Annotated in this window: 87 protein-coding genes, 1 tRNA gene and 1 riboswitch (1 of these 89 running past the window's edge); of the genes, 60 read left to right on the forward strand and 28 right to left on the reverse strand. The window is 72.6% G+C overall.

Features of this window, described 5'->3' with window-relative positions:
* On the forward strand, window positions 1-446 hold the 3' portion of the coding sequence (locus ACZ6KO_RS25280; protein ID WP_469306270.1) for a nucleoside triphosphate pyrophosphohydrolase. Its footprint begins 601 nt before the window's first position; only the last 446 of its 1047 coding nucleotides appear in the window; its start codon lies off the left edge, out of view; the stop codon is at window positions 444-446.
* An 87-nt stretch (window positions 447-533) separates the two neighbouring features.
* Here ACZ6KO_RS25280 and ACZ6KO_RS25285 read toward each other — a convergent pair whose 3' ends face one another.
* Window positions 534-1745: a globin domain-containing protein gene (locus ACZ6KO_RS25285; protein ID WP_469306359.1), complete on the reverse strand. Its 1212-nt coding sequence runs from the start codon at window positions 1743-1745 to the stop codon at window positions 534-536.
* 122 nt (window positions 1746-1867) lie between these two features.
* On the opposite strand from ACZ6KO_RS25285, the gene ACZ6KO_RS25290 reads away from it, so the two are divergent.
* From ACZ6KO_RS25290 to ACZ6KO_RS25330, 9 genes are all read left to right on the forward strand, one after another.
* Complete coding sequence (locus ACZ6KO_RS25290) at window positions 1868-3148, forward strand: cytochrome P450 family protein (protein ID WP_469306271.1); 1281 nt, start codon at window positions 1868-1870, stop codon at window positions 3146-3148.
* A gap of 133 nt (window positions 3149-3281) precedes the next feature.
* Complete coding sequence (locus tag ACZ6KO_RS25295) at window positions 3282-4352, forward strand: LysM peptidoglycan-binding domain-containing protein (protein WP_469306272.1); 1071 nt, start codon at window positions 3282-3284, stop codon at window positions 4350-4352.
* A 275-nt stretch (window positions 4353-4627) separates the two neighbouring features.
* Window positions 4628-4800, forward strand: a riboswitch (cyclic di-AMP (ydaO/yuaA leader).
* A gap of 3 nt (window positions 4801-4803) precedes the next feature.
* Window positions 4804-5529, forward strand: coding sequence for a transglycosylase family protein (locus tag ACZ6KO_RS25300; protein ID WP_469306273.1), 726 nt, complete (start codon window positions 4804-4806; stop codon window positions 5527-5529).
* A gap of 285 nt (window positions 5530-5814) precedes the next feature.
* On the forward strand, window positions 5815-7101 hold the full coding sequence (gene eno, locus ACZ6KO_RS25305) for a phosphopyruvate hydratase (RefSeq protein ID WP_179175606.1): 1287 nt from the start codon (window positions 5815-5817) through the stop codon (window positions 7099-7101).
* Between the two features lie 129 nt (window positions 7102-7230).
* Complete coding sequence (locus ACZ6KO_RS25310) at window positions 7231-7719, forward strand: FtsB family cell division protein (protein ID WP_401451948.1); 489 nt, start codon at window positions 7231-7233, stop codon at window positions 7717-7719.
* Between the two features lie 84 nt (window positions 7720-7803).
* Window positions 7804-8355 carry a DUF501 domain-containing protein gene (locus tag ACZ6KO_RS25315; RefSeq protein WP_469306274.1) on the forward strand — a complete coding sequence of 184 codons (552 nt, stop codon included), beginning with the start codon at window positions 7804-7806 and terminating at the stop codon, window positions 8353-8355.
* Entirely contained in the window at window positions 8352-9293 is a 942-nt protein-coding gene (locus ACZ6KO_RS25320) for a Ppx/GppA phosphatase family protein (RefSeq protein ID WP_469306275.1), read from the forward strand. The genes ACZ6KO_RS25315 and ACZ6KO_RS25320 overlap by 4 nt, the downstream gene beginning before the upstream one ends.
* A 391-nt stretch (window positions 9294-9684) precedes the next feature.
* Window positions 9685-11070 (forward strand): NAD(P)/FAD-dependent oxidoreductase, encoded by a 1386-nt coding sequence (locus tag ACZ6KO_RS25325; protein WP_469306276.1) that lies wholly within the window; start codon window positions 9685-9687, stop codon window positions 11068-11070.
* Window positions 11071-11196: 126 nt separating this feature from the next.
* Window positions 11197-12555, forward strand: a complete 1359-nt coding sequence (locus ACZ6KO_RS25330) for a class I SAM-dependent methyltransferase (RefSeq protein WP_469306277.1) — start codon at window positions 11197-11199, stop codon at window positions 12553-12555.
* Window positions 12556-12727: 172 nt separating this feature from the next.
* Here the strand turns inward: ACZ6KO_RS25330 and ACZ6KO_RS25335 are convergent, their stop codons facing one another.
* Window positions 12728-15280, reverse strand: a complete 2553-nt coding sequence (locus ACZ6KO_RS25335) for an ABC transporter permease (protein WP_469306278.1) — start codon at window positions 15278-15280, stop codon at window positions 12728-12730.
* 58 nt (window positions 15281-15338) lie between these two features.
* Window positions 15339-16103: an ABC transporter ATP-binding protein gene (locus tag ACZ6KO_RS25340; RefSeq protein WP_469306360.1), complete on the reverse strand. Its 765-nt coding sequence runs from the start codon at window positions 16101-16103 to the stop codon at window positions 15339-15341.
* Between the two features lie 453 nt (window positions 16104-16556).
* On the opposite strand from ACZ6KO_RS25340, the gene ACZ6KO_RS25345 reads away from it, so the two are divergent.
* Together ACZ6KO_RS25345 and ACZ6KO_RS25350 are read left to right on the forward strand one after the other, a co-directional pair.
* Window positions 16557-16638: transfer RNA gene (locus ACZ6KO_RS25345), tRNA-Leu, on the forward strand.
* A 158-nt stretch (window positions 16639-16796) separates the two neighbouring features.
* Window positions 16797-17669, forward strand: coding sequence for a Bax inhibitor-1/YccA family protein (locus tag ACZ6KO_RS25350; RefSeq protein WP_469306279.1), 873 nt, complete (start codon window positions 16797-16799; stop codon window positions 17667-17669).
* A gap of 142 nt (window positions 17670-17811) precedes the next feature.
* Here the strand turns inward: ACZ6KO_RS25350 and ACZ6KO_RS25355 are convergent, their stop codons facing one another.
* Complete coding sequence (locus ACZ6KO_RS25355) at window positions 17812-18042, reverse strand: DUF4287 domain-containing protein (protein WP_401451932.1); 231 nt, start codon at window positions 18040-18042, stop codon at window positions 17812-17814.
* Between the two features lie 105 nt (window positions 18043-18147).
* On the opposite strand from ACZ6KO_RS25355, the gene ACZ6KO_RS25360 reads away from it, so the two are divergent.
* Window positions 18148-18489 carry a hypothetical protein gene (locus ACZ6KO_RS25360; RefSeq protein ID WP_469306280.1) on the forward strand — a complete coding sequence of 114 codons (342 nt, stop codon included), beginning with the start codon at window positions 18148-18150 and terminating at the stop codon, window positions 18487-18489.
* A gap of 52 nt (window positions 18490-18541) precedes the next feature.
* On the opposite strand, the gene ACZ6KO_RS25365 is transcribed toward ACZ6KO_RS25360, so the two are convergent.
* The 3 genes from ACZ6KO_RS25365 to ACZ6KO_RS25375 form a co-directional block, all read right to left on the reverse strand.
* Window positions 18542-19399: a hypothetical protein gene (locus ACZ6KO_RS25365; RefSeq protein WP_469306361.1), complete on the reverse strand. Its 858-nt coding sequence runs from the start codon at window positions 19397-19399 to the stop codon at window positions 18542-18544.
* Between the two features lie 379 nt (window positions 19400-19778).
* A complete protein-coding gene (locus ACZ6KO_RS25370) occupies window positions 19779-20999 on the reverse strand; it encodes an acetyl-CoA C-acetyltransferase (RefSeq protein WP_469306281.1) in 1221 nt (406 codons plus the stop codon).
* A gap of 226 nt (window positions 21000-21225) precedes the next feature.
* Window positions 21226-22362: an SGNH/GDSL hydrolase family protein gene (locus ACZ6KO_RS25375; RefSeq protein WP_469306282.1), complete on the reverse strand. Its 1137-nt coding sequence runs from the start codon at window positions 22360-22362 to the stop codon at window positions 21226-21228.
* A gap of 125 nt (window positions 22363-22487) precedes the next feature.
* Between ACZ6KO_RS25375 and ACZ6KO_RS25380 the strand changes: the two genes are divergently transcribed.
* Window positions 22488-23873, forward strand: coding sequence for a cystathionine beta-synthase (locus ACZ6KO_RS25380; protein ID WP_469306362.1), 1386 nt, complete (start codon window positions 22488-22490; stop codon window positions 23871-23873).
* 543 nt (window positions 23874-24416) lie between these two features.
* Here the strand turns inward: ACZ6KO_RS25380 and ACZ6KO_RS25385 are convergent.
* Window positions 24417-24785: a hypothetical protein gene (locus ACZ6KO_RS25385; protein ID WP_469306283.1), complete on the reverse strand. Its 369-nt coding sequence runs from the start codon at window positions 24783-24785 to the stop codon at window positions 24417-24419.
* A 197-nt stretch (window positions 24786-24982) separates the two neighbouring features.
* Here ACZ6KO_RS25385 and ACZ6KO_RS25390 point away from each other — a divergent pair, with 197 nt between their 5' ends.
* Window positions 24983-25825 (forward strand): MurR/RpiR family transcriptional regulator, encoded by an 843-nt coding sequence (locus tag ACZ6KO_RS25390; protein WP_469306284.1) that lies wholly within the window; start codon window positions 24983-24985, stop codon window positions 25823-25825.
* A 54-nt stretch (window positions 25826-25879) separates the two neighbouring features.
* On the opposite strand, the gene ACZ6KO_RS25395 is transcribed toward ACZ6KO_RS25390, so the two are convergent.
* Complete coding sequence (locus tag ACZ6KO_RS25395; protein WP_469306285.1) at window positions 25880-27058, reverse strand: FAD-dependent oxidoreductase; 1179 nt, start codon at window positions 27056-27058, stop codon at window positions 25880-25882.
* 106 nt (window positions 27059-27164) lie between these two features.
* Between ACZ6KO_RS25395 and ACZ6KO_RS25400 the strand changes: the two genes are divergently transcribed.
* A complete protein-coding gene (locus ACZ6KO_RS25400) occupies window positions 27165-27794 on the forward strand; it encodes a TetR/AcrR family transcriptional regulator (RefSeq protein ID WP_469306286.1) in 630 nt (209 codons plus the stop codon).
* A 6-nt stretch (window positions 27795-27800) separates the two neighbouring features.
* Here ACZ6KO_RS25400 and ACZ6KO_RS25405 read toward each other — a convergent pair whose 3' ends face one another.
* Window positions 27801-29207 carry a type III PLP-dependent enzyme domain-containing protein gene (locus tag ACZ6KO_RS25405; protein ID WP_469306287.1) on the reverse strand — a complete coding sequence of 469 codons (1407 nt, stop codon included), beginning with the start codon at window positions 29205-29207 and terminating at the stop codon, window positions 27801-27803.
* Window positions 29208-29312: 105 nt separating this feature from the next.
* Between ACZ6KO_RS25405 and hutU the strand changes: the two genes are divergently transcribed.
* The 8 genes from hutU (at window position 29313) to ACZ6KO_RS25445 (ending at window position 39336) form a co-directional block, all read left to right on the forward strand.
* Window positions 29313-30977 (forward strand): urocanate hydratase, encoded by a 1665-nt coding sequence (gene hutU / locus ACZ6KO_RS25410; protein ID WP_469306288.1) that lies wholly within the window; start codon window positions 29313-29315, stop codon window positions 30975-30977.
* Between the two features lie 38 nt (window positions 30978-31015).
* Window positions 31016-32206, forward strand: a complete 1191-nt coding sequence (locus ACZ6KO_RS25415; RefSeq protein WP_469306363.1) for an allantoate amidohydrolase — start codon at window positions 31016-31018, stop codon at window positions 32204-32206.
* Window positions 32203-33546 (forward strand): formimidoylglutamate deiminase, encoded by a 1344-nt coding sequence (locus ACZ6KO_RS25420; protein WP_469306364.1) that lies wholly within the window; start codon window positions 32203-32205, stop codon window positions 33544-33546. The genes ACZ6KO_RS25415 and ACZ6KO_RS25420 overlap by 4 nt, the downstream gene beginning before the upstream one ends.
* Window positions 33547-33952: 406 nt before the next feature.
* Window positions 33953-35128 (forward strand): imidazolonepropionase, encoded by a 1176-nt coding sequence (gene hutI, locus ACZ6KO_RS25425; protein ID WP_469306289.1) that lies wholly within the window; start codon window positions 33953-33955, stop codon window positions 35126-35128.
* A 113-nt stretch (window positions 35129-35241) separates the two neighbouring features.
* Window positions 35242-35937 carry an LPXTG cell wall anchor domain-containing protein gene (locus tag ACZ6KO_RS25430; RefSeq protein WP_469306290.1) on the forward strand — a complete coding sequence of 232 codons (696 nt, stop codon included), beginning with the start codon at window positions 35242-35244 and terminating at the stop codon, window positions 35935-35937.
* A 17-nt stretch (window positions 35938-35954) separates the two neighbouring features.
* A complete protein-coding gene (locus ACZ6KO_RS25435; protein ID WP_469306291.1) occupies window positions 35955-36947 on the forward strand; it encodes a COG1470 family protein in 993 nt (330 codons plus the stop codon).
* Window positions 36944-38041 carry a hypothetical protein gene (locus ACZ6KO_RS25440; protein WP_469306292.1) on the forward strand — a complete coding sequence of 366 codons (1098 nt, stop codon included), beginning with the start codon at window positions 36944-36946 and terminating at the stop codon, window positions 38039-38041. Before ACZ6KO_RS25435 ends, ACZ6KO_RS25440 begins: the two co-directional genes overlap by 4 nt.
* Window positions 38042-38055: 14 nt before the next feature.
* The gene (locus tag ACZ6KO_RS25445) at window positions 38056-39336 is read left to right on the forward strand and encodes a hypothetical protein (protein ID WP_469306365.1); all 1281 of its coding nucleotides are present in this window, start codon (window positions 38056-38058) and stop codon (window positions 39334-39336) included.
* A gap of 61 nt (window positions 39337-39397) precedes the next feature.
* On the opposite strand, the gene ACZ6KO_RS25450 is transcribed toward ACZ6KO_RS25445, so the two are convergent.
* A complete protein-coding gene (locus tag ACZ6KO_RS25450; protein WP_469306293.1) occupies window positions 39398-40918 on the reverse strand; it encodes a peptide MFS transporter in 1521 nt (506 codons plus the stop codon).
* A 407-nt stretch (window positions 40919-41325) separates the two neighbouring features.
* Here ACZ6KO_RS25450 and ACZ6KO_RS25455 point away from each other — a divergent pair, with 407 nt between their 5' ends.
* A complete protein-coding gene (locus ACZ6KO_RS25455) occupies window positions 41326-42003 on the forward strand; it encodes a response regulator transcription factor (protein ID WP_389473172.1) in 678 nt (225 codons plus the stop codon).
* A 16-nt stretch (window positions 42004-42019) separates the two neighbouring features.
* Window positions 42020-43288 (forward strand): ATP-binding protein, encoded by a 1269-nt coding sequence (locus ACZ6KO_RS25460; protein WP_469306294.1) that lies wholly within the window; start codon window positions 42020-42022, stop codon window positions 43286-43288.
* A 12-nt stretch (window positions 43289-43300) separates the two neighbouring features.
* Here ACZ6KO_RS25460 and ACZ6KO_RS25465 read toward each other — a convergent pair whose 3' ends face one another.
* A complete protein-coding gene (locus ACZ6KO_RS25465; protein WP_469306295.1) occupies window positions 43301-43834 on the reverse strand; it encodes a GtrA family protein in 534 nt (177 codons plus the stop codon).
* Window positions 43835-44069: 235 nt separating this feature from the next.
* Here ACZ6KO_RS25465 and ACZ6KO_RS25470 point away from each other — a divergent pair, with 235 nt between their 5' ends.
* The 4 genes from ACZ6KO_RS25470 to ACZ6KO_RS25485 all read left to right on the forward strand — a co-directional run bounded on the left by ACZ6KO_RS25470 (window position 44070) and on the right by ACZ6KO_RS25485 (window position 48225).
* Window positions 44070-45209 carry a 5-(carboxyamino)imidazole ribonucleotide synthase gene (locus ACZ6KO_RS25470; protein WP_469306296.1) on the forward strand — a complete coding sequence of 380 codons (1140 nt, stop codon included), beginning with the start codon at window positions 44070-44072 and terminating at the stop codon, window positions 45207-45209.
* Window positions 45206-45754 carry a 5-(carboxyamino)imidazole ribonucleotide mutase gene (gene purE, locus ACZ6KO_RS25475; RefSeq protein WP_469306297.1) on the forward strand — a complete coding sequence of 183 codons (549 nt, stop codon included), beginning with the start codon at window positions 45206-45208 and terminating at the stop codon, window positions 45752-45754. The genes ACZ6KO_RS25470 and purE overlap by 4 nt, the downstream gene beginning before the upstream one ends.
* The gene (locus tag ACZ6KO_RS25480; RefSeq protein WP_469306298.1) at window positions 45751-46959 is read left to right on the forward strand and encodes a dipeptidase; all 1209 of its coding nucleotides are present in this window, start codon (window positions 45751-45753) and stop codon (window positions 46957-46959) included. Before purE ends, ACZ6KO_RS25480 begins: the two co-directional genes overlap by 4 nt.
* A gap of 240 nt (window positions 46960-47199) precedes the next feature.
* Window positions 47200-48225: a membrane dipeptidase gene (locus ACZ6KO_RS25485; protein WP_469306299.1), complete on the forward strand. Its 1026-nt coding sequence runs from the start codon at window positions 47200-47202 to the stop codon at window positions 48223-48225.
* 374 nt (window positions 48226-48599) lie between these two features.
* Here ACZ6KO_RS25485 and ACZ6KO_RS25490 read toward each other — a convergent pair whose 3' ends face one another.
* The gene (locus ACZ6KO_RS25490) at window positions 48600-49127 is read right to left on the reverse strand and encodes an ATP-binding protein (RefSeq protein WP_469306300.1); all 528 of its coding nucleotides are present in this window, start codon (window positions 49125-49127) and stop codon (window positions 48600-48602) included.
* 189 nt (window positions 49128-49316) lie between these two features.
* Here ACZ6KO_RS25490 and ACZ6KO_RS25495 point away from each other — a divergent pair, with 189 nt between their 5' ends.
* Genes ACZ6KO_RS25495 through ACZ6KO_RS25505 form a run of 3 tightly spaced genes read left to right on the forward strand, consistent with a single transcriptional unit; the run spans window position 49317 to window position 50568 of the window.
* Window positions 49317-50168 carry a helix-turn-helix domain-containing protein gene (locus tag ACZ6KO_RS25495; RefSeq protein ID WP_469306301.1) on the forward strand — a complete coding sequence of 284 codons (852 nt, stop codon included), beginning with the start codon at window positions 49317-49319 and terminating at the stop codon, window positions 50166-50168.
* A gap of 9 nt (window positions 50169-50177) precedes the next feature.
* On the forward strand, window positions 50178-50366 hold the full coding sequence (locus ACZ6KO_RS25500; protein WP_469306302.1) for a hypothetical protein: 189 nt from the start codon (window positions 50178-50180) through the stop codon (window positions 50364-50366).
* Window positions 50367-50376: 10 nt separating this feature from the next.
* A complete protein-coding gene (locus tag ACZ6KO_RS25505) occupies window positions 50377-50568 on the forward strand; it encodes a hypothetical protein (RefSeq protein ID WP_469306303.1) in 192 nt (63 codons plus the stop codon).
* 407 nt (window positions 50569-50975) lie between these two features.
* Here the strand turns inward: ACZ6KO_RS25505 and ACZ6KO_RS25510 are convergent, their stop codons facing one another.
* On the reverse strand, window positions 50976-51284 hold the full coding sequence (locus ACZ6KO_RS25510; protein WP_469306304.1) for a putative quinol monooxygenase: 309 nt from the start codon (window positions 51282-51284) through the stop codon (window positions 50976-50978).
* A 105-nt stretch (window positions 51285-51389) separates the two neighbouring features.
* Here ACZ6KO_RS25510 and ACZ6KO_RS25515 point away from each other — a divergent pair, with 105 nt between their 5' ends.
* The 7 genes from ACZ6KO_RS25515 to ACZ6KO_RS25545 all read left to right on the forward strand — a co-directional run bounded on the left by ACZ6KO_RS25515 (window position 51390) and on the right by ACZ6KO_RS25545 (window position 55827).
* On the forward strand, window positions 51390-51707 hold the full coding sequence (locus ACZ6KO_RS25515) for an ArsR/SmtB family transcription factor (RefSeq protein ID WP_469306305.1): 318 nt from the start codon (window positions 51390-51392) through the stop codon (window positions 51705-51707).
* Between the two features lie 525 nt (window positions 51708-52232).
* Complete coding sequence (locus ACZ6KO_RS25520) at window positions 52233-53012, forward strand: SMI1/KNR4 family protein (protein ID WP_469306306.1); 780 nt, start codon at window positions 52233-52235, stop codon at window positions 53010-53012.
* 184 nt (window positions 53013-53196) lie between these two features.
* A complete protein-coding gene (locus ACZ6KO_RS25525; RefSeq protein ID WP_469306307.1) occupies window positions 53197-53835 on the forward strand; it encodes a hypothetical protein in 639 nt (212 codons plus the stop codon).
* A 22-nt stretch (window positions 53836-53857) separates the two neighbouring features.
* Window positions 53858-54409, forward strand: a complete 552-nt coding sequence (locus ACZ6KO_RS25530) for a DinB family protein (RefSeq protein ID WP_469306308.1) — start codon at window positions 53858-53860, stop codon at window positions 54407-54409.
* Between the two features lie 113 nt (window positions 54410-54522).
* Window positions 54523-55029, forward strand: coding sequence for a nuclear transport factor 2 family protein (locus ACZ6KO_RS25535; protein WP_469306309.1), 507 nt, complete (start codon window positions 54523-54525; stop codon window positions 55027-55029).
* Between the two features lie 90 nt (window positions 55030-55119).
* Window positions 55120-55281: a hypothetical protein gene (locus tag ACZ6KO_RS25540; protein WP_469306310.1), complete on the forward strand. Its 162-nt coding sequence runs from the start codon at window positions 55120-55122 to the stop codon at window positions 55279-55281.
* Between the two features lie 120 nt (window positions 55282-55401).
* Window positions 55402-55827, forward strand: coding sequence for a hypothetical protein (locus ACZ6KO_RS25545; RefSeq protein ID WP_469306311.1), 426 nt, complete (start codon window positions 55402-55404; stop codon window positions 55825-55827).
* 53 nt (window positions 55828-55880) lie between these two features.
* Here ACZ6KO_RS25545 and ACZ6KO_RS25550 read toward each other — a convergent pair whose 3' ends face one another.
* On the reverse strand, window positions 55881-57221 hold the full coding sequence (locus ACZ6KO_RS25550) for a UDP-glucose dehydrogenase family protein (RefSeq protein WP_469306312.1): 1341 nt from the start codon (window positions 57219-57221) through the stop codon (window positions 55881-55883).
* A gap of 259 nt (window positions 57222-57480) precedes the next feature.
* On the opposite strand from ACZ6KO_RS25550, the gene ACZ6KO_RS25555 reads away from it, so the two are divergent.
* Window positions 57481-58587, forward strand: a complete 1107-nt coding sequence (locus ACZ6KO_RS25555; RefSeq protein ID WP_469306366.1) for an acyl-CoA dehydrogenase family protein — start codon at window positions 57481-57483, stop codon at window positions 58585-58587.
* 100 nt (window positions 58588-58687) lie between these two features.
* Here the strand turns inward: ACZ6KO_RS25555 and ACZ6KO_RS25560 are convergent, their stop codons facing one another.
* Complete coding sequence (locus ACZ6KO_RS25560) at window positions 58688-59293, reverse strand: septum formation family protein (protein WP_469306313.1); 606 nt, start codon at window positions 59291-59293, stop codon at window positions 58688-58690.
* A 296-nt stretch (window positions 59294-59589) separates the two neighbouring features.
* On the opposite strand from ACZ6KO_RS25560, the gene ACZ6KO_RS25565 reads away from it, so the two are divergent.
* Complete coding sequence (locus tag ACZ6KO_RS25565; RefSeq protein ID WP_469306314.1) at window positions 59590-60240, forward strand: hypothetical protein; 651 nt, start codon at window positions 59590-59592, stop codon at window positions 60238-60240.
* A gap of 88 nt (window positions 60241-60328) precedes the next feature.
* Window positions 60329-61411 (forward strand): mannose-1-phosphate guanylyltransferase, encoded by a 1083-nt coding sequence (gene manB, locus ACZ6KO_RS25570; RefSeq protein WP_469306315.1) that lies wholly within the window; start codon window positions 60329-60331, stop codon window positions 61409-61411.
* Window positions 61412-61467: 56 nt separating this feature from the next.
* On the opposite strand, the gene ACZ6KO_RS25575 is transcribed toward manB, so the two are convergent.
* Window positions 61468-62799, reverse strand: coding sequence for an LCP family protein (locus ACZ6KO_RS25575; protein WP_469306316.1), 1332 nt, complete (start codon window positions 62797-62799; stop codon window positions 61468-61470).
* 106 nt (window positions 62800-62905) lie between these two features.
* Here ACZ6KO_RS25575 and ACZ6KO_RS25580 point away from each other — a divergent pair, with 106 nt between their 5' ends.
* The gene (locus ACZ6KO_RS25580; RefSeq protein WP_469306317.1) at window positions 62906-63445 is read left to right on the forward strand and encodes an acyl-CoA thioesterase; all 540 of its coding nucleotides are present in this window, start codon (window positions 62906-62908) and stop codon (window positions 63443-63445) included.
* Window positions 63446-63459: 14 nt separating this feature from the next.
* Here the strand turns inward: ACZ6KO_RS25580 and ACZ6KO_RS25585 are convergent, their stop codons facing one another.
* Complete coding sequence (locus ACZ6KO_RS25585) at window positions 63460-65004, reverse strand: LCP family protein (RefSeq protein ID WP_469306318.1); 1545 nt, start codon at window positions 65002-65004, stop codon at window positions 63460-63462.
* Between the two features lie 146 nt (window positions 65005-65150).
* On the opposite strand from ACZ6KO_RS25585, the gene ACZ6KO_RS25590 reads away from it, so the two are divergent.
* On the forward strand, window positions 65151-66182 hold the full coding sequence (locus ACZ6KO_RS25590) for a glycosyltransferase family 2 protein (RefSeq protein ID WP_469306319.1): 1032 nt from the start codon (window positions 65151-65153) through the stop codon (window positions 66180-66182).
* A 73-nt stretch (window positions 66183-66255) separates the two neighbouring features.
* Here the strand turns inward: ACZ6KO_RS25590 and ACZ6KO_RS25595 are convergent, their stop codons facing one another.
* The 3 genes from ACZ6KO_RS25595 to ACZ6KO_RS25605 all read right to left on the reverse strand — a co-directional run bounded on the left by ACZ6KO_RS25595 (window position 66256) and on the right by ACZ6KO_RS25605 (window position 71380).
* On the reverse strand, window positions 66256-67941 hold the full coding sequence (locus ACZ6KO_RS25595; protein WP_469306320.1) for an LCP family protein: 1686 nt from the start codon (window positions 67939-67941) through the stop codon (window positions 66256-66258).
* Window positions 67942-68018: 77 nt separating this feature from the next.
* On the reverse strand, window positions 68019-69770 hold the full coding sequence (locus ACZ6KO_RS25600) for an LCP family protein (RefSeq protein WP_469306321.1): 1752 nt from the start codon (window positions 69768-69770) through the stop codon (window positions 68019-68021).
* 242 nt (window positions 69771-70012) lie between these two features.
* On the reverse strand, window positions 70013-71380 hold the full coding sequence (locus ACZ6KO_RS25605) for an LCP family protein (protein WP_469306322.1): 1368 nt from the start codon (window positions 71378-71380) through the stop codon (window positions 70013-70015).
* Window positions 71381-71533: 153 nt separating this feature from the next.
* Here ACZ6KO_RS25605 and ACZ6KO_RS25610 point away from each other — a divergent pair, with 153 nt between their 5' ends.
* Entirely contained in the window at window positions 71534-71923 is a 390-nt protein-coding gene (locus ACZ6KO_RS25610; RefSeq protein ID WP_469306323.1) for a VOC family protein, read from the forward strand.
* Between the two features lie 54 nt (window positions 71924-71977).
* On the opposite strand, the gene ACZ6KO_RS25615 is transcribed toward ACZ6KO_RS25610, so the two are convergent.
* A complete protein-coding gene (locus ACZ6KO_RS25615) occupies window positions 71978-72709 on the reverse strand; it encodes a TIGR03089 family protein (RefSeq protein WP_469306324.1) in 732 nt (243 codons plus the stop codon).
* Between the two features lie 139 nt (window positions 72710-72848).
* Here ACZ6KO_RS25615 and ACZ6KO_RS25620 point away from each other — a divergent pair, with 139 nt between their 5' ends.
* A complete protein-coding gene (locus ACZ6KO_RS25620) occupies window positions 72849-74258 on the forward strand; it encodes a peptidoglycan recognition protein family protein (protein WP_469306325.1) in 1410 nt (469 codons plus the stop codon).
* A 472-nt stretch (window positions 74259-74730) separates the two neighbouring features.
* Complete coding sequence (locus tag ACZ6KO_RS25625; protein ID WP_469306326.1) at window positions 74731-75732, forward strand: DNA-3-methyladenine glycosylase family protein; 1002 nt, start codon at window positions 74731-74733, stop codon at window positions 75730-75732.
* Window positions 75733-75741: 9 nt separating this feature from the next.
* Here ACZ6KO_RS25625 and ACZ6KO_RS25630 read toward each other — a convergent pair whose 3' ends face one another.
* The 3 genes from ACZ6KO_RS25630 to ACZ6KO_RS25640 are packed head-to-tail and all read right to left on the reverse strand — an operon-like array spanning window position 75742 to window position 78507.
* Window positions 75742-77040: a coenzyme F420-0:L-glutamate ligase gene (locus ACZ6KO_RS25630; protein ID WP_469306327.1), complete on the reverse strand. Its 1299-nt coding sequence runs from the start codon at window positions 77038-77040 to the stop codon at window positions 75742-75744.
* Complete coding sequence (gene cofD, locus ACZ6KO_RS25635) at window positions 77037-77990, reverse strand: 2-phospho-L-lactate transferase (RefSeq protein WP_469306328.1); 954 nt, start codon at window positions 77988-77990, stop codon at window positions 77037-77039. Before cofD ends, ACZ6KO_RS25630 begins: the two co-directional genes overlap by 4 nt.
* 13 nt (window positions 77991-78003) lie before the next feature.
* Entirely contained in the window at window positions 78004-78507 is a 504-nt protein-coding gene (locus tag ACZ6KO_RS25640; protein WP_469306329.1) for a cysteine dioxygenase, read from the reverse strand.
* A gap of 634 nt (window positions 78508-79141) precedes the next feature.
* On the opposite strand from ACZ6KO_RS25640, the gene ACZ6KO_RS25645 reads away from it, so the two are divergent.
* From ACZ6KO_RS25645 to ACZ6KO_RS25655, 3 genes are all read left to right on the forward strand, one after another.
* Complete coding sequence (locus ACZ6KO_RS25645) at window positions 79142-79405, forward strand: WhiB family transcriptional regulator (protein WP_003983763.1); 264 nt, start codon at window positions 79142-79144, stop codon at window positions 79403-79405.
* 209 nt (window positions 79406-79614) lie between these two features.
* Window positions 79615-83280, forward strand: coding sequence for a glycosyltransferase (locus ACZ6KO_RS25650; RefSeq protein ID WP_469306330.1), 3666 nt, complete (start codon window positions 79615-79617; stop codon window positions 83278-83280).
* Window positions 83277-84782 (forward strand): DUF5719 family protein, encoded by a 1506-nt coding sequence (locus ACZ6KO_RS25655; protein ID WP_469306331.1) that lies wholly within the window; start codon window positions 83277-83279, stop codon window positions 84780-84782. The genes ACZ6KO_RS25650 and ACZ6KO_RS25655 overlap by 4 nt, the downstream gene beginning before the upstream one ends.
* A gap of 6 nt (window positions 84783-84788) precedes the next feature.
* Here ACZ6KO_RS25655 and ACZ6KO_RS25660 read toward each other — a convergent pair whose 3' ends face one another.
* A complete protein-coding gene (locus tag ACZ6KO_RS25660) occupies window positions 84789-85253 on the reverse strand; it encodes a metallopeptidase family protein (protein WP_469306367.1) in 465 nt (154 codons plus the stop codon).
* Window positions 85254-85514: 261 nt separating this feature from the next.
* Between ACZ6KO_RS25660 and ACZ6KO_RS25665 the strand changes: the two genes are divergently transcribed.
* The 6 genes from ACZ6KO_RS25665 to ACZ6KO_RS25690 all read left to right on the forward strand — a co-directional run bounded on the left by ACZ6KO_RS25665 (window position 85515) and on the right by ACZ6KO_RS25690 (window position 91538).
* Window positions 85515-85940, forward strand: a complete 426-nt coding sequence (locus tag ACZ6KO_RS25665) for a DUF3499 domain-containing protein (protein WP_469306368.1) — start codon at window positions 85515-85517, stop codon at window positions 85938-85940.
* 105 nt (window positions 85941-86045) lie between these two features.
* The gene (locus tag ACZ6KO_RS25670; RefSeq protein WP_469306332.1) at window positions 86046-87416 is read left to right on the forward strand and encodes a phosphomannomutase/phosphoglucomutase; all 1371 of its coding nucleotides are present in this window, start codon (window positions 86046-86048) and stop codon (window positions 87414-87416) included.
* A gap of 424 nt (window positions 87417-87840) precedes the next feature.
* On the forward strand, window positions 87841-88026 hold the full coding sequence (locus tag ACZ6KO_RS25675) for a Trm112 family protein (protein ID WP_401451782.1): 186 nt from the start codon (window positions 87841-87843) through the stop codon (window positions 88024-88026).
* 149 nt (window positions 88027-88175) lie between these two features.
* Window positions 88176-89309 carry an SIS domain-containing protein gene (locus ACZ6KO_RS25680; protein ID WP_469306333.1) on the forward strand — a complete coding sequence of 378 codons (1134 nt, stop codon included), beginning with the start codon at window positions 88176-88178 and terminating at the stop codon, window positions 89307-89309.
* A 68-nt stretch (window positions 89310-89377) separates the two neighbouring features.
* Entirely contained in the window at window positions 89378-90535 is a 1158-nt protein-coding gene (manA, locus tag ACZ6KO_RS25685) for a mannose-6-phosphate isomerase, class I (protein WP_469306334.1), read from the forward strand.
* A gap of 79 nt (window positions 90536-90614) precedes the next feature.
* Window positions 90615-91538: a cation diffusion facilitator family transporter gene (locus tag ACZ6KO_RS25690; RefSeq protein ID WP_469306335.1), complete on the forward strand. Its 924-nt coding sequence runs from the start codon at window positions 90615-90617 to the stop codon at window positions 91536-91538.
* Here ACZ6KO_RS25690 and lepB read toward each other — a convergent pair.
* Window positions 91514-92239 (reverse strand): signal peptidase I, encoded by a 726-nt coding sequence (lepB, locus tag ACZ6KO_RS25695; RefSeq protein ID WP_469306336.1) that lies wholly within the window; start codon window positions 92237-92239, stop codon window positions 91514-91516. The two genes, ACZ6KO_RS25690 and lepB, sit on opposite strands and share 25 nt — an antisense overlap.
* 340 nt (window positions 92240-92579) lie before the next feature.
* On the opposite strand from lepB, the gene ahcY reads away from it, so the two are divergent.
* Together ahcY and ACZ6KO_RS25705 are read left to right on the forward strand one after the other, a co-directional pair.
* The gene (gene ahcY / locus ACZ6KO_RS25700) at window positions 92580-94016 is read left to right on the forward strand and encodes an adenosylhomocysteinase (protein ID WP_469306337.1); all 1437 of its coding nucleotides are present in this window, start codon (window positions 92580-92582) and stop codon (window positions 94014-94016) included.
* A 148-nt stretch (window positions 94017-94164) separates the two neighbouring features.
* Window positions 94165-94788 (forward strand): hypothetical protein, encoded by a 624-nt coding sequence (locus ACZ6KO_RS25705; RefSeq protein ID WP_469306338.1) that lies wholly within the window; start codon window positions 94165-94167, stop codon window positions 94786-94788.
* Window positions 94789-94793: 5 nt separating this feature from the next.
* Here ACZ6KO_RS25705 and ACZ6KO_RS25710 read toward each other — a convergent pair whose 3' ends face one another.
* A complete protein-coding gene (locus ACZ6KO_RS25710; protein ID WP_469306339.1) occupies window positions 94794-95810 on the reverse strand; it encodes an RDD family protein in 1017 nt (338 codons plus the stop codon).
* 104 nt (window positions 95811-95914) lie between these two features.
* Between ACZ6KO_RS25710 and ACZ6KO_RS25715 the strand changes: the two genes are divergently transcribed.
* Window positions 95915-96922 carry a stage II sporulation protein M gene (locus ACZ6KO_RS25715; protein ID WP_469306340.1) on the forward strand — a complete coding sequence of 336 codons (1008 nt, stop codon included), beginning with the start codon at window positions 95915-95917 and terminating at the stop codon, window positions 96920-96922.
* The last annotated feature ends 402 nt before the right edge of the window (window positions 96923-97324 follow it).

Consider the following 97324-nt stretch of genomic DNA (forward strand, 5'->3'; position numbering starts at 1 on the left):
CGCGGATCGCCGAGGAGGCGGACCCCGGCGAGGACGGCGAGGGCGCGGAGCCGTTCTCGATCGACGACGTGGCCGGGGCCCTGGTCGCCAAGCTCGTCCACCGCCACCCCCACGTGTTCGGCGACGAGAAGGCCGAGACCCCCGACGACGTGCGCGCGCACTGGCTGCGGACCAAGGCGGTGGAGAAGCGGCGGGAGTCGGTGACCGACGGGATCCCGCTGGGCCAGCCGGGCCTGGCGCTCGCGGCCAAGCTGGCGGGCCGGGTCCGCGCCGGCGGGGTGCCGGTGGAGCTCCCGCGGGGCGAGGGCGTCGGGTACGAGCTGCTCGCGCTCGCGGCCCGCGCCGAGGAGGCGGGCATCGACCCCGAGACCGCGCTGCGCGCGGCGGCCCGGACCTACCGGGACGCGATCCGCGCCGCCGAGGGCGTCGGCGGCCCGGCCGCGTAGCGGCGCCACCGCGGGCGGGCGCCCGTACGCACCGGGTGTCGTCGAGCCCTCCCCTATATACGAGCCGTACGTATATAGGGGAGAGCCTCACCCGTGGTGCGGGGCGCGGCCCGCGGGGTTGTGCCAGTGCGGGGCGGGCGGCTGGAGGAACCACTCGCCGAAGCCCAGCGGCCGGCCGCGCCCGCCGTGCGCCGGGGCCGTGGCGGGGACCGCGTCGTGGAAGACCCGTTCGGGGCGGGCGCCCAGCTCCTGGAGCACGAGGGCCGTGTCCTCGATGAACGGCGCCGGGCCGCTGAGGTAGACGTCCTGCTCGGGCCACATGCCGCGGTGGCTCAGGGCGGTCGCGAGCCGCTCGGTGGCCTCGTCGCGGTGCCGGCCGGGGGCGGGGGTGATGTACGTGACGCTCAGCCAGCCGTGCCGGTCCGCGTACGCGTCGATGAGCGGGCGGTCGTACAGGTGGGCCGCGTCGCGGGCGACGGCGAAGAGCCGGGCGCCGGCGTCGGGCGGGCGCCGCGCCAGTTCCTCCAGCATCGCCCGCACCGGGGCCCAGCCGGTGCCGGCCGCGATGAAGGTGAGCGGGCGGCCCTCCCGGCGCAGCGTCAGCCGCCCGCCGGGAGCGCCGAGCCGCAGCATCTCGCCGGGCCGTACGGCCCGCACCAGGGCGGTGCTCAGCCGGCCGTCCTCGATCCGGCTGACGTGCAGGTCCAGGGTGTGGTCGGCGCGGGGCGCGTTGCCGAGGGAGTACGTGCGCCAGATCCGCGGCGCGTGCTCGCTGCTGACGCTGACGTACTGGCCGGGCAGGTGGGGCAGCGGGGCGTGCGGGCGCAGCGTCAGCACGGCGATGTCCTCGCCGTACTTCAGGTGGCGTACCACCTCGGCGTCCCACCAGGGCGGCTCCTGGCTGCTCGCGGCGCCGGCCGTCATGGCGTCGGCGATCACCTGGTAGGCCTCGGTCCACGCCTTGCCGGCCTCCGGGGTCCAGGCCTCGCCCGCGGCCTCGGCGAGCGCGGCGAGCAGGCTGGCGCCGACGGCGGCGTAGTGCTCGGGGCGGACCAGGAACTTGCGGTGGTCGCGGCCGAGGTCGTGGAGATAGGGGAGCAGGCTCTCGTCGTCGAGGCGGGCGACGATGTGGGTGAGCGCGGCGAAGAGCCGGTCCCGCTGGCGCTCCATGTCGAGGAAGGCGGGCGGGAAGAGGTCGCGCAGCTCGGGGTGGTGCCAGAAGAGGTGGGAGTAGAAGTACTTGACCGCGTGCTCGGCCCTTCTCTCCACCACCGCGAAGCTGCTCTTCAAGATCCTCACATCCACAAAACCGACAGTAGGAACGGCTCCGAACGCCAGGTCAAGCGCCGGGGGATCTACGGACAGCCGCGGCGAACCGCCCATATGGGATGACCGGTGGCCGGCCGGGATACCGTCGGACGGTGCACGATGACCCCGCCGCCGAGCCCACCGCCGCGCCCGCTCCCGCCGTTCCCGCCGCTCCCACCCTCTTCGACTGGGAGTTCGCCACCGATCCGTACCCGGCCTACGCCTGGCTGCGCGAGCACGCCCCGGTGCACCGCACCAAGCTGCCCAGCGGGGTCGAGGCCTGGCTGGTGACCCGGTACGCCGATGCCCGCCAGGCGCTGGCCGACCAGCGGCTGAGCAAGAATCCGGCGCACCACGCGGAGCCGGCGCACGCCAAGGGCAAGACGGGCATTCCGGGCGAGCGCAAGGCCGAGCTGATGACCCATCTGCTCAACATCGACCCGCCGGACCACACCCGGCTGCGGCGGCTGGTCTCGAAGGCGTTCACCCCGCGCCGGGTCGCCGAATTCACCCCGCGGGTGCAGGAACTGACGGACCATCTCATCGACGGTTTCGCGAGCCGGGGTGAAGCGGATCTCATCCACGAGTTCGCCTTCCCGCTCCCCATCTACGCCATCTGCGAGATGCTCGGCGTACCGCGCGAGGACCAGGACGACTTCCGCGACTGGGCCGGGATGATGATCCGGCACGGCGGCGGTCCGCGCGGCGGCGTCGCCCGGTCCGTGAAGCAGATGCGGACCTACCTGGTCGACCTCATCCATCGCAAAAGGGATGATCCGGGCGATGACCTGATTTCCGGTCTGATCCGGGCGAGCGACCACGGTGAGCACCTGACGGAGAACGAGGCCGCCGCCATGGCCTTCATCCTCCTCTTCGCCGGCTTCGAGACGACCGTCAACCTCATCGGCAACGGCGTCCACTCCCTCTTCATGAACCCCGGCGAGCGCGCCCGCCTCGAGGCCTCCCTCGCCGCCGGGGAGAGCGAGCTGCTCGCCACCGGGGTCGAGGAGCTGCTGCGCTACGACGGCCCGGTGGAGCTGGCCACCTGGCGGTTCGCCACCCGCCCGCTGACCCTCGGCGGCCAGGACATCGCGGCCGGCGACCCGGTCCTGGTCGTGCTCGCGGCCGCCGACCGGGACCCGGAACGCTTCGCCGCGCCCGACACCCTGGACCTCGCGCGCACCGACAACCAGCACCTCGGATACGGCCACGGCATCCACTACTGCCTGGGCGCGCCGCTGGCCCGGCTGGAGGGGCAGACGGCGCTGGCGACTTTGCTGACGCGTCTGCCGGATCTCGAGCTCGCCGTGGACCCTTCGGAGCTGCGCTGGCGCGGCGGGCTCATCATGCGTGGCCTGCGCACCCTTCCGGTCCGCTTCACTCCCCGCAATTAACTGACCTGGCGTCACCAATGTGACCTTCGCGTTATCTGCGCTGCATCGACTTGTGACAAGCGTTCGAGGAGCGCTAGGTTCCACGTCACCCCTCACCGGGTGTGTTTTGCCGTCACGCGAAAGGTCCACCCTCATGCGTTCCGGGAACGGCCGTCATCGGCGCCCCCGTCAGGCTCCCGCCATCGTCGTCACCGCCGGGGTCACGGGCTCCGCGCTCGCCCTGCCGCTGCTGGCGGCCACCAGCGCGACCGCTGCGGAGACCACCACGTGGGACAAGGTCGCCGAGTGCGAGAGCGGCGGCACGTGGAGCGCCAACTTCGGCAGCGAAGCGTACGGCGGCCTGCAGTTCACGCTGGAGCAGTGGAAGAACGCGGGCGGGCTGGCCTACGCCGAGCGCCCCGACCTCGCCAGCCGCTCCCAGCAGATAGCCATCGCCGAGCGGGTGCTGGCCTCCCAGGGCCCCCAGGCGTGGCCGGTGTGCGCGCAGAAGGCGGGCCTGGTCCAGCACGGCCCGGCCGCCGATGTGGACCCCGGCGAGCCCGGCGCCGCCCGCTCGGTCGACCCGACCCCGCTGCGCCCCTCCGAGGGATCCGGCGACGTCCCGCGGATCCCCGGCCACTCGGCCGGCCCCTCGGTCCCGGCGACCACCCCGCCGGTCAACGAGCCGCTGCTGCCCACGGCGCCCGGAATGCCCGGACTGCCCGTCATGCCCGCCCCGGACGTGACCTCGTCGCCCTCGGAGCTGCCTCCGGTGACGCCGCCCGCCACCCCGGGCACCCCCGGGACTCCGGGAACCCCTGGGACTCCGGGCACCCCCGGGACTCCCGGCACCCCCGGCGTCTCCACCGACCCGGCCGCCCCGACGGTCCCGGCCGTCCCCACCGCCCCGGCCACCCCGGGCACCCCGGTCGACCCCACCGCCCCGGCGAGCGGCACGACCGCGCCGGGCAACGCGCCGACGCCGGACTCCGCCGGGGGCACCGGACGCCACCGCGGCGCCCCGGCCGCCGAGAGTCCGGCCGCCCCCGGACCCGCGCCGGAACCGACGTACACGGTGAAGCCGGGTGACAACCTGGCGGACATCGCGGACGCCAACGGCCTCAAGGGCGGCTGGAACGCCCTTTACAAGGCCAACGAGCAGGTCATCGGCAAGGACGCGGACCTGATCAAGCCCGGACAGAATCTGGATGTAACCCCGAAATAGGGGCACTTCGGGCGGGTGGAAACGCCCCAATGTCCGTTTCGTGTAAGTGAGACATGCGTCTCTTCCGGTCAACTGGCGTGTCTCGTTTGTGGAATGCCGCAAACCCGCCCCTCACCTGCGCAAACATCCTTTTCAGGAGTGCAAGTAGGGGCGGTTTCCGGCGAATACGCTCGTTGAACATCGGGCGGAGACCTGTCTACCTTCTGAATCGCTCGCCACCGCGGGCCCCTTCGACCGCATCGCCGAATCCTGCCGGCGGACGGAGGGAACAGTCGTCGCGTCAAGCGCCGAAGGCAGGAGCGGGGGACCCAAGGTAGGTGCCGGGACCGGCCATTGAGAGATGGTCACGGGAACGGCTAGGGGTTAAGCCGCGCGCTAGGTCGCGCGGCCGGGCAACTCACTCGCCCGAACCCGACAGCTCACCTCGCAGGCGTCGGTGAGGAGAAGTTCCATGCTGCTTTCCGGCAAGGGCAAGCACCGCCGCGCCTCCAAGGCGACCCGCATCGTCACGCTCGCCGGTGTCACCGGTGCCGCGATCGCCGCCCCGCTGATGGCCGCGGGCACCGCGAACGCCGCCACCGCCTCGCAGTGGGACGCCGTCGCCGCGTGCGAGTCCGGCGGCAACTGGTCCATCAACACCGGCAACGGCTACTACGGCGGCCTGCAGTTCTCCGCCTCCACCTGGGCCGGCTTCGGCGGCAAGGCGTACGCCCCGCAGGCCAACCAGGCCACCAAGGCGCAGCAGATAGCCATCGCCGAGAAGGTCCTCAAGGGCCAGGGCAAGGGCGCCTGGCCGCACTGCGGCAAGGGCCTGACCAGCGCGGCCTACAACGGCGGCGGCACCCAGACGCCGACCACCAAGCCGAAGACCGAGACCAAGAAGACCGAGACCAAGAAGACGGAGACGAAGGCCGCGGCGCCGAAGAAGGAGACCCCGCGCTCCGAGGCCCCGGTCACCCGCTCCGAGCGCGCGGCCACCCCGGCGCCGGCCTCCAAGCCCGCCCCGGCCCCGCTGACCGGCAACGGCTCCTACGAGGTCAAGGCCGGCGACACCCTCAGCACCATCGCCGAGGCCCACGGCGTCAAGGGCGGCTGGCAGCAGCTGTTCGAGCTGAACAAGGACATCGTCAAGGACGCGGACCTGATCTTCCCCGGCCAGAAGCTGAAGATCGGCTGAACCACGGTGCAACACTCGCGGTCCTGACCGCGAAACGTTCGCCACACGCGTATCTCCCCGCCGCCCGGCGCGTCTCCCCTCACGCGCCGGGCGGCGGCGTGTTTCCGGACGGAACGCCTGTTGATCATGGGTCTTATGTGGCGGAACACGGGTATTCGGACCCTTTTTCGTCCCAGGGGGCGGGCGGTCGGCGGGCCGACTGCCCGGATCCGGTTAGGCTCTAGTGCGGCAGGGCCGTCCCACGGCCCCCGCCCCCGCACACCCAGCGTCACATCCCAGAAGGAGATGCTCGTGCCGTCCATCGACGTCGTCGTAGCCCGGGAAATCCTGGACTCCCGAGGCAACCCCACGGTCGAGGTCGAGGTGGGCCTCGACGACGGCAGCACCGGCCGTGCTGCCGTTCCGTCCGGCGCCTCCACCGGTGCCTTCGAGGCCATTGAGCTCCGCGACGGCGACCCGAACCGCTACATGGGCAAGGGCGTCGAGAAGGCCGTCCTCGCGGTCATCGAGCAGATCGGCCCCGAGCTCGTCGGCTACGACGCCACCGAGCAGCGCCTGATCGACCAGGCCATGTTCGACCTGGACGCCACCGACAACAAGGGCTCCCTCGGCGCCAACGCCATCCTCGGCGTCTCCCTCGCCGTCGCGCACGCCGCGTCCGAGGCCTCGGACCTCCCGCTCTTCCGCTACCTCGGCGGCCCGAACGCGCACCTGCTGCCCGTTCCGATGATGAACATCCTCAACGGTGGGTCGCACGCCGACTCCAACGTGGACATCCAGGAGTTCATGATCGCGCCGATCGGCGCCGAGTCCTTCTCCGAAGCCCTGCGTTGGGGCGCCGAGGTCTACCACACCCTCAAGAAGGTCCTGCACACCAAGGGCCTGTCCACCGGCCTGGGCGACGAGGGCGGCTTCGCCCCGAACCTGGAGTCCAACCGCGCTGCGCTCGACCTCATCGTCGAGGCCATCAAGCAGGCCGGCTACACCCCGGGCAAGGACATCGCGCTCGCGCTCGACGTCGCCGCGTCCGAGTTCTACAAGGACGGCAAGTACGAGTTCGAGGGCCAGTCCCGCTCGGCCGCCGAGATGACCGAGTACTACGCGGAGCTCGTTGCCGCGTACCCGCTGGTCTCCATCGAGGACCCGCTGTTCGAGGACGACTGGGCCGGCTGGAAGACCATCACCGACAAGCTGGGCTCCAAGGTCCAGATCGTCGGCGACGACCTCTTCGTCACCAACCCCGAGCGTCTGGCCCGCGGCATCGAGGAGGGCTCCGCCAACGCCCTGCTCGTGAAGGTGAACCAGATCGGTTCGCTGACCGAGACCCTCGACGCCGTCGAGATGGCCCAGCGCAACGGCTTCAAGTGCATGATGTCGCACCGCTCCGGTGAGACCGAGGACGTCACCATCGCCGACCTCGCCGTCGCCGTGAACTGCGGCCAGATCAAGACCGGCGCCCCGGCCCGCTCGGACCGCGTCGCCAAGTACAACCAGCTGCTGCGCATCGAGGAGATCCTCGACGACGCCGCCGTGTACGCGGGCCGCAGCGCGTTCCCCCGCTTCAAGGGCTGACACCCAGTCGGGTCCGGCGCCCCGCGCCCGCGCCTGATGGGCTGACACCTTCAGCGCCTCCGTACGTCCCCGCACCCGGTCCCGTACCGTGTGCGGGGACGTACGCGCTTATCAGGGGAGGCGACAGCCATGGCCGGGAACCGGGATCGGTTCTCCACCGCGACCAGGCTCAAGCAGCTCGGCGAGCGGACCGCGGCCCACGTCTACCGCTCGCAGTCGCGCCGTCAGGTCCGCCGCAGCCGCCTCACCGGCCGCGCCGCCCTGCTGGTGCTCGTCCTCTGTACGCTGGTCGTCGCCCTCGCGTATCCGATGCGCCAGTACGTCTCCCAGCGCTCGGAGATCGCGGAGCAGCAGCGGACCGCCGACGAGGCGCGCCAGCGCCTCGAGGAGCTGCGCGACGAGAAGGCCCGCTGGCAGGACCCGGCCTACGTGGAGCAGCAGGCGCGCAAGCACCTGCACTACGTCCGGCCCGGGGAGATCGGCTACACCGTGATCGACCCGGACGCCGAGGCCGAGGAGAAGCGCCGTACCGGAAAGGACGCGGCGGACCGCCCCTGGTACTCCAACGTCTGGGACGGCGTCGACAAGGCCGACCGCCCCGACCGCGGCGGCCGCTGAGGCACCGGCGGTCCGCCCGCCCCGCCCCGCCCCGTTCCACCCCACCCGAACACCGAACCGCGAACGAAGAGACTTCCTCCAGGCATGCAGACGCCCCCGCCCCAGACCGAACGGACCGAGCCGACCGACGCCGACATCGAGGCGTTCGAGCAGCAGCTCGGCCGCCCGCCGCGCGGGCTGCGCGCCATCGCGCACCGCTGTCCGTGCGGCCAGCCGGACGTCGTCGAGACCGCGCCGCGGCTGCCCGACGGCACCCCCTTCCCGACCCTCTACTACCTGACCTGCCCGCGCGCCGCCTCCGCGATCGGCACGCTGGAGGCCAACGGGGTCATGAAGGAGATGCAGGCCCGCCTCGCCGAGGACCCCGAGCTGGCCGCCGCGTACCAGAAGGCGCACGAGGACTACATCCGGCGCCGTGACGCGATCGAGGTGCTCCAGGGCTTCCCGAGCGCGGGCGGCATGCCCGACCGCGTCAAGTGCCTGCACGTGCTCGTCGGCCACTCGCTGGCCGCGGGCCCGGGGGTCAACCCCTTCGGCGACGAGGCGCTCGCGATGCTGCCCGAGTGGTGGGCCAAGGGCCCGTGCGTCACCCCGTGCGGGGAGCAGAAGGACGAGCTGCCGGGGGAGTCCGCGTGACCCGGGTCGCCGCCGTCGACTGCGGTACGAACTCCATCCGCCTGCTGGTCGCCGACTGCGACCCCGCGACGGGCGAGCAGACCGACCTGGACCGCCGGATGACCGTGGTCCGGCTCGGGCAGGGCGTGGACCGGACGGGCCGGCTGGCCCCGGAGGCCCTGGAGCGCACGTTCGCGGCCTGCCGCGAGTACGCCGCCGTGATCAAGGAGCTGGGCGCCGAGAAGGTCCGCTTCGTGGCCACCTCGGCCTCGCGCGACGCCGAGAACCGCGACGTCTTCGTCCAGGGCGTCCTGGACATCCTGGGCGTGGAGCCCGAGGTGATCTCCGGCGAGGACGAGGCCGAGTTCTCCTTCACCGGCGCCACCAAGTCCCTGGCCGGCCGCGCCGACCTGGACCGCCCCTTCCTGGTGGTGGACATCGGCGGCGGCTCGACGGAGTTCGTGGTCGGTGACGCCCACGTACGGGCGGCCCGATCGGTCGACGTGGGCTGCGTCCGGATGACCGAGCGCCACCTGGTCGTGGACGGTGTGATCACCGACCCGCCGACCGAGGCGCAGGTCGCCGCCATACGGGCCGACATCGAGGCCGCCCTGGACCGGGCCGCCGAGACGGTCCCGCTGGAGCAGGCGCGCACCCTGGTGGGCCTGGCCGGCTCGGTGACGACGGTCGCCGGGATCGCGCTCGGACTGGACGCGTACGACTCCGAGGCGATCCACCACGCGCGGATCCCCTACGAGGCGGTCCGCGAGATCAGCGACCGGATGCTCATCGAGACCCACGCCCAGCGCGCCGAGCTCGGGGTCATGCACCCCGGCCGGGTCGACGTGATCGGCGCCGGAGCCCTCGTACTGCTGGCGATCATGGAGCGCACCGGGGCCTCGGAAGTGGTGGTCTCGGAGCACGACATCCTGGACGGAATCGCCTGGTCCGCCGTCTGACGGGGGCACGGCGGGGGCCTGTCGGGGGTCGCCGGGGCGGGTCTCCGGACGAACTTCGTGAAGTTCTTCACAAGGAAAAGAGGCCTGTTGGGCCAAGGAATGGGTGGTTCGAGCCCCTTCCGAGGCCCGCAGGCCTCTTTCATGCCCGCGTTGGTGCGAATAGTGGACACCACCGGATCCGTGTCGGAGGTATCCACGAAGGCGGTGGTCCAGTCCTCCTGAAGGCCTGGAGGCCTGTTCAGGACGGGTGAACAACGTCCGCTGGTACCCCATGGTTCCCGTTGCGCGCCATGACCTGGGTCACGTGGGCCGCGCAGTGTAACAGAGGCCTCCCCACTGCTTGTGAAGACCCTCACGAGCGACGCCCCATCGGGTGCTGGATACTCGTTCCATGAGCACCACGGAGCGTCCCAGGATCCTCGTAGTAGGAGGTGGGTACGTAGGCCTGTACGCAGCCAAGCGCATCATGAAGAAGATGCGCTACGGCGAGGCGACCGTCACGGTCGTCGACCCGCGTTCGTACATGACCTACCAGCCCTTCCTCCCCGAAGTGGCCGCAGGCAGTATCTCGCCTCGGCACGTCGTCGTCCCGCTGCGACGCGTGCTGCCCAAGGCTGAGGTTCTCACCGGCCGGGTCACCAGCATCGACCAGGACCGCAAGGTCGCCGTCGTCACGCCGCTGGTCGGCGAGGCGTACGAGCTGCCCTTCGACTACCTGGTGATCGCGCTCGGCGCCATCTCCCGCACCTTCCCGATCCCCGGCCTCGCCGAGCAGGGCATCGGTATGAAGGGTGTCGAAGAGGGCATCGGCCTGCGCAACCACGTACTCGAGCAGCTCGACAAGGCCGAGTCCACGACGGACGAGAACGTCCGCCGCAAGGCCCTCACCTTCGTCTTCGTCGGCGGCGGCTTCGCCGGCGCCGAGACGATCGGCGAGGTCGAGGACATGGCCCGCGACGCCGCGAAGTACTACACCACGATCAAGCGCGAGGACATGCGCTTCGTCCTGGTGGACGCCGCCGACAAGATCCTCCCCGAGGTCGGGCCCAAGCTCGGCACCTGGGGCAAGGAGCACCTCGAGTCCCGCGGCATCGAGATCTACCTCAACACCTCCATGGACTCCTGCGTGGACGGCCACGTGGTGCTGAAGAACGGCCTCGAGGTCGACTCCAACACCATCGTGTGGACCGCGGGCGTCAAGCCCAACCCGGCGCTGGCCCGCTACGGCCTGCCGCTGGGCCCGCGCGGCCACGTCGACTGCGAGCCCACCCTCCAGGTCAAGGGCACCGACTACATCTGGGCCGCGGGCGACAACGCCCAGGTCCCGGACGTCGCGCTGCGCAAGGCCGGTGTCGAGAACGCCTGGTGCCCGCCGAACGCCCAGCACGCGCTGCGCCAGGCCAAGGTCCTCGGCGACAACGTCATCTCGGGCATGCGGGGCTTCCCGCAGGGCGAGTACGAGCACCACAACAAGGGTGCGGTGGCGGGCCTCGGCCTCCACAAGGGCGTCGCGATGATCGTCATGGGCAAGATGAAGATCAAGCTCAAGGGCCGGCTCGCCTGGTACATGCACCGTGGCTACCACGGCATGGCCATGCCGACCTGGAACCGCAAGATCCGCGTGTTCGCCGACTGGACCCTCGGCATGTTCCTCAAGCGCGAGGTGGTTTCCCTCGGCGCGCTGGAGACGCCGCGCGAGGAGTTCTACGAGGCCGCCAAGCCGGCGCCGGCCCCGGCCGCCGCCGCTGCCCCGGCCGAGAAGGCCAAGGCGTCCTGACGCCCGCCTGACCAGCACGTCCCCGAAGGGGCCGCCCGCCATCCGTGGTGCGGGCGGCCCCTTCGGCGTACCCGGGGCGCGAGTTGGGTAGACGCATGCGTCGGAGCCAATCTGGAGGTGTGCGCCATGACCGACGCCGCGCCGCGGCTGGCCGCTCTTGCCGAGACCCTGCTGGGGTCCGCGCTGCCCGTCCGCGTCCGCGCCTGGGACGGCAGCGAGGCGGGCCCGCCCGGCGGCCCGGTCCTGGTCTTCCACCACCGCCGCGCGCTGCGCCGGATCCTGTGGAAGCCCGGCGAGCTGGGCCTGGCCCGGGCCTGGGTCGCGGGCGAACTGAGCGTCGAGGGCGACCTGTACGAGCTGCTGGACCGGGTCGCGGGCGTGCTGTGGGAGCGCGGGCACCCCGCCCCGGCGGGGCCCGGCGGCCCCGGGAACCCCGGCGGCCCCGGTGCGCAGCCCACCCCCGGCGGCGCCACCCCCGTGGGCCTGCTGCGCGACCCCGGCGCGCGGGCCGCCGTACGCGACCTGGTGGCCCTGGCCCGGCCGCTGCCCGCGCCCGCTCCGCCGCCGGAGGAGGCGGTACGGCGCTCGGGGACCCTCCACAGCCGGGGCCGCGACAAACAGGCCGTCAGCCACCACTACGACGTCGGCAACGCCTTCTACGAGCTCGTCCTCGGCCCCTCGATGGTCTACTCGTGCGCCTACTGGCAGCCCGGCGGCACCCTGGAGGAGGCCCAGCACGCCAAACTCGACCTGGTCTGCCGCAAGCTGGACCTCGGCGCCGGCGTGCGGCTGCTGGACGTCGGATGCGGCTGGGGCTCCATGGCGCTGCACGCGGCCCGCGAGTACGGCGCCCGGGTCACCGGCATCACCCTCTCCGGGGAGCAGGCCGCGTACGCCCGCAAGCGGGTCGCGGAGGAGGGCCTGGCGGACCGGATCGAGATCCGCGTCCAGGACTACCGGGACGTCAAGGACGGGCCGTACGACGCCGTTTCCTCCATCGGCATGGCCGAACACGTCGGCTCCGCCGGCTACCGCGCCTACGCCCGCGCCCTCCACGCCCTGCTGCGGCCGGGCGGACGGCTGCTGAACCACCAGATCGCGCGCCGCCCCGAGTCCGACGAATCGGCGTACCACGTCGATGAGTTCATCGACCGCTACGTCTTCCCCGACGGGGAGCTGTCCCCGCTCGGCAGCACCGTCGGCGAGCTGGAGCGGGCCGGCTTCGAGGTCCGCGACGTCGAGGCCCTGCGCGAGCACTACGCGCTGACCCTGCGGGCCTGGGTGGCCCGCCTGGAGGCCGACTGGGAGCGGGCGGTGCGCCTGACCTCCCCGGGGCGGGCGCGGGTCTGGCAGCTGTACATGGCCGCCTCGGCCCTCGGCTTCGAGCGCAACCGGCTGGGCGTCAACCAGGTCCTGGCGGTGCGTGCCACCGCCCCCGGGGCGTCGGGCCTGCCCCTGCGCACCCGGCACTGGCCGGCGACCTGACGGACCGCCCGCCTGCGTGACTGCCCGCCCGCCTGCCCGACCGGCCGGCTGCCCGACGTACCTGCGGCGAGGCCCGCCGTACGCCGCGGCCCGGACGCGCGAAGGCCCCGCGACCTCGGAGGTCGCGGGGCCTTCGTCGTCCCCGGCGCCGGGCCGGGGCCCGGCTCCGCCGCTACTCGGTCTTGATCGCGGTCAGCATGTTCAGCTTCGCCGCGCTGCGCGCCGGCCACATGGCGGCCAGGACGCCGACCACGCCCGCCAGCAGCAGGAAGACGCCGATCCGGTCGAACGGGATCACCAGCTCGTAGTTCGGGATGGTGGACTTGAAGGTGCGGCCCAGCGCCCAGGCGAGGAAGGTGCCGAGTCCGATGCCGAGCACCGCGCCGAAGAGCGAGATGACCACGGCCTCCAGGCGGATCATGTTCTTGACCCGGCCCCGGTCGAGGCCGACCGCCCGCAGCATGCCGATCTCCTGGGTCCGCTCGAAGACCGACATCGCCAGGGTGTTGACGACACCGAGCACCGCGATGATCAGCGCCATGCCGAGCAGGCCGTACATCAGGTTCAGCATCAGGTTGATGATGCCGCCCATCTCGTTGCGGATGTCCTGCTTGTCGTCGATCTTGATGGCCGGGTTGTCGCCGAGCGCGTCGATGACCTTCTGCTCGTTGGCCTTGGACTCGCCGCCGTCCATCTTCACGAAGACCTGGCGGATCTCGGGCTTCGCGCCCTCCTCCTCCGCGCCGATCAGCTTGGCGTCCATGACGTACGGGGAGAGGAGCTCGTTCTCCTCGAAGACCGCACCGATCTTCAGGGTCTGCTTCTTGCCGTCGCCGAACATGGCGTCGATGGTGCTGCCGACCGACAGGCCCGCCTTCTTGGCCGTCTTGTCGGCGACCGCGACCTGGCCCTGGGCGAGGGAGCCGGTCGAGCCGCTGACCACCTTGAGGTTGATCAGCCGGTCGATGGTGGCCGGGTTGACGCCGGACGCGGAGTGGTAGGTCTTGCCGCCGTCGATGAAGTAGCCGGACTGCTGCGGGGAGACCGCCGTGACGCCCGGCGCCTTCTCCAGCGCGGTCAGGACCGAGGGGTCCAGGGAGCCGCCGCTGGCCATCGACAGCATGTAGTCGGCCTTGATGTTGTCCGTGGTCGACTTGTCGACGGCCTGGCCGATGGTGACGCCGAGCACGGTCAGGCCGGTCACCAGCGTCAGACCGATCGTCAGCATGCCCGCGGTGACACCGGTACGGCGCGGGTTGCGGACCGCGTTGCGGGCGGCCAGATTGCCCGCGACCCCGAACACCCGCTCCAGCAGCGGCCGGATCAGGGCGATCAGCGGACGCGAGAGCATCGGGATGAGGACGGCGATGCCCACGAGCGTGAAGAACGCGCCGCCGCCGATGATCCAGCGGCCGGTCTCGCCGCCCTTGGAGGAGCCCCACAGGATCATCGCGGCGCCCAGGGCGGTGATGGTGCCGCCGACGCTGTTGAGGACCACCAGGCCCTTGGTGCTCTGCGGCAGGTGCGCGCTGCCCATGGCCGCGACCGGCGGGATCTTCGCGGTGCGCCGGGCCGGCAGCCAGGCGGCCAGCACGGTGATCACGACACCGACGGAGAGCGCGGTGATGACGGCGGTCGAGGAGACGACCAGCGGACCGGCCGGGATCTTGACGCCGAAGGCGTCCATCCCGGAGCGCAGCCCCACGGCGAGGAGCACACCGAGGCCGAGGCCGATCGCCGAGGCGAGCAGGCCGACCAGCAGGGCCTCGCTGAGCACCGACTTGCGGACCTGGCCGCGGGTGGCGCCGACGGCGCGCAGCAGGGCCAGCTCCTTGGTGCGCTGGGCGACCAGCATGGTGAAGGTGTTGTAGATCAGGAAGACGCTGACGAAGAGCGCGACGAAGCCGAAGCCCAGCAGGCCGGTCTTCATGCCGCTCATGCCCTGCTCGATGTCCTTGGCGTTGCGCTCGGCGAGCGCGGTGCCCGTCTCGGCGCGGGCGTTCTCGCCGACCAGCGGCTTGATCGCGGAGAGCAGCTTGCCGGCGTCGGCGCCGGACTTCGCGGCCACCGACAGCTCGCTGTAGTAGCCGGGCACGAGGTAGAGCTCCTGCGCGACCTTGGCGTCGAACAGCACCAGGGACCCGCCCGCGTTGACCGCGCCGTCCTCGGTGGTGAAGACACCGCTGAGGGTGTACTCCTTCACCGGGCCGTTGGTGGCCACCCGGACCTTGTCACCGACCTTGTACGCGCCGGTCTCGGCAGAGGCCTTGTCGAGGGCGACCTGGTCGGCCTTGGCGGGGCCCGCGCCCTGCGTGAAGGTGTAGCGCGGGTCCTTGCCGTCCTTGACGGGGGCGTAGTTGGCGCCCTGGTTGATCCACCCGGTGCCGATCAGCTTGCCGCTGCGGTCCGCGACGCCCGCGAAGCCGGAGACGCGGCCGGAGACGGAGTCGACGCCGTCGAGCTTGGCGATCTTGTCGAGGGTCGGCTGGCCGATGCCCGGCTCGCCCTCCTTCTCACCGTCCTCGTTGCGGCCGGTGCCGAACGAGGTGACGGAGACCGCCACCCCGTCGTAGCTCTTGCGGGACTGGTCGGACATCGCCTTGCCGACGGTGTCGGTGAAGACGAAGGTGCCGGAGACGAAGGCGACGCCGAGGACGACGGCGAGCAGCGTCATCAGCAGTCTGGCCTTGTGCGCGAGGACGTTGCGCAGGGCGGTACGGAACATGGGTGTCAGTCCTGGGGGCTGGAAGTCTGTGCGGTGGCGTCGGGGGTCGGAGGACCGGTCAGCTGGTGCGGCCCTTGGCGTCGAACGCCTTCATGCGGTCCAGGACGCCGTCGGCGGTGGGGCGCAGCATCTCGTCGACGATCCGGCCGTCGGCCAGGAAGATGACGCGGTCGGCGTAGGAGGCGGCGACGGGGTCGTGGGTGACCATGACGACGGTCTGGCCGAGCTCGCGCACGGAGTTGCGCAGGAAGCCCAGGACCTCGGCGCCCGAGCGCGAGTCCAGGTTTCCGGTGGGCTCGTCACCGAAGATGATCTCGGGGCGGGAGGCCAGGGCGCGGGCGACCGCCACGCGCTGCTGCTGGCCGCCGGAGAGCTGGGTGGGACGGTGGCTGAGGCGGTCGGAGAGGCCGACCATGTGGATCACGGTCTCCAGCCACTGCTTGTCGGGCTTGCGGCCGGCGATGTCCATGGGCAGCGTGATGTTCTCCAGCGCCGTCAGCGTCGGCAGCAGGTTGAACGCCTGGAAGATGAAGCCGATCTTGTCCCGGCGCAGCTGCGTGAGCTGCTTGTCCTTCAGGGAGCCGAGCTCGGTCTCGCCGATGCGGACGGAGCCGGAGGAGAAGGAGTCCAGGCCCGCGACGCAGTGCATCAGCGTCGACTTGCCGGAGCCGGACGGGCCCATGATCGCGGTGAACTGGCCCTGGCCGAAGTCGACCGAGACGTTGTCGAGCGCGACCACCTGGGTCTCGCCCTGGCCGTACACCTTGGAGAGGCCGGTGGCGCGGGCGGCCACGGCCTGGGTGGTGTGCGGGGCGTAGTTCATGGTGGTCACAGGGGACTCCTGTCGATGCTGCGGGACATATCGCGGGGGGACGTGTCCATCGTCGCCGCGGTCACCCCCGTCGCGGATCAGCCGCCGTGACCGTTCGTCGGCCCACTGGAGTCTGACCCGCCGCCCGCGCGCCTCCTCCTCTGGTATGACGGCCGTCGGGAAGAGGTCGGGGTCGGGCCGCCGTGGGGGCCGGTGACGGGCCGGGGACGACGTGGGGTGGCCCGGGGTGGCGCGGCGGGGTGGCGCGGGCATCGAAATCCCGTCAATCACAGGCGGGCGGTGATCGTCCCGGACCGGGGGCCGACAACGCGTTCTGTGCCCTGACACACCCTCAAGCGCCAATAAAATCAGACAACATCGGAATGCGGCCCGTTCGGTGACAGGGTGCTTCCGGTTAGGCTCGCCATTGCGTTCAAGGCTTTTCCCGCGGGAGCCGCACGCCTTGCCCGGGTGGTGGAATGCAGACACGGCGAGCTTAAACCTCGCTGGCCCTCGGGCCGTGCCGGTTCGAGTCCGGCTCCGGGCACTCCCGCCGCGCGCCCGGACGCCCCGCGCCGCCCCCTCATATCCTCCTGCGCGCCGTGCTGTCTTCTTCTAAGATCCTCCTCCAGCAGTAGGGTGATTTTTTTGCGAGCGCATTACTCTGGGTGCTAAGGCCGCGCCCGGTGGCCATGGAGGAGTGAGATGAGGAGCAGTAACCCGGTCTTCTCGCGACGGGGGTTCAGCCGCGACAACGGCGGCCACGCGGGCTTTGGCGCGCAGCCGCAGATGCAGGCCGGGGCCGCGACCAACCCGTACGCGACGAACCCGTACGCGACGAACCCTTACGCGACCGACCCGCAGACCGGCATGCCGCAGGCGCCGGCCACGGCGAACGCGATGACCATCGACGACGTCGTGACCCGTACGGCCATGACGCTCGGCACGGTCGTCCTGACGGCGGTCCTGTCCTGGGTCGCGCTGCCGGTCGACGCGTCCAACATCGGCAAGTCGTACGGCATCGCCATCGGCGCCGCCCTCGTCGCCATGGTCCTGGCCCTGGTCCAGACCTTCAAGAGCAAGCCGGCCCCGGCGCTGATCATCGGCTACGCGGCGTTCGAGGGTGTCTTCCTCGGCGTCATCAGCTCCGCGACCAGCACCTACATCGGCGCCGGCGTGGTCGTCCAGGCCGTCCTCGGCACGATGTGCGTCTTCGCCGCGGTCCTCTTCGCCTACAAGATGGGCTGGATCCGCGTCAACCGGCGCTTCTACGGCTTCGTGATGGCCGCCGCCATGGGCTTCATGCTGCTCATGGTCGCCAACCTGCTGTTCTCCGTCTTCGCGGGCGGCGACGGCCTCGGCTTCCGCAGCGGTGGCCTCGGCATCCTGTTCGGCGTCATCGGCGTCATCCTCGGTGCCTGCTTCCTCGCCCTGGACTTCAAGCAGGTCGAGGACGGCGTGACCTACGGCGCCCCGCGCGAGGAGGCGTGGCTGGCGGCCTTCGGCCTCACCATGACCCTGGTGTGGATCTACCTGGAGCTGCTGCGCCTGTTCCAGATCCTCTCGGGCGACGACTGATCGTCCCGGAGGGCCGCGGCCGGCCATGGACGGCCACGGACGAAGGACAAGCACGGGGAAGGCCCCGCGAGCGTCACGCTCGCGGGGCCTTCCCGCGTCAGGGGTCAGGAGGTCGGGGGTCAGGAGGTCGTGGATCAGCGGGTCAGCCGAACTTTCTGGCGGCCCGGCGCAGGTCGTACTCGTGGATGATCGCTTTGGCCTGGCCGTACGAGAGCTCGTACGCGCCGCGCAGCCAGTGGAGCTTTTCCTCGAACCGGACGAGGGAGGGGCCTTCGTCGACGGTACGGAGCCAGTCGGACATCTCACGACCGGTGGTCTGAGGGATGCGGTCGATCATGTTGCGGTGGGTCTGCTCGGAGAACTCTACGGACATGGGCGCCTCCGGGGGGTATCGCCGTCGTGCTGTTCTCTTCATGCCACCGTGCCCGACCGTTTGCCCGTTGGCAATGGCGCGTGTACGGCGCGTAAGGTCGGCCGGGTGCTCGATACTTCGCCCCTGACCGCCGTCGTGGAACGTTTCGCCGACCGGCTGCGCGCCGCCCCGCAGAGCCGCCTGCAGCGCGGTGCGGCCGCGGAGGGCCTGGCGCTGGCCCGGGAGCTGTCGGCGCGCGCACAGCGGCTGGAGGGGGCCGCCGAGGTCCGCGAGATGCCCGACGCCGGACTGTTCGTCGTCGGGGACCAGGTGGCCGTCGCCGGGCTGGACCTGGCCCAGGCCCTGCGCGAGGCGCCGGACACCCCGGACGCGCGAACGGCCCCGTCCGCGATGCTGGACGAGGCCGTGGCGCTGGTGGAGCGGGCGGAAGCCAGGGCGCTGGGCTGAGCCGGAAGCGCCGACGCGGAGGCGCGTCGGCGGCGCGGCGGCGCGTCAGCGCTCAGAGCGAGGCGATGACGCGGTCCGCGAGGATGTAGACGTTGCTGTCGGGGTCGTCGGAGTCGCCGCAGGAGAACGTCAGCGCGTAGGCGCCCGAGATGCCCGAGCCGCCCAGGAGGACCGGCGCGGTGCCCGACCGCAGGGCCTCCGCCAGACGCTCCGCGGTCTCCCGGTGGCCCGGGGTCATGCACAGCGTGGTGCCGTCCGTGAAGACGTACACGTCCAGGGTGCCCAGCGGGCCCGGGCGGACGTCCGCGAGGGCCGTACGGGCCAGCGCGAGCTCCTCCAGGCGACTGACGGTGCGCTCGTGGTCGGCGCCGGGGTTCGGCTGGACCGGAACGAAGTCGGGGTGCGAGGGGTGGCGCCGGCGGGCGGCGGCCAGCTCGGGGGAGTCCTCCGGGTACTCGTCCACCTCGTCCCCGAGCACCGGCTCCAGGTCCAGCGGGTCCAGACCCATCGGGTCCAGGCCCACCAGGTCCGCCTGCCGGGGCAGGAAGAGCGGGTTGTCCTCGCCGAGCCCGGGCATACCGCCCAGGAGCGAGGTCGGGGCGTCCCCGGCGAAGCGGGGGGTGGCGTCGGCGGCGTCACGGGCCTCCTGGGCGGCCCAGAAGGCGCGCGCCTCGGCCAGCTCGCGCTCGCGCTCCTCGGCGAGGGCCTCGGCCACGGCGGCTCGTATCTCGGCGGCCGGGGTTTCGGTGGCGTGACGGGCGTGGGGGACGGTCGTACCGCGAGGGTGGACCGACGCGACGAGCTCGCCGCGCAGGGCCGTGACCTGCTTGCGCAGGCTGTGCACCGCATGCAGCGCAGCAGCGCCCACGGCCGTGGCAGCGGCCGTGGTCAGCAGCAGGGCAAGAGACATGGCGCTCACTGACTAACTCCAGATGTGTTCCGATCCCCCGACTTCCTACAACAGCTTGACCCGACCTGGGAATGGCGTGCAGTGCATTACGTCACGAAATGGACAGGTCTTTAGCCCCGGCGATCATATGTGCACCCCATCTGACCTGCGCATATGCCGATCCCCCAGGACAAAGGTCACATCCTGGGGGAGATTCGGTCACAGGTCGGCCGCGACGGGATTGGAATCGCTGTCAGTAGCGACGCGCGACCCGAGCGCGGTCGGCCGGCCGAGCCGGTCAGCTCAGCCGCTCGCGTCCTTGGTCGCGCTGAGCTTCGCCTGCGCTGCGGGCAGGTGCCGCCCCTCGTTCCTCGGGGCGACCCCTACCCTCCGCTACGGCTCAGCTCAGCCGCTCGATGACCATGGCCATGCCCTGGCCGCCGCCCACGCACATTGTCTCCAGGCCGAACTGCTTGTCGTGGAACTGCAGGCTGTTGATCAGGGTGCCGGTGATACGGGCACCGGTCATCCCGAACGGGTGGCCCACGGCGATGGCGCCGCCGTTGACGTTCAGCTTCTCCAGCGGGATCTCCAGGTCGCGGTAGGACGGGATGACCTGGGCCGCGAAGGCCTCGTTGATCTCGAACAGGTCGATGTCGCCGACGGTCAGCCCGGCCCGCTTCAGGGCCTGCTTCGACGCCTCGACCGGGCCCAGGCCCATGATCTCGGGGGAGAGGGCGGTGACACCGGTGGAGACGATCCGGGCCAGCGGGGTCAGGCCCAGCTCCCGCGCCTTGGTGTCGCTCATGATGACGAGCGCCGCGGCGCCGTCGTTGAGCGGGCAGCAGTTGCCGGCCGTGACCAGGCCGTCGGGGCGGAAGACGGGCTTGAGGCCCTCCACGCCCTCCAGGGTGACCCCGGCGCGCGGGCCGTCGTCCGTGGCGACGACCGTGCCGTCCGGGGTGGTGACGGGGGTGATCTCGCGGGCCCAGAAGCCGTTCTTGATGGCTTCCTCGGCGAGGTTCTGCGAGCGCACGCCGAACTCGTCCATGTCCCGGCGGGTCACGCCCTTGAGGCGGGCCAGGTTCTCGGCGGTCTGCCCCATCGAGATGTACGCGTCGGGGATCAGGCCGTCCTCGCGCGGGTCGTGCCAGTCGCTGCCCTCGCTGGCGGCGACGCCGGCCGTACGGGACTCGGCGTCGGAGAAGAGCGGGTTGTGGGTGTCCGGCAGGCCGTCGGAGGAGCCCTTGGCGAACCGGGACACCGTCTCGACGCCGGCGGAGATGAAGACGTCGCCCTCGCCCGCCTTGATGGCGTGCAGCGCCATGCGGGAGGTCTGGAGGGAGGACGAGCAGTAACGGGTGATCGTGGTGCCGGGCAGGTAGTCCATGCCCATCTGCACGGCGACGATCCGGGCGAGGTTGTGGCCCTGCTCGCCGCCCGGGAGGCCGCAGCCGAGCATCAGGTCGTCGATCTGGCGCGGGTCCAGCTCGGGGATCTTCGCGAGGGCGGCCTGGATGATCGTGGCGGTCAGGTCGTCGGGGCGGACGTCCTTGAGGGAGCCCTTGCCGGCGCGCCCGATCGGAGAGCGGGCGGTGGAAACGATGACGGCTTCGGGCATCGGGACTCCAAGGGTGCGTCGTTGCGGGACCGCATGCGAAGTTACCGCCCCGTACGGTCGAGGTCACCGCCTGGCGCGTGTGATGCGGACCGCACCCGTGCCCCGGCCGGGCACAACGCGACCGGCCGCGTCACGGCCCTGCCCATGACAGCAACGCCCGGCCGCCCGGTATGCCCGCCGTGGCGACCGGGAGGGCCGCGGGCCGCGTACCGCGCGGGTCCCCGCGTCAGGCCGGGTGGACCGGGTCGGGCGCGGCGGGGCCCGTCGGGCCCCGGGACGGGCCGCCGGCGGGCCCGGCCGCCCCCGTGACCCCGGCAGCCCCCGTGACCCCGGCCGCCCCCGTGGCCCCGGCGGCCGCCGGAGCCGCCCGTGCCGCCGTGTGCTCCAGGTCCTCGCCCGGGACCCGCCGCCGGCGGCGGTGCTTGAGCAGGGCCCACGGGGCGCGGGCCGCCGTGACCTCGGTACCCGCCTGGCCGGCCGCCGCCGACGCCGCCTTCGCGACCGGGAGCATGTCCTCGTCGCGCGAGACGTCGAGCCGGTCGGTCTCGGGCCACAGCCCCAGCGCCGCGCACACCGTCGGCAGGACGGCCATCGCGGCGGTCGCGTACCCCTCCGCCGACGGATGGTACGAATCGGGCCCGAACATCTCGCGGGGGTTCGCCGCGAACTCCGGGCCCAGCATGTCGCCCATCGAGATCGTCCGGCCGCCCTGGGCCACCACCCCGATGGTCTGCGCCGCGGCCAGCTGCCGCGAGACGCGCCGGGCCAGCCAGCGCAGCGGCTGGTAGACCGGCTCGATGGTGCCCAGGTCCGGGCAGGTGCCCACGACCACCTCCACCCCCGCCAGCCGCAGCCGCCGCACGGCGGCCGTCAGCAGCCGGACCGACTGGGTCGGCGGCATCCGCCGCGTGACGTCGTTCGCCCCGATCATGATCACGCAGACGTCCGGGGCGGGCAGATCCGTGTCCAGCAGCAGTGAGACCTGGCGGTCCAGGTCGTCGGACATGGCCCCCGACAGCGCCACGTTGCGCAGCTCCACCGGCCGCTCGGCCACCGCCGCCAGCCCCGAGGCCACCAGCGCGGCCGGGGTCTGTCTCGCCCGGCGCACCCCCAGTCCGGCCGCCGTCGAATCACCCAGCATCGCCAGCCGCAGCGGTCCCGGGCTCAGCTCCGGCCCGCCGAACTCGCTGCCGTACAGCCCGTCCGCCCGCGGCGGATCACCCAGACCGGTGCCGACCGTACGCTTCGCGAGCTGCACCTCCGCCAGGACCAGACCGACCGTGGCCGCACCCAGCAGACCGAGCCCGCCCCCGCCGTACGCCGCGCCCGCCGCGATGCGGCGGGCCGTCCTCGCCCTCGACACCTTTCCGGCCACCTCCTCGTTCTGCTGGCTTACCTGCCCCGTAGCACTCCTCGGCCAATCTCCTTTCGACATACCCTGGCGGTGCCTCCCGGAGAACCCGTGGAGTCCTGTCCTTGGAGAACATGGTGCAATTCCACGACTCGATGATCAGCCTCGTCGGCAACACCCCGCTGGTGAAGCTCAACCGTGTGACCGAAGGGATCCAGGCGACCGTCCTGGCCAAGGTCGAGTACTTCAATCCGGGCGGATCCGTGAAGGACCGCATCGCCGTCCGCATGATCGAGGCCGCCGAGGAGAGCGGAGCGCTCAAGCCCGGTGGCACCATCGTGGAGCCGACCAGCGGAAACACCGGCGTAGGACTCGCCATCGTGGCCCAGCAGAAGGGCTACAAGTGCATCTTCGTCTGCCCGGACAAGGTGTCGATGGACAAGATCAACGTGCTGCGCGCGTACGGCGCCGACGTCGTGGTCTGCCCGACCGCCGTCGACCCCGAGCACCCGGACTCGTACTACAACGTCTCCGACCGCCTCGTCCGTGAGACCCCCGGCGCCTGGAAGCCCGACCAGTACAGCAACCCGAACAACCCCCGTTCGCACTACGAGACCACCGGTCCGGAGCTGTGGGAGCAGACGGACGGGAAGATCACCCACTTCGTCGCGGGCGTCGGCACCGGCGGCACCATCTCGGGCACCGGCAATTACCTCAAGGAAGCCTCCGGCGGCAAGGTCAAGGTCATCGGCGCCGACCCCGAGGGCTCGGTCTACTCCGGTGGCTCCGGCCGCCCGTACCTCGTCGAGGGCGTCGGCGAGGACTTCTGGCCGACCGCGTACGACCAGAACGTCGCCGACGAGATCATCGCGGTGTCCGACAAGGACTCCTTCCAGATGACCCGCCGCCTCGCCAAGGAGGAGGGCCTCCTCGTCGGCGGCTCCTGCGGCATGGCCGTCGTCGCCGCGCTCCGCGCCGCCGAGAACCTCGGCCCCGACGACGTCGTCGTCGTCCTGCTGCCGGACAGCGGCCGCGGCTACATGAGCAAGATCTTCTCGGACGAGTGGATGGCCGGCCACGGCTTCCTGGAGGAGGCCGGCAGCGCCGCCCGCATCGGCGACGTCCTCAACGACAAGCAGGGCACCCTGCCGTCCCTGGTGCACATGCACCCCGAGGAGACCGTCGGCCAGGCCATCGAGGTCCTGCGCGAGTACGGCGTCTCCCAGATGCCCATCGTCAAGCCGGGCGCCGGGCACCCGGACGTCATGGCCGCCGAGGTCATCGGTTCCGTGGTGGAGCGCGAGCTGCTCGACGCGCTGTTCGCCCAGCGGGCCTCGCTCTCCGACCCGCTGGAGAAGCACATGAGCTCCCCGCTGCCGCAGGTCGGCTCCGGCGAGCCCGTGTCCGAACTGATGGACGTCCTCGGCAAGGCCGACGCGGCCATCGTGCTCGTCGAGGGCAAGCCCACCGGCGTCGTCAGCCGCCAGGACCTGCTCGCGTTCCTCGCGCGCACCGCCAAGTAGGCGGCCGGGCCCGGCCGTTGGCGCGGCTTCGCGCAAACGGTACGGGCCCGACACGTGACGGCAGCACCCGCTTAACACGCCTGCGGCACAGTAGTGGCTGTCGGCAGGGCCCCTGGGAAGCCCGGCCGGCAGCCACGAACGGCGTTGCGCGGCAACCGGAGCGGCTCCCGGCCCCGCGCGTACGCCACGGACGCGGGGCCGGCCCTGACCCGGCCCGTGTCCACGCGGGAACCGCCGTCGTCCCGCCCCCCGGCCCAACCGGGGGTGCGGCGGTTCCCGCGCTCTCTTTTTTTGGGCTCGGTTCGCCTCCGGGGGCGCTTTTCGCCGGGCTCACGAGGGCGTACGTGCTCGAACCGGCTCGTTCCTCGCCGGTCCTCCGGGCGCTCGTCCCTGTTCCCCCGGCGCGCCCCCTTCGGCTCACTCGCCCGCGCAGGCTTCGCTCTGCGTAACCCCTTGGCCGGGGACCCCCATCCAGCCTCGCCGGCGTTTGAGGCGCGGGGGTGCGGGGGGGCGGAGCCCCGGGGGTGGCGGGCGGTCGGTGGGTCAGTCGGTGGAGCCCACCGGCCGTCGGCCCCGCAGCGTCCCGCGGGTGTGGGCGAAGGTGACGCCCAGGACCCCCAGCCACGTGACCAGGAGCCCCGGCAGGCCCGCGTGGGTCGCGCCGATCGCCGACAGGGGGATCGCCAGGACCAGCGTGACGATGGCGAAGCCGAAGCGTTCGCCGAAGCTGCTCCCCGCGCCGGCCGCCGGACGGTCACCGCGGGCCGCCGACAGCCTTTCCTCCGCCAGCCGCCGCCGCACCTGCGTGTCGACCTTCTCCACGAAGGAGTCCACGAGCGCCGACTCGTACTCCGGCCCCAGCTCCCGGCGGGCCCTGAGCGTGGCGTCGAGGTCACTCTTCAGCTCTTCCATACGGCCACCGTAGGAACGTCCCGCCCCGGCCGCACTGGGGATAGCCCCCCAATCCCGCCCGCCCAGCCGCCGCAGGCGTCCCGCCGGCGTCTCGCAGGGCGGCCGCCGCTTGCCGTCCTGCATAACCGCATGCACAGTGCTGACACACTGAATAGATCAGCGGGGATCCCGGCGACGGAGGATGGGTGGGGCGGACCATGAGCGAGAGCCCGGCCGCGCGGCTGCAGAAGCTGTTCGAGGGGCACCGGCTGACGCCGACCCAGCGCCGCATCGCGCACTGCATGGTGCGCGGCGCGGCCGACGTGCCGTTCCTGTCCAGCGTCGAACTGGCCGAGCTCGCCGGCGTCAGCCAGCCCTCGGTGACCCGGTTCGCGGTCGCGCTCGGCTTCGACGGGTATCCGGCGCTGCGCCGGTACCTGCGCGAGGTGGCGCCCGCCGAGCGGGCCGAGACCGTGGACAGCGACTCGTACAACTCCTACCAGCAGGCCGTCGAGGGCGAGATCGAGAACCTGCGCCGGCTGGTCGCCGTGCTCGCCGAGCCCGGGCCCGTCGAGGAGGCGGGGCGGCTGCTCGCCGGTTCCACGCCGCTGCCCGTGCTCGGCCTGCGCGCAGCGTCCTCGCAGGCCCGCGGCTTCGCCTACTTCGCGGGCAAGGTGCACCCCGACGTACGCCTCCTCGACGAAGGCGGCTCGATGCTCGCCGACCGCATCGACGCCGCCGTCGGCTCCGGCGCGTCCGCGCTGCTCTGCTTCGCGCTGCCCCGGCACCCGCGGGAGGTCGTGGAGGCCCTGCGGTACGCGCGGAAGGCCGGGCTGACGGTCGTCACGGTCGCCGACTCCGCCTTCGCGCCGGTGGCCCACCACTCCGACCTGCTGATCCCGGCCCCGGTCGGCACCGGACTCGCCTTCGACACCGCGTGCGCGCCCATGCTGCTGGGCCGCGTGCTGCTGGAGGCCATGGCGGACGCCCTGCCGCAGGCGCAGGCCCGGCTGGAGGACTTCGACGCCAAGGCCGCCGCCCGGGGGCTCTTCGTCGAGTGAGCCCGCCCCGGGTCCGCCCCGCCCCCGGTCCGCCGCGCCCCAGGTCCGCCGCGCTCAGCGGTAGGGCAGCTCGGCCAGTTCGGCCGCCAGCCGGTTCCGCAGCGCCGGGATCCGTGAGAGCAGCGGCAGCGCGGTGTTGCGCACGGCGCGCAGGACGGGGCTGCGCAGGGTCGCCACCCGGGTCATCCGGTGGGTCAGCGCCACCACCCGCAGGGCCACCGGGCGGCGCCGGGCCTCGTAGCCGTCGAGGGCGGCCACGCCCTCGGCCGGGCCCTCGGCCAGCGCCCCGGCGAGGGCGCGGCCGAGGGCGTGGCCGTCCTGGATGCCGGTGTTCATGCCCTGGCCGCCGGCCGGGCTGTGGACGTGCGCCGCGTCCCCGGCCAGCAGCAGCCGGCCGGCCCGGTAGCGGTCGGCGACCCGGTGGTGGACGCGGAACCGTGACGACCAGACGAGCGAGGTGACGGTGGCCCGGCCCGGCGCGCGCTCGTCGAGCAGGGTCTGCACGAAGGCCAGGGAGGGGGTGGCCGGGGCCTCGTCCACGGTGGCGACGATCCGGTAGCGCCCCCCGGGCAGCGGGGCGACCACGACGAGGCCCGCGGCGCCGAAGGTGAGCGAGACCTCGCTCGGGCCCGGGGCCCACTCCATGGCCACGTCGGCCAGGACGAACGACTCCTCGTACCGCTCGCCGGTGAATCCGATCCCGGCGGCCTCGCGGACGCGGCTGTGCATGCCGTCGGCGCCGACGGCGTACGCGGCGCGCAGGCTCTCGCCGGTCGTCATGGTGAGCGTGACGCCGTCGGCGTCCTGGGTGACCGCGCCGACCTCGTACGGGCGGTGGACGTCACGGCCGAGCGCGCGGAGCCGGCCGAGCAGCACGGCCTCGGTCTCGTACTGGGGGACCATCAGCGCGTACGGGTGGGCGGTGGGCAGCCCGTCGAAGCGGATCGAGGCGAGCGGACGGGCTCCGTCGCGCAGCCGGAACCGGCTCACCGGCAGGCCCCGGCCGGTGAGTTCGCCCGCCAGGGCCCCCGAGGGGTCGAGCTCGTCGAGGACCTCCAGGGTGCGGGCGTGCACGACGGCGGCCCGTGAGGCGTTGGTGCCCTCGGCCTGCCGGTCGAGGAGGACGAAGTCGACGCCCGCCTCCGCGAGGGTGACGGCGAGGGCGAGGCCGGTCGGGCCGGCGCCCACGATGGCGACGTCGGTCCGGGCCGGGAGTGCGGCGGAACGGGTCACGGTGGCCTCCTCCAGAATGCCAACGTTTGTTGGCCAACGACTGTTGACTCCAGGGTGCCCCCGGTCGCCCTGGCATGTCAACGGTTGTTGGCCTACAGTTGTTGGCATGACGGTGCGCAGTGCGGAACAGACCAAGGCGACTATCCTGCGGGCGGCCCGCGACCACTTCGCCGCCCACGGCTACGAGCGGACGACCATCCGGGGCGTCGCCTCGGACGCCGGGATCGACCCCTCGATGGTCATGCGGTACTTCGGCAGCAAGGACAAGCTCTTCGACGCGGCCCTCGCCGTGGACCTGCGCCTGCCGGACCTGTCCGCCGTCGCCGCGGACCGGCTGCCCGAAGCCCTCGTACGCCACTTCGTGGACCGCTGGGAGGGTGACCCGGCGGACGACGCCCTGCTCGTGCTGCTGCGCTCGGCGGTGACGAACGAGCGGGCGGCCCGGCGGATGCGGGACGTCTTCGCGGAGCAGGTGGCCCCGGCCCTGGCCGCCGCCCTCGGCCCCGCGGCCGCCCGGGTGGCCGGGCTGGTCTCCGCCCAGCTGCTGGGCCTGGCCCTGACCCGCTACCTGGTCCGCCTCCCGGCGGTGACCGCCCTGGCCCCGGACGAGCTGGTGCGCGGCCTGACCCCGGCCCTGGCCGCCACCCTCGCCCAGGCCGGATCGGCTGCCCCGGCTGCCGCAGACGCCCAGGCCGGATCGGCTGCCCCGGCTGCCGCAGACGCCGCAGACGCCTGAGCGGCGCTAGAGCAGGGCGTCGCGCAGGTCGCCGCCCGCCTCCGCGACGAGCTCGGCCGGTGACTGGGCCGCGCGGGCCAGGGCGAAGCGCACCTCGCTGGCGGCCGTCACCGTGAAGCCGTGCACCGCCGGGCGCGGGAGGCTGTTGTAGCCGTAGTGGGCCGTGAAGAAGTACGCGCCCGTGTCCGGCACCCCGATCAGGTCCCCGGGCGCGAGCGGCGGCAGCGGACGGTCCTGCGCCAGCAGGTCGCCCGCGAAGCAGGCCGGGCCCGCGACGTCCTGGGCCACCGGCGCACCCGTCTTCGGGGCCCCCTTGGCGTCGTAGGCGAGGATCCGCACCGGCCAGGCGTCCGGGGCGTAGACCGTACGGGTCGCCAGCTGGACGCCCGCGTGGGTGAGCGCGATCGGGCGGCCCCCGGTGGTCTTGGTGTACTCGACCCGGGCCAGCACCAGGCCGTGCTTGGCCAGCAGCGACCGGCCGAACTCCGTCACCAGGCCGTACGAGCCGTCGAACAGGGCCGGGACGGCCTCGCGCAGGGCGTCGACGTACTCGGCGTACGTCGGGGCCGCGGCGTCCGAGGCGAAGTTCACCGGCAGCCCGCCGCCGATGTCGAGCGTGTCGATCTGACGCCGCCCGGTACGCCGTACGGCCGCCGCGTTGATCTCCTCGGCCAGCCCGTGCAGCTCGCGCACGCCCTGCGCGATCAGCGGCAGCGGCACCCCCTGGGAGCCGGAGTGGGTGTGCAGCCGGGTCAGCCAGGGGCGCTCGGCGTACGCGCGCAGCAGCCAGGCGCGCGCCCCCTCGTCGCGCAGGGCCACGCCGAACTTCGAGGTCGAGGTGGCCGTCGAGAGCGCGCCGATGGAGCCCGCGCCCGTCTGCGGGTTGACCCGGATGCCGATCGGCGAGGCGGTGGCGGCCGGCGCGGCGGCGGCCGGCAACGCCGCCACCAGGGCGTCCAGCCGCTCCAGCTCCTGGCGGTTGTCGGCGTTGACGGCGATGCCGAGGGCGAGGGCCTCGCGCAGTTCGGCCGGGGTCTTGGCCGGGGAGTCCAGCACGGTCCGCCCCGGCTCCACCCCCGCCGCCCGGGCTAGCGCCAGCTCGCCGGGGCTGGCCACCTCGCAGCCGATCCCCTCGGCCGCGAGCAGCCGCAGCACGGGGACCAGCGGGGCCGCCTTGACCGCGAAGGCGTGCAGCACCGGGGTGCCCGGTGCCAGGGCGGCCGTGAACGCGGCGGTCAGCGCGGCCGCGGAGGCCCGGATCCCGGCCACGTCCAGCAGGCAGACCAGTGGCTCGCAGCCCTCCGTACCGCCCACCAGCCCCTGGGCGACCGCGGCCCGTACGGCCAGATCGCGGCGCGCGGCGGCGCCTTCCGTGCTCTGACGCCTGTCCGGGAACGCGGAGTCTGCGGCCATGTCCGCCAGCCAACCACCCGACCGGTCCGCGCGCAGCTGTTGACTGAATCTATTCAGGGAGGAAGGATGTGAATGGATTGACCAACATCGTCAGGAGGCACCGCCATGTCAGGACCCCGCCCCGTACGGGCCGCGCGCGGCACCCAGCTCAGCACCCTGGGATGGCAGCAGGAGGCCGCCCTGAGGATGCTCCAGAACAACCTCGACCCCGAGGTCGCCGAGCACCCCGACAAGCTCGTCGTCTACGGCGGCACCGGCAAGGCGGCCCGCGACTGGCGCTCCTTCGACGCCATGGTGCGCACGCTGCAGACCCTCAAGCAGGACGAGACGATGCTCGTCCAGTCCGGCCGCCCGGTCGGCGTGATGCAGACCCACGAGTGGGCCCCGCGCGTGCTGCTCGCCAACTCCAACCTGGTCGGCGACTGGGCCAACTGGGAGGAGTTCCGCCGCCTGGAGCACCTGGGCCTGACCATGTACGGCCAGATGACCGCCGGTTCGTGGATCTACATCGGCACCCAGGGCATCCTCCAGGGCACCTACGAGACCTTCGCCGCCGTCGCCGCCAAGAAGTTCGGCGGGACGCTGGCCGGCACCATCACCCTGACCGCCGGCCTCGGCGGCATGGGCGGCGCCCAGCCGCTGGCCGTGACGATGAACGACGGCGTCGCGATCTGCATCGACGTCGACCCGCGCGCCATCGAGCGCCGCATCGAGCACCGCTACCTGGACGTGAAGGCCGACAGCCTCCAGCACGCCCTCCAGCTCGCCGTCGAGGCCCGCGACGCCCGCAAGCCGCTCTCCATCGGCCTGCTCGGCAACGCCGCCGACCTGCTGCCGCAGATGCTGGCCGAGGGCGCCCCGATCGACATCGTGACCGACCAGACCTCGGCCCACGACCCGCTGTCCTACCTCCCCGTCGGCGTCGACTTCGACGACATGGCCTCCTACGCCGCCAAGGACCCGGCCGGCTTCACCACGCGGGCCCGCGAGTCCATGGCCAAGCACGTCGAGGCCATGGTCGGCTTCATGGACGCCGGCGCCGAGGTCTTCGACTACGGCAACTCCATCCGCGGCGAGGCCCAGCTGGCCGGCTACGACCGCGCGTTCGCCTTCCCCGGCTTCGTCCCCGCCTACATCCGCCCGCTGTTCTGCGAGGGCAAGGGCCCCTTCCGCTGGGCCGCCCTGTCCGGCGAGGCCTCCGACATCGCCAGGACCGACAAGGCGATGCTGGAGCTGTTCCCCGAGAACGAGTCCCTGCACCGCTGGATCAAGATGGCCGGCGAGCGCGTCCACTTCCAGGGCCTGCCCGCCCGTATCTGCTGGCTCGGCTACGGCGAGCGCGACAAGGCCGGCGAGCGCTTCAACGAGATGGTCGCCGACGGCACCCTCGCCGCGCCCCTGGCCATCGGCCGCGACCACCTCGACTGCGGCTCCGTCGCCTCCCCGTACCGCGAGACCGAGGCCATGCTCGACGGCTCCGACGCCATCGCCGACTGGCCGCTGCTCAACGCCATGGTCAACGTCGCCTCCGGCGCGTCCTGGGTCTCCATCCACCACGGCGGCGGCGTCGGCATGGGCCGCTCCATCCACGCCGGCCAGGTCACCGTGGCCGACGGCACCAAGCTCGCCGGCGAGAAGATCCGCCGCGTCCTGACCAACGACCCGGGCATGGGCGTCATCCGCCACGTCGACGCCGGCTACGACATCGCCGAGTCCGTCGCCGACGAGCGCGGCGTCCGCGTCCCCATGCGTGAGGGTGACTCCGCGTGACCCAGCACGCCCCCGCCGCCGGAGCCTCGTTCCACCAGATGTGGGCCGAGCTCCGGCCGGTCGGCCGCGACAGCGGCACCGGCGGCTACCGCCGCTACGCCTGGACCGGCGCCGACGCCGACTGCCGGGCCTGGTTCCGGGCCCAGGCCGAGGCGCGCGGCCTCGCCTACGAGGTCGACCGCAACGGCAACCAGTGGGCCTGGCTCGGCGACCCCCTCGCCGGGGACGCCGTCGTCACCGGCTCGCACCTGGACTCCGTACCCGACGGCGGCGCCTTCGACGGCCCGCTCGGCGTGGTCTCCTCCTTCGCCGCGCTGGACGAGCTCCGCCGCAGGGGAGCGGAGATCACCCGGCCGCTGGCCATCACCAACTTCGGTGACGAGGAGGGCGCCCGGTTCGGCCTCGCCTGCGTCGGCTCCCGGCTCGCCGCCGGCCAGCTGACCAAGGAGAAGGCCTTCGCGCTGCGCGACGGGGACGGCGTCAGCCTGCCCCAGGCCATGGAGGCCGCCGGGTACGACCCCGAGGCCATCGGGGCCGACCCCGAACGCCTCGCCCGCATCGGCGCCTTCGTCGAACTGCACGTCGAACAGGGCCGGGCCCTGGACCTGACGGGCGACCGGGTCGGCATCGCCTCCGCGATCTGGCCGCACGGCCGCTGGCGCTTCGACTTCCGCGGCGAGGCCAACCACGCCGGCACCACCCGCCTGGTGGACCGCCGCGACCCGATGCTCACGTACGCGGCGACCGTCCTGGCCGCCCGCACCGAGGCCGCCCTGGCCGGCGCCGTCGCGACCTTCGGCAAGATCGCCGTCGAGCCCAACGGGGTCAACGCCATCCCGTCCCTGGTGCGCGGCTGGCTCGACTCCCGCGCCGCCGACCAGGCCACCCTCGACACGGTCGTCACGGCCGTCGAGAAGGCCGCCCAGGAGCACGCCGCCCGGGACGGCGTCGACCTGGCCGTCGTCCGCGAGTCCTTCACCCCGGAGATCGAGTTCGGGCACGCCCTGCGCGACGAGATCAACCGGCTCCTGGGCGGATCCGTGCCGGTCCTGGGCACGGGCGCGGGACACGACGCCGGGATCCTCTCCGCGGCCGTCCCGACCGCGATGCTGTTCGTGCGCAACCCCACCGGCGTCTCGCACTCCCCGGCGGAATCCGCCGAGGAGGACGACTGCGTCGCCGGTGTCCTCGCCCTCGCCGACGTACTGGAAGGCCTCGCGTGCCGCTGACCGCGCCCACGACGTACTGGCTGGAGCACGCCTGGCTCGGCACGAATGTCGAGCCGGGCGTCGCCCTGGAGATCTCCGCCGACGGCCGCATCGCCGCCGTCCGCACCGGCACCGGGGCCCCGCCGCCCGGCGCCGAGGTGCTGCGCGGCCTGACCCTGCCGGGCCTGGCCAACGCCCACAGCCACGCCTTCCACCGGGCCCTGCGCGGCACCGTGCAGGTGGGCTCCGGCACGTTCTGGACCTGGCGCGAGGTCATGTACCGGGTCGCCCAGAACCTCACCCCGGACACCTACCGGGCGCTCGCCCGCGCCGTGTACGCCGAGATGGCGCTGGCCGGCATCACCAACGTGGGCGAGTTCCACTACGTCCACCACGCCCCCGGCGGCACCCCGTACGCCGATCCCAACGCCATGGGCGAGGCCCTGATCGAGGCCGCGGCCGAGGCCGGCATCCGGATCACGCTGCTGGACACGGCGTACCTGTCGAGCGGCTTCGGCAAGGCCCCCGACGCCCACCAGCTGCGCTTCTGCGACGGCACCGCGGACGCCTGGGCCGAGCGCACAGCCGCCCTCAAGCCGCGCGAGCACGCCCTGATCGGCGCCGCGATCCACTCCGTACGCGCCGTTCCGGCCGACCAGCTCGCCACTGTCGCGCGCTGGGCCGAGGAGCGGGGGGCCCCGCTGCACGTGCACCTGTCGGAGCAGACCGCCGAGAACGACGCCTGCCAGGCCGCGCACGGGCGGACCCCGACGCAGCTGCTGGCCGACCACGGGGTGCTCGGCCCGCGCACGACCGGCGTCCACAACACGCACCTGACGGACACCGACATCGCCCTGCTCGGCGGCACCACCACCGGTACCTGCATGTGCCCCACCACGGAACGGGACCTCGCCGACGGCATCGGCCCGGCCACCCGCCTGCAGGCCGCCGGCAGCCCGCTGTCGCTCGGCAGCGACAGCCACGCGGTGATCGACCTGCTGGAGGAGGCGCGCGCGATGGAACTCAACGAGCGGCTGCGCAGCCGTACGCGGGGACACTGGACGGCGAACGCGCTGCTGACGGCGGCGACGGCCGGCGGCCACGCGGCCCTGGGCCGGCCCGACGCCGGCCGCCTGGAGGCGGGCGCGCTCGCCGACTTCACCACGGTCGCCCTGGACTCGGTCCGCACCGCCGGTCCCCTGCCGCGGCTCGGCGCCGAGACGGCGGTCTTCGCGGCGACGGCGGCGGACGTCCGCCACACGGTGGTCGGCGGCCGCCACATCGTCCGCGACGGGACCCACACCCTGGTCCCGGACATCCCGACCGCATTGACCGATGCCATCGCAGCCCTCCGCGGCTGACCGGGCCCCGGGCCCCCCTACGTGCGCTCCGCGCCCGTGCGCTCAAACGCCGCGCGGGCTGGAAATGCCGCTCCGCGGCATCCCAGCCCCGCGGCGGGCAACCTCCCAGCGCCGCTGGGCACCCCATCCAGCCCCCGAGGGGCAACCGTTCGGCGCTGCCGGGCCCCCATTCCAGCCTCGCCGGCGTTTGAGGCGCGGGGGTGCGGGGGCGGAGCCCCCGACGGGGCCCGGGGCCGGGCCCCGAACCCTTAGCCCCACCGGGGGACCGCCCGGCCTCACCGGGCGCCAATCCGGCGCCACCGGGCACCACTCCAGCCCCGCCGGCGTTTGAGGCGCGGGGGTGTGGGGGCGGAGCCCCCGAACGGGCCCGGGGCCGGGCCCCGGAACCAGTAACCGAAGGGACCCCATGACCACCACCGTCATCACCAACATCGGCAGCCTCGTCACCAACGACCCCGCCCTCGGCAACGGCCCCCTCGGCCTCATCCAGGACGCCGCGGTCGTCATCGACGGCGAGACCGTCGCCTGGGTCGGCCCCTCCGCCACGGCGCCCGCCACCGACGCGGCGTTCGATGCGCAGGGCCGCGCCCTGATCCCCGGCTTCGTCGACAGCCACAGCCACCTCCTCTTCGCGGGCGACCGCACCCAGGAGTTCAACGCCCGGATGTCCGGCCGCGCCTACTCCGCCGGCGGCATCCGCACCACCGTCGCCGCCACCCGCGCCGCCACCGACGCCGAGCTGGAGGCGGGCCTCGTCCGCCACCTCGACGAGGCCCGCCGCCAGGGCACCACGACCTTCGAGACCAAGTCCGGCTACGGCCTCACCGTCGAGGACGAGGCCCGCGCCCTGCGCATCGCCGCCGCGCACACCGACGAGGTCACCTACCTCGGCGCGCACATCGTCTCCCCGGACTACGCCGAGGACCCGGCCGGCTACGTCGACCTGGTCACCGGACCGATGCTGGACGCGTGCGCCCCGTACGCCCGCTGGGTGGACGTCTTCTGCGAGAAGGGCGCCTTCGACGGCGACCAGGCCCGCGCGATCCTCACCGCCGGCGCCGCCCGGGGCCTTGTTCCGCGCGTCCACGCCAACCAGCTCACCTACGGCCCCGGCGTGCAGCTCGCCGTCGAGCTGGAGGCCGCCTCCGCCGACCACTGCACCCACCTGACCGACGCCGACGTCGACGCCCTGGCGAGCAGCGGCGGCCGTACGGTGGCCACCCTGCTGCCGGGCGCCGAGTTCTCCACCCGCGCCCAGTGGCCCGACGCCCGCCGGCTGCTGGACGCGGGCGTGACCGTGGCGCTGTCCACCGACTGCAACCCGGGGTCCTCCTACACCAGCTCGATGCCGTTCTGCATCGCCCTCGCCGTCCGCGACATGCACATGACGCCGGACGAGGCCCTGTGGGCCGCGACCGCCGGCGGTGCCCGTGCGCTGCGCCGTACGGATGTCGGCACGGTGACCCCCGGCGCGCGCGCCGACCTGGCGCTGCTCGACGCCCCGAGCCATGTCCACCTCGCCTACCGGCCGGGCGTCCCGCTGGTCTCGGCCGTCTGGCAGCGAGGGGTCCGCGCCCACTGACGCGACGTCAATCCCGGGCTGTCCTTTGTCTTCCCTCCGTAAGGCCCCGGGCGTACCTTGAGCCACCGATCTGATATGCCGTCAGGTAATGGTGGTCCGAGGGGAAGACGAAGGTGTCCAACCGCAAACGCTCCACGGTGCCCGCGCTCGCGCTCGCCACCGCGCTGGCGGCCGGACCGGCGGTGGTGCTGGCCGCCGCTCCCGCCGCCCACGCCGACGTCGTCGACGTCGCGTACGACTGCAAGACCCCGATCGGCGACAAGTCCGCGGTGTCGCCCATCGACATCAAGGCGGTCAAGGAGGGCGACGGCTACCGGCTGACGATGTCCTTCCAGAAGGGCGTCTCGTCCAGCCCCATCGAGCTGGGCAAGGGCGCGATGAACCCCAGCGCGCTGATCGTGGTGGACGGCGCGGAGAAGACGAGCGTGCCGGTCTCCGGACCGCCCAACGCCGAGGCCGCGCCCGCCAACACCCCGATCAAGATCTCCGACCTCTCGGGCACCTACACCCCGAAGAAGAGCGGCAAGGTCACCTTCACCGCCGGTGTCCTCACCATCAAGGCGATGATGACGGAGACCACCTGCACCCCCGGCAACAGCCCCGGTCCGTCCCTGACGCTGGACGTGACAGCCGCCGGCGGTGGTGGCGGTACGCCGCAGGGCGATGACGAGGCCCCCGCCGACACCCTGCCGCAGACCGGCCCCGCCGACTCCGCCCTCGCGCTGGGCACCCTCGGCGCCACCGTGCTCCTGTCCGGCGCCGCCGGGATGCTCTGGCTGACCCGGCGCGGCCGCCGGGCCCGGTCCTGAACGGCCACCCCCCGCCCATGCCCCCCGCACCCCCGCCGCGCACCGCCCTGCGTGTCCTGCTGCTCGCGCTCGCGCTCCTCCTGCCGACCGTCGCTTCCGCCAGGGCCGACGGATCGGCCGCTGGCGCCGGTCCCGGCTGGACGGCCGAGCCCGTCGCCGGCGCCGGTACGCCCGGCGCCGCCCGCCCGTACTTCTACCTGCAAGGCGTGCCCGGCACCGTGCTGGAGGACCGGCTCGCCCTCACCAACCCCACCGACCAGGAGCGCGTGATCACCCTGCGCGGGGCCGACGCCTACAACACGGCGGACGGCGCCTTCGCGGTGCGCCCGCCCCGGGAGTCGAAGGGGGCCGGCCCCTGGATCGGCTTCGGCGCCGCCGGCACCGTACGGATCCCGCCCCGCACGCGCGCGGTGGTCCCCTTCACGGTCACCGTGCCGCCCACCGCCGCGCCCGGCGACCACCCGGTCGCGGTCGTCGCCGCCGAGGGCGGCCACGAGGCGGGGGTACGGGTCCACCTGCGGGTCAGCGGCCCGCAGGTCGCCGCGCTCACGGTCGAGGACGTCCGGGTCCGCGGCCGGGGCGCGGCGGCCGTCATCACGTACGCCCTGGTCAACCGGGGGAACGTGGCGCTGGCCCCACAGCTGACGGTCGACGCGCGGGGCCTGTTCGGCGACGTGCCCGGCCGGACCTCGCGCGCGGTGCCGGTGGAGCTGCTGCCGGGTCAGCGGGTCGAGCTGACCGAGCCCTGGCCCGGGGCGCCGGTCCTGGACCGGGTCGCGCTGACCCTGACGGTCGCGGCCCCCGGCGGGGCGCGGGCGCGGGCCGCCGCGTCGGCGTGGTTCCTGCCGTGGGGCGTGGCGGGCTGGACGGGCGCCGGCCTGCTCGCCCTGGGCGGCTTCGCGTACGCCGCCCACCTCCTCGTCCGCGGCCGCCGTTCCCGCCCCCCGGCGGAACCGGAGCCGCGGCAGCCATCCGCACCGGAGCACGAGTTGACGGGAGCCGCCAGGTGATCGGCAAGGTCAGGACCGCGTCGGCCCCCGCGCCCACCCCCACCGCGGCCGCCCGGCGGCCGGCCCCGTGGCGGCCGTGGCGCGTGGGGCGAGCCGCCGTCGTCGCCGCGTGCCTGGTCGCGCTGGCACTTGTGGGCGCCCCGCAGGGCGCCCGGGCCGCGGCCGTCGCCAAGCCGGCCGTGTCGTTGTCCCTCCAGGAGGCCGCCAAGGGGACCGGGCTGACCGTCACCGGTACCGGCTGGCCCGCCGGGACCATGGTGATGCTGCTGCTCTGCGGGCAGAACATGATCGGCGGCACCAACAGCTGCGCCAACGCCGACGGGGTGGCCGTCTCCGTCGACGCCGGCGGGGCCTTCGCCGCCCAGCTGCCCGTCGTCGCCCCGCCCAGGCCGTGCCCCTGCGTGGTCAACGTGACCTCGGTCAACGGCGACCAGTCCACCGTCGCCACCCCGTTCAAGATCACCGACCACGAGGTCGCCGAGCTGCCCGCCGAGTCCGGCACCGCCCGCCTGGCGCTGCTCACCGGCGTCGAGCTCCAGGGCGACGACGGCGTCCTGACCTGGTTCGGCGCCCCGCCGTCCCGGAAGTTCGTCGTCACGGTCGGCAACCTCGGCTCCGCCCCCGTCAAGGACCCCGTCTTCCAGCTCGGCACCGCCCACGGCGTCTTCGCCCCGCTGTGGGAGGAGGCCCCGTGGAAGGGCACCATCCAGCCCGGCCAGAAGGCGCGCGTCGAGCTCGACGTGGCGCTGACCGCCGGCGCGTACGGCGACTACACGGTCTCCCTCAAGTACGGCGAGAAGGTCCTGGCCGCCCAGCCCTGGGGCGTCGACCGCCCGTACGGCGTCCTGCTGTTCTGGGTGCTGCTGGGCATCGTCGTCCCGGCCGCCCTCTTCCGGATCGGCATGGCCGTCGTCGACAAGGTCCGCCCCCGCACCGCACCCGCCGCCGGGCAGGAGGGGACCGCGCCGTCCCCGCCCGGCGCCCCCCAGACCACCACGGCGGTCCTGCCGTGGTTCACCCCGGACAGCGCACCGGGATCAGCACAGCCGTCCGCACCGGCACAGGACCATCCGACAACGAAGGGACATTCGTGAGCATCCAACGGAGGATGAGCGCGGCCGGGGTCGCGTTGATGCTCGGCGGAGCGGGAATCCTGCTGGCAGCGGCACCCGCCCAGGCCGCCGAGGTGTCGTACAAGGTGGAGTGCATTCCGCCGGCCGGCGGCGGTGGCCCGGTCCAGGGCACCACCACCGTCTCGATCACCGCGCCCGCCACCGCCAAGGTGGGCGACGAGGTCGAGGTGGTCTGGAAGACGACCAAGCCGGCCTCGAACAACACCGACCTGATGGACCTGCCCAAGGACACGGTCAAGCCCATCGGCTACGTGAAGCTGGGCGGCGCCCAGAGCGGGGAGGCCAAGCTGGAGGGCGAGCGCAAGAACCCGCCCATCCCGAAGAAGGCCCCCATGGTCATGTCCGACATGAAGGGCAAGATCAAGCTGACCAAGGCCGGCGACGTCACGATCACGCCGGGCAAGTACGACGTCGACTTCAGCGGCTTCGTCACCAAGTGCTCGCCCAAGGAGGACGCCGGGGTCGGCGCGACGATCAAGGTCACCGACGGCGGCTCCACCGGCGGTACGACGTCCGGCGGCACGACCACCACCGGCGGCACCACGACCGGCGGGACCTCGACCGGTGGCACCACCACCGGCGGCTCGACCTCGACCGGTGGCGCCACCAGCGGCGGTGGCGGCGGTCAGACCGACTTCCCGGGCAAGCCCGTCGAGGTCAGCTTCGACTGCGGCGCGGTGGTCCCCGGCGGCATCAAGACCCCGGTGACGATCAACGCCAAGAAGAACGGCGGCGGCTACGACCTCACGGTCAAGACCGCCAAGGGCGCCATGGCCAGCCCCATGGCCCTGCCGGCGGGCGCGCTCAAGCCGTCCATGAACGTCAAGCTCGGCGGTGCCGACAGCGGAACCGTCAAGGTCACCGGCCCCGCCAACGCCGAGGCCATCCCGCAGGGCGCCCCGGTGAGCCTGAGCGACATGACGGGCACCTACAAGCCCGGCAAGAGCGGCAAGGTCACGCTCAGCCCGGACCAGCTGACGATCGACGTCACGATGGCCCCGGGCAGCGCGCCGATCAACGTGCCCTGCAAGGCCACCGGCAGCGGCGTCTCGCTGGAGCTGGACACCGCCGCCCAGCCGGGCGGCTCCGGCTCCCAGAGCGACGGCGGCACCGCCACCACCGGCGGCCTCGCGGACACCGGTGCCGAGGACGAGGGCGGCCTGCGGGCGCTCGCCCTGGTCGCCGGCACCGTGATCCTGCTCGGCGGCGCGGTCTTCACGTTCACCCCGTGGCGCCGCCTGCGCGGCACCCGCTGAACACGCGGACGGCCCGGCACACCTCACAGGTGTGCCGGGCCGTCCGACGGAGCGGGACGCGTCAGTTCATGTCGCCCATCAGCGCGTTGACCTTCTTGCGGTACATGAAGATCGCGACACCGGCGAGGACGGCGGCGAACGCCTGGAAGAGGATCACGCCGACGCCGTTCAGCTGGACCTCGGCCAGACCGAGCAGACCGGTGATGCAGTCACCGGCGGTGACGGCCAGGAACCAGACGCCCATCATCTGGGAGCCGTACTTCTGCGGCGCCATCTTCGTGGTGACCGACAGGCCGACCGGGGAGAGGCACAGCTCGGCGAGCGTGTGCATCAGGAAGATGAGCACGAGCCACCACATGGTGACCTTGGTGTCGTTGCCGGCGGTCTGGCTCAGCGGCAGCGCGAAGACGAAGAACGAGGCGCCGACGATGACCAGGGCGGCCGAGAACTTCACGATGGTGCTGGGCTCGCGGTTGCGGCGCGCCAGGGCCACCCACACGGCGGCGAAGACCGGGGCCAGGGCCACCACGAAGAGCGGGTTCAGCGACTGGAAGATCGTGGTCGGGACCTCCCAGCCGAACAGGCTGCGCTCGGAGTTCTTGTCACCGAACAGCGAGAGCGTCGAACCACCCTGGTCGTAGATCATCCAGAAGACGGCGGCGGCCACGAAGAACCAGATGTAGGCGCTCATCCGGGTCTGCTCGACGGACGTCAGGTCCTTGTCCCGCTTGATACGGGCGAGGACGGCGACCGGAATGACCAGACCGGCGATGGTGATCGGGTACAGCGCCCACTTGATGGTGAACATGTCGGCCGCGACCACGGCGCCGTAGAAGACGGCGATGACGGCGACGGCGGCGAGGGCCTTGACGATCACGGCCTTGCGCTCGGCCGCGGTCAGCGGGTTCGGGACGACGCTGCTCTTCGGGCTCAGGGTGCGGCCGGCGAGCAGGAAGATCAGCAGGCCGACGCCCATGCCGACGGCGGCGAGCGCGAAGCCGAGGTGCCAGTTCACGAGCTCGCCGACCATGCCGATGCCGATCGGGGCGAGGAGGGCACCCACGTTGATGCCGATGTAGAAGATCGTGAAGCCGCTGTCACGGCGCGAGTCGTCCACACCGTCGTAGAGGTGGCCGACCATCGTGGAGATGTTGGCCTTCAGCAGACCGGATCCCACCGCGACCAGCAGCAGACCGACGAAGAACGCGAGCTGGCCGGGCACGGCGAGCGCCACGTGGCCCGCCATGATCACGAAGCTGGCGATGGCGACCGTCTTGCGGGCGCCCCAGACACGGTCACCGAACCAGCCGCCGGGCATGGCCATCAGGTAGACCATGGCCACGTACACGGAGTAGATCGCCGTGGCCGTCGCCGCGGTGAAGCCGAGGCCCCCGCCCTGGCTGCCGGTCGCGGCGTCGACGCCACCGGAGACCAAGTACAGAACGAGCAGCGCACGCATGCCGTAGTAGGAGAAGCGCTCCCACATCTCGGTCATGAACAGCGTGGCCAGGCCGATGGGGTGGCCGAGGAAGGTCTTCTCGTGAGCTGCGCTCGGCGAGGCCTGGGTCAGGCTGGAAGCCATGTCGATCCTTGCTTGCTCGGGACGCCGCCGCTTCGTGAGCTGGTCCGCGCCCGGTGAGAGGTGGCCGGCACCGGGCAGCGGATCACCGCCGTCCGGGATCCACACCCGCGGCACGCTTCGTCGCGCGCCAAGGCCCGGCCCACAGGTCTTTCACTTTCACGTTTTGCGCAGCAAAACGAGATCTTTACGCGTATTTACGCAGAAAGATCCCCGGATTACTGCATCGAACGTCTCGCCACCATACGACACGACACTGCGGCATATGAAAGGACTTGAGAGATGGATCACAAGGTGAACGTGGAACCGCGTGGGCATATTCAAAGGCCGTCAAGAGGCCATAAGTCCAGATCGTCAGGGCTGTGCGACCTCACCCCTGCCGCGAGCCACGTCGGACTACCATCACCCACATGACGCGTGTACTGCTCGCCGAGGACGACGCATCCATCTCGGAACCCCTGGCCCGCGCCCTGCGCCGGGAGGGGTACGAGGTCGAGGTCCGCGAGGACGGCCCCACCGCGCTGGACGCGGGACTGCAGGGCGGCGTCGATCTTGTCGTCCTGGACCTCGGCCTGCCCGGCATGGACGGCCTGGAGGTCGCCCGCCGGCTGCGCGCCGAGGGCCACGGCTTCCCGATCCTGGTGCTCACCGCCCGCGCCGACGAGGTGGACACCGTCGTCGGGCTGGACGCCGGCGCCGACGACTACGTGACCAAGCCCTTCCGCCTCGCCGAGCTGCTCGCCCGGGTCCGGGCCCTGCTCCGGCGCGGCGCCGCCGAGCCCGTCCAGCCGCCCGCCACCCACGGGGTGCGCATCGACGTCGAGTCGCACCGCGCGTGGATGGGGGAGGAGGAGCTCCAGCTCACGGCGAAGGAGTTCGACCTGCTGCGGGTCCTGGTCCGCGACGCCGGCCGGGTCGTCACCCGCGACCAGCTGATGCGCGAGGTCTGGGACACCACCTGGTGGTCCTCCACCAAGACCCTCGACATGCACATCTCCTGGCTGCGCAAGAAGCTCGGCGACGACGCGGCGAACCCCCGCTACATCGCCACCGTCCGCGGTGTCGGCTTCCGCTTCGAGAAGAGCTGAGAGCACCAGCCCAGCCATGCGCCGCCGCCTGATCAACTCCACGCTCGCCGTGGTGCTCGTCGTGATCGCCGTCTTCGGCGTCTCCCTGGTCATCGTGGAGACCCGGACGATCACCAGCAGCGCCCAGGACCGGATCGAGTCCGAGGCCCTGCGCCTGCTGGGCATGGTCGAGGCCAACGTCCTGGAGCGGGAGCCGGTGGACGCCGAGGCGCTCGCCGAGCAGCTGGACGCCGGCCGCCACGCCCGCATCCAGGTCCCCGGGCAGGCGCCCGTCGAGATCGGCGCCCCGGTCGGCGACGGCGTCCTGCGGGGCACCGCCCGCGGCGAGCACGGCGAGAGCGTCACGGTGGAGGAGTCCCGCTCCACCGTCACCAAGGAGGTCGGCCGCACCCTGGCCGTGGTCGGTGCGGTCGCGCTGCTGGCCGTCGTCGCGGCCGTGCTGCTCGCCGTACGCCAGGCCAACCGGCTGGCGTCCCCGCTGACCGACCTCGCCGAGACCGCCGAGCGGCTGGGCTCCGGCGACCCGCGGCCGCGGCACAAGCGGTACGGGGTCCCCGAGCTCGACCGCGTGGCCGACGTACTGGACTCCAGCGCCGAGCGGATCGGGCGGATGCTGACCGCCGAGCGACGGCTGGCCGCGGACGCCTCCCACCAGCTGCGCACGCCCCTGACGGCGCTGTCGATGCGGCTGGAGGAGATCACCGTCACGGACGACCTGGAGACCGTACGGGAGGAGGCGACGATCGCCCTGACCCAGGTGGAGCGGCTCACGGACGTGGTCCAGCGGCTGCTGACGAACTCCCGGGACCCCCGGACGGGGTCCGCGGTCCCCTTCGACCTCGACGAGGTCGTCAAGCAGCAGGTGGAGGAGTGGCGCCCGGCCTACCGCAGCGCCGGGCGGGCGATCGTGCGCTCCGGCAAGCACGGGATGCGCGCGGTGGGCACCCCCGGCGCGGTCTCGCAGGTGCTGGCCACCCTGATCGAGAACTCGCTCATGCACGGGGGCGGCACGGTCGCCCTGCGGACGCGCGTCACCGGCAACCAGGCGGTCATCGAGGTCACCGACGAGGGGCCGGGCGTCCCGGCCGACCTCGGCAACCGGATCTTCGAGCGGGCCATCAGCGGCCGCAACTCCACGGGCATCGGCCTGGCCGTCGCCCGGGACCTCGCGGAGGCGGACGGTGGGCGGCTGGAGCTGCTCCAGGCGCAGCCGCCGGTCTTCGCGCTGTTCCTCAGCCGTACGGCGCCGGAGGCGCCGCAGGACGCGTCGCGGCCGGTGCGGTAGCGGACCGGCCCGCTAGCGGACCGGTTCGGCCGTACGGGTGACGGGGGCGGGGTCCGGTTCGGGTTCGGGTTCGGGCTCCGGTTCGGGCTCGAGCTCCGGTTCGGGTGCCGGCAGGGTGCGGAAGACCCACGTGCGGTACGACCAGAAGCGGAAGACGGTGGCGACACCGATGCCCAGGAACTTGAACACGTTGTTCTGCAGCGGGCCGTCCCAGCCGAACCCGTAGGTCGCCGCGTAGAGCACCCCGCTCTCGATGACCATCCCGACCAGGCTGAACAGCACGAACAGGGTCAGCTCACGGCTGCGCCCGCGACGGTCGCGGTCACGGTAGGTGAAGTAGCGGAACCCTATGTAGTTCGTGACGATGGCCACGGCGATGGCTATCGCACTCGCGCGTACGACCGCCAGGTCGGTGGTGTGGCGCAGCAGGTTGAAGACGCCGAAGTTGACCACCACGCCCAGACCGCCGACGGCGCCGAACTTGAGGACCTCCCGCGCGACGGGGCGGAGGCGCTCGACCAGCGTCGCTGCTCTCGGCGTACTCACGTGATGGCCAGTCCCTTTCGGTCGGCGGTCGTCGGTCGTGCGGGTCCGTGTGGGGTGGTGTCGGGCGCCGTGGGCGCCGACCGGACCATGCTAAGTGTCCGCCCGATGGAACGTGTGTGCCTTGTGACACTCGTGCGGCCCACGGTCCACGGATGGTGAGCACCCGGCCGGCCGTCCCGGCGGGCCGCCCCGGGCCTGGTCCGGATGGCCGAATACCGGCGGATACCCTGGTGGAGTGACGTTCCCGGTAGTCGGCATGGTCGGCGGCGGACAGCTCGCCCGCATGACCCACGAGGCGGGCATCCCCCTCGGCATCAGATTCAAGATCCTCAGTGACACCCCACAGGACTCGGCGGCCCAGGTCGTGAGCGATGTCGTCATCGGCGACTATCGCGATCTGGAGACGTTGCGCGCCTTCGCGCGCGGCTGCGACGTGATCACCTTCGATCACGAGCACGTACCCACCGAACACCTCCGGGCCCTGGAAGCGGACGGCATCCCCGTCCGCCCGGGGCCCGACGCGTTGGTGCACGCCCAGGACAAGGGGGTGATGCGCGCCAGACTCGACGAGATCGGCGCACCCAGCCCCCGCCACCGGATCGTGAGCGATCCGGACGACGTGGCGGCGTTCGCGGCGGAGGTGGGCGGCTTCCCCGTCATCCTCAAGACCGTGCGCGGCGGCTACGACGGCAAGGGCGTGTGGTTCGTGCGGACGGCCGACGACGCGGAGGCGCCCTTCAAGGCGGGTGTCCCCGTGCTCGCCGAGGAGAAGGTGGACTACGTCCGCGAGCTCGCGGCGAACATCGTCCGCTCCCCGCACGGCCAGGCCGTGGCGTACCCGGTCGTGGAGTCCATCCAGGTCGACGGCGTCTGCGACACCGTCATCGCGCCCGCGCCGAACCTCTCCGAGGAGCTGGCGGGCGAGGCCCAGGCGCTGGCCCTGCGCATCGCCAAGGAACTCGGCGTGACGGGCCACCTGGCCGTCGAGCTGTTCGAGACCACCGACGGCCGCATCCTGGTCAACGAGCTCGCCATGCGCCCGCACAACTCGGGCCACTGGACCCAGGACGGCGCGGTCACCTCGCAGTTCGCCAACCACGTCCGGGCCGTCCTGGACCTGCCGCTGGGCGACCCGCGCCCTCGGGCCCGCTGGACGGTCATGGCCAACGTGCTGGGCGGGGACTACCCCGACATGTACGCGGCGTACCTGCACTGCATGGCGCACGACCCGCAGGTGAAGATCCACATGTACGGCAAGGACGTGAAACACGGCCGCAAGGTCGGCCACGTCAACACCTACGGCGATGACCTGGACGATGTGCTGGAGCGCGCACGTCACGCTGCCGGCTACCTCAGAGGAACGATCACCGAATGAGCACCTCCCTCCCCACCTCCACCACCGGTACCGGGGGCTCCCCCCAGGCTCCCGTCGTCGGCATCGTCATGGGCTCGGACTCGGACTGGCCGGTCATGGAGGCCGCGGCCCAGGCCCTGGACGAGTTCGAGATCCCCTACGAGGTCGACGTCGTCTCCGCGCACCGGATGCCGCGCGAGATGATCGCGTACGGCGAGGCGGCCGCGGACCGCGGCCTGAAGGCGGTCATCGCCGGCGCGGGCGGCGCCGCCCACCTGCCCGGCATGCTCGCCTCGGTCACCCCGCTGCCGGTCATCGGCGTCCCGGTCCCGCTGCGGTACCTCGACGGCATGGACTCGCTGCTGTCGATCGTCCAGATGCCGGCCGGGGTGCCGGTGGCCACGGTCTCGGTCGGCGGCGCGCGCAACGCCGGGCTGCTGGCGGCGCGGATCCTGGCGACGCAGGACGCGGACCTGATGGCCCGGATGGTGGAGTTCCAGCAGGAGCTCAACGACCAGGCCACGGAGAAGGGCAAGCGGCTGCGGACGAAGGTGGCCCAGGGATGACGGCTTCCGTGAGCGGTGCGGACGCGGCCGGCGAGCGGCTCGACGAGGCCCGGGCGCTGCTCGCGGAGCACCCGGTCGTCGACGGGCACAACGACCTGCCGTGGGCGCTGCGCAAGCAGGTCCGCTACGACCTGGAGCAGCGCGACATCGCGGCCGACCAGTCGGCGTTCCTGCACACCGACATCCCCCGGATGCGGGCGGGCGGCGTCGGCGCGCAGTTCTGGTCCGTGTACGTCACCGCGGAACTCGCGGGCGACGACGCGGTCAGCGCCACGCTGGAGCAGGTGGACGCGGTCGCCCAGCTGATCGACCGTTACCCCGGCGACCTCGTACGGGCGCTGACGGCCGACGACATGGAGGCCGCCCGGGCCTCCGGCCGGATCGCCTCCCTGATGGGCGCCGAGGGCGGCCACTCCATCAACAACTCCCTCGCCACCCTGCGCGCCCTGCACACGCTGGGCGTGCGGTACCTGACGCTCACCCACAACTTCAACGTGGACTGGGCGGACTCGGCGACGGACGAGCCGCGGCACGGGGGTCTGACGGACTTCGGCCGCGAGGTCGTACGCGAGATGAACCGCATCGGCATGCTCGTCGACCTCTCGCACGTGGCGGCGACGACGATGCGGGACGCGCTGGACGTGTCCGAGGCGCCGGTGATCTTCTCGCACTCGTCGGCGCTGGCGATCTGCGACCACCCGCGCAACATCCCCGACGACGTGCTGGGACGGCTGCAGGCCAACGGCGGCGTGGCGATGGCGACGTTCGTGCCGAAGTTCATCCTCCAGGAAGCGGTGGAGTGGACGCAGGCGGCGGACGAGAACCTGCGCGCGCACGGCCTGCACCACCTGGACACCGGGCCGGAGGCGATGGCCCTGCACCGTGCCTTCGAGGCGGGCCGGCCGCGGCCGGTGGCGACGGCGGCCACGGTGGCGGACCACCTGGACCACATGCGCGAGGTCGCGGGCGTGGACCACATCGGCATCGGCGGCGACTACGACGGCACGGCCTTCACGCCGGCCGGTCTGGACGACGTGGCGGGCTACCCGAACCTGGTCGCGGAGCTGCTCGGGCGCGGCTGGTCGCGCGCGGACCTGGCCAAGCTGACGTGGTCGAACGCGGTCCGGGTGCTGCGGGACGCGGAGGCGGTCGCGGCGCGGCTGTCGGAGGAGCGCGGGCCGTCGAACGCGGTGCTGGCGCCGTAAGAGCTGTGAGGGCGGGTCCGGACCGAGGGTTCGGACGGCGGGTCCGGACCGAGGGTTCGGACGGCGGAGGGGCGGCCCGGACGGGCCGCCCCTCTTCGTTGCGCGAAGCGGCGTCCGTGGCGTCCGCCACCCGAATGCCACACCCGCCGAGAACCCCAGCGCCCCGCATGGCACCGTGGCAACAGCTTTCCGCTTTCTCGTTTCCCTGCTGCATCTGCCGCCGAGACCGGAGCGAATGTCATGGCTGACCTGCAGGATGAATCCGAGGCCGGCCTCCCCGCCGTGGGAGTGCCCGAAGTTTCCGGCCCCGTCGTGGCCGGCGCCCTGGAGCGGGCCGCCGCGCTGCTGGCCGAGCATCCCGTCGCGGACGGGTGCAACACCCTTGCCTGGACGCTGCGTCAGATGCCGTACCACGACACGGACACCGACCTTCCGCGGTTGCGGGCGGGTGCCGTGGGCGCACAGTTCTGGTCGCTGCTGACGTCGTCCGTCGGCGACCGGGTGGTGGCCGACACCCTGGAACAGATCGACCTCGCGCACCAGATGATCGGGCGCTACCCCGACGAGATGCGGCTGGCGCTGAACGCCGACGACATGGCGGACGCGCGCAACCGTGGGCGTATCGCGTCGTTCCTGGGGCCCGTGAACGGGTCGTGTCTGACCGACGCGCTCGGTACGCTGCGCGCCTTCCACACGCTGGGGGTACGCAGTCTCGCCCCGGCCGGTGCGGCCTGGGCGCAGGAGGGGCTGACGGCCTTCGGGCACGAGGTGATCCGGGAGATGAACCGGCTGGCGATGCTGGTCGACCTCACCGCGTGCCGGCCGGAGGTGGCGTGTCAGATCGCCGGTGCGTCGCGGGCGCCCGTGGTGATCTCGCACACGGCTGCGGCGGCGCTGACCCCGCATCCGGCGAATGTTCCGGACGAGGTTCTTGTTGCCCTGCGGGCGGCCAACGGGCTGGTGATGGTGACGTTCGCCGCCGACCAGACCGGTGACTCGCTGCATGCGGTCGCCGATCACCTGGACCATGTCCGTTCGGTGGCGGGTCCCCACTGTGTGGGGCTGGGCGCGGCCTTCGGGGCCGACTCGGGCAACGGGCATCCGGCGGGTCTGACCGATCCTTCGGGCTACCCCCGTCTGATCGCGGAACTCATGGAGCGCGGCTGGCCGGAGGCGGACCTGGCGCTGCTGGTGTGGGACAACGCCCAGCGGGTGCTGCGTGACGCGGAGTTCACGTCGAGAGCGGCGCACCACCGCAAGGCGTGACGCCGCCGCACGTACCGCTACTCGCCCGGCCCAACGAGGTCGGGCGGGTGGCGGTGTGTCCGGGTGGGCGTGGACGTACGTCCCCGCTGGCCGGGGGTGCGTGGACGGCGGTGTCTGCCCGCCAGTCCATTGTCCGAGCGGGCCGGCGGCCGGCGTCAAGGGCGCTCCCTCCGGTCGCGTCGCTTCGCGATTCCGCTGCGCTCCACCCTTGACTCCGTCCGCCGTCCCGCCAGCCAACAGCCTGTCGGGCAGGCACCGAAGGGGTGGCAGGGGGAGGGGTCCAGCGGCACCGGGGCAGCCGTGTCGGCCCTCGTCCGGGCAGGCTCGCCACCACCGGCCCGGGTCCCGGAGGCGGCTCCCTCGGTCGGGGCGCCTCAGATCGCTACGCGCTCCGGCCGTCCGGCGGCCTGCGGGCCGGCGGGGCCGGCGGGGCTGGAGGGGCCGGCAGGGCTGGCGGGGAGCCTGGCCCAGCTCCGGGTGCCGCCACCGGGTTCCCGGGCGGGGCCGAAGCCCCAGTCGCCCCGGCAGTCCTTGACGAGTGCGGCGAGGACGCGGAGGCGCGAGCGGCGGCGGGCCTCGCAGAGTGAGGCGAGGCGGGGCTGGGTGTGGGGTGCGTGGGAGTCGTAGACGATCACGCGGAGGGAGTCGTCGCGGTAGCGGAGGCTGAGGTAAAGGTCCTCGCCGGGGCTGTGGTGCCAGCCGGCTGCCATCAGCTCGGCCGTGACCTGTTGCGTTACGGGGATGAGCGGGGCCAGGTGGTGGGTGCGGAGCACGGTCCGGACCGCGTCACGGGCTACGCCCGCGCTGTACGGCTGGCCGGGGAGGGTCAGGCTGTAGCTGAGTGTGTACGGGGAGGGCGGGGTGTGGGAGGTGGGCGGGGTTCCGCAGACCGTGAGGGACATCGCTGACTCCTTGCGGTGGGGGAGGCGTGGCCTGTCGGCACGTTCGGGCATGGGGGTGCCGATGCGCTTCAACTCCGTTGGGTGAAGGCTGTGTCACTAACGGTAGGACAGATGGTGGTGTGTACGCCACAGGAGTGGTGGTAATTCCATCACCTTGGATCCGGGGGCGGGTCACGGCAGACTGCATGCATGCCACCGAGGACCGCCCCGACGTACCGTCAAGTCAGGTTGGGCGCCGAGCTGCGCCGCATCCGCACCGCCGCAGGTATGACGACGGATGCCGCTGCCGGCCTGCTGGGGCTCGATCGCGGCAAGATCTCGAACATCGAGTCCGGCGTACGGACGCTCAGCGCTGACCGGCTGCGCACGCTGGCGAGCAACTGCTGCTGTACGGACGCCGCTTACGTCGATGCACTTGTCGAGATGGCGCAGACGCGGTCGCGGGGATGGTGGGACGAATATCGGGGCCGGCTCCCGGCAGGCATGCTCGACATCGCCGAACTGGAATGGCACGCCAAGTTCCTGTACACCGCGCAGACCGTTCACATTCCGGGCCTGTTGCAGACCGAGGACTATGCCCGAGCGATCTTCGATGCGGTGCTGCCGGAATTGCCCCGCCTGGAAGTCGAATTGCGTGTCGCACTTCGACGGGAGCGGCAGCAGGTCCTGCATGCGGGCCATGCGACGGGATACGTCGGATTCGTGCACGAGGCAGCACTGCGCATGCAGTTCGGCGGGAGGGCGGCGGCACGGCGTCAGCTCGTCCACCTGAACGAGCAGTCCGAACAGGAGCACATCACGCTGCGGGTGCTGCCCTTCGAGCTCGGGAGCTTTCCCGGCGCCGGCCACGCGCTGCTGTACGCGGCGGGACCGGTGCGGCTCCTGGATACGGTGCAGCTCGACTCTGCGCACGGCCCCGGCTTCATACATGCCGAGAGCCAGCTGGCCAAGTATTGGAGCCACTTGGAGTGGCTGCGCAAGGAAGCCTTGTCACCGGAAGCATCCCGTGACGTCATCCAGGCCGTCATCAACGACCTCTGAGGAGCACTCGTGGACATCACGTGGGAAGACGCCTTCTGCGGCGAGGGCAACAACTGCTACCGCTTCGGGACCGATGAGCTGGGCAACAGCTATATCACCGTCGCCGGGCAGGAGGACGTCTACCTCAGCGACAGTGGGGACGCGCTTCGCGCGCTGATCCGCGACATCAAGGCCGGGAAGGCCGACCACTTGTTGTGAGGGGCAACCGATGGCAGACATCACCTGGGAAGACGCCTTCTGCGGCGAAGGCGCGAGCTGCTACCGCGTCGGGATGGACGCAGACGGCAACAGCTACATCGCCGTCGCCGGGCAGGAGGACGTCTACCTCAGCGACAGTGGGGATGCGCTCCGCGCGCTGATCCGGGACATCAAGGCCGGGAAGGCCGATCACCTGCTCTGAGCTGGGTGTTTAACCTCGGCCGTTTACCCGGCCCGCTGATCTTGGTTCGTTCCCGGGACAGCAGGGCGGCCGTTCTTCACGCTTCGAGGTGTCGAGCAACGTCGCGTGAAGGAACGGCCGCTGGTGAAGAGTTGCGCTGCTGAACAGTCCGCTGACGCCGCGCCTCTGCACCCGGGCGGATGCGCTCTTCGAGCTGACCGACGCGGTGCTGTGCTCGGACGGCCCGGTGACGTCGTTGGTCGAGTTGACGCTCACGGCCGAGCACCGGCGCGGACACGGGGCTCCAAGCCCGGCCCCGGACGCCCGCACTGTGGGAAGCCGAGGGGCGCGTGAGATCGCTACGCGCTCCTCTTTTCTCGGCGGCCGGCGGCCGGCGGCCGTCCAGGGCTGATGGCCGCGCTGAACGGCTAGTGGCCGTGGGGGCTGCGCATGTCCACGAAGCGGATCTCCAGATCGGTGGCCAGGTAGTCCATCCGACGCTCCCAGAAGTCCCGCAGGTGCGGGAGTGCCAGGTGGGCGTCCAGGTCGGACTGGCTGCGCCACACCTCGTAGAACACGAAGACGCCGGGCTCCTCGCGGTCCTCGTGGAAGTGGTACTCCAGGCAGCCCGGCTCCTGACGGGTGGGCTCGACGAAGGAGAGCAGCAGCCCCATGAGTTCTTGGGCGCGTTCGGGCTTGGGGCGGGCGACGCCAATGAGTGTGACGAGCTGGTCCATCGGGTTTCTCCCCCACAGATAGGTACGACTGGATTCGTACCTGCCGGACGCTAACAGTCGCCGGAGGTAAGATCCAATCCATACCTAAGGGAGGAGGTCGCCACCATGCCCGATGACGAGGGTCATCCGACCGTCGAGGAGATCGAGCTCGGCAAGGTGTTGTCCGCGCTCTCCGACCCCCTGCGTCGCCGAGTGGTGCGCGAGCTGGCCGTTGCCCCCGAAGGCACTGCGCGCACGTGCGCCTCTTTCTCGCTGCCGGTCTCCAAGGCGACGGTGACCCATCACTTCCGCACCCTGAGAGAGGCCGGCCTGATCCACCAGGTCGACCGGGGCAATAGCCGGATGGCGGGCCTGCGTCGAGCCGACATCGAGACCAGATTCCCCGGGCTCCTCGCCATCCTGACGGCCGAGCCGACCGCCTGACCGCTCCCTGAGCTGCTCTGATCAGCATGTGGTGCAGGTATCAGCCCCAGACGATCGCCGGACGCCGAGAAAAGAGGACTCTTCACCAGCGGCCGTTCCTTCACGCGACGTTGCTCGACACCTCGAAGCGTGAAGAACGGCCGCCCTGCTGTCCCGGGAACGAACCAAGATCAGCGGGCCGGGTGAACGGCCGAGGTTGGACACCCAGCTCAGAGGCCGTGCGGGTCGCCGACCGGGCCGCAGACGCTGCACACCACGGCGTACTTGCGGCGGGCTTCATCGCTCCGGGGAGCGTCTGACGCTCACCGTCTGCTTGAGGAAGAACAATGCGGACTCCTTCTGCCGAACCAAGGGTGGCGGAGTCGCCTGACGTGACGTCGGCAGGTGGGTGACCGCGCGGGGTCGCGAGGGTGCCGACTCCCCGGGTACCGGGCTCGGCATGCCGCATCGGGAGAGGAACTGCCCGACCTCGGACCCTTGTCAGTGGGGTGCGCTTTCCTGTTCCCCATGGAGTTCACTCACTCGATGCTCGACGACCTGCTGGACCGGATCCCCGGTCCGAGCGGGGTTCTGTATATCTCGCAGGACGTCGACCCGCACGCGCTGGTCGAGAAGCTGGCTTCCCGTCACGGGGAACCACGGGCCCTGGTCCTGGAGGGCGTCATGGCCATGGGCGTGAGCGAGGTTCATGGCACACATCTCCTCGACCTCCTCGAAGACCGTGCCGAGACGGTGGTGGCCTGGGCTTATGGGGGAGTGTGGCTCGGCGCGGGTACTGCACTGGATGCGCAGGGCGACATCGTGCCGGTGCTGGCGGTCACCCCGCGGCAGATCCAAGTGCTGCCCGCGGGGATCGCCGGCCAGGACGAAGACTGGGTCGAGCGGCTCATCGGCATCACCGGCTGGATCCTGCCGCCCCAGCGACCGGACATCGACTGGGCGCAGGTCGAGGCGCGCATGGGCACGCGTCTTCCCCGCGACTACAAGCGCATGGTGGAGACGTTCGGGGAGGGCGCCTTCGACGCGTACCTCTGTCTGAACCAGGAACCGTGGACCAACTGGAAGGAGGACGGCCTGCTCGTCTGGGCAGGCACCGAGCACGAGAATCTGTACTGCTGGCAGATTGACGACGGAGACCCTGACCACTGGCCCGTCACCATACGGACGTTCGACGGCGAGAACGTCCCCTTCGCCTGTTCAACCGCAGAGTTCGTCTGCCGCATCCTCCTTGAGAAGGACCACCCCTTCACCATGGCCCACTACTTCGACACCCACTGGTTCATGACCTATCGCAGGAACGCATGAAGCCTCCCGGCCACGCCACTCAACTCCGCTCTACTACCCAGCGCCTTCCCTACGATCTGTCGCCGCGCGGCGCGGTCATGTACTCCTCGAGCGGCGGGGCCCGTGGTGGTCGCGCAGCGGGGGACCTCTACAGTGCGGGGCGGATCGCCTGATCCGCTCGATTCCGGGGGCTCCTCATATGTTCATGCGCCGTGTCTCTGTTCCGTTGGCCTCCTGTCTGCTGCTCGCCGGCTGTACGGGCGGTCCGGCCGACGACCGCGCTCCGGTCGGGAAGCCCTCCGGAACGGCGGCTGCCGTTCCGGACACCGCCCGGTTGCGGGAGATGGTGCGGCAGCCGGGCGGGGCCGGCGAGGTTCGGGACGTGCACCCGGCGGAGCTGCGGCCCGTCGGTGAGGGGGAAACCCCGTGTGCCACCATGTGGGCCCTGCTCGGCCAACGGGGTGCCCAGGCCGCGATCACCCAGGCCCTCCCCTCGGACGAGCCCGGGCAGCCGCAGATGACCTTCCTGGCGGCCCATGCGGATGCGGAGGCGACCTTCGCGCGGCTGCGCTCGGCCCTCGCGGCCTGCCCCACGGACAGCTCCGACGGCAACACGGCGACCGTGCGGTACGAGGAGCTCGACGGGGCGGGGTTCCCCGAGGACACGATCCGGATCCGGATCACCGTTCACAGCGCGCCCGCCGAGATCCTCGACCGCATCGTGGCCCGGGTCGGTGCGTGCATCGTCGACATGGTGGGGACGGGGAGGGAGCCGTACCCCCGCCTTGCCGAGCAGCCTGTTCTGCGGCAGATCGAGCGGCTCAAGGCCGGGCAGGGGCTCTGACCCTTCGCTACGGTCGGGTCGTATGACTGCGATGACATTCGATCCGTGGCCGGAGCCTCCGCTCGCCGGTACCGAGGCGGCGGCGATCCTCGGGGCTCTCGAACGCCAACGGGCCACGCTGGCCTGGAAGTGCTCCGGCCTGGACGCCGCCGGCATGCGGGCCACGCTCGGCACGTCCGAGGTCACTCTGGGCGGCCTCCTCAAGCACCTGGCGCATGTGGAGGACAGCCACTTCGCCCGGCTGTGGCTCGCCGTTCCCGTCGGCGCGCCCTGGGACGCCGTCGACTGGGAGAGCACTCCCGACTGGGACTACCGCTCCGCCGCCGAGGACACCCCCGGGCAACTGCTCGCCCTCTGGCAGGAGTCGGTCGCCCGCTCCCGCGCCATCGTCGGCAAGGCGCTCGGCGAGGGCGGACTGGAGCAGCTGGGTGCGTACACCGCGCGCAGCGGCGAACGCCCCAACCTCCGTCGCATCCTCCTCGACCTCGTCGAGGAGTACGCCCGCCACGCGGGCCACGCCGATCTCATCCGCGAATCCGTCGACGGCCTCACGGGCGAGGACCCGCCGAGGTAGATCCGGCGGTGGACGGGCGTGGACAGCGCTGGACAGGTGGCGGGGGTGGGAAGTGGACAGGGTCCGGCGTGAGTGTGGGGTCGTACGCCGATCCGCTCGATGAAGGAGTCCCCATGACGCTTCGACCCCGCCGCGCCCTGACCCTGCTGGTCGCCGTTGCCGCCCTCGGCGCCGGGACCGTGACCAGTGCCCAAGCCGCCGGGCGGCCCGCGCCGCCGCGGATCGTCGCCGACTGGGCGCGCGCCTGGAACGGTGCCGATGCCGGGGCGCTGGGTGCGCTGTTCACGGTTGACGGTACGTACATCGACGAGGCCGTCGGCGCCACCTTCCGGGGGCGGGAGGAGATCTCCGGGTGGAAGGCCCGTGCCGACCGGCTCATCGACAACGTGCACGTCAGCGTGCGCAGTGCCCGCCGTGACGGTGACCGGATCACCGTGCGGACCGTGTACTCCGGGCACCTGAAGGGCGCGCCCAAGGGCTTCGCCGTGCCGATGACCACCCAGCTCGACATCGAACGCGGGCGGTGTGGGCGGATCGTGTCCGATCGCGATCACTACAGCCTCGCGGACGTGCTCACGCAGTCCGGCCTGCCCGCCGACTGGACGCCTCCGGCCGCTTAAGACCAGTCCGGGGCGACGGGAACCTGGCCGGCTGCGAATGGCTCTACCAGAGCGAGCAGTGCCTACAGCGTAAACCAAGGAGTGTAACTCATGTCCATCTTCGGCAAGTTACGTGCATCTGCCCTACTCGCCGCCGCATTGACCGGTGTTTTCCTGTCCACCGCCGGCCCGGCCCACGCCGAGACGGTGTCTGGTGCCACAGCCGCAAGTGACCGTCTCGTGGTCGCGTGCGGTTGCGAGCGCAGCTGGTGAACCTGCCTGACCTTCGATCGGCCGGTTGCGGAGCCAGCCGGACGTGAAGGGCTCGGAGTCGGCCCAGCCGGTGATTGCCTCGCCTGGCGGCAGCTGCGCCGGACGACATGAGGAGCGGTGATGACGTACCACCGGGGCCTGGTCTTCATCAACGAGGGCATCTTCGGGATCTTCGACGACGGAGAGGTACCCATCGAGAGCGCGGACTGGTCCGGGAGCTTGATCGCCCCCATGTCGGCAGGGGCCATCGTGCGCACCGGTATCAACACCGGCAACGTGCAGGTGGAGGTGCGCACAGGTGGCTCGCCGGACTCGTCGGGGGAGTGGGAGGAGGCGGCGACGGTGCTGGTCTGGTCGCCCACCGGCAACCTGCGGATCGAGTCGGTCGTCAGCGGGCCACGGCTGGATCTTCAGGTTCTGTCGACGTCTGGGCCAGGGTGGTACGAGCTGGAAGTTGCCGCCCGCGGCCGTGGGCGGGACCCGGACGCTGCTGTCCTCGAATCCGCTGAGGCGTACCGGGTGTCCCTTCGACGGCATCGAGCCTGAGTCCGGGCTGCCACCAGCTGTCGGGACGGCTGGTGGCAGCGGATGTCCGGCGGTCAGGCCTTCGGGCGGCCCATTGCGCGGTACGTCCAGCCCGCCGCGCGCCAGGCGTCGGGGTCGAGGGCGTTGCGGCCGTCCAGGATCAGGCGGTCCGCGACTGCCTTGCCCAGCGTGGCCGGGTCCAGCTCACGGAACTCGCGCCATTCCGTCAGGTGCAGGACCACGTCCGCGCCCTCGACCGCCTCCGTCGCCGACTCGGCGTACGTCAGGGTGGGGAAGACGCGGCGGGCGTTGGCCATGCCCTTGGGGTCGTAGACGGTCACCTGGCCGCCCTGGAGGTGGATCTGGCCGGCGACGTTGAGCGCCGGGGAGTCGCGCACGTCGTCCGAGTCGGGCTTGAACGTGGCGCCGAGGACGGCGACGCGCTTGCCGAGGAAGGAGCCGCCGACGGCTTCGCGGGCCAGCTCGACCATGTGGCCGCGGCGCCGCATGTTGATCGAGTCGACCTCGCGCAGGAAGGTGAGGGCCTGGTCCGCGCCCAGCTCGCCCGCGCGGGCCATGAAGGCCCGGATGTCCTTGGGCAGGCAGCCGCCGCCGAAGCCGATCCCGGCCCGCAGGAACTTCGCGCCGATGCGCTCGTCGTAGCCGATGGCCTCCGCGAGCTTGACCACGTCGCCGCCCGCGGCCTCGCACACCTCGGCCATGGCGTTGATGAAGGAGATCTTGGTGGCGAGGAAGGAGTTCGCGGCGGTCTTGACCAGCTCGGCGGTCGGGAAGTCGGTCACGACGAGGGGGGAGCCCCCGGCCATCGGGGTCGCGTACACCTCGCGCAGCAGCTTCTCGGCGCGCTCGCCGCGTACGCCGATCACGATCCGGTCGGGGTGCAGGGTGTCCTGGACGGCGAAGCCCTCGCGCAGGAACTCGGGGTTCCAGGCCAGCTCCACCTCCGGGCCCGCCGGGGCGGCCGCGGCCAGGCGCTCGGCCAGCCGGTCCGCCGAGCCCACCGGGACGGTGGACTTGCCGACCACCAGGGCCGGGCGGGTCAGGTGCGGGGCGAGCGAGTCGATCGCCGAGTCGACGTAGCTCATGTCGCAGGCGTACTCGCCGTGCTTCTGCGGCGTGTTCACGCAGACGAAGTGGACGTCGCCGAAGGCGCCGACCTCCTCCCACGACGTGGTGAAGCGCAGCCGGCCCGTGGAGCCCGGCAGGCCCGCGACGTGCGCGGCCAGGAGGTCCTCCAGGCCCGGCTCGTACATCGGGACGCGGCCCGCGGCCAGCATCTCGATCTTTTCCGGGACGATGTCCAGGCCGAGCACCTCGAAGCCCAGCTCGGCCATGGCGGCGGCGTGGGTGGCGCCGAGATAGCCGGTGCCGATCACGGTGATCTTGAGGGCCATGGGTGCTCCAAACGTGCGGCGGGCCGTTGTGCGGCCACCGAGCATAGTCGCGCCCGGGTGGGGGGACGTTCCCAGATGTACCGGTACGGGTTCCTCACGGGTGCGCGACCTGTCGTGCAGGTCACGTATCCCTGCCGGGGGCCTGACACTAAGCTTTGGGTTACTTAACGGTAGTTAGCGTCACCCTGGGGAGTGAGAAACCTTGGCGGGTTCTGCGAAGTCGGAGTTCGACCTGTTCCGCCCGGCCGAGGAGCACGACATGCTCCGCGAGTCCGTCCGTGCGCTCTGCGAGGCCAAGATCGCCCCGTTCGCCGCCGCGGTGGACGAGGAGGCCCGCTTCCCGCAGGAGGCGCTCGACGCGCTGGTCGCCAACGACCTGCACGCCGTCCACGTACCCGAGAGCTACGGCGGCGCCGGCGCCGACGCGCTCGCCACCGTGATCGTGATCGAGGAGGTGGCCCGCGTCTGCGCCTCCTCCTCCCTGATCCCGGCCGTCAACAAGCTGGGTTCCCTGCCCGTGATCCTCTCCGGCTCCGAGGAGCTGAAGAAGAAGTACATGGGCCCGCTCGCCAAGGGCGAGGGCATGTTCTCGTACTGCCTCTCCGAGCCGGACGCCGGCTCCGACGCCGCCGGCATGAAGACCCGCGCCGTGCGCGACGGGGACTTCTGGGTGCTCAACGGCGTCAAGCGCTGGATCACCAACGCGGGCGTCTCCGAGTACTACACGGTCATGGCCGTGACCGACCCGGAGAAGCGCTCCAAGGGCATCTCTGCGTTCGTCGTGGAGAAGGGCGACGAGGGCGTCTCCTTCGGCGCGCCCGAGAAGAAGCTCGGCATCAAGGGCTCCCCGACCCGCGAGGTCTACCTCGACAACGTGCGCATCCCCGCGGACCGCATGATCGGCGCCGAGGGCACCGGCTTCGCCACCGCCATGAAGACCCTGGACCACACCCGCATCACCATCGCGGCCCAGGCGCTCGGCATCGCGCAGGGCGCGCTGGACTACGCCAAGGGCTACGTCCAGGAGCGCAAGCAGTTCGGCAAGCCGATCGGCGACTTCCAGGGCGTGCAGTTCATGCTCGCGGACATGGCCATGAAGGTCTCCGCCGCCCGCGCCCTGACCTACCAGGCCGCGGCCGCCTCGGAGCGCGGCGACGCCGACCTCACCTACCTGGGCGCGGCGGCCAAGTGCTTCGCCTCGGACATCGCGATGGAGGTCACCACGGACGCCGTCCAGCTGCTCGGCGGCTACGGCTACACCCGTGACTACCCGGTCGAGCGCATGATGCGCGACGCCAAGATCACCCAGATTTATGAGGGTACGAATCAGGTTCAGCGGATCGTCATGGCGAGGAACCTGCCGTAACCAGGCTGTCTGCGACGGCTACTGACGAACGGCCCCCGGCATCCGCCGGGGGCCGTGTAGCCGTCGCCGTCGGGTGTGTCATCGACGTCCGGAGCGGGGCTCAGGAACCGGAGGCGCGGACCGAGCCGGTGCTCGTACCGGTCGCGTCGCCCAGGAAGCAGACGACTTTGCGATCGCCGACGTCCCAGGTGTCGGCACTCGGATAGAAGTAGTACCCCTTCAACTTCTCAGGGAGCTTTGCGGCGGCGCCCGTGTAGGCGTCGAGTGCCGCGTCTCCACACTTTTCGTCGGCGATCGAAACGATCTTCTTCTTGCCCGGGTAAGGACCGTCCTGCAGGCTGAAGACGGAGTACACCTCCCCCTCGTGAGCCACGTCGCAGGACACGAGGCGCACCTCGGTGGAGGCGTCGCCGCCCTCTGCGCCTTCGTACTGCTTCAGATCGTCATCCGTGGTGAAGCAGTTGCCCACGCGGACTGCCTCCACATCGATGGCGACCGGCCCGGTGACCTGGCCACTGGTGTCGCGCTTCGGCAGGGGAGCGCCGTCCGCGACTCCGGAGAATCCGAGGGCCAGCGCGAGCGCGAGGGCGGGGCTTGTGGCGAACGTCAGGATGGTCCGCGTATGCGGCCCGGGATGCCCCGGCCGTGCGCGCGGTCCCCACAGCGGGTAGGGGGTGGGCGACGACGGTGCTCGCGGTCTGGACATGCGTGTGGTCCTCCTTGCGCGGAGTGGGAGTCGCGACCAACAGCCGGGCGCTGACGTCGTGGTCACCGGGTGGGGCCCGAGCCCGGCATACCTCGGTGACGGGGCGGCGACGGTGGCCGCTTCGCGTCCGGCCTGATGCGTCGGCCCCGGCCGACGCGTGCGCGCCGATGGCGCTGTGCCATTACCCACGCTACCGAGCAAGGCCCGCCCACGCCTGTCGTGGCAGCGGGCAGGGCAGCGTTAGGCTGTGCGCCGGTCGGCCCCCGGACGCGGGGTCTCAGGGGCGGGGAACGAGGATGTCCGTAGAGGGTCACATAACGGGGATGCTCCAGCAGATCGCCCGGCAGCAGGACTTCGTCGACATCGCCCCCCAGGGGACCCCGGTGAAGGCGGCCGCCCTCGCGCACGTGGCGGAGCAGTACGGCTACACGTACGGCCTGGCGTTCCGGACCGGGTACAAGAACTCGCTCGTCCAGGTCCGGATGTACCGGGACCCGCACCCCGAGGCGCGGGTCCGCGAGGCAGCCACCATCACCGCCCATCCGCAGGTGGGCAACCGCGGGACGGTGCCGGGGCTGCGGCAGGGCTCGCTGAAGCCGCTCCCCGAGGCGGCCGGAGCCGTGGCCGTGCTGAAGGACCTCGTCACCTTCGACGTCCTGGCCCTGTACATCGCCGACCGGCGCCAGAAGGTGATGTGCTACCTCGCCTGCGTGGTCGTGACCGCCCTCCTGCTCATCGGTGAGTCGCCGGTCCAGGCGGTGGCCTCCGGCGGGGTGCTCGCGCTGTTCATCACCGCGGCGTTCAAGGTGGGCGTGATCCGCCGCCGGAAGATCGCACAGCGGCTCACGGCCGCCGGGTTCGTGACGGTGCGGGACGAGCACGGCAGGCAGCGGTTCCTGCGCCCCGGGCAGCAGTTGCCCGGCCACGTCAACCCGTTCGCCTCCTGACCGCCCTGAGCAGCGGCGAACCCGCCCTCGGGCATCCTCCCGATGGGCTAAATTTGGACCTTCGTACGCCCGAATCTGGGGAGAAGACATGACGGAAGCGATCCTGCTGGTCGGTGGGCAGGGGACGCGTCTGCGGCCCGTCACGGTGAACACGCCGAAGCCGATGGTCCCGGCCGCCGGTGTGCCGTTCCTCGCCCACCAGATAGCCAGGGCCGCTGCCGCCGGCGTCACCCACATCGTGATGGCCACCTGCTACCTGGCCGAGGTCTTCGAGCCCTACTTCGGCGACGGGTCCGCCTTCGGCGTCCACCTGGAGTACGTCGTCGAGGACGAGCCGCTGGGCACCGGCGGCGCCATCCGCAACGCCGCCCGGCGCCTGACCGGCGGCGCCGACGAGTCCGTCCTGGTCTTCAACGGCGACATCCTGACCGGCCTGGACATCCGCGGCCTGGTCGACTCGCACGCGGCCGCCGACGCCGACGTCTCCCTGCACCTGGTCCGCGTCGCCGACCCGCGCGCCTTCGGCCTGGTGCCCACCGACCCCACCGGCCGCGTCCTGGCCTTCACCGAGAAGCCCCAGACGCCCGAGGAGATCGTCACCGACCAGATCAACGCCGGCTGCTACGTCTTCCGCCGCTCGGTGATCGACTCCATCCCCACCGGCCGGCCCGTCTCCGTGGAGCGCGAGACCTTCCCCGGCCTGCTCGCCGCCGGCGCCAAGCTGTACGGCAAGACCGAGGACACCTACTGGCTCGACCTCGGCAAGCCCGAGTCCTTCGTCCAGGCCTCCGCCGACCTGGTGCGCGGCCTGGTCGCCTCCCCGGCCGTGCCCGGCCCGCGCGGCGAGTCCCTGGTCCTGCCCGGCGCCGAGGTCGCCGCCGGTGCCCGGCTGACCGGCGGCACCGTGGTCGGTGCCGGCGCCCGGATCGGCGCCGGTGCGGTCGTGGCCGGCTCGATCGTCCTGGACGGCGCGTCCGTCGGGGCCGACACCGTCGTCAGCGCCAGCCTGATCGGGGCGCGCGCCCGGGTCGGCGCGCGCACGGTCCTGGACGGCGCGGTCATCGGCGACGGCGCCCTGGTCGGCGCGGACAACGAACTGCGCGCCGGCGCCCGCGTGTGGTGCGAGGCCCAGCTGCCCGACGCCGCGCTGCGCTTCTCCTCCGACCGCTGACACGTATACGACGAAGGCCCGCCGGGGATCCGGCGGGCCTTCCTCGTACGTACGGCTCAGCGGTTGCCCGTGACCGTCACCTTCTCGTCGTTCTGGATCTGCTTGACCAGCTGCTGCACCTTGGCCTTGTCCCAGACCAGGTTGCCGCCGCGCTCCCCCGAGATCGGGATGTTCATCGACACGCCGTCACCGCCGCTGATGCCCTTCATCGCGAAGAACATCTCGCCGAGGTCGAACAGGGACATGTCCTTGTCCACGACCAGCGTGTCCAGGCCCGCGCCCAGCGTCGGGTAGAGCTTGAACGGGTTGATGATCGTGCTCGGCGTGGCGGCCTGGCTGGCCAGCGCCGACAGGAACTTCTGCTGGTTCTTCGTGCGCTGGAGGTCGGACTCGGCGAAGGCGTAGCGGGTCCGTACGTACGCCAGCGACTGCTCGCCGTTGAGGGTCTGCTTGCCGGCCTGGAAGTCGGCGCCCGACTTCTCGTCCTTGAACGCCTTCTCGATGTCCAGCTCGACGCCGCCCAGCGCGTCGACGATGTTGGCGAAGCCGGCGAAGCCGATCTCGGCGTAGTGGTCGATGCGCAGGCCCGTGTTGTGCTCCACGGTGCGCACCAGGAGTTCGGGGCCGTCCTCGGAGTACGCGGCGTTCAGCTTGACCCGGCGGCCCTGGGCGGGGAACTTCTTGCCCGACTGGGAGCCCACGAAGGACGGGATCTCCACGTCCGAGTCGCGCGGCAGCGAGATCATGGTGTTCCCGCTGGAGCAGGCCGCCAGGATCATCATCGAGTCGGTCCGCTTGCCGTCCGCGGAGCCGGTGTGCAGCTTCTTCTTGTCCGCGTCGGACAGGCCCTCACGGCTGTCCGAGCCCACGATCAGGTACGTCGTGCAGTCGCCCTCCTTGGGCCGCTCGATGACCTTGGCGAGGTCGACCTCGCCGCGCAGCTTGGAGTCGGCCCAGAAGTACGTGCCGATCGTGGTGACGAACAGGACCGACACCAGGGCGATCGAACCGATCTTGATCCGCTTGCGCCAGTCCGGCGCCGGGCCCTGGCGGCCCGGACCGGCCGGCGGCGGCATGCCCGGCCCGCCGCCGGGACCGCCGCCGGGACCGCCGCCCGGGCGGCCGTCGGCCGGGGCGCCCGCGGGGGTGCCGTAGACCTGGCCGGTGTTGTAGCCGCTGTCGTAGCCGGTGAAGGTGTCGTGGGTCTGCGGCTGCTGCCGCGGAACGCCGGGACCCGCGGGCCGCGCCGGCGGGACGGGCGGCTGCGCGGGGCGCGGGGGCTGCTGCCGCTGGACGTGCCGCATCCGCTGCGCACCTTCGGGCTGCTGCTGGGCGCTGCCACGTCCGTAGCGGTCGTCGCGGTTGCGCCCCTCGGGCCAGTCATTCATGCGGACAAGAATGCCTGGTCCGGCGGGTCGCCCGACAGGCCGGGAGGGGCTTCGTTCCGGTGCTGTTGCAGAGCTGATGCCTCTTGGACGGCTTTAAGGTGGCCGTATGACAGACATAGCGGCCGATCTCCCGGGCAAGCCGACCTCGGCCTCGCGCACCACGCTCAGCCACATCATGACCGGCAACGACACCAACCTCCTCGGCACCGTACACGGTGGCGTGATCATGAAGTTGGTGGACGACGCGGCCGGGGCCGTCGCCGGCCGCCACTCCGGCGGTCCCGCCGTCACCGCCTCCATGGACGAGATGGTCTTCCTGGAGCCGGTCCGGGTGGGCGACCTCGTCCATGTGAAGGCGCAGGTCAACTGGACCGGCCGGTCCTCCATGGAGGTCGGCGTACGGGTCCTGGCCGAGCGGTGGAACGAATCGACCCCCGCGACCCAGGTCGGCAGCGCCTACCTGGTCTTCGCGGCCGTCGACGCCGAGGGCAAGCCCCGCCGGGTGCCGACGGTCGTCCCCGAGACCGACCGGGACCGCCGCCGCTACCAGGAGGCCCAGATCCGCCGCACCCACCGGCTGGCCCGCCGCCAGGCGATCAAGGAACTGCGCGAGCGCCGCGCCGCCCAGGGCCTCGACGAGGACTGATCCCGAAGCCGTGGCTACGGGGTGTCCCCGCACACCACCTGGTCGCCGGTGACCACGCCGAATTCACCCCGATGGGGGTCCTCGGCGCGGACCGGGACCACCTTGTCGAACTGCGAACCGGCCGTGACCAGCAGGGTCCGCCCCTGGCCCCGTACCGCCCGCAGCTCGCTGCCCGGCAGAGCGGTGGCCAGCGTGCGGGCCGAGCGGTCCCAGCGCGGGTCGTACGCCACCACCGTGCGCCGGACCTCGCGGCTGGAGGCGTTGCCCGGCGTACGGGTGGTGTTGAAGCCGGTCGCGCGCAGGGCGGCGTCGACCCGCCCGCCGAGGCCGTCGATCCGGGTGCCGTTCTCCACCTGCACCCGGATCTCCTGCGGTGCTACGTCCACCGGGACCCCCGGGGCGGCCTGACGGCGCCCGCCCTCGCCGCTGCCGCCGCCACCGTCGCTGCTGCTGCTGCCGCCCGGCCGGACGGCGGGGGCCAGCGGCCGGTCGTCGCGCAGCGCGTCGAAGAGCTTCGTCGCCTTCGCCTCGTCCCACTTCACGGTCGACCCGATGCCCTTGACCGGGTACGAGGGGTCGCCGATCGGCACCGAGGCGAATTCCGACGACGACGGCGTGAAGTCCCGCATCGCCTGCCCCAGCGCCAGCATCTGCTGCGAGCCGAAGCCCTTGTCGGCCCGCACCGACCCCAGCAGCGTCGAGCTGACCTGCTTGAACTTCACCGGGTTCAGCAGCACCCCGCCCGTGGCCGCCTGCTGGAGCAGGGCGGCGACGAACTTCTGCTGGCGCTGCATCCGGCCCAGGTCGGAGGCCCCGTCGACATGGCGCGAGCGCACGTACTGCAGGGCCTGGCCGCCCGTGAGCCGGTGCGTGCCGGGCCGCAGGTCCAGGCCCGTGTTGGTGTCGCGCAGCGGCTTGGCGGTGCAGATCTCCACCCCGCCCATGGCGTCGACCGTCTTCATGAAGCTGGTGAAGTCCACCTCCAGGTAGTGGTCGATCTTCACCCGGGTCAGGCTCTCGACCGTCCGCACGGTCAGGTGCGGCCCGCCCTCCGCGTACGCCGCGTTCAGCTTCACCGGATGCGCCTGGTGCTCCTTGCCGCTGACCAGGTCGCGGTGGGCGGGAACCTCCGCGTAGCTGTCCCGGGGCAGGCTCACCACGCTCGCCCGCCCCCCGTCGGCCGAGAGGTGCACGAGCATGATCGTGTCGGTGCAGTGGCAGGGCGCCCCGCCCAGCCGGTAGGACCGTTTGTCCTCGGGAGTGATCCGCTCCCGCCCGTCCGTGCCCACGACCAGCACGTTCAGGCCGTTCCCGCCCCGCGGGCGGTTCTTCATGTCCTTGAACGGGTCCACCCGCTCGATCCCGGTGTCCAGCCCCGTCATGACCGCGTGCCCCAGCGCCCCGGAACCCAGCACCACCACCGACAGCGCACCCGCCACGCGCACGCCCCAGCGCGGCCGGCCCCCGCGCCGGCCCCCGCGCCGGTCCGGGCCCCGGCCCCGCCGCCGGGCGGTCGCGTCGGGCCTGGGCGGGCGGGAGGAAGGGTGCGGGTGGGGCACGAGGGACACCTCCGCGGGGGCTGCAGGGAGATTCGTCAGAACAGTAGGCCCATACGATCAGCGACTGTCCGTACTGCTCGTCCGGCGCGCACCCGTTTCCCCCGTACGCGGTAACGTGACACCGATACCCGACCGTGAAGGACCCCATGCCCACCCAGCAGCCCGCAGTCTCGGTGATCATGCCGGTGCTCAATGAGGAGCGCCACCTGCGTGACGCCGTCCGGCACATCCTCGGGCAGGACTACGACGGCGAGATGGAGGTGGTGATCGCGCTCGGCCCGTCCACGGACCGGACCGACGAGATCGCCGCCGCGCTCGTCGCCGAAGACCCGCGCGTCCACACCGTGCCGAACCCGACCGGCCGCACGCCGGCCGCTCTCAACGCCGCCATCAAGGCCTCCCGCCACCCGATCGTGGTCCGCGTCGACGGGCACGGCCTGCTCTCGCCGAACTACATCGCCACCGCCGTCCGCCTGCTGGGCGAGACCGGTGCGCAGAACGTCGGCGGCATCATGCACGCCGAGGGCGAGAACGCCTGGGAGGACGCCGTCGCCGCCGCGATGACCTCGCGGCTCGGCGTCGGGAACGCGGCCTTCCACACGGGGGGCGAGGCGGGCCCGGCCGAGACCGTCTACCTGGGGGTCTTCCGCCGCGAGGCGCTGGAGCAGCAGGGCGGGTACAACGAGGAGTTCATCCGCGCCCAGGACTGGGAGCTGAACTTCCGCATCCGCGAGGCGGGCGGGCTGATCTGGTTCTCGCCGGAGCTCAAGGTGCGCTACCGGCCCCGCCCGTCGGTCAAGGCGCTGGCCAAGCAGTACAAGGACTACGGGCGTTGGCGGCACGTGGTGGCCCGCTACCACGCAGGATCGATCAACCTGCGCTACCTGGCCCCGCCGACCGCCTTCTGCGCGGTCGCGGCCGGTCTCGTCGCCGGCGCGGCCGTGACCCCGTGGGCCTTCCTGGTCCCGGGCGGCTACCTGGCCGCGCTGGCGGCCGGCTCGGTCGTCGCGGGCAAGGGCCTGTCCCTCAAGGCGCGGGCGCAGATCCCGGTGGCCATGGCGACCATGCACATGTGCTGGGGCTACGGCTTCCTGACCAGCCCCCGCTCGCTGGCCCGCAAGGTCATCGCCAGCCGCCGCCCGCCGGTGCCCGCCGGCGGCGAGGCGGTGTCCCACTAGCGCGGCGCACGCGACGTACGACGAAGGGCCCGGCGGATTCCCCGCCGGGCCCTTCGTCGTAGGTGCGACACCGCTACCAGGTGAAGCCGGGCTGGATCGCCATGCACTCCTTGTCGTTGTCGCCGTTGAGCGGGCGCGCGGAGTCCGGCGCCTTCGTCGGCGCGGGCGGCGGCGGGGTGGGCGCGTTGCCGGTACGCCAGTCCTTGCCGACGAAGACGGTGACCCCCGAGACGTCCGTGGACCGCACCACGGAGGTCGCCGGCAGCCCGAGCGCCGCGGCCACGACCTGCGCGTCACCGGCCTGGTCCAGGGACGCGTACCGCACGACGGAGGCGTCCTCGCCCGCGGTCTGGCTGTCGGCCTGGGCGCGGGCGAAGCCCTTGGAGACCAGCAGCGCCGCGATGTCGCTGCCGCGGCCCTTCGCCTTGGCCTCCGGGGTGTTCTTGCCGCCCGAGGCGTTGCGCACCAGTACCTGGATCTTCGCCGGCGGGGCGGCGGGGTCCTGGGCCGGCGGGGTTGTCGGTGCGGTGCTGGGTGCGGTGCTGGGCGCGCCGCTCGGCGCGGTGGACGCGCCCGCGGAGGGCTGCGGCTGCGCCGCACCCTGACCGTCGAGCGCGATGTCCTCGCGGACCATCCGGAACAGCTCCTCGGCCTCGACCGGCTTGGGCTCCACCCGGTTCGAGTCCTGCGGGCTGTAGATCCACGGCATGGTGGTCATGGTGATCCGGCCGGTGGGGACCTTCTTGAGCTCCATGCTCAGGTCGTACAGCTTGTCGATCTTGTTGAGGCCGGTGTCCACGACCATCGCCTCGATGGCCGCCTGCGCCAGGCTGTTGAGCTTCACCGGGTTGCTGAGCTTGGCGTTCTTGCGGAACTCGCGCGCCAGGGAGTTCATGTACAGGTGCTGGGCGTGGGTGCGGCCGATGTCCGTGCCGTCCTCGAAGCCGTACCGGGTGCGCAGCCACTGCAGGGCCACCTCGCCCTGGATGACGTTCTCGCCCGCCTTCAGCTTCAGGCCCGAGCCCTTGCCGTCCTTGGTGCGCGAGTGCACGTTCTGCTGGACGCAGACCGGGACGCCGCCGATGGCGTCCGCCATCGACACCACGCCCTTGAAGTCGATCATCATGAAGTGCTGGATCGGGATGCCGGTCAGCTCCTGCCAGGCGGCGACCGTGCAGCCCGGGCCGCCCCGGCTGAGCGACTCGTTCGTCTGCACCAGCCCCCTGCTGGCCTGGTGGACCTTGCCGTTCGGCTCGGTGCACTTGGGCATCTTGAGCAGGGTGTCGCGCGGCATCGAGATGACCGACATGTTCGAGCGGTCCGCGGACAGGTGGAGCAGCATCTGCACATCGGCCAGCGGCGGCCCGTCGAAGGTGTCCGAGGCCCCGCCCAGCGCCTTGTTCTCGTCGCCGTCACGGGCGTCCGAACCGATCAGCAGGATGTTCAGCGGGGTCTGGCCGAACGCGTTGGGCTTGGGGGCGCTCAGCTTGTTGTCGCCGAGGTTGAGCGCGTCCGTACGGATGTTGCCGTTCATGTACTGGTAGTACAGGTAGCCGGCGCCGGCCGTACCGAGTATGAGCAGGGCCAGGGTGGTGGCCACCCAGCGCAGCACGCGGCGCCGGCCGCGGCGCGGGACGCCGTCGCCCCTCCGGCCGCGGCGTCCCCGCTGCCGGGGTATCGGCGAGCCCGTGCCGCCGCCCGATATGCCATCGGCGGCCGGAGCGGGCGCACCCTCCCCGCGCACGCTGCTGTGCCTCACGCGTTTCCCCCCTCAGATTCCTGATCAGGTCCTGATGTATCAGGTGTTGCTGTACGTCGCCCCTGTGGGGCCCGGGCCTACTTGGCGCAGACCGCCTTGTCCGCCTCGACCCGCTGGACGCCCTCGGGCACCTGCTGCGGAGCGGTGAGCGGGATGCCCGGACCCTTGAAGTCCGCGCCGAGCGTGAGCTTCATCGGGGTCCTGGGCGCCGCGTCCGTCGCGCCGGCCTTGAGGGCCGAGGCGGGCAGACCCATGATGTCCGCCAGCGCCCGGGCCTCGTCGGCCTGGTTCGGCGCGTACTCGAGCGTCGTCGCCTCGAGTTTCGCCGGCGCGTTGCCGAGGTTACTGGCCCGCGGCACGCCCTTGGAGTTCTGCAGCCAGTTCAGTGTGGTCTGTGCCGATCCGGGCGGTCCGCCGCCGTTGTAGACGTCCACCCGCACCTCGCCGGCCGGGGCGCGGTTGCCCTGGAGCTGAGCGTTCTGCTTGTCCTTGGCCGCGTCGGCCGCCGCCTTCTCCTTGGCCTCCACCTCGGTGAGCGAGACGTCCCCCCGGATCATCTGCAGGAGCGGTTCGGCCTGTGAGGGATTGACGACGACGGTCGCCTTGACCCGTTCGGCCGGATTGTCCAGAACGGGGAGGGTGGTGAAGGTGATGTTCTTGGGGTTGATCCCCTTCAATTCACCGCCCAGGCTCTGCAGTTTGCCGATGGTCCCTATCCCGGTGTCCACACTCAGCGCCTTGGTGGCCGCCTCCGCGAGGCCGATCAGCTTCTTGGGGCTGGTCAGGGTGTTCTTGGACTTCATCTCGCGGATCATCGAACTCAGGAACTGCTGCTGGGTCTTGATCCGGTCGAGGTCGCTCTCGTTGCCGAAGGCGTGCCGGGTCCGTACGAAGGCCAGCGCCTGCTCGCCCTCCAGCCGGTGCTCGCCCGCCGCCAGCTTCAGCTTGGACTTCTCGTCGTCCACCGGCTTCTCCAGGCAGACGGGTACGCCGCCGACCGCCGAGCTCAGGCTCTTGACGGCGTTGAAGTCGGCCATCATGAAGTGGTCCACCGGGATCCCGGTGAGCTGTTTGACCGTACGCATCGTGCAGCCCGGATCGCGTCCCGACTGCCCCAGGCTGGTGTTGAAGCGGACACCCTTCTCACCGGGCACGGTCTTCGTCGAGCCGTCGGGCTGCTTCGTCGGGCAGTCCGGGATGTCCGTGATCAGGTCGCGGGGGATGGACAGCGCGGTGGCGTTCGTCCGGTCCTTGGAGACGTGGAAGAGGAACGTCGTGTCCGCGTGGCCCGGGCTGTCCTTGTCGCCGTAGCCCTGGTTGCCCGAGCCCGTGCGCTTGTCGGTGCCGATCACCAGGATGTTGATCGGCTGGTCCTTCTTGAACCCGCCGCTGCCCGCGTCGCCGACGTCGGTGGTGTTGATGTTGCCGTTGAGGTGGTTGTAGTAGAGCCAGCCGCCCACCGCGCCGCCCACCAGCAGGAACGCCATGCCGCCGCCGATCACCTTCAGCGCCTTGCGGCCGCGTCCGCCACCGCCGGCAGCCCGGCGTTTGCGGCCGGTGCGCCGGCCACCGGGCGGGCCGTCCCCGCGGCGCGGTCCGGGGACCGCGGGGGACGGGGACTTCGGGCTGGTGCCCGGAGCCGTCCGCGGGCTCGTGCCCGAGGACTCCGTCGGGGCGCGCCGGGATCTGCGCTGCGGAGCCACCGAGGGTGCGGGTGCTTGCGCACCGGAGCGGTTCTGTCGCAGTTCGTAGTGACCAGTGCGGGGGTTGAGGATCCACTGGTCTGCGGGGTCGATTTCGTCGGCCCGCCCACGGCTTTGCGCATCCACGGTTGTCGAGTCCTCCGTCGGTGCTTCACGAGGCGCCTCCCCCCAGGCGCTCGGTCAACGATCCGGCTGCTGGTGCACGGCCTTCGGCCTGCCGGGCACCGGGTCGCTCACCCTATCCGGCCAGTTCAGCGGCAAACCATGCTGGTGACAAATTCCACCCCCTTATAACGGTTCAATACGCCCATCTCGTGAGGATCGCGCCTGGGCTTTTTGGATTGCTTTACCGCCGGGCTACCCGTGAGTCACCTGCACGCGTCGTTACCGGCTGTGGTCCCTGTGAAAGTTGGGACGGCCGTGACGGAAGGACCGCTTCCATCACGGTGGACGAAGCGGCTCCCCACGGGTTCGTCCGCGGGCGCGGCCAGCGGTGTCGCCGTGCCGGACGGCGTGCCGGCGGGAGCGACGCCGGAGGCGGCGGCGGAGGCGGCGGCGGAGATGGCGGGGGAAGGGGCCGTGGAGCTGACGGTGGAGGTGGCGGCAGGCGCCGGCCGGGGCGACGTCGCGGTCGTCGCCGTCGCGGTCGCCGGCGGTGCGGTCACCGGCGGCGGGGTCACCGTCAGGGGCCGGTCCGCGCGCAACTGCTCGAACAGCCGCGTCGCGTCCGGTTCGGCCAGCTGGTCCCGGTTCGGGTCGGCGGCGTGCGGCCGCCGCGGCGCCGTCAGGAACCGGATCTGATCGGTGGGAATGTCCCGTACGCCGCGCACGAGTTCGTACAGGCCGCGCAGCGAGGCCAGCCCGGGATCCGTGGTGATCGACGAGGTCGCCGCGTCCAGCAGCGGATAGAGCCGCGCCGGGTTCAGCAACACCCCGTTGCTCTGCACCTTCTTCACCAGCGCGCCCAGGAACTGCTGCTGCCGGTCCATCCGTTCGGTGTCGCTGCCGTCGCCCAGGCTGTGGCGGGCGCGGACGAAGCCCAGGGCCTGCTCGCCGTGGAGCGTGCGGCGGCCGGCGGCCAGCTTCAGCTTCGCCTCCGCGTCGTCGATCGGCTGCTTCAGGCACACCTCGACCCCGCCGACCGCGTCGACCATCTTCTTGAACCCGCGGAAGTCCAGCACCATGTGGTGGTCGATCCGGATGCCGGTGAGCTTCTCGACCGTACGGATCGTGCACGCCGCCCCGCCCCACTGGAAGGCCCAGTTGAACTGGGCCTGCCGCTCGCGGGTGCGGCTGCCGTCGCCCTGCAGGCAGCTGGGGACGGTGACCACCAGGTCCCGGGGCAGGGACACCGCCGTCGCGCTGCGGCGGTCCGCCGGCAGGTGCAGCAGGATCGTGGTGTCGGAGCGCTGGGTGCCCCGGTCCGTCCCGTAGCGGGCGTTCTCCGCGCCCGAGCGCGAGTCCGAGCCGATCAGCAGGATGTTCTGGGCCCCGCCCGTGCCGTGGGCCGGGCGTTCGCGCTCGTAGCGCTCCAGCTCGGCGGCGGCGGAGGTGTCCTCCACGATGTTCGCGTCGAGCTTGCGGTACGCCCACCAGCCCGACCCCGCCCCGCTCAGGACCAGCAGCACCAGCACGAGCCCGGCCCAGCGCAGCAGCCTGCGCCGCCGGCCGCGCGGAGACGTCGTACCGTCTCCGCCCGCACCGGTGCCGCTGGGTATGCCCGCGCTGTCGGTCACACGTCCGATCCTGACCCGGGCCCGCCAGGGCGGCCCGGGGGCGGGGGGCCGTACTGGGCCGAGCGGGTGACAAATCGGTGGTTACCGGGCTGCTGGGCGGGAGGCCGCTCGGGCATGATGCGAGGTGACACCCGACGTGCCAGGGAGCACCCCATGAGGATCTACGTGTCCAGCGTCTTCGTCGACGACCAGGAGAAGGCCCTGCGCTTCTACACGGAGGTGCTGGGCTTCGTGACGAAGCACGACGTCCCGGTGGGCGGCGGCGCCCGGTGGCTGACGGTGGTCTCGCCGGAGGCCCCCGACGGCACCGAACTGCTGCTGGAGCCCTCCGGGCACCGCGCGGTGGGGCCGTACAGGGCGGCGCTGGTCGAGGACGGCATCCCCGCCGCCTCTTTTGCCGTGGACGACGTACGGGCGGAGTACGACCGGCTGCGCGCGCTGGGCGTGCGGTTCACCCAGGAGCCGACGGACATGGGCCCGGTCACCACGGCCGTCCTGGACGACACCTGCGGCAACCTGATCCAGATCATGCACACCAAGTAGGCCCCGCCCGGCCCAGGACCCCCGGACCAGGGTCCTGGGCCCTGGACCAGGGCCCTAGACGACCCGGGCGACGCGCTCGGCGTCGACGCGCTGCGCCAGGCCGGCCTCGGACAGCTGGTCCAGGTGGCGGCACAGGACCACCGAGCCGCCGGTGGCCAGCGGGGCGAACAGACCCGCCGAGAGGCCGGCCCACGTGTCGTAGCCGAGCCCGGACAGCACGCGGGAGCCGTCCCCCTCGCCGCGGGCCCGCTCCATCAGGGCCCCGTACGACAGCTCCTCGCCGTCGACGACCAGCCCGGCGTCGTCCGCGCCCACGGGGACGAACGGTGCGAAACGATCGCCCTGTCCCGGCACCTCGACCGCGTAGTCCAAGAACCCCGCGGGCGGCTGCGGGAACCGGCCGCCCAGCGGCCGCAGCGCCAGCGCGACCCGCTCGCCCGGGCAGGCGGCCGCGGCGTCGAGTGTGTCCGGCCCGCTGACCACGAGGTCCGCGCCGGCCGGGTCGCCGCCCACCTCGACGACCACGCCCACCGAGGCGGCGGCCAGCAGCCACACGGCCGTCTGCCAGTGCGCGGGGAGCAGCAGGGCGAGCCGGTCGCCCGGCTCGGCGCCCAGGTCGCCCTGGAGCAGATTCGCGGTCTTGGCCACCCAATTGGCGAAGGTCGCGACGGACAATTCGACGCGCTCGCCGGTGGCGTCGTCGTAGAAGGTGACGAGCGGACGGCCCGGATCCGCGGCGAGCGCGGATCGCAGCAGGTCGGCAGGGGTGCGGTCAGTGGCGTTCACCCGGCCCAGGGTACGCGGGGCCGTCCCCCGTACGGCCGCCGCGCGCATCCCCCATCCAGGGCACGGGACGGGCCCGCCGATCCAACGCTCCGTCAGTTCCGGCTGGCGCGGCCCGGTCGGTGTGATCAGCATCTTTTTCATGCGTGGATTCCTTGCTTCCTCGATCGGCGTCGCGACCGCGGCCGCACTGGCCCTCCCGCTCGCGCTCCCGACCCCCGCCCTGGCCGAGACCGCCCCCGTCCACCCCGCCGGCTCCACCCAGTCGCTGCCGCTGGTCCCCCTGGGACCGGACATGCCGCGGGGCAGCGCCGTACCCGGAACGACCGCCGAGCCCCGCCTGGCCGAGACCCAGGGGCTGACCGCGCGTGAGGTCAGCAAGTTCTCGCTGGTCGGCGTCGTCTGGGACGACGCGGGCACCGAGCTGTACGGCCACGTCCAGGTCCGCACCCGCTCCACGGAGACGGCGACGTGGACCGACTGGCAGGACGTCGAGACCCACAACAGCGAGCACGCCGCGGACCCGGACGCCGCCGAGCGCGGCTCGGGCCGCGTCCGGGGCGCCACGGCGCCGCTGTGGGTGGGCGAGTCCGACGGCGTCGAGATCCGCGTCCAGGCGGAACCGGGCGCCGGCGCGACCCGCTCGGCCGCCCGCCTGCCGTCGGGGATGCGCATCGAACTCGTCGACCCCGGCGAGGCGGTGGCCGCGACGGACGACAAGAACGGCACCGGCACCGGGACTGGTACCGGTCCGGAGCCGGGGGACGGCAAGGGCAACGTGACGGTCGTCCCCGGCATGACGCTGGCGATGGCGGAGACCTCCAACGCCAACGTCCCGATGGCGGCGCTGGGTGCCAATGAGATCAAGGCGCTCAACAAGGCCGACTCCACCGCCGACGCGGTCCTCGCGGGCGACGGCACCCTCGCCGCGGCCGGCACCCCGTACATCGGTCCGCGCCCGCGGATCGTCACCCGCAAGGGCTGGGGCGCGGACGAGTCCCTGCGCGAGCCGGGCTTCGTCTACACCTCCACGGTGAAGGCGGCGTTCGTCCACCACAGCGCCTCCGGCAACAACTACGCCTGCAAGGACGCCCCGGCGGTGCTGCGCAGCCTCTACCGCTACCACGTGGTCAGCAGCGGCTGGCGGGACTTCGGCTACAACTTCGCCGTCGACAAGTGCGGCACCGTGTACGAGGGGCGCGCGGGCGGTGTCGCGAAGGCGGTGCTGGGTGCGCACACGATGGGCTTCAACACCAACAGCATGGGCGTGGTCGTCCTGGGCTCCTTCTCCTCCAGCGCCCCGCCGGCGGTGGCGGTGGACGCCGTGTCCGGCCTGACGGCGTGGAAGCTGGGCCTGTTCAACATGGACCCGCGCGCGAAGACGACGCTGACGTCGGGCGGCGGGAACCGGTACCCGAAGGGGAGGGCGGTCAGGATGAACGTCATCTCGGGGCACCGGGACGGGTTCGCGACGGAATGCCCGGGCAAGCGGCTGTACGGCAAACTGGGCACGACCCGCACGTCATCAGCCAAACTCCAGGGCCGCCCATAACCCACCGGCCCCCCCACGCCTCAATCGCCGGCGAGGCTCAAACGCGCGGGCCCCGACCCCCGTTCCCCTGCGCCGCAATCGCCGGCGGGGCTGGGAGCGGTGCCCGGCGGCGCTGATGGCCGCCCAGCGGGGCAGGTTTCGGGGGCTCCGCCCCCGCACCCCCGCGCCTCAAACGCCGGCGAGGCTGGAGTGGGGCCCGGCGGCATTTCCAGCCCGCGCGGCGTTTGAGCGCACGGGCGCGGAGCGCCCGTATGGGGGCCCGGGGGCGAAGCCCCCGATCTTTGAGCCCCGCCGGCGATTGAGGCGCGGGGCCCGGGGCGGAGCCCCGTCCACCCGGCCCCGTTGGGCACCCTCCAGCCCGCGCGGCGTTTGAGGCGACCCGCCCCAGCCCCGCCGGCGATTGAGGCGCGGAGGTTCGGGGGCCGGGTCCCGGGGAGGCGGGGGAACCCGGGGTGGGGGATACGCTCGTCGCATGGCCGGCCGATTCGATCCGCTCACCCCGACCGCCGCCCGCGGTGGCCGGACCGACGTCCCCGCGGGCCGCGGGCGGCCCGTCGGCCGCGGGGCCAAGGCCCGTACGTACGCGCCCGCCGTCGACCTCGACCTCGGCCTCACCCTCGGCCCCCTCCGCCGCGGCCCCGCCGACCCCACCTTCCGCACCACCCCCGACGGCTCGGTCTGGCGGGCCAGCCGCACCCCGCAGGGTGCCGGGACCCTGCGGGTCTCGCACACCGGCGACGCCGTCGAGGCCGAAGCCTGGGGCCCCGGTGCCGACTGGCTCCTGGAGACCCTGCCCGCCCTGCTCGGCGCCGACGACGACCCGGCCGCCTTCGTCCCCCGCCACCGCCTCGTCCACGCCAGCCACCGCCGCCGCCCGGGGATGCGCCTGACCCGTACCGGCCTGGTCCTGGAGTCCCTCATCCCGGTGATCCTCGAACAGAAGGTCACCACCGACGAGGCCTACCGCGCCTGGCGCCGGCTCGTGCGCCAGTACGGCGACCCCGCCCCCGGCCCGGCCGCCGACGCCGGTCTGTACGTCATGCCCGACGTCCGCACCTGGGCCCGTATCCCGTCCTGGGACTGGCACAAGGCCGGCGTCGACGCCAAGCGCTCGGACACCGTCCTGCGCGCCGTCCGCGTCGCCGCCCGCATGGAGGAGGCGGCCGCCATGGAGCTCGCCGAGGCGGCGCGCCGCCTGGAGCTGGTCCCCGGCATCGGCCCCTGGACCTCCGCCGAGACCCTCCAGCGCAGCAACGGCGCCGCCGACGCCGTCACCACCGGCGATCTGCACCTGCCCGGCATCGTCGGCTTCGCCCTCGCCGGCAACCGGCACGCCGGCGACGCGGAGATGCTGGAGCTGCTCGCCCCGTACGCCGGCCAGCGCCACCGCGCGGCCCGCCTGATCCTGCTCGCGGGCCGCGTCCCGCCCCGCCGCACGCCGAAGATGCCCCGTACGGACATCGCCCGCTGGTAGCGCCCCGCGCTACCGGACCTCGATGAACGCCGACGCCTCCCGCGCCGGCCGCTCCGCCGGTGCCCCGGCCGCGTGCCCCACGGCCACCGCGCCCATCGGGTCCCAGTCCGCCGGCAGCCCGAGGACCTCCCGCACCACGTCCCGGCAGAACATCGTCGAGGACACCCACGCCGAGCCCAGCCGCTCCCCGGCCAGCGCGACCAGGAAGTTCTGTACGCCGGCGCCCATCGCGACCACGAACATCTCCCGCTCGGCCGCGTCCCGCCGCGCGTGCCCGTAGTGGTGCGCGCCGTCCGTCACCAGGCACGGCACGACCAGGTACGGCGCGCGCCGCAGCACGTCGCCGCGGCGGATCCGCTTCGCGATCGACTCGGCGGACTTGCCGTCCCGCTCCAGGTCCGCGATCCACGCGTCCCGCATCGCGTCCAGCAGTTTCGTCCGCGCCGCCTCCGACTCCAGCAGGACGAACCGCCACGGCGTGGTGTGGTGCGGCGCCGGCGCGGTCACGGCGGCGGCCACCGCGCGCCGGACCGCGCCCGGATCCACCGGCTCGTCGGTGAAGGCCCGTACGGTACGGCGCTGCGTCACCGCCTCGCGGACCGCCTCGGAGGTGCCCAGCCGGAACATGTCGTCGGCGGGCGCGCGGACCATGTCCCGGCCGGCGCCCTCGCCCAGGACGTGTCCCAGCCCGCGCACCACCGCCACCGGGCAGCCGGTGGCCTTGCCCTTGACCAGGTCGCCGGCGGCCGCCAGTTCGTCGGCGGTCGCGACCACGGTCGCGGTCAGCGGGTTGCCGTGGGCGTCGGTGGCGCCACGCAGGTCGTCCAGGACCCGTACGCCGGCCGCGCCGATGGCGACGTCGGTGAGCCCGTTGCGCCACGGCCGCCCGAAGGTGTCCGTCACGATCACGCCCACGTCCACCGACAGCAGCCGCGCGAGCCCCGCGCGCAGCGCGCGGGCCGAGGCGTCCGGGTCCTCGGGCAGCAGCAGCACCGTGCCCGCCGCCGTGTTGGACGCGTCCACGCCCGCCGCCGCCATCACCAGCCCCTGCCGGTTCTCGACGATCCGCAGCGTGCCCCGGCGCGCGACCACCCGTACCGTCTCGGCGTCTATCGCCGCCTCGCGGGATTCCGCCGCGACGATCCGGCCCTCCGCCTTGGAGACGATCTTCGAGGTGACCAGCAGGACGTCCCCGTCGCGCAGGTCCGGTGCGGTGTCCGCGATCAGCCGGGCCAGGTCGTCGCCCGGCCGGATCTCGGGCAGGCCGGCGAGGGCGCGGACCTCGTAGGAGGGGGCGGGAGCGGTCACCGGGCGGCCCCGGCCAGGTCCAGCGCGGCGCGGGCCATCGCGGCGGTCGCCGCCTCGTCGGTCATCATCAGCGGGACGGCCCGGCAGCTGATCCCGGCGGCCTCGACCTCCGCGACGGCGTCCGCGTCGGTGGTGTCCACGAGCCAGCCGTCCAGCAGTCCGGCGCCGTAGTGCCGGGCGACCGCCGCGGCCGTGGACTCCACGCCCACCGCGGCGAGCACCTTGTCCGCCATCCCGCGTACGGGCGCGCCGCCCACGATCGGGGAGAGGCCCACCACGGGCGCGTCGGCGGCCGCCACGGCCTCCCGGATGCCGGGCACGGCGAGCACGGTGCCGATCGAGACGACCGGGTTGGACGGCGGGAAGAGGATGACGTCGGCCGCCGCGATGGCCTCCAGCACCCCGGGCGCCGGCTTGGCCTGCTCGGCGCCGACCGGTACGACCGCTTCCGCGTCGACGGAGGCGCGGAGCCTGACCCAGTACTCCTGGAAGTGGATGACGCGCCGCTCGCCCTCCAGGGTCACCGCGACGTGCGTCTCGACCCGGTCGTCGGACATCGGCAGCAGCCGCACGCCCGGCTGCCAGCGGTCGCACAGCGCCTCGGTGACGGCGCTCAGCGGGTAACCGGCGGCGAGCATCTGGGTGCGGACGATGTGGGTGGCGAAGTCACGGTCGCCGAGGCCGAACCACGAGGGTCCGACCCCGTACGCCGCGAGCTCCTCCTTGACGGTGAAGGACTCGTCGGCGCGGCCCCAGCCCTGCTCCTCGTTGATGCCGCCGCCGAGCGTGTACATCACGGTGTCCAGGTCGGGGCACACCTTGAGCCCGAACAGGTGGATGTCGTCACCGGTGTTGCCGATGACGGTGATGTCCGCGTCGGGCACGGCCGACTTCAGACCGGACAGGAAACGGGCGCCGCCGATACCGCCGGCCAGAACAACAATGCGCATGCGACGCAGTGTGTCAGGCGCGTGCGGTGACCACGGACTCCGGGCGCGCCGGGGAGCAGGTGTGCATGGGCATCTCGGTCAGGCCCGGGAAGTAGACGTGCAGGCTGACGGCGCCGTCGAGGGAGTCGTTGACGACGTCGTGGGCGTAGCCGGGAGCGAAGACGCGCTGGCTGCCGGCGGCCAGGGCGAGCGGGCCGCGGGCGGTGCGCTCGGTGAGCTCGCCGTCCAGGACGGTCAGCACGCCGGAGGAGGGGCCGTGGTCGTGCAGGCCGCTGCCCTGGCCGGGGACCCAGCTCAGCAGCCAGACCTCGTAACCCGGGCCGGTGCGCAGCCGGTGGTACCAGCGGGAGGTGGCGTCGTACTCGACCAGGTGCTCCCACTGGGAGCGGTCGGCGGCGATGGAGCGGGCCAGCCCGACGAAGTCGGCGACGGTGGCCGGGTGTTCGCGGGCGGGCTGGAGCAGGTGCTGGACAGAGAGGATGTCGCCGGCGATCTGGAGGTCGCTGTCGTTGTTCATGGGGGAGGGTCCTCGACGGGTGTCAGCCGGGCAGGCGGCCGGTTGCTGTGGGGGAGGGGCGAGCTGGTGCGGGGAGACGGAGCTCCGCAGGCATCAACAGCTGCAACAGCAACAGCGAACCTGGGCAGCGCACAGGAACCCACGAATGGGGGTCCGGGTGGCGGCTGCGGTCGCTGACATGGGGACAAGGAGACCGGTTCGCGGGCGTGACTGTCAACCCGATGTCTGGTTTGGGGGAAAACTTTCACCTCATCCGGTTACTGCGCCCGGAGAAAGGTTTGTGCAGGGCGGGCCCGGGGAGGTGGCGCTCAAACCTCGCCACGCCGACCTTGCCGCCCCGTAACCGAAATGTGATCTACGCCGCTTCTCCGGCGGCTTCGCAACCCGGTCCCGGAGTTCGCACGTCGGCTACCGGTGAGGGAGGATCCGGCCTGTGCGCGTGGCATGTGTCGCGATTTTTGGCGATATGAACACTTACTGCCTAGGCTTGGTTCCGCAGAGTGAATAAGGGGCCCAATAGCAGATCTCGGCTTGACTGCCCCAGATACACGCACTTGTAATTTCACTCGTGTCGTTCCGGTTTGAGGCGTAACGGCACCATCACGGGGACGCGAAGACAGAGCGAGGGGCGCACATGACCGAGCTGTTTCAGGAACTGCTGGTCGAGGAGGCGGACGAGGAGCTCGGATGGCAGGAGCGCGCTCTGTGCGCCCAGACCGACCCCGAATCCTTCTTTCCCGAGAAGGGCGGCTCCACCCGGGAGGCCAAGAAGGTCTGCCTCGCCTGTGAGGTCCGCTCCGAATGCCTCGAATACGCCCTCGCCAACGACGAACGGTTCGGCATCTGGGGCGGTCTGTCCGAGCGTGAGCGCCGGCGCCTGAAAAAGGCCGCGGTCTGAACGTTCGCCGTCGCTTCACACGCCATACCGCACCGCATTCGTACAGAGGTCGCAGAGCAAACGGTCCGCCTCCTGCCCCTTCCCCGCAGGAGGCGGACCGCTGTGTTCCGAGCCGTTAGTGTGGGCCGCCCCCGGACACGGTCCGGGGGCACCCCCACCCCCGGACCGCGCGTCCGGGGGGACCCCCACGCCGGAGGTCCTCAACCGCGATGTTCCCGCACAGCCCCTCCACGGCCGCCCACCAGGCACCCCCCACCCCGGAGTTCCCCCGGCACGTCGTCACGGCCGTCCTGGTCGCCCACGACGGCGCCCGCTGGCTGCCGGAGGCGCTCGCCGGACTCCTCGGCCAGGAGCGCCCGGCCCAGAACCACATCGCGGCCGACACCGGCAGTGCCGACGACTCCGCCCGCCTGCTCACCGAGGCCCTCGGCGACGACCGCGTCCTGCACCTCGCCCGCCGCACCGGCTTCGGCGCCGCCGTCGACGAGGCCGCACGCACCGCCGGCACCCTCACCCCCGAGGACCTGCCCTACCTCAAGCGGCCCAGCGGCTGGGACCCCGTCAGCCGCACCTGGCGCGACGACAGCTACGACCTCCCCGAGCTGCCCCACGGCGAACCCGTCCAGTGGCTCTGGCTCCTGCACGACGACTGCGCCCCCGAACCCGACGCCCTCACCGAACTCCTGCGCGTCGCCGACGACAACCCCGAGGCCGCCGTCATCGGCCCCAAGCTGCGCGGCTGGTACGACGGCAAGCAGCTCCTCGAAGCCGGCGTCAGCATCGCCCGCGGCGGCCGCCGCTGGACCGGCCTGGACCGCCGCGAGCAGGACCAGGGCCAGCACGACCAGGTCCGCGCCGTCCTGTCCGTCTCCACCGCCGGCATGCTCGTACGCCGCGACGTCTACGAGGGCCTGGGCGGCTTCGACCGCCGGCTGCCCCTGATGCGTGACGACGTCGACCTGTGCTGGCGCGCCCACCAGGCCGGCTTCGACGTCCTGGTCGCCCCCGACGCCGTCCTGCGCCACGCCGAGGCCGCCGCCCGCGAACGCCGCACCGTCGACTGCGCCGGCCGGACGTCCGCGGGCCCGCACCGCGTCGACAAGGCCGGCGCCGTCTACACGCTGCTCGTGAACTCCTCCGGCCGGGCCCTGCCGTACGTCCTGCTCCGGCTCCTCCTCGGCACCGCCCTGCGCACCCTCGGCTACCTCGTCGGCAAGGCCCCCGGCCAGGCCGTCGACGAGATCACCGGCCTGTTCACCACCCTGCTGCGCCCCGGCCGCATCCGCGCCGCCCGCAGCCGCCGCCGCCCCGCCGTCGCCAACACCGTCCTGCGCGGCCGGGGCCTCTTCCCGCCGCCCGGCGCCACCCTGCGCGCCACCGTCGAACACCTCGCCGGACACCTCGGGGCGGGCGGCCGCGACAGCGACAGCCCCACCGCCGGCCGGCACGGTGGCGCCACCGAGTCCGGCCCCGGCGGCGACGACGCCGACTTCCTGGAGATCGAACAGTTCGCGCGCCTGAAGCGGATCGCCCGCCGGCCCGCGCCCGTCCTCTTCGCCCTCCTCCTGCTCGTCTCCCTCGTCGCCTGCCGCGCCCTGCTCGCCGGCGGCTCCCTCATGGGCGGGGCCCTGCTGCCCGCCCCCGGCAGCGGCTCCGCCCTCTGGCACGCCTACACCGACGACTGGCACCCCGTCGGCACCGGCTCCACCGCCGGCGCACCCCCCTACCTCGCCGTCCTCGGAGCCCTCGCCACCCTGCTGCTGGACTCCACCGAGACCGCGCTGACCCTCCTGCTCGTCTGCTCCGTCCCGCTCGCCGGCCTCACCGCCTACGTCGCCTCCCGGCCCCTGGTGGAATCCCGGCTGCTGCGCGCCTGGGCCGCCGTCGCCTACGCCTTCCTGCCCGCCGTCACCGGCGCGCTGGCCGGCGGGCGCCTGGGCACCGCCGTCCTCGCCGTCCTGCTGCCGCTGATCGCCCGCTCCGCCGTCCGCGCCCACGGCTCCGGCGGCGAGCGCGGCAGCTGGCGCGCGCTGTGGACGTACACGCTGCTGCTGACCCTGGCCACCGCCTTCACCCCCGTCGTCTGGCCGCTCGCCGCCGTGCTCGGCCTGGCCGCGCTGCTGCGCCGCCGGGCCGCCTGGAAGACGTACGCGCCCCGGCTGCTCGCCGCCCTCCTCACCCCGCTCGTCGTCCTCGCCCCCTGGTCACTGGGCCTGCTCACGCACCCCGGCCGGTTCCTGCGCGAGGCCGGCCTGACCCACGGCGCCGGCACCGCCACCGCCCTGGACCTGCTCGGCATCAGCCCCGGCGGCCCCGGCACCCTCGGCGGGGGGCTGCTCATCGGCATCGTCCTGGCCGCCCTCGCCGCACTCCTGCGCACCGACCGCGCCACCGCGATCCGCACCGCCTGGGCCGTGGCCCTGGCCGCCCTGGTGCTGGCCGTCGTCCTGGCCCGCACCGGCTGGGCCGGACCCGCCACCCTCGTCCAGGGCCTCGCCCTGCTCACCGCCGCCGTCCTCGGCGCCGACGGCGCCCGGCAGCGGCTGGCCGCCCACGGCTTCGGCTGGCGCCAGCCGCTCGCCGCCCTCATCGCCCTGGCCGCCGCCGCCGGACCGCTCGCGAGCGCCGCCGGCTGGATGGCCACCGGCGCCGACGGTCCGCTGGAACGCCGCGACCCCGTCCAGGTCCCGGCGTTCGTCGCCGAGGAGAGCGGCACCCGCGACCAGGCCCGCACCCTCGTCCTGGGCGGCACCTCGCCCGCCACCGTCTCCTACACCCTCGTCCGCGGCTCCGGCGCCCGCCTCGGCGACGCCGAACTCGCCGCCGCGGCCGGCCCCGACGCCCGCCTGAGCAGGACCGTCTCCAGTCTGGTCGCGGGCTCCGGAGCCGACCAGACCGACCAGCTCGGCGGCTTCGCCATCCGCTACATCCTGGTCCGCGACGGCGCCCCGCAGGCGATGCGCCGCGTCCTCGACGCCACCCCGGGCCTGAGCCGCCTCAGCCAGCTCGACGGCAGCGCCCTGTGGCGGGTCGACCGCCAGGTCGCCCGCGTCGTCATCGTCTCCGGGAAGCCCGGCGAGGCCCCCATCCCGGTCGCTTCCGGCCCCGTCGAGGCCCACACGAAGATCGCGGCCGGTGAGGCGGGGCGCGTCCTGCGCATCGCCGACCGGGCCGCGCCCGGCTGGCGGGCCACCCTCGACGGCAAGCCGCTCAGCCCCCGGACCGTCGACGGCTGGGCCCAGGGCTTCGTCCTGCCCGCCGAGGGCGGCCGCCTCGACCTCGTCCACGCCGACTCCGCCGCCGGCACCGGCTGGCGCTGGACCCAGGGCGCGCTGGCCCTGGTCCTGCTGGTGCTGGCCCTGCCGGGCCGCCGCCGCAGCCTCGACGACGACCTGCCCGACGAGGAGGCCGCGATCCCGGCACAGTCCGGCCCGGGCGGGGCCGGCGACGGCCGCCGCGCCCGCCGGCTGCGCGCCCAGGAGGGCGCGGCCGCCCCCGCCGCCGAGGCCCAGGCCGATCCGTACGCCCAGCTCCCCGACGGGCCCGGGCACGGCGAGGACGCCTACGCCTACCAGGCCTACGGCGACCAGACGTACGGCGATCAGGCCTACGGCGACCAGGCCTACGGCGACCAGGCCTACGGCGACCAGGGCCACGCCCCCGCGCAGCACCCCCCGGCCCCCGCCCCCGCGTACGACCCCCAGCCCCACCCCCACCCCCAGCCCTATGGCGCCGCCCAGGCCCCGTACCCGCACGCCCACCCCTACCCGCAGCCGTACCCGCAGGCCGGGCCGTACGCCGAGCAGGGCTACGACGCCTACGGGCAGCCCGTGGCCCACGACCCCCAGCGCCCGGACGGGAGCCCCCAGCAGTGAAGCGCGTCCCCCTGACCCTGGCGGCCGTGGCCGCCGCGCTCGCCGCCGTCACCGGCGTTGCCGCCCTGACCCTGCCCGCCGGGGAGTCCGCGCCGGCCGCGTCCGGCGCGGCCGCCGCCCGGCTGCCGGTGGAGCGCTCCACCCTGGTGTGCCCGCAGCCGTCCTCCTCGGACGTCGCCGAGACGACGTACACCTCGATCACCCCCGGCGGCCCCGCCGGCGCCGGTACCAAGCGGGGCACGGGCGGCGCCGCCCGGCTCACCGGTACCGGCAAGGAGGCCGGGCAGCTGCTGGAGCTGAAGGAACCGGGCCGGCCGGCCGCGGCCACCGCCTCCGGCGCCGACGCCCCGGCCCTGACCGGCACCGCCGACGGCGCTCTCGCCCCGGGCTGGACCGCACAGGCGACCACCAGGGTCACCGCCGTCCAGGGCCGCGGCCTGCTGGGACTGAGCTGCACGGCGCCCGCCACCGACTTCTGGTTCCCCGCCGCGAGCACCGCCAAGGGCCGCCACGACTACGTGCACCTGACCAACGCCGACGACACCCCGGCCGTGGTCGACATCCAGCTCTTCGGGCCGGACGGCGCCGTCAAGTCCGACGCCGGCCCCGGGGCCGGCGAGAACATCAAGGTCGGCCCCAGGTCCTCGGTGGCCGTCCTGCTGTCCACGCTGGCGCCCGGCCAGATCGCCGACGTCACCGCCCGGGTGACCACCCGTTCGGGCCGGGTCGGCGCCTCCGTGCAGTCCACCGAGGACGCCGTCGGCGCCGACTGGCTGCCGGCGTCGGCCGACCCGGCCCCCGCGCTGGTCCTGCCCGGCATCCCGGCGGACGCGACCTCCGTACGGCTGGTCGCCTACGCCCCCGGCGAGGACGACGCGGACCTCACCGTCCGCCTCGCCGGACCCGGCGGCCCCATCAGTCCCGCCGGCAACGAACAGCTGCACGTGAAGGCCGGGATGACCGCCTCCCTGGACCTCGCCGACGTCACGCGCGGCGAGGCCGGGTCGCTCGTGCTGGCCCCGGTCGACGCGAAGAAGGCGGTGCCCGTCGTGGCCGCGCTGCGCGTGGTGCGGGGCACGGGCGCGAAGCAGGAGGTCGCCTTCATCCCCGCGGCGGCTCCGGTGGGCGCGCGGGCCACGGTCGCCGACAACCGCGCGGACGCCGGGGCGACGGTGCTGTCCCTGACGGCGCCGGGCGCCGACGCCAAGGTGCGGGTCACCGCCTCGCCGGGCACGCAGGGCGGCGAGCCGGCGGTCCAGGAGTACACGGTCAAGGCGGGGACGACGCTGGCGGTGCCGTCGCCGCCGGTCCCCGGGGGCGACGCGAAGGGGGCGTACGCGCTGACCGTGGAGACGGTCTCGGGCGGTCCGGTCCACGCGGCGCGCACGCTGTCCCTGCCGCACGAGGGGATCGCGATGTTCACGGTCCAGACCCTCTCCGACGACCGCGGCACGGTCGCCGTCCCGAAGGCGGTGGAGGACTACGCGGTCCTGGGCGGCTGAGCGGGGTCAGTCCTGCCCGTACCGCGGATCGACCGTCTCCGGGGACAGGCCGAGCAGGTCCGCGACCTGCTCGACCACGATCTCGTGCACCAGCAGGGCCCGCTCGTCGCGGTTCTTCGTACGGATCTCCACCGGCCGCCGGAACACCAGGATCCGGGCCGGCCGCCCCTGCTGGGCCGCGACCATCCCGCCCAGCGGCACCGCCTCGTCGTTCCAGCCGCCCTCCGGGCCGCCCGGCGCCCCCGGCACCTCGGCGACCACGAACTCCACCTCGGCCAGCTGCGGCCAGCGCCGCTCCAGCCGCTCGACGGAGTCCTGCACGAGGTCCCCGAACAGCTCCGCGCGGCTGGCCGACAGCGGTACCTGCGGGGGAGCGACCGGACCGCGCATCCCCCGGCCGTGCCGGTCACGTCGCCGCGGCCGCGGCTCCTGGGGGCGCTCGCCGGGACGCGGCGTCAGAGGGGTGTCCATCACTCACGCAGGGTAGCTCCCGGCAGGGCCCCGGCACGCGGCGGTGACCGGATGTCGCGGCCCGGGCATTCCGGCCGAGATCGGGTCCGTACCGGGAGCCGCCGGGGACCGGCCGCCCCATCCGGATTGTTGCAATCTGTACCATCTCGTGGCCGGGTTCGTCCGTATCCCCGCCCTCCCAGGGCCCCCGCCACCCGCCGCCCGGCCCCGCCGCACCGGGCCTCCCAAGGGCGCGATCGCGCCACGACACGGGGGAGTGAGCTGAGGGAGAGTCGTCGCGGCCCGGTCAAGAGTGCGGTACCGTCCAACGTCGTGAGCCTTGTACGTCGCTGTTCGCGCACCGCGTGCGGCCGCCCTGCCGTCGCAACACTGACGTACGTCTACGCCGACTCGACCGCAGTTCTCGGCCCGCTCGCCACCTACGCCGAACCCCACTGCTACGACCTGTGTGCCGAGCACTCGGAGCGCCTGACCGCGCCCCGCGGCTGGGAGGTCGTCCGGCTGTCCGACGGTTCCGGGCCGTCCCGCCCCTGCGGCGACGATCTCGAAGCCCTGGCCAACGCCGTCCGCGAAGCCGCCCGTCCGCACGACCGCGCGGCCGAGGCCGGCGGTTCGCGACCCGGCGGGCCCACCCCCGGCGAGACCCGCCGAGGCCACCTGCGCGTGCTCCGCTCGCCCGACTCCTGACCCGGGGCCACCGCACCTCCCCCGACCTGCGGATCGGCCGCCGGAGCCGTCACGGGCGCACGGTAGGTTGGGCAGCCACCGCACAGAACCTCGGGAGGGCAGGCAGTGGCTGCTGATCTGACGAACATCGTCAAGGCGTACGACGTACGAGGCGTCGTGCCGGACCAGTGGGACGAGAGCCTGGCAGAGCTGTTCGGCGCCGCGTTCGTCGAGATCACGAGCGCGACGGCGATCGTCGTCGGCCACGACATGCGCCCCTCCTCGCCCGGCCTGTCCGCGGCCTTCGCGCGCGGCGCCGCCGCCCGCGGCGTGGACGTCACCCTGATCGGGCTGTGCTCCACCGACCAGCTCTACTACGCCTCCGGCTCCCTGGACCTGCCCGGCGCGATGTTCACCGCCTCGCACAACCCGGCCCAGTACAACGGCATCAAGCTGTGCCGGGCCGGCGCCGCCCCGGTCGGCCAGGACACCGGCCTCGGCCAGATCCGCGAGCTCGTCGAGACGTGGCTGGACGAGGGCGCCCCGGCGGTCCCGGCCGGCGTCGTGCCGGGCACCGTCACGGAGCGGGACACCCTCGCCGGGTACGCCGCCCACCTGCGCGGCCTGGTGGACGTCAGCGGCATCCGCCCGCTCAAGGTCGTCGTCGACGCGGGCAACGGCATGGGCGGCCACACCGTCCCGACGGTCTTCGAGGGCCTGCCCCTGGACGTGGTCCCCCTGTACTTCGAGCTGGACGGCACCTTCCCCAACCACGAGGCCAACCCGCTCGACCCGAAGAACATCGTCGACCTCCAGGCCCGGGTGCTGGCCGAGGGGGCCGACCTCGGGATCGCCTTCGACGGCGACGCCGACCGCTGCTTCGTCGTCGACGAGCGCGGCGAGGGCGTCTCCCCGTCCGCCATCACGGCCCTGGTCGCCGCCCGCGAGCTGGCCCGCAACGGCGGCACCGGCACGATCATCCACAACCTGATCACCTCGTGGTCCGTGCCGGAGATCGTCCGCGAGCACGGCGGCACCCCGGTCCGCACCCGCGTCGGCCACTCCTTCATCAAGGAGGAGATGGCGAAGACCGGCGCGATCTTCGGCGGCGAGCACTCGGCGCACTACTACTTCAAGGACTTCTGGAACGCGGACACCGGCATGCTCGCCGCGCTCCACGTCCTGGCGGCCCTCGGCGGCCAGGAGGGCCCCCTGTCCGGCCTGGTCTCCTCCTTCGACCGCTACGTGGGCTCCGGCGAGATCAACTCCACGGTGGCCGACCAGGCCGGCCGCCTGGCGGCGGTCAAGGCGGCCCACGCCACCCGGGACGGCGTCACCCTCGACGAGCTCGACGGCCTGACGGTGGCGGCCGACGACTGGTGGTTCAACCTCCGCGCCTCGAACACCGAACCGCTGCTGCGCCTGAACGTAGAGGCCCGCGACCCGGCCACCCTGACCCGGATCCGCGACGAGGTCCTGTCCCAGGTCCGCGCGTAAGCCCCCGTGAGGGGCGCGAGGAACTGCGCGAGCAACCGAGTCCGACCCGCACTTCCCCACCGGGCCGCACCCCATGAGGGGCGCGGGGAACTGCGCGAGCAACCAACCACGACCCGCACCCCCCCCACCGGGCCGCACCCCGTGAGGGGGCGCGGGGAACTGCGCGAGCAACCAACCACGACCCGCACCCCCCACCGGGCCGCACCCCGTGAGGGGGCGCGGGGAACTGCGCGAGCAACCGACCCCACCCCGCACCTCCCCACCGGGCCGCACCCTCGCGCACCCCGCCCCCGCCCACCCGTGGATCCGGGCGGACCTTGGTCACGATCAGGCCCCGCGACGCCCACCGCGCCGCGCCACCGTCCTCACAGCGGTACGCTGACCTGGCCCAACCGCATACCCGCCCGTTCGAAGGGACGCCCCCATGCCGCTCGAAGCCGGCCTTCTGGAGATCCTCGCCTGCCCCGCCTGCCACGCGCCCCTCGAGGACCGCTCGGCCGACGAGACGGCTCCCGAGCTGATCTGCACCGGCACGGACTGCGGTCTGGCCTACCCCGTCCGTGACGGCATCCCCGTCCTCCTGGTGGACGAGGCCCGCCGCCCGGCCTGAGCGCCGGCCCACGCCACGCGTCACCCGCACGGCACAGCCGCGTACACCGCACACGCCACGCCACGCGTACACCGCACACGCCACGCCACGCGTACACCGCACCGCCACGCCACGCGTACACCGCACCGCGACGACGACCGGAGGCCGCCATGCTCGACGAGTCGCTGCTCGACGCACCGGAAGAGCTCGCCCGCGTAGACCGGCGCGGTCTGCTCCGCGGTGCCGCCGAGGCCGGGGCCCGGGTCCGCACCGCGGCCCGGCACGCGACCGAGGCCGGCCTGGCCGACCTCCGCCCCGACGGCCGCCCCCGCGCCGTCCTGATGGCCGGCCCCGGCACCGCGGCCAACGGCGTCGCCGACCTGCTCGCCGGCCTGGCCGGCGCCGCCGCCCCGGTCACCCGCCTCCAGCCCACCGGCGTGGCCCCCGCCGCCGGCGCCCTGCGCTGGGCGCTGCCCGGCTGGGCCGGCCCGGTCGACCTGCTGCTCATCACCACCATCGACGGCACCGAGCCGGGCCTGGCACTCCTGGCCGAGCAGGCCTACCGCCGCGGCTGCACCGTCGTCGCCGTCGCCCCCGAGCGGTCCCCGCTCAGCGAGGCCGTGGGCGGCGCCCACGGACTGCTCGTCCCGATGGCCCGGGCCCCGTACCAGGAGTACGACGAGAGCGCCGCCGCCGGCCCCGGCGCCCTGTGGGCCCTGCTGACCCCGCTGCTGGTCCTGCTCGACAAGGTCGGCCTCGTCCAGGCCGCCCCCGAAACGCTCCAGCTGGTCGCCGACCGGCTCGACCGCACCGCCGAGCGCTGCGGCCCGGCCATCGCGACGTACTCCAACCCCGCCAAGACCCTCGCCGCCGAACTCGCCGACTCCATCCCGCTCATCTGGAGCGAGGGAGCCGGCGCCGCCCCGGCGGGCCGCCGCTTCGCCGCCACTCTCGCCGAACTCGCCGGCCGCCCCGCGCTGGCCGCCGACCTCCCCGAGGCGCTGCCCGCCCACGGCGTGCTCCTCGCCAGTGCCTTCGCGGCCGGCGCCGACCCCGAAGACTTCTTCCGCGACCGGGTGGAGGAGCCGCAGGCCCTCCACGCCCGTGTCATCCTGCTGCGCGACCGGCCGGCCGGCGGACTCACCGCCGCGCCCGCCGCTCGCGAACTGGCCCTCAGTCACGACACGGCCATCAGCGAGCTCGAACCGGAGGAGGGCGGCGAGCTCGAACAGCTCGCCGAGCTCCTCGCCGTCACGGACTTCGCCACCGCCTACCTCGCGCTGGCATCCACCAGGCGCCCCTGATCCGGCGTCCGCCGCCCCCCGCCCGTCCGACGCCGGCCGCCCCCTCCCCTTCCCAAGGAAGCCGCACGATGGACCGCCTCACGAACACCGTCCGCCCCTACGCCTGGGGCTCCACCACCGCGATCCCCGCCCTCCTCGGCGTCGAACCCACCGGTGAACCCCAGGCCGAGCTGTGGATGGGCGCCCACCACGGCGCCCCGTCCCGCCTCGACCGCGGCACCGGCGAGGCCACCCTCACGGACATCATCGCGGCCGACCCCGTGCGCGAGCTCGGCGCCGCCACCGTCGCCAAGTTCGGCCCCCGGCTGCCCTTCCTCCTCAAGATCCTCGCGGCCGGCGCCCCGCTCTCCCTCCAGGTCCACCCCGATCTCGCGCAGGCGCGCGCCGGGTTCGCCGACGAGGAGAGCCGCGGCATCCCCCTGCACGCGTCCCACCGCAACTACAAGGACGCCAACCACAAGCCCGAAATGCTCTGCGCCCTCACGCCGTTCGACGGCCTGTGCGGCTTCCGCTCCCCGCTGGAGGCCGCCGAGCTGCTCTCCGGCCTCGACGTCGACTCCCTCAAGCCGTACGTCGACCTGCTCCACGCCCACCCCGAGGACGCGGCCCTGCGCGAGGTCCTGACGGCCGTACTCACCGCCGACCCCGAGGAGATGGCCCACACCGTCACCGAGGCCGCGGCCGCCGCCGAGCGCCTCGGCGGCCCGTACGCCCCGTACGCGCCGCTCGCCCACCACTTCCCCGGCGACCCCGGCGTGATCGCGGCCATGCTGCTCCACCACGTCCGCCTCCAGCCGGGCGAGGCCATGTTCCTCGGCGCGGGCGTTCCGCACGCCTACCTCGACGGCATGGGCGTGGAACTGCTCGCCAACTCCGACAACGTGCTGCGGGCGGGCCTGACCCCCAAGCACGTCGACGTCCCCGAACTCCTCAAGGTGGTCCGCCTCGAACCGGGCGAACCGCACATCCTGCGCCCCGAGGGCAACGGGGAGGAGGTCTACGAGGCCCCCATCGACGAGTTCCGGCTCTCCCGCTTCGTCCTGCCCCCCGGCGCCGCCCCCGTCACCGTCCCCGACGGCGCCCCGCAGGTCCTGCTGTGCACCGCGGGCCGCCCGAAGGCCGGCGAACTGACCCTCGCGCCGGGCGAATCCGTCTTCGTCCCCGCCGACGAGCAGGTCGAATTGTCCGGTACGGGCGCCATCTACCGCGCGACCGTCGTCCTCTGACGCGGGCTCGGTGCCCACGGCTGCAACAATGTGCGGCCGTAAGCACCCAGCACCCGCTAGGAAGGGACAACCCGCACCCATGAGCGCGTCAGGCGGAACCAGGGCGATCGTGGCGGCTCTCGCCGCCAACCTCGCCATCGCCGCAGCCAAATTCGTGGCATTCATCTTCAGCGGCTCGTCGTCGATGCTCGCGGAAAGCGTCCACTCGCTCGCCGACTCCGGCAACCAGGGCCTGCTGCTCCTCGGCGGCAAGAAGGCCCAGCGCGAGGCGACGCCGCAGCACCCCTTCGGCTACGGGCGCGAGCGCTACATCTACGCCTTCCTCGTCTCCATCGTCCTCTTCACCGTCGGTGGCATGTTCGCCATCTACGAGGGCTACGAGAAGATCCAGCACCCGCACCCGATCGAGGCCTGGTACTGGCCGGTCGGCGTCCTCGTCTTCGCGATCATCGCCGAGAGCTTCTCCTTCCGTACGGCGATCAAGGAGTCGAACGAGGTCCGCGGCGGCCTGACCTGGACCCAGTTCGTCAAGCGCGCCAAGGCCCCCGAGCTGCCCGTGGTCCTCCTGGAGGACCTCGGCGCCCTCGTCGGCCTCGTCCTGGCCCTCGGCGGCGTCGGCCTCGCGCTGCTGACCGGCGACGGCGTCTGGGACGGCATCGGCACCCTGTGCATCGGCGTCCTGCTCATCCTGATCGCGATCGTCCTGGCCGCCGAGACCAAGTCGCTGCTGCTGGGCGAGGCCGCCGGCGCCGACCAGGTCCAGAAGATCGAGGCCGCCATCGTCGACGGCGACACCGTCACCCGCCTGATCCACATGCGGACGCTCCACCTCGGCCCGGAGGAACTCCTGGTCGCCGCCAAGATCGCCGTCAAGCACGACAACACCGCCGCCCAGGTCGCGCAGGCCATCGACGCCGCCGAGGCCCGTATCCGCGAGGCGGTCCCGATCGCCCGCGTGATCTACCTGGAGCCGGACATCTACGAGCCGGCGGCCGGGAAGTAGCCACCGCCCGGCGCCCCCGGACCCACCGAAGGCCCCTGCTCCCGCGGGGGCCTTCGCCGTGCCCGCCGCCGGACCACCAGCGCCCAGCCGCCCAGCCCCGCGCCGACGCCGATGACCGCCGCCCCCGCGACCCGGGCCCGGTCCCGGTCCAGCAGCCCCGACGGCCGCGCGACGCCCCGGCCGCGCACCGCCGACAGCGGCAGCGAGCCGCTCTGCTCGTCGAGGTGGAACGCGGAGTCGTTGGAGTTGGCCCGGTGGTCACCCAGCACGAACATCCGCCCCTCCGGAACCGTCACCTCGAACGGCACCGCGGACGGCGTCCGGCGGTCCTTCAGGTACGGCTCCTCCAGCGGCGCCCCGTTGAGCATCAGCGTGGCATCGCCCCTGCGGTACGAGATCCGGTCGCCGCCCAGCGCCACCACCCGCGTGAGCACCAGCCCCTCGGGCACCCACTGCGGAGCGGACAGGACCACGACGTCCCCCCGCGCCACCGTCAGCTCGGCCGTGGCCGCGTGCGCGAACCAGGCCCGGTCCCCGAGCCGGTAGGCCGGTTCCATGTTCTGCGAGGCCACGTCGTACCCCCGCACCTCGTGCCCGGTCGTCACCACGCCCCCCACGAACGGCACCAGCGGCAGCGCCACCCCGCACGCCATCAGCACGATCGCCGAGATCCCGCGTCCGATCCCCGGTCCGCGCCCCATGAACCCACCCCATCCGCATCGCATGCGCCTGTGTCCGCGCGCGCGACGCGCGTGCGCGGGGCAGCGTACGGAACGCGGCGGGACCCCGCCCCACCGGGGTGCGGGGCCCTCACCGCCGAGGGACCTGGCTGGGACATGTCCCTCGGCGGGCTGGGGTCCGCTGGGCCGATCGGTGTAGATTCTTAGGCGGTGTCAGACGTCGCTGCTGATGGCGGGTCGGGCGGTCCTCGCGACCGGCCGAGGGGAGAGAGGGCCCCCGACGGACTGCGCCCGGTGCGCCCCCCGAGGTGCACGGCTCAGCCGTACCCACCCTCTCGACGAACCATGAGGAGCAGCACGCATGGACTTCAAGGTCGCAGACCTCTCCCTCGCCGCCTTCGGCCGCAAGGAGATCACCCTCGCCGAGCACGAGATGCCGGGCCTGATGTCGATCCGCAAGGAGTACGCCGAGGCCCAGCCCCTCGCCGGCGCCCGGATCACCGGCTCCCTGCACATGACCGTGCAGACCGCCGTCCTGATCGAGACCCTGGTCGCCCTCGGCGCCGAGGTCCGCTGGGCCTCCTGCAACATCTTCTCCACCCAGGACCACGCGGCCGCGGCCATCGCCGTCGGCCCGAACGGCACCCCGGAGAACCCGCAGGGCGTCCCCGTCTTCGCCTGGAAGGGCGAGACGCTGGAGGAGTACTGGTGGTGCACGGAGCAGGCCCTGACCTGGCCGAACACGCCCACCGGCGGCCCGAACATGATCCTCGACGACGGCGGTGACGCCACCCTCCTCGTCCACAAGGGCGTCGAGTTCGAGAAGGCCGGCGCCGCCCCGGACCCGGCCACCGCGGACTCCGAGGAGTACGGCCACATCCTCACGCTCCTCAACCGCACCCTGGGCGAGACCCCGCAGAAGTGGACGCAGCTCGCGTCCGAGATCCGCGGCGTCACCGAGGAGACCACCACCGGTGTCCACCGCCTCTACGAGATGATGGCCGAGGGCAGCCTGCTCTTCCCGGCGATCAACGTGAACGACGCCGTCACCAAGTCGAAGTTCGACAACAAGTACGGCTGCCGCCACTCCCTGATCGACGGCATCAACCGCGCCACCGACGTCCTCATCGGCGGCAAGGTCGCGGTCGTCTGCGGCTACGGCGACGTCGGCAAGGGCTGCGCCGAGTCCCTGCGCGGCCAGGGCGCCCGCGTCATCGTCACCGAGATCGACCCCATCTGCGCCCTGCAGGCCGCGATGGACGGCTATCAGGTCGCGACGCTGGACGACGTGGTGGAGACGGCCGACATCTTCATCACCACCACCGGCAACAAGGACATCATCATGGCCTCGGACATGGCCAAGATGAAGCACCAGGCCATCGTGGGCAACATCGGCCACTTCGACAACGAGATCGACATGGCCGGTCTCGCGAAGACCGAGGGCATCGTCAAGGACGAGGTCAAGCCGCAGGTCCACACCTGGACCTTCCCCGACGGCAAGGTCCTGATCGTGCTGTCCGAGGGCCGGCTGCTCAACCTCGGCAACGCCACCGGCCACCCGTCCTTCGTGATGTCGAACTCCTTCGCGGACCAGACCCTGGCCCAGATCGAGCTCTTCACCAAGCCCGACGCGTACCCGACCGACGTCTACGTGCTCCCCAAGCACCTCGACGAGAAGGTCGCCCGCCTCCACCTCGACGCGCTGGGCGTCAAGCTCACCACCCTGCGCCCGGAGCAGGCCGACTACATCGGCGTCAAGGTCGAGGGCCCGTACAAGCCGGACCACTACCGCTACTGAGCCTCGCCCCGAGCGGCAGCAGGCAGCAGGTAGCAGGCAGCAGGAAACACCCGCACCGAAGGCAGGCCCCCGGCACCCGTTGCCGGGGGCCTGCCTCGCATCTCCGGGCGCCTCCGGCCCCTCCGCACGTCAGACGTCAGGAACGCCCATGCCCCGCGGCCGCTATTCGCTCCACGACCCCCACGACCACACCCCCCTCTACGAAGAGCACTTCCACTGCGCCCCCGGCCCCTCCGGCTGGCGCTACGTCTCCCAGCTCACCGGCCCCGGCGGCGAGCACCGCGGCTCCGTCGACCTGGCCATCGACGAACTCGGCCGCCCCATCCGCCTCGAACTGAACGCCGCGAGCTGGCAGGTCCGCGCCGCCGCCATCGACGGCGTCACCTGGGTCCGCACCGACCCCACCGGGACCGAGGCGACCGAGGGCAACGTGCACGCCCCCGCCTTCACCGGCAGCTCCCCGGCCTTCCTCGTCGCCACCGCACGCCTGCTGCGCCTGACCCCGGGTGCCCCCGCGACCCGGGTCCGGCTCGTCCACTTCACCGACCCGGTCCTCGCCCCCCGCACGGTGGACCAGGCCTGGGCCCTGCTGAAGAGCGAGGCGCACGCCACGGACAGCGGCCCCCTGACGGTGGACGAGTACCGCGTCAGCGCCCTGGACACGGGCGAGGTCCACACGGTGCACCTGGCCGGGGACGTGGTCCTCTCGGCCCCCGGCATCGAGCTCGAACACCTGGAGAGCCCGCCGTCGACGTTCCCCCAGGACGGCTAGGACGGCTAGGACGGCGGCGCGAACCCACCGGAGGCCGGCGGCACGGGAACGGGCTGCGCGGGAGCGGGCTGCGCGGGCGTCGCAACCGGGGCCTGGACCGGAGCGGCCCCCGGCCCGGGATACGGCCCGGGATACGGCGCCGGCTGACCGGGCGCCCCGTACGCCTGGGGCTGCTGCCCCTGCGGGTGGTGAGGAGCGTGCCCCGGGTACTGGTATCCCGGGTGCTGGTGCGGGTGCTGGTACCCCTGCTGCCCCGGGTGCTGGTGCCCCGGCGCGCTGCTGAAGGCCCGCGCCGCGTCACGCGTCTGCCGCTCGTGCACCACCGCCGCCAGGTACGCGGCGGCCGGCACCCCGGCCGGCGGGGGCGTACCCGTCTTCGCCACCAGGTCGTCGGCCAGCTTCACCGCCATCGCGGCACCGATCTGCGGGTCCAGCTGCCCCATCCGCGTCAGGTACTGGCGTATCGCGAGCCACAGCCCGTCCGGTACGGCCGACAGGTCCAGCCCGGTGAACCGCCCGGCGAGCCACGGCGGCGGAGGCGGCACCGGCATCACCCGCGCCGCCGGCACCCGCTCGCGGACCACCAGCGTCCCTCCGAACACGTCCCCGAGCCGCCGCCCGTTCTCCGAGACCAGCGACGAGATCACGGCCACGGTCCCGAAGGTGCCCAGCAGCTCGACCATCCCCATCGCCCCGCGCACCAGCGCGTGCCGGAACCGGATCGGGCCGCCGTCGTCCCGTACGACCCGCAGCCCGCACGCCAGCTTGCCCAGCGAACGCCCCCGGCTCAGCGTCTCCACGGCGATCGGCACACCGACCAGCACGAGGATGAACGACGCGACCGACACGGCGGCGACGGCGGCGTCGTCCAGCGACGCGGTCGCGACGGCCAGCCCGATCGACAGCAGCAGGTATCCGGTGACGTAGACGCAGAGATCGAGGAGGATCGCCAGCGCCCGGCTCGGCAGTCGTGCCGGCCTCAGCCCCAGGACGACCGCGTCCCCCGTCACCAGATCGCTCACCGATGCACACCCTTCACGTGACCTGACCCGCCCCTTGTCCTGCAAGTCTGCCAAGCTGACCACAGTACGAGTAAGGGACCTGGGGCAGGGGAGCGGTAAACCGGATGGATCTCGACGTCTTCGTGGCCGCACACCGGGCGGAATGGGACAGGCTGGAGCAGCTCCTGGGCCGTGGCCGCGCGCTGACCGGTGCGGAGGCGGACGAGCTCGTCACGCTCTACCAGCGCACCTCGACGCACCTGTCCCTGATCCAGTCCAGCGCTCCCGATCCCCTGCTCACCGGGCGGCTGACCCAGCTCGTCGCCCGCGCCCGCTCGGCCGTGACCGGCACCCGCCGCGCCGGCTGGCGCGACGTCGCGCGGTTCTTCACCGCGGGCTTCCCGGCCGCCGTCTACCGCAGCCGCCGCTGGTGGATCCCCACCGCACTGCTGTCCACGGCGCTGGGCGTGCTCATCGGCTGGTGGATAGCCACGCACCCCGAGGTGCAGAGCGTGATCGCCGCCCCGCAGGAGCTCAAGGAACTCACGAAGCCCGGCGGCGGCTACGAGACGTACTACTCCAGCCACCCCGCGGCGTCGTTCGCCGCCCAGGTGTGGACGAACAACGCGCGGGCGGCCGCGATGTGCCTGGTCCTGGGCGCCTTCCTGGGGCTCCCGGTGCTGTGGATCCTCTTCCTCAACATGGCGAACCTCGGCGTCGGCATCGGACTGATGACCTCCGCCGGCCGCCTGGACGTCTTCCTCGGCCTGATCCTCCCGCACGGCCTGCTCGAACTGACCGCCGTCTTCGTCGCCGCCGGCATGGGCCTGCGCCTGGGCTGGACGGTCATCGACCCGGGTCCGCGCACGCGCCGCGCCGCCCTCGCCGAGCAGGGCCGGGCCGCCCTGGGCATGGCCATCGGCCTGGCGGTGGTCCTCTTCGTCGCCGGCCTGATCGAAGGCTTCGTCACCCCCTCCGGCCTGCCCACGTGGGCCCGGATCACCATCGGCGTCGTGGCCGAGGCGGCCTTCCTGGTCTACGTCTACGTGCTCGGCGGCCGTGCCGCACGGGCCGGCGAGGTGGGCGACGTGGAGGCCGCCGACCAGAGCGCGACACAGCCCACCGCGGCCTGACACCGCCCGATGTGCGGAGCACCCCGCCGAGCTGCTAGTCTCCTCGTCGTCCCGCAAAGACTGTTGACACAGTCGGTGTGGGGAGGTAGATTTGAACGGTTGCCTCGGACTGGACAGTGCGAGGGCAACTTGATAAGATCTTCTTCGCTCCCGATCTGGAACTGGATTCCACGGTGGAGCACACCCCGATTCCTCATCAGGATCTGAACACCGGGAAAACCGGTGGAAAACTTCTGATAGAGTCGGAAACGCCGGAAAGGGAAACGCGAAAGCGAAAACCTGGAAAGCACCGAGGAAATCGGATCGGAAAGATCTGATAGAGTCGGAAACGCAAGAACGAAGGAAGCGCCCGGAGGAAAGCCCGCGAGGGTCAGTACAAAGGAAGCGTCCGCACCTTGAGAA

This window comes from Streptomyces sp. NPDC042102 (assembly GCF_055582305.1).

Bases quoted from the DNA above. Each gene is read 5' to 3' on its own strand.
- ACZ6KO_RS25295 (WP_469306272.1), top strand. From the start codon at position 3,282: ATGCGTTCCGGGAACGGCCGTCATCGGCGCCCCCGTCAGGCTCCCGCC.
- ACZ6KO_RS25300 (WP_469306273.1), top strand. From the start codon at position 4,804: ATGCTGCTTTCCGGCAAGGGCAAGCACCGCCGCGCCTCCAAGGCGACC.
- eno (WP_179175606.1), top strand. From the start codon at position 5,815: ATGCTCGTGCCGTCCATCGACGTCGTCGTAGCCCGGGAAATCCTGGAC.
- ACZ6KO_RS25310 (WP_401451948.1), top strand. From the start codon at position 7,231: ATGGCCGGGAACCGGGATCGGTTCTCCACCGCGACCAGGCTCAAGCAG.
- ACZ6KO_RS25315 (WP_469306274.1), top strand. From the start codon at position 7,804: ATGCAGACGCCCCCGCCCCAGACCGAACGGACCGAGCCGACCGACGCC.
- ACZ6KO_RS25325 (WP_469306276.1), top strand. From the start codon at position 9,685: ATGAGCACCACGGAGCGTCCCAGGATCCTCGTAGTAGGAGGTGGGTAC.
- ACZ6KO_RS25330 (WP_469306277.1), top strand. From the start codon at position 11,197: ATGACCGACGCCGCGCCGCGGCTGGCCGCTCTTGCCGAGACCCTGCTG.
- ACZ6KO_RS25335 (WP_469306278.1), bottom strand. From the start codon at position 15,280: ATGTTCCGTACCGCCCTGCGCAACGTCCTCGCGCACAAGGCCAGACTG.
- ACZ6KO_RS25340 (WP_469306360.1), bottom strand. From the start codon at position 16,103: ATGAACTACGCCCCGCACACCACCCAGGCCGTGGCCGCCCGCGCCACC.
- ACZ6KO_RS25350 (WP_469306279.1), top strand. From the start codon at position 16,797: ATGAGGAGCAGTAACCCGGTCTTCTCGCGACGGGGGTTCAGCCGCGAC.
- ACZ6KO_RS25355 (WP_401451932.1), bottom strand. From the start codon at position 18,042: ATGTCCGTAGAGTTCTCCGAGCAGACCCACCGCAACATGATCGACCGC.
- ACZ6KO_RS25365 (WP_469306361.1), bottom strand. From the start codon at position 19,399: ATGTCTCTTGCCCTGCTGCTGACCACGGCCGCTGCCACGGCCGTGGGC.
- ACZ6KO_RS25370 (WP_469306281.1), bottom strand. From the start codon at position 20,999: ATGCCCGAAGCCGTCATCGTTTCCACCGCCCGCTCTCCGATCGGGCGC.
- ACZ6KO_RS25385 (WP_469306283.1), bottom strand. From the start codon at position 24,785: ATGGAAGAGCTGAAGAGTGACCTCGACGCCACGCTCAGGGCCCGCCGG.
- ACZ6KO_RS25390 (WP_469306284.1), top strand. From the start codon at position 24,983: ATGAGCGAGAGCCCGGCCGCGCGGCTGCAGAAGCTGTTCGAGGGGCAC.
- ACZ6KO_RS25400 (WP_469306286.1), top strand. From the start codon at position 27,165: ATGACGGTGCGCAGTGCGGAACAGACCAAGGCGACTATCCTGCGGGCG.
- ACZ6KO_RS25405 (WP_469306287.1), bottom strand. From the start codon at position 29,207: ATGGCCGCAGACTCCGCGTTCCCGGACAGGCGTCAGAGCACGGAAGGC.
- hutU (WP_469306288.1), top strand. From the start codon at position 29,313: ATGTCAGGACCCCGCCCCGTACGGGCCGCGCGCGGCACCCAGCTCAGC.
- ACZ6KO_RS25415 (WP_469306363.1), top strand. From the start codon at position 31,016: ATGTGGGCCGAGCTCCGGCCGGTCGGCCGCGACAGCGGCACCGGCGGC.
- hutI (WP_469306289.1), top strand. From the start codon at position 33,953: ATGACCACCACCGTCATCACCAACATCGGCAGCCTCGTCACCAACGAC.
- ACZ6KO_RS25435 (WP_469306291.1), top strand. From the start codon at position 35,955: ATGCCCCCCGCACCCCCGCCGCGCACCGCCCTGCGTGTCCTGCTGCTC.
- ACZ6KO_RS25445 (WP_469306365.1), top strand. From the start codon at position 38,056: ATGAGCGCGGCCGGGGTCGCGTTGATGCTCGGCGGAGCGGGAATCCTG.
- ACZ6KO_RS25450 (WP_469306293.1), bottom strand. From the start codon at position 40,918: ATGGCTTCCAGCCTGACCCAGGCCTCGCCGAGCGCAGCTCACGAGAAG.
- ACZ6KO_RS25455 (WP_389473172.1), top strand. From the start codon at position 41,326: ATGACGCGTGTACTGCTCGCCGAGGACGACGCATCCATCTCGGAACCC.
- ACZ6KO_RS25460 (WP_469306294.1), top strand. From the start codon at position 42,020: ATGCGCCGCCGCCTGATCAACTCCACGCTCGCCGTGGTGCTCGTCGTG.
- purE (WP_469306297.1), top strand. From the start codon at position 45,206: ATGAGCACCTCCCTCCCCACCTCCACCACCGGTACCGGGGGCTCCCCC.
- ACZ6KO_RS25480 (WP_469306298.1), top strand. From the start codon at position 45,751: ATGACGGCTTCCGTGAGCGGTGCGGACGCGGCCGGCGAGCGGCTCGAC.
- ACZ6KO_RS25485 (WP_469306299.1), top strand. From the start codon at position 47,200: ATGGCTGACCTGCAGGATGAATCCGAGGCCGGCCTCCCCGCCGTGGGA.
- ACZ6KO_RS25490 (WP_469306300.1), bottom strand. From the start codon at position 49,127: ATGTCCCTCACGGTCTGCGGAACCCCGCCCACCTCCCACACCCCGCCC.
- ACZ6KO_RS25495 (WP_469306301.1), top strand. From the start codon at position 49,317: ATGCCACCGAGGACCGCCCCGACGTACCGTCAAGTCAGGTTGGGCGCC.
- ACZ6KO_RS25505 (WP_469306303.1), top strand. From the start codon at position 50,377: ATGGCAGACATCACCTGGGAAGACGCCTTCTGCGGCGAAGGCGCGAGC.
- ACZ6KO_RS25510 (WP_469306304.1), bottom strand. From the start codon at position 51,284: ATGGACCAGCTCGTCACACTCATTGGCGTCGCCCGCCCCAAGCCCGAA.
- ACZ6KO_RS25515 (WP_469306305.1), top strand. From the start codon at position 51,390: ATGCCCGATGACGAGGGTCATCCGACCGTCGAGGAGATCGAGCTCGGC.
- ACZ6KO_RS25520 (WP_469306306.1), top strand. From the start codon at position 52,233: ATGCTCGACGACCTGCTGGACCGGATCCCCGGTCCGAGCGGGGTTCTG.
- ACZ6KO_RS25525 (WP_469306307.1), top strand. From the start codon at position 53,197: ATGCGCCGTGTCTCTGTTCCGTTGGCCTCCTGTCTGCTGCTCGCCGGC.
- ACZ6KO_RS25530 (WP_469306308.1), top strand. From the start codon at position 53,858: ATGACTGCGATGACATTCGATCCGTGGCCGGAGCCTCCGCTCGCCGGT.
- ACZ6KO_RS25535 (WP_469306309.1), top strand. From the start codon at position 54,523: ATGACGCTTCGACCCCGCCGCGCCCTGACCCTGCTGGTCGCCGTTGCC.
- ACZ6KO_RS25540 (WP_469306310.1), top strand. From the start codon at position 55,120: ATGTCCATCTTCGGCAAGTTACGTGCATCTGCCCTACTCGCCGCCGCA.
- ACZ6KO_RS25545 (WP_469306311.1), top strand. From the start codon at position 55,402: ATGACGTACCACCGGGGCCTGGTCTTCATCAACGAGGGCATCTTCGGG.
- ACZ6KO_RS25550 (WP_469306312.1), bottom strand. From the start codon at position 57,221: ATGGCCCTCAAGATCACCGTGATCGGCACCGGCTATCTCGGCGCCACC.
- ACZ6KO_RS25555 (WP_469306366.1), top strand. From the start codon at position 57,481: ATGCTCCGCGAGTCCGTCCGTGCGCTCTGCGAGGCCAAGATCGCCCCG.
- ACZ6KO_RS25560 (WP_469306313.1), bottom strand. From the start codon at position 59,293: ATGTCCAGACCGCGAGCACCGTCGTCGCCCACCCCCTACCCGCTGTGG.
- ACZ6KO_RS25565 (WP_469306314.1), top strand. From the start codon at position 59,590: ATGTCCGTAGAGGGTCACATAACGGGGATGCTCCAGCAGATCGCCCGG.
- manB (WP_469306315.1), top strand. From the start codon at position 60,329: ATGACGGAAGCGATCCTGCTGGTCGGTGGGCAGGGGACGCGTCTGCGG.
- ACZ6KO_RS25575 (WP_469306316.1), bottom strand. From the start codon at position 62,799: ATGAATGACTGGCCCGAGGGGCGCAACCGCGACGACCGCTACGGACGT.
- ACZ6KO_RS25580 (WP_469306317.1), top strand. From the start codon at position 62,906: ATGACAGACATAGCGGCCGATCTCCCGGGCAAGCCGACCTCGGCCTCG.
- ACZ6KO_RS25590 (WP_469306319.1), top strand. From the start codon at position 65,151: ATGCCCACCCAGCAGCCCGCAGTCTCGGTGATCATGCCGGTGCTCAAT.
- ACZ6KO_RS25610 (WP_469306323.1), top strand. From the start codon at position 71,534: ATGAGGATCTACGTGTCCAGCGTCTTCGTCGACGACCAGGAGAAGGCC.
- ACZ6KO_RS25620 (WP_469306325.1), top strand. From the start codon at position 72,849: ATGCGTGGATTCCTTGCTTCCTCGATCGGCGTCGCGACCGCGGCCGCA.
- ACZ6KO_RS25625 (WP_469306326.1), top strand. From the start codon at position 74,731: ATGGCCGGCCGATTCGATCCGCTCACCCCGACCGCCGCCCGCGGTGGC.
- cofD (WP_469306328.1), bottom strand. From the start codon at position 77,990: ATGCGCATTGTTGTTCTGGCCGGCGGTATCGGCGGCGCCCGTTTCCTG.
- ACZ6KO_RS25640 (WP_469306329.1), bottom strand. From the start codon at position 78,507: ATGAACAACGACAGCGACCTCCAGATCGCCGGCGACATCCTCTCTGTC.
- ACZ6KO_RS25645 (WP_003983763.1), top strand. From the start codon at position 79,142: ATGACCGAGCTGTTTCAGGAACTGCTGGTCGAGGAGGCGGACGAGGAG.
- ACZ6KO_RS25650 (WP_469306330.1), top strand. From the start codon at position 79,615: ATGTTCCCGCACAGCCCCTCCACGGCCGCCCACCAGGCACCCCCCACC.
- ACZ6KO_RS25660 (WP_469306367.1), bottom strand. From the start codon at position 85,253: ATGGACACCCCTCTGACGCCGCGTCCCGGCGAGCGCCCCCAGGAGCCG.
- ACZ6KO_RS25675 (WP_401451782.1), top strand. From the start codon at position 87,841: ATGCCGCTCGAAGCCGGCCTTCTGGAGATCCTCGCCTGCCCCGCCTGC.
- ACZ6KO_RS25680 (WP_469306333.1), top strand. From the start codon at position 88,176: ATGCTCGACGAGTCGCTGCTCGACGCACCGGAAGAGCTCGCCCGCGTA.
- manA (WP_469306334.1), top strand. From the start codon at position 89,378: ATGGACCGCCTCACGAACACCGTCCGCCCCTACGCCTGGGGCTCCACC.
- ACZ6KO_RS25690 (WP_469306335.1), top strand. From the start codon at position 90,615: ATGAGCGCGTCAGGCGGAACCAGGGCGATCGTGGCGGCTCTCGCCGCC.
- lepB (WP_469306336.1), bottom strand. From the start codon at position 92,239: ATGGGGCGCGGACCGGGGATCGGACGCGGGATCTCGGCGATCGTGCTG.
- ahcY (WP_469306337.1), top strand. From the start codon at position 92,580: ATGGACTTCAAGGTCGCAGACCTCTCCCTCGCCGCCTTCGGCCGCAAG.
- ACZ6KO_RS25705 (WP_469306338.1), top strand. From the start codon at position 94,165: ATGCCCCGCGGCCGCTATTCGCTCCACGACCCCCACGACCACACCCCC.
- ACZ6KO_RS25715 (WP_469306340.1), top strand. From the start codon at position 95,915: ATGGATCTCGACGTCTTCGTGGCCGCACACCGGGCGGAATGGGACAGG.